This window comes from Brasilonema angustatum, assembly GCF_059505445.1.
The window spans coordinates 57,672-156,508 of the sequence record NZ_JCACKO010000138.1 but is presented as its reverse complement, the minus strand read 5'-3'; the positions used below and the strand labels follow the sequence as shown (position 1 = coordinate 156,508).

Genomic DNA, 98,837 nt, shown 5'->3' with positions numbered 1-98,837 from the left:
TAAGCGACCAGCACCACCTCACCTTTTTCGTTATATATCCAACCCTGTGCTGGTACTATCTGTTTAACAGGTGGCTTTTGAGATGCGTGCTTTTGTGTTGTACTTGTTGAACTTACTGAACTGGGGACAGGCTGAATTAAATCAACACGCACATTGTCACTACTGAGGATTTTATTAGGATCAGTTGGTAGTCCGCCGCGTCCGGTGATGGTGAAAGTGCTACCAAAACCCTTGACACAGGGATTTAAAGCAATCTGCTGTGCCGGGTCGGGGGTTGTTTGTGTCAATTCAAATAACCCTTGGGTGGGGTCAAGATCGAAATTGTTAATTATAATATTTCCAGTAGCAACAATATCACTATTTGGGGTAAGCTGTGGCTGATACTGAATACCAAAGATTCCTCCTGGTTTTGATATATTAACTACAACATTACTCCCCGCAGTACGCCCAAAGCCAGTAGCAGTGATATCACTATTTTCTTGAGAAAAGGCGACTAAAAATTGAGTGTTGATGTTAATATTGCCGTCCTGTCCTCCACTAATGGCGGATATCAGACTATTACGGCGTAATAGCAGTAAATCTCGTGCTTGCAGTATGATGTCTCCTCCGAAACCGTTTGCAGAGTTAGCAGTGAGTTTCCCTTGATTATCAAGATTGATAGAATTGGCTATGACTTTTAGCTGACCTGCATTACCGCTTCCCTGATTGCTTACAGTTCCTTCTGCCCGATTAAGAACATTGAAGCGTCCAGCAACAATTCTCAAATTTCCTCCATTACCGACTGCTCCAGTCTCCACAGCACTGGATGCACGACTAGGCAAACCATTGCTGCCAAATCCTTGAAATAAAGCAGTATCAGTAGTGATTGAGATACTACCTGCATCTCCTCGCCCACGACTGTTAGCAGCTAGTTGAGCACCTTGGGTGACTGAAACTGATTCTGCTTTTATGGTGATGTCGCCACCTTTTCCTTCTGCATTGGCATCTACTGTAGCAAACGCGCCACTGGGAGAGCCTTTACTATTAACTCCGTCAAAAACCGCATCGCGGGCATTTAGTGTAATATTGCCTGCGTTGCCTTTTTTCAGAGTACTTGTTACTAACTGAGCACCATTGGTGACTGAAAGCAACCCTGTTGTAATATCTAAATCGCCTCCTTTCCCGAAAAAGTTAGAATCCACTGCACTAAATGCACCACTAGGAGAACCATCACGGCTACTAACTCCATCAAACGAGATTTTATCGCTGGCTAGAATTCTTATATTACCTGCATTTCCCCCCCCCAAAAGTGCTAGTTGTTAGTCTTGCACCATTGGTAACTGAAAGCGATCTTGTTGTGATACTTATGTTCCCACTGTTACCAGTGGCATCAGGAAAAGAAGCATTACCAAACGGCTCAATGGTTATACTGAAGCGAAGAATTTGCGGCTCAGTGAAGCGTTCTTGCGGATTATTAGAGCGCTCTTGCTGTTCAATCTTGATACCACCACCTCCACCAACTACCCCAGAACCAACTGAGCTGGATATGCCGCTAGGAGAACCATCGCTACCAATTCCATTAAAAGAAATTGTATCGCTGGCTGTAATATTGACATTGCCTGCATTTCCTTGTCCCAAGGTACTAGCAATTATTGCAGCACCATTAGTAACTGAAAGCGTTCCTGTCTGTAGCGTTATACTACCGCCATTCCCCTTTGCTGTTGGCTGTACTGTACTAAATACACCACTGGGTGAACCATTGCTACCAACACCTTCAAATAAGACATTTCGGGAGGAGAAAATTGTGACATTGCCTGCATCCCCTACTCCACGAGTGCTGGTATCAAGTCGAGCACCATCTTTGAGGGATAGTGTTGCTGCTTTTATATCGATATTGCCACCTTTGCCCACACCTGTTGCTTCCACTGCGCTTATAAAGCCAGTGTTACTATCTGCAAGCTCAACAAAACCCAACGCTCGCACCGACACGCTCCCTGCATTTCCTTGCCCAAATGTGCTGGCAATCAGTTGAGCGCCATCGCTTAAAGAGAAAGAGCCAGAGGAAATCGTAATATTTCCCCCATTACCCGTCGCCCGCGTGCCCACATAGCTGAAAATCGCACCGGGATTTCCGCTTTTTATCCCTACCCCAGCAATAGTTACAGGTCCTGTAACATCAACTATAACATTGCCTGCATCCCCCCTTCCGGCTGGCTGAGTGTCAGATGCTTGACGAACTAGGGTTAGCAGTTGAGCGCCATCTTTAAGTGAGAAGGCTGCTGCCTTAATGTCGATATTGCCACCATTGCCTACACCTCCTGCTTCCACAGTGCTGAAGATGGTAGTGTTACTGCCTGCCAAATCAACTGCACCGGATGCTCGCACTGACACATTACCTGCATTTCCTTGTCCCAAGGTGCTGCCAATCAGTCGAGCACCATCAGTTAAAGACAAGGAGCCAGTTGTTATATTGATGTTGCCACTATTGCCCACTGCTTGGGATGCCACATAATTGAATACATAGCTGCCTGCAACTTTTATATCTCCTGTGGCATCCAGCGTAATATCTCCCGCTTGACTACCAACTGTCCCCAAGCCTTGCCCTATTCCCGCATATAACCCACTTCCTCCGGAAATATTTAAATTGCGGGCGTTGACTGCAATACTACCGCCCCCACCTGAGTTAACACCAACTTCTGCACCATTCGTCAGGGACACATCACCTCTTTGGACTCCCACAGGAAAACTCAAGCTACCATCAGCATTAAGTCCTACCGTTCCAGGAGCAGATAATCCTCCTAACTCAACTCGTCCTCCTGGTGCAAACAGTATTCCACCATCTAAGCTGACATCACCACCTACCAGTGTTAAAGAATTTCCTTGTTTAACAGCAAGACCAAAAATATTAGTACTAGTATCAAGAGCTCTAGACTGATTGGTGATATTTCCCGGATTATCCCGAAACCTCAAGCCAATCGGAACATTTATAGTTAACAATGGCGGTGCTTGCGGATTCGTCGCACTAAACTCAAAATTATTCTTAAATATCAAACTATTTGCCGTACTTCCCAAAAATGAACCACCCACATCCAACCGAGCATTTGGTCCAAAGATTATTCCATTCGGATTAATCAAAAACAAGTTCGCATTGCCCAACACACCCAAAACACCTTGAATATTCGAGACATTCCCCCCAGTCACTCTGGTGAGTATGTTTGCAATCCCAGCCGGATTAGAAAAATAAGCTCCTCTACCAGCGTTTATATTAAATTCCTGAAAACTATGAAACAAGTTCGTCCCGCGAGTTGCGCCCCCGTCAATCCTGTCGCTAGGGATGCCTTTAATCTCAACATTGGGAGCAACAACAGAACTTTCTGCACCGAGACTGTTATCAGGAGTGATTTGTGCTCTAGCTACGCTAAAGTAGGTCAAGCTGAATACGGTTGCAAGAGGTAAGGTGAAGAACAAGAATGGGTGACGCACCGGTTTTCTGCTCAGCATAAAACAAGTCTTTAATATGGGGTTGGGAAGAATACTTTAAAATAAGAAAAATTGTGGCTCAGTAGTACTAATATTAGGTTTGTAGGCAAAGAGGATTTGTTTGTAAGATTTTGTGACAAAGTGTTTTTGTCATACCCCCTGACTTAATACGGTTCGGTAATGTTCGGTTATCTCAAAGGAGATCCCCCCAACCCACGCCAGGTACTACAACGGGGGGAACCCCCGCAACGCACTGGCTCCCCTTAAAAAGGGGGGCTTTTAACCCTCTTTTACCCCCTTTTTAAGGGGGTCGCCGCAGGCGGGGGGATCCTAACCAAGCTTAAAAAACCCGGTTTTTGACCCTGATGCAAGATCTCAGTCAAAGGAGATCCCCCCAACCCACGCCAGGTACTACAACGGGGGGAACCCCCGCAACGCACTGGCTCCCCTTAAAAAGGGGGGCTTCTAACCCTCTTTTACCCCCTTTTTAAGGGGGTCGCCGCAGGCGGGGGGATTTTAACCGAACCATATTAAGTAGGTCAACATAAAAAAACATAAGATACGATTCTTGCGATTGCTTCGTTCCACTGCGTTCCACTCGCAATGACATTTCACGTTTAATTAGCTTGAGCTACTTACCACCTCATCCTCGCTTTTACCTACAAAAAAATGTCCCTCTCCTTAATTAAGAAGAGGGATGCCCGACAGGGCAGGGTGAGATTTCGTTACTTAGAAATTGTAGCCAACTCCTAGCATCAGACCGACATCAGTCTCATTTAGAAAAGCTGCATTCACAGAACCTGTTAATGTAAATCTACGAGTTAATGGCACATCAACACCGCCAGAAAGAAGGAAACCAACATCAGCATCATCACTAGTTTCAATCGCGACGCCAGCACCTACGTAAGGGGCGATGTTAAACCCTTTTCCTGTTCCTCGTTGAGACAAGTCGAAGGTAATGGGAACAAGAATGATCGGATCATCTCCAATCACAGCTGAAGGTCGCACCGAGAAGTTTCGTGTTAGCCCAATTTTACTGAAAACTGCAAAGTTCCCTTCAGCAAGAGCTGAATCACCGCCTAAGCCAATATTACCACCAACTCCGATATAGCTAGAGACACCACGAGTGGCTCTACCTGGCGTAATACCATCTCCACTACCTCCGCCATTCCCTGTATTGAGACTTACATCAGACGGTATGAGGACTTTGTTAATTCCATAAATAACACCATTGCTTGCTTGGATGTTCGGCTGAGTCACGCTGGCATTGTTGACTGCAATTTGATTACCACCTTCGACTTTAACCTTTAGGGGTAAGCCTTCAGCGGTTGTGATCTTACCAGCTCTAAGTTGATCAGCACTAAGGCTACCAGGCACCACGTGGTATCTTAAAATTTTAATCAGTGCTTCTCTGTTTTCTGGCTGCTGCAACTGCTCTAAGGTTTGTTTAGGCAAAGCAGAAAATGCCTCATCGGTAGGAGCGAAAACAGTGTAAGGGCCTGGTTGTTGTAGAGCATCAGTCAGACCTGCTGTCTTCAATAAAGAAGTCAAAATTGTAAAAGAATTACTAGAAGCAGCAACAGATACAATGTCTGTGCTAGTTGTTGGAGCGCTCGCAGTGGTTCTACCTACAATATAACTAGCAGCTGCGACATTGTTCGCAAGAGGTGGCACCTGTCCCAGTTTAACCAAAGCTTGATATAAATGTGCTGCAGCTTCTGCACGAGTTAGAGGTGCAAGTGGATTGAGGGTACTCACATTTGGATAGTTAACCACAAGATTATCTTGTGTTGCAGTTGCCACATTATTCACAGCATAGTTTGGGATAGAACTAGCATCTGTGTAATAAGTACCAAGACTATTGGTTGCATCACCACTAGCAGTCAAACCTAAACCACTTGTTAAAGCAACGATCGCCTGCACCTTAGGAATTTGCTGATTTGGTCTAAACAAGTTCCCTGGATACCCTGCTAGAAATCCGGTTTCGTAGGCTTGAGTAATAGCAGAAGCCCCCCAATAGGTAGAAGGAACATCTTGAAACCCACCAGCAGGTAGCTGCCGAACTGAGTTTTTGCTGAAAGCTTTTTGAATCATTGCTGCAAATTCAGCACGAGTTACAGGTTGATCCGGTCTATAAGTGCCATCAGGAAAACCACTAATTACGTTTTTTGCGGCTAAAGCTTGGATAAATGGTTGTGCCCAGTAATCTGCCGCAACATCTGGAAAGTTACTCGTTGATGGAGTTGTTGATGGAGTTGTCGATGGAGTCGTCGATGGAGTTGTCGATGGAGTCGTCGATGGAGTTATTTCTTGAGGTGTTTGAGCAGAAACTAATGTAGGACTAGCTGTAGCAGTAATTATTCCTAACGTTATCAATGCAGTGCTGACTGTTGACAAACGCTTTGAGATATACATAACTTTTTTCACTCCTCACAAAAAAGATGACACTTATCTCGCCTACCGAAAAATCCTGAGAAGTCATGAGATTCAGTTGATAGATTGCACTTGAATCAACTACTGAACAAGTTATCGTTGAAACTTAGACCTCAATAAAACAACTCATAGAAAATTCAAAATGTTTTGAAATACGTAGGCGTTGATGAGTTAAAAATGCGCTAAAGGATGCTGCAATAAACTTTTCATGTTAGAAAAGGAGAATCACTGCAAAACATTCTTTATATATTTTGATATACCTCTTTAAGAGGAAATAAAACATCTATCTTAGGCAAGGATTTAGTTAGTTTCTTCGAGTATAGCCCCACACCTGACCTGTTATTTGAAAGCATATTGTTAGACATATAGTGTCGGATGAATAACTAGACAATTAGAATGCGTGACAAGTTCCTTATTCTTAAATTATCGTAACGATTCAGGTCAGGGGGTATTGACAAGTGTGACAACCGAAAACCATTGTGTATCTATTGCTTTCCATAGAAACGATAGGTAAAAGTGCGGTTCTTGCTCATGTGGACTATATCCAAAGGATGATTTTCACCAGAACCCTAAACAAATAATCTATCTGTGGTGGCTGTTTTTTACTGAGTATGCCTACCAAATGTCAACGACTCACAAATTCTGCACCAGAGGTTAGGTATGGAAAGCTCTAATTCCTCAGGCAATCCTCAAGAATTAGATCCAAACCGAGATGGACATCAAATCTCAGTTTTGGAGCGAGAAACGCCAAGTGTCAAGCCACCAGAGACACAGCGTCCTTCAGGGAATCCGAAACGCAAGCGTCGCAATAGGCTTATCTTGATAAGTTTGCTGGTTGTAGGAGCGATCGCATCTGGCATCTTTGGCTATCGTTGGTGGCGCTTCGCACACACTCATCAGGAAACCGACGATGCCTATGTCACAGGTGATATCCACCCGGTTAATGCTCGTGTCTCTGGTACAGTCACTCAGGTTTTAGTTGATGATAATCAAATTGTTAAAAGGGGTACATTGCTTGTGAAGCTCGACCCCAAAGACTATGACGTCAGCTTACAGCAGACAATAGCATCTCTACAAGCGGCTCGTGATCAAGCAAGTGTCGCACAAGCAAATATTGGTATAACTAAAACCAATGCCCAAGGTTTAACTACCCAAGCTCAAGGAAATATTGATGCTGCCGCTGCCACTATTTCCACTTCGCAAGCAGCTTTAAAAGAAGCTCAAGCAGGTGTTCCGGCGGCTCAAGCACAACTACAACAGGTTGAAGCAAATGTAATCAAAGCTGAGCTGGATTACAAGCGCTATGCCAGTCTGTATCAATCTGGAGCGACACCCAAGCAACAGTTAGATACTGCCACCGCAAATTATAATGGTTTAGTGGCACAACGAAATACAGCTTCTGAACAAGTAAAGCAGGCGCAAGCAAGAGTTGCCCAAGCACAGCAAAATTTGACGAATTCTCAGGCAAAGTTAGCTTCGACTAAAGGTAATCTGCAACAAGCTAATGCCAGCAGTGAACAAACAGAGGTGAATAAGCGGCAATACAAGGCAGCACTCTCAGCGATCGCCCAAGCCCAAGCACAAGTAAAGAATGCGGAACTCCAATTATCCTACACAAACCTTACCGCTCCCACAGATGGACAAGTGGGAAATAAGAATGTGCAGGTAGGGCAGCGCGTACAACCTGGGCAAACATTAATGTATATTGTCGAACAGCGTCCTTGGATTGTAGCTAATTTCAAAGAGACTCAGTTAGGAAATATGCATCCAGGGCAACCAGTAGAAATCAAAGTTGATGCCTTCCCCGGTCGAGCTTTTCTGGGTAGGGTGAATAGTCTGGCTCCTGCTTCCGGAGCTAAATTTGCTTTGTTACCACCAGATAATGCAACTGGTAATTTTACCAAGATTGTACAACGAGTGCCGGTGAAAATAGTGTTTGATCCTCAAAATATTCGGGGTTATGAGTCACGCATTACTCCAGGAATGTCTGTGGTTGTAACAGTTAAAATTCGTTAAAGGGAAGTTCGTGAGCCGCACAAGCATCAATAATCAACAAGGACGAGCTGCTGTCCCTGCGTCTGGTTCCCAATCCGACCAAGTATCCCTCAAAGACTGGATCGGTGTCATGGCAACCCTGCTGGGTGCCTTTATGGCAGTACTGGATATTCAAATTACCAATGCCTCCCTTAATGATATTACAGGGGCATTGGGTGCCACTATTGATGAAGGCTCTTGGATCTCGACAGGTTATCTGGTGGCGGAAATTGTGGTGATTCCCTTAACAGGATGGTTATCTCAGGTATTCTCCGTCCGACGCTATTTGTTGGTTAACGCCACACTGTTTCTGTTTTTTTCCGTAGCTTGTGCCTTTGCCTCCAATTTAGGAATGATGATTTTGTTTCGCGCAGGGCAGGGATTTACAGGCGGAATTCTGATTCCAATCGCTTTTACGGTCATTCTTAGCACCTTACCACCAGCGAAACAGCCCATCGGCTTAGCACTGTTTGCAATCACAGCCACCTTTGCACCTTCGGTTGGTCCGACTGTTGGCGGTTGGCTAACTGACAATTTTAGTTGGCAATACATCTTTTATCTAAACATTCTTCCAGGAATTTTGTTGATAGCAGGAGTTGCTTATGCTATCGCCCCCAAACCGATGCAGTTGCAGCTATTCAAACAAGGGGATTGGTGGGGTATTGCAACAATGGCGATCGGTTTGGCATCGTTTGTGTTTTTTCTAGAAGAAGGAAACCGAAAAGACTGGTTTGGTTCTGTTGAGATTGTGCGTGCAGCGGTACTAGCAGGAATCTTCTTACCTATTTTCATTTGGATTCAGTTCACCCGCAAGCAACCGTTGCTCAATTTACGATTAATCGCACAGCGTAATTTCGGTTTGTCAATGGCTGTAAATACGGCAACGGGTTTGGGACTCTACGGTTCAGTTTTTATATTGCCTCTTTTCCTGGCACAGATTCAGGGCTATAACGCCATGAAAATTGGTGAAACCATTATGTGGTCAGGAATTCCCCAGTTGTTCATCATCCCTTTTGTACCCAAACTCATGCAGCGATTTGATTTGCGGCTACTGATTACTATAGGATTGAGTTTGTTTGGGGTCAGTTGCTTCATGAACTCGACGATGACGGCACAGACTGGTCTTGAACAGCTTATCTGGTCACAGGTCGTCCGTGCTTGCGGTCAGCCGTTAATTATGACTCCTTTGTCTAGCGTCGCCACAGCAGGTATTAACCCGAAACAAGTTGGTTCTGCTTCTGCCTTGTTTAATATGATGCGCAATTTAGGTGGATCGATTGGAATCGCAACCTTAGCTACCTTGCAATCAATGCGCGAAAAATTTCATTCCAATCGCCTGGTCGAATCGGTTTCGCTGGAAAATCCTCTCACACGCGATCGCATCGATCAGCTTACTCAGTTCTTCAGTTCATCCACTGGTGATCCCGTACTGGCACAAAATCAGGCGATCGCGATGATAGATCGCTTAGTTCGCCGCGAAGCTAATGTCATGGCATTCAATGACTGTTTTTTCTTTATGGGCTGTGCCCTATTCGCCAGTGCGTTGTTGGTGCTGTTCTTCAAGAAGGTCAAACCTACAAGCGGGGCAGTGAGTCACTAAGACTGAACAATCGTTCACACTCTGGACAGTCATGGAATGCTGGCGGACGTTCCAAGGGCGGAATTTGATACCCGCAAGTCGAACAGGTTTTGTTGAATCGAGGAAGCCTGTTTCCGGAGGTTGCGAGTACAACAACTTGAGTCAACGTGCCTAAAGTGATAAGGATGAATGCAGTTAGCATAAATTTAGGGGAATCGCTCACAAAAATATTAAATCTTATTTCTTGTGTTTTGATCTGTATTTCGACACAAAATTTAGCTTCTTCGCGCCCTCGCCCCACACTATAGGAGAGGTTGTACCCTTACACCCTTACACCCTTACACCCCTTTTTCAAGTCAGCTCCTATTGTAGTCAAGAGTTGTTTCCTACAGACCATCCTAAACTCGTTGGCTGTTCATAAACCCGCTTTAAAGTATTCACATCTCTAGCAGAAATCGGCGGCGAGTTGCGAACCTGAGAAAAGTATAAAGCATCGCTTGGCAGCGGACTATGTCCCCATATTCCTAATGCATGACCAAATTCGTGGCGAGTGGCTGCAAGGAGATACTGTCCTGTTTGGCTAGGACTCAACAAAATCGTGAAGCGGTGAGATAAAAGATTATTTTTGCTAACGTACATTTCATAAGTCGTTTGAGCAGAACGCGCACGCGGCATTTTACTATCAGGAGAAGTTTGCAATGGTGGAGTTTTTCGCACAATAGTAATGTCTGCGTCTTTGGGTTGTTCAACGATCGCCAAAGGCAAATAAATACTCCACTCCTGAACTGCTTGTGAAACGTTTTTCACCCAATCTTCTGCCTGTTTACTATTAACTGCTTGGGTTGGTTCTACATAAACCCGAATGGGAAACTGCGACCAAACCAGATAACCTACTTGGGTTGGACTAACTTGAGAAAAGTAGTCACCGCTGTTAGTGCTATCTTGCCACTGCGTCAGTGTTGGTGGTAGTGGATGAGGCTTGAGGGGAGGTGAGGCAGAGGTAACAGGGATGGCGCTGGATTGAAAGCTGGTCAAAATAATAAGCAGCGCTGTACCAATAGCTAATGCTAGTGAGACAATCAAGCGCTGCAAGACTACAGTTTTTGTAATGGTAGTTTTAATAGTACTTTTGGGAGTACTTAATATGAGTTTTTGGGTTTGTCTCCCCATATTTTCATCTTATTTAGGGAGCCAACCAGCACTTAAAACTACAGTTAAACCAAGAAAAATGGCTGTGAGTGCCCAAGTCACTCGGTTTAATGTATTTTCTGCGCTCTTAGTGCTGCTGAACAACTGGGCTTGTCCACCAATAGCTCCTATGCCATCACCTTTGGGACTATGCAGCAAAACCAAAACAATGAGACCAACAGCGGAAAGTGCCCAAATAAATTCTACGACGTTAGCAATGGTCATGGTATCTAAAATATAGTTGATTATCGAGTTTTAAGATAGACCAATTCTTTATTATAGATTAAAAATGATGAATTATGAATTTTCTTTGTTTACATAATTCATCATTTTTGACTATTTCACATCGCCAGTTGTACAGGAGTGCGAGAAAGTTGCACGTCATACTCGGCGTTTTGCAGTAGCGATCGCCCTGTCATTTCTATTGGTTGAGGTAGTTGTAGAATATCCAAAATTGTCGGTGCAATGTCGGATAGCTTACCATCACTCCGCAAGGCGACATCTGTACCATGTCCTGGGATTTTAGCTTTTTCACCTTCGACTAAAATCAGGGGAACTAAGTTAGTCGTGTGCGCGGTCCAGGGATTTCCGTTGCTATCTAGCATATACTCAGCGTTGCCGTGGTCAGCAGTTATAATTGCTGTCCCCCCGACTTTACCAATACCGGAGAGTAGGCGACCCAAACACTGGTCAACTGTCTCAACCGCTTTGACAGTCGCTTGGATGTTACCTGTGTGTCCTACCATGTCTGGGTTGGCATAGTTGATGACAACAAGCGAGTATACGCCCTTTTCAATTGCTGCGATCGCCACGTCTGTCACTGCTTGTGCTGACATTGCAGGAGCACTATCATAAGTTGGCACCATAGGAGAGCTTATCAATAGTCGGTCTTCTCCTTTAAAAGGTTCTTCCAGACCCCCATTGAAGAAGTAAGTGACGTGAGCGTATTTTTCGGTTTCTGCAGTCCGAAGCTGCTTTAAATCATGCTTGGAAATGACTTCCCCAAGAATATTACTCAAATTTTGCGGTTCAAAAGCAACCCCAACTCGTAATTCTGGGTCATACTGTGTAAAGGTAACAAAAGACAGTGGGGTGATTTGCTGTCTTTCAAAACCGTTAAATTCTGGATTGACAAGAGCTTGGCTCAGTTGTCTTGATCTGTCGGGGCGGAAGTTAAAAAAGATGACTCCGTCTCCTGGTTCGATAGCTCCAGGTGCTATTCTGACTGGGAGCACGAATTCGTCCGTCAAACGTTCTGCATACGATGCTTGTAGGACTTCGACAGCTTTTAGACCATTTCCTGGTCCATCCTGCGTCATCACGTCGTAAGCGCGTTTAACTCGATCCCAGCGGCGATCGCGATCCATCGCGTAATAGCGACCGCTAACTGTGACTATGCGCCCGACGCCTATACGGTCGATATAGTCTTGAAGAAGCCCCAATGCTTTCACTCCTTCAGTGGGAGTGGTGTCACGCCCATCAGTAATGGCGTGTATGCAAACTTGGGATATTCCCTGAATCTTTGCTAAGTCAAGTAGTCCGAATAGATGAGTGATGTGCGAATGCACTCCACCCTCAGAAGTTAGCCCAACCAGATGCAGCTTGCCATTTCGACTATAAACTTCCTGGCAAATCTTCACAAGTGCTGGATTTCTGAGAATAGAACCGTCCTCTACTGCGTCTGAGATCCGTACTAATTCTTGGGGGACAATTCTACCAGCGCCTATGTTCAAATGACCAACTTCCGAGTTGCCCATTTGACCTTCTGGTAACCCCACCGCTTTCCCTGATGTTCGGATGAGGGTGTGGGGATAAGCCGCCCATAAGCTATCCATCACCGGAGTGTTAGCTACAGCAATGGCGTTTCCATGACTCTCCTCGCAGTAGCCCCATCCGTCTAAAATGACTAGCACCACGGGAGCAATAGGTGCCTTGGTCATAGTAAAACTGCCCTTTACTTTTTGTAATACCCGAATGATACCATTGCTATTAGCAGCCGCAAGTGAATTTCTGCTTATGACCTACTTTTTTTGCATAACTGTGGGCTTTTAGACAATTCTTAAACTTTGTTTATCTTTGGTAATTTCTTGTGATATTCGGGATGAGGACTATCTACAGTAATCCGATTTGAATTGTGAGATTTTTGTTGAACATAGAGGCGCTTAAAGCAGGGTGTCGCTTTACGTTTCATGACAATCCTCGCAAAGCTAATGACGGCTTTCGGTGCGACGAGGGCGACTATGTAAGTGATCTGCCGCTATGCTGCGCACGAAGCTATCGCCGCACCATTGGGGCAAACGCGCAGCGAACGGCAGGCGATCACTAAGCACACAAATGTCAGACACAAACAAAGATTCTCATGAATGACTTAGGACAGTTACACCTACAGTTTTTCACTTCTTTTTTGTGCCACTTTTTGCTGCTTTAGCAGCTTTTTTGGCGGCTTTTTCGGCAGCAATTGCTGCTAATTTTGCTTCTTCTTTTTCCTCTGCTATTTTATCTAAGTAATAGTGGTAATCTCCTAAATAGACGCGGAAATCTCCTTCCCTGATTTCCACAATTTTGTTTGCTACCTTGGAAATGAAATAACGATCATGGGAAACAACAAGTACTGTGCCTTCATAGTTTTGAATGGCTTCTTCCAACATTTCTTTTGCTGGAATGTCTAAATGGTTAGTAGGCTCATCCAGTATTAATAAATTGGCTGGTTGTAACAGCATTTTTGCTAAGGCAAGACGTGCTTTTTCACCTCCACTTAATGCCGCCACTGCTTTGAACACAGTGTCACCGCTGAAGAGAAATCTTCCTAAAAGAGTGCGAACTTCTTCATTTTTCCAATCAGGAACTTCGTCATGGATAGTTTCCATAACAGTTTTTTTCAAATCCAAAGCTTCAGCTTGGTTTTGTTCAAAGTATCCAGGGAGAACATTGTGTTCACCCAATGTCACAGTTCCTTCTGTGGGTTGTTCAACACCCATAATCAGGCGTAACAAAGTGGATTTGCCTGCACCATTAGGAGCAAGAAAAGCAATGCGATCGCCCTTTTCGATGAAAAGATTTCCACCCAAAAACAAAATCTTATCATCATAGACGTGAGTTAAATCTTTGATATTCACCACCTCACGTCCACTACGGGGTGCAGCGGGAAAACGAAAGTGCAATGTTCTTAAATTATCCGTCGGTGCTTCGATACGTTCAATTTTGTCTAGTTGTTTTTCTCGGCTTTTCGCTTGAGTACTGCGGGTAGCACTAGCCCGGAACCTATCAACAAAAGCTTGTTGTTTATCTAATTCTTTTTGCTGGCGTTCGTAAGCAGCAACTTGGGCTGTTTGACTTTCAGCTTTTTGTTGCAAATATGCTGAATAATTGCCAAGGTAGGTGTTGGAAACACCGCGTTCTGTTTCGACAATTTGCGTGCACAAACGGTCAAGGAACTCGCGGTCATGAGAAACTATGACCATTGGGGTATTCAGCCCCTTGAGATAATTTTCTAACCACTCAATCGTTTCTAAATCTAAGTGGTTCGTTGGCTCGTCTAATAGTAATAAGTCAGGTTCTTGCAAAAGAATTTTGCCTAAACCCATTCGCATTTGCCAACCGCCACTAAAGGCACTCACAAGGCGATCGCCATCTTCTAGCCCAAACCCCATCTCTGGTAGAATCTTCCCAATTCGTGTGTCCAAGATGTAGCCATCTAATGCTTCAAACTGCCGTTGTAAGCGATCTAACTTATGAATCAGTTTATCCAGTTCCTCTGGAGTTGCGCTTTCCATCTCTCGCATCACCTGCGCTAGAGACACCTGCACAGAATTAGCTTCTTTAAAAACCGTCCAAAATTCTTCTCTAACAGTGCGAGTGGGTTCGACTTCAAACTCTTGATTGAGGTAAGCTATGTGTAAACTGGCAGGACGAATGATTTCGCCAGACGTGGGTTCAGTTTCCCCTGTAATAATTTTGAGTTGGGTGGATTTTCCGGCACCATTGACACCGACTAAACCAATGCGATCGCCAGCTTTGACTTCCCAGTTGACATCCTTGAGAACTTCGCCTGTGGGATAAATTTTACTGATATGTTCAAGTCGCAGCATGAGGTGTCTCCAAGGTAGGCAATTGATAGATAAGGCAGAAGTAATTATATTGAATCCAATCTTAACAAAATTTAACTCAAAATTCTTGCTCGTCAATTCCTCAACAGACAGAAGTTTTCCATACTTGTTTACTAAATTACAAGATTTGATTTTGCTATGAATTTCTGTGATGGCTTGCAGCGATAATAAGCGATAATAATGGAAATGGCGCACCTTGCTAAGTGGACAGACAGGTGGCAAAAACAATACTGATCCGATTCTGGCTGCTGTAGGAGCCATCACTCTCACCTATGTGAGGAATCGTACCTGTGCGCCCCGTGATATGAGCGCGGGTGGCGCTACTGCATTCCGGGCAGCAGCAGATAAAGTGTTGGCATCTATTTACGAATAGTTTGCTAACAGTCATTTGCTTGTTTAAATTCCAACTATCGGGTCAAAAATTTCAGTCCACCTCGCAAGAGATTGCGGAAACTCCGCTCTCAACCCAGGATAGGACAACAGGGTAGTTCATCATCAATTTCTGGTACCAGCGATGACAGCAAATCATTTCCGAAAGGGTGTCCAGTTGCAAGCAACTCTGATTTTCCTTGGACTGTTCTTCAGCAGTGCACTAGCTGCTGGGTACTTAAAATATCATTTGCTCTCTCAAAATCCACAACCACAGTTCAGTTTTGTAAATAATGTAGCTGCACACCAACAGGTACAAATTAATAAATTGCTTCAACTCATGCAGCAGAGGTTAATGATTGCTCATGATGTTGCTCGCTGGAAATGGAATCAGAAACGCCCTATTGAAGACCGTCAACGAGAACAAGAACTAATAACAAAAATACAGCAGCAGGCAATAAATTATAATCTCCAACCCGATACAGTTGCAGTTTTTTTTCGAGGACAGATAGAAGCCGGAAAGCAAATCCAGCAAGCTGATTTTCAAACTTGGCAAAAGCTTGGAGTGAAAAATTTTACTAACGTTCCAGACTTGAATCAAACTTTGAGACCATCTCTAGACAAATTGAATGTAGCATTTCTTCCTGTATTGGCAGAGCTGATGCCATCCCTTGGTTGTCCGGCAGTACGAGATTTTCTTCAGTCACGCGCTTCAATTATTCTCCGTGGAAATGGCATTAGCCAAGAAGTACAACGTACTGCTCTTGCACCAATGCTTGAAGTCAAAGAGGCTTCGTGTCAAAAAGTTTCTCTGTAGAGAAGATGGAGACAAAACCAAACCGCCTCGCCTCCCGTCTTATATCCCGACACTAAACGGAGTACCGTTATAGTGCGACAAAGTCTTGCGGGGGAAGCTTCCCCCGCAGAGCTTTGGGACTTACGACGAAAAAGTTAATAGGAGGGAGAGATTGAGGGGAAATATATTCATTGACGCTCGTGGCCAAATGCCTATGAAGGCTACTTACGATTCTGAACTCTTGGTTATTTTTTAAGTATCTTTTGTTGCGAAATTGATAGAGTATAGTTATACTGTCCTCTAGATAACTCTCCTACATATAAAGAGTAATTTCCTGCCTGCCAATAACCAGAAATTTCCGGCTTGCCCCCAGAGTACTTATCTGCCAACACACAAAAGTGTCCTCCTGGACCATGAATTAATAGAGTTGGTTGTCCCCCAGTTTCAACTGTTAACCGCAGATAGGGTAGTGATTCTTTCACCTGTATCACTTGATTAGGTTTAGTGGTAATGTTACCACAGTTGCTTGGAACTGCTCCGCCGGACGTACCTTTCACAATCAGCGGATCTGGCTGTAAAGGAGAAGTAATTTGCACAACTTGCGCCTCAGCCAAATGAGCATTGGTGAAAACTAAGCTGATCATTAATGCTGCGGGAACAATTTGAAATCGCCCAGGCATCTTCATATTTCTTGTTATGCTCCCGACTTTTTCTCTCGAAAAATTTGATACATAATCTTTTAAAATTAAGTGACGATAACCATCTGTCTTTGTTTCTAAGTGAACTGTATAAAGTTTTATTTTGGGAAAAATAATTATATGATTAAATATTAAGAAAAATGAGAATTTATAGGTAAAGCTGACGCTAAAAACTTGATTCTTGACTACCAAGAGCAGTTCTTAGAACAAAGACATTAACTAAAATCACTAAGACAACCGCCAACAAAGGGATTTGGCTGGTTCGTTGTTCATTCAGTGTTTAAGCTAAAGTAGAAACAAATGAATCCTCCAGAAGAAGACTTAAAAAGTCGCCTCCAAAAGGTAGAGGCAGAAATTAATACCGACCTAGTGATAGTTCCACAGTCACAAAAATTAGTAAAGTCCTCTCAGTCTGGTTTCCCAAGCTTGTACTATAATTTGGTGCGATTTGTGACCTTTTTCAACAATCTCTCTGGAGTGCAAAAGCTTGTAGTTTCTGGTGTCGGTTTGTTATTGGGCTTAGCCATACTACAAGCAGTACTTAAACTCGTCGCTGCTGTGATCAGTCTGGCACTATTGGCAATATTGGCGTACGTAGGATACAAATTCTTAGTATCCAATAACTCTGTTAACCAGCAGTAGTTTATTTTTAAACGTACAGGCCTAGTGGCGTATTAATAAAATTAAAGGGAATTATCCAATGGGAACCCCAAGTGTGAGGACAAGTGATCAATCTAGTCGAAGCAAAGAACCGAGAAAAACCAATTCATTGCCCTTAGCGACTAGGCGCATTGCTGCTTGGGCAGTTGAAATCACACTGGTTGTTGCCAGTGGATTGGTGCCCTTTGGGATAGGTGCGTATGCCAATTCTAGAAGTGATTTGGATCGAGTGCCACTCAACCCTTTGTTAGTACAAACAGAACGTGCGATCGCCTCTCCATTAGCTTTGCCTATCAGCTATGGTACTCGGAACGTAGCATCACCCACAAACTTGTTATGGACAATAGCCTTGCTCGCACCCCTGACAGTCTCAGGCGCTCAGTTGTATTTACTAGCGAAAACTGGTGCCACACCGGCGAAACATCGATTTGGAATTAAAGTTGTCAACGCTGAAGGTAAGCCACCCGGTTTCAAAGCCGTTTTGGTGCGAGAAGGACTTGGTCGTTGGGGTCTGCCTGTGTCCGTCGCTTATTTTCTTTGGCGTAACAGTTTTTTATTTCCCAGTTTAGGGGGTTTTGCCAGCTTGGCGGTTATCATGCTTGTGTTAGAAGCCAAAGGTTTGCCTTGGCAGCAAGACCGTCGCGCACTGCACAACACACTTGCAGGCACTTATACTGTAGATGATGACAGCAAACCTTTAACAGTGCAGTCCCAACGCGATGGTCAGGGAAGTCAGTCATTTGAGAGCGAAAAAGACGAGGAAGATGCGATCGCATCAATTGTGATCACACAAGAAAAGCCTCGCCAGCAATCCAAGCAACGGCAGGGAATACCGCAAAATCCAAATTATACAGTGGTAGGAGTCGCATTCCTTTGCATGAGTGCGGCTTTAGTGATTTTAGTTGGTACTCAAATTTACGTTCAAATACTGCGAAATCAGCGAGTTACCGAACAGAGCAATAGTCAGCAGTTTCTGGCACTGATCAAAGACTTAAATCCTAACTCTACTGCTACAAACAACGAACGCCAGAAAGCAATTCTAGCTATGGGTACTCTTAATGACCCACAAGCAACCCAATATCTTGTCGATTTGCTGTCTAAGGAAACTGACCCTATTTTACTTCAAACGATTCAACGAGCTTTGATAACCGTTGGACCCAATGCTATCCCCAATTTAAAACGCATGAATCAGTTGTTAACAGGGGAGTTACAGTCTGGAAAAGGTAGCAAAGCTTTACCACCAGAAGTGTTAGAAAAGCAGTTGCAAGCAAACCAGTATACGATTGGTAAAATTTTAGCTGTCTACAACGGTCAAACTAATGGCTTGGATCTCAGTAATGTTTACCTAGGTCAAAACGGCTCTGAGCAAAGCTCTTTCAACTTGGTATTAGATAAAAAAGATTTATGGGGAATTAAGTTCAAATCCGCGAACCTATCCTTTGGCAGTTTTAAGGGGAGTCGCTTCCGGGGAGTAGGCGAGGATGGTCGATGGGATACCTACGATGATTGGATTGCTGATTTAAGCCAAGCACGGATGAGGCAAGCAAATCTTACTGAAGCTAACCTCAGCCGTGTGCTGATGATTCGGACTGATTTGAGCCGCGCTATTCTCAACAAAGCTAACTTATCCAACGCACGCTTAACTGCTGCTAACCTCAGTAGCGCCCAGCTAGAGGGAGCCGATTTGCAGGGTGCCGTTTTGGAAAATGTGAGTCTGACTGGAGCCGACTTGAGCAATGCACAACTCAAAGACGCGGATCTATATGCTGCTCGTCTAGGTCGTGTGATTGCAGTAGGAACACAGTTGTCATTTGCCAACTTAATCAAAACTGATTGGCAAGGAGCTGACCTCACAGGAGCTTATTTTGATCATGCCAATCTCAAAGATGCTAACCTGAACGCGACTCGTCTTGCTAACGCAATTTTGCGCTCAGCGAATATGGAAAATGCCAACTTGCGAAATGCTGACTTGAGCCTTGCAGATTTACGAGGGGCGAATCTGGCAGGAGCTGATTTTCAAGGAGCAATTCTTACCCCGAGCAAACAAAACCAAACAGAGCAATTTGTGCAAACTCCAGCGTTAGGGGTGCAATCTGCAGTTGTGGAGGGAGTCGATTTCAGTCAAGTCAAAAATTTAGATCCCAAGCAAATAGCTTACATTTGTACTCAAGGAGGTATTCATCCTCGTTGTCCGTAAATTAATCATAAAAGCCATAAAATTTACAATAATTTAGCTCAGCAATTTTTTAAGGAGCGAGGAAATGAAGCGTCTTAAGTACTTTGTATCAGTTGTTTTAGCTGGTTCACTTTTAAGTTTTGCTCAATTCACCCAACCAGCACAAGCTCAAGTGGCATATGGTAGCTATGTCGGTGTAGGTCCTGCGGTTGGTTTTGCAGATGGTGCCCGAGTTGGAGGAGTGATTGCTGCTCGCTACAAGCTTCTTAAAGTTCCTGTTTCTTTTCGCGCTCAGGCTTTCATTGGTTCAAATGTCGCTCTTGTCCCAACAGTTTCCTACGACTACCCCCTTAACTGGCAAACCGATGCTTACATAGGAGCTGGAGTTGTTCTCGCTGGCGGTGATACACCTTCCCCTGTTGGGAATAAAATCGGGTTTGCCCTGCAACCAGGAATTGATTACGTTGTCCCAAATAGCAATACTGTGATTTTTGGTAACGCTGTCATTGCTTTTGATGCTGTCCGTGATGGTGGTACAGCTTTCTCGTTACAAGGTGGAGTGGGTTTGAGATTCTAATTTAGAAAATAGCCTTATATCCGCATCCCTCTTATGAAGTGGGGATATAAGGTGGATAAGAAATTGACGCTCCCCACCCTCAGCTGACGGCTAAGGGTGGGGAGCATCAACATGTAGCAATGAGTATGTTTGCCTTGCTTTTTTCTGGCAGGTATGAGATATTGCCTATAAAGTACACTAATTTTATAGGCTTACCGTACAATATCTCACAAAGTTGAGTAACTCGCTTTGGCTGTTCAAGGAGCAATGAAAATGGCAATGGTTAATAGAGCAACGTCCTTAGTTGTTACCATTCATGATTCAAACAAGTTAACTCCTCCCTTGTGGGAGCCTATACGACTCAGTACAGCTATGCTGACGCGACTATGGTGGCATACTAAGGCGTATGGAACAGTTTTAATGATCGCTTTGGTGACTTTACTAAGTCTGATATTCTTGCGTATTTATTGCACTTCCCGCAAGCTGCTATTAGTTTCAACTCATCAAAATGTTGCAAGAAATAAATGCCATACGTTAACCGACAACTTACTGGATTAACTCGGCTGCGGATTATGTCTTGCCAAACTGAATGCGATCCACTATAAAATCTTGTACCTTTGAAAGACAGAGTGGATATAGCATTCATTTATTGATGATTGCTGATTCGAGATTGCCAGAACTATATCTAACCTTAATGGGATGTACTTTTTGAAGATATGCTTTTAACAACTACGCTAGTTATTGTTTGGGATAAGCTATTTGAGGTTGTTTCTTCTTGTACACAGAATTTGTTGTTCCTGCTAAACCCTGTAAATTTTCTTGGCGATTGGGAACATGTGGCAATGTAGTGCCATTGCCTGAATTATTTCCATCTTGTGAATCAGTCTGACTACCAGAAGAAGTTGGTTGTTTCTTCTCTATAAAGTATGCTTCCTCACGTGGAACCGATATCACCTCAACTTTTTCCTTTGGAACTGAGTTTGCATTAGCCTGAGTATAAGTTCCAAGTGGAAGCAATAGCGCTACTGAAAGCAAACCAAGCTTTAGCAAGCTACGAGTGTTGAATTTAAATTGAATTGCCAGAAAGTCGTTCATAGTAGTTTTTCGGTATTTTATGAGAAATATAAATTTAGCTGAGGTTTGGTGTTCAATCAAATCCAACTGGTACACAACTACAAGTTGAGTTGGAATGATTCCGGAATCGGGCCAAGAAACTTTATGATTACCAAAAAAAGCTCCGTAGACATTATTCCCTGGTTATATCCTTTGACCTTTAGGTCTCTACAATTAGACTCGATTTTTACCAGGAGGTAAGCGATTCATATCACTACTTTCGTAAAATAATATTACTTAGGGGGGCCACTGCTGTGCGCGGGTTCCCCGCGTTGAGGCATGTGGCGTGAGCCAGTGCGAAGAACGCGCTCTACGGATAGTTCGGCATCTATCGCTGGGACTATAGTTCAGTTCAGTTAAGCTTAACTTCATAAACAAGTTCAATTAAGCTTAACTTCATAAAGAAATTGAATTAAGCTTACTTGATAAAGAAATGGTATTCAGTGATCGCACTCGTTTCATTAAAACTAAATTTTCGAGTTTTAACAGTTAACAGTCAACAGTTATCTATTATCAATTTGTTGCCTAGATAACAATCTCCTAGCAACAGGAACTTTCTGCCTTGGTGGTGAGTCACTGGGATGGGCTTTCTGCTTGATCGAAGGGCTTGCGTCGGGTATTTGTTCAAAGATTTTTCCAGATCGCTGCGCTGACAAGAAGAAATAAAAAAAGAAAAAAGGAGGAAGGGCTACCGAGTCCACGCGGCAGCACACGCAACACGAAAATCGCCGACATTGCCGCCGTCGTCGGGATAGTTCCTGATACGGCTAGCAGAACGGTAATTACCGGGAACGTCGCCCCACGAACCACCGCGCAGCAGAAAAAAATATTGTCATTATCATTATTGTCTAGCCACGCGCTTCCGTCTGTGGGGGCTCCTTTAAATTCAGATGAATTAGAGTCGAGTTTGTGCTTCACTTTTGGCACAGAGGGGACTCCTTTCCATTGTGCCTGAGTGAGGGGATACTTACCCATACAAAAGAGTTTAATTATTACTTCATGTTGAGGGCTTTCCGATTCATCGTGGTCCAGTTCATCTTCTGGCGAACCCATCAAAAAGCTTCCAGAAGGAATAGCTACCATCTCTAGATCAACTCCGTTTCCTAAATCTTTAATAAAGCATTGAGCTTGTTGCCGGTGACGCTTGATTGTCAGTTCTGTTTTTTTCTTATTGAGTCTGTTTGTTTGAGATCGATTGTTGCGACTTCAAATTCAAAGGTTAATATTTTAGGAGGATTATTAGATTCTTCCGAAAACTCAGGAATAACTTGAGATGTTTGTTCTAAAGCAGCATAGTCTTCACCTAGTTGACGCAACACCTGGATAGCAATCTTGGCAAAGAGGATAACCTCTTGTCTTGTGGTGATATTCCAGTTGCGGTTAGGAGCGAGTAATGCTGCAAAGCTCTATGGTTCCGGTGGGTAATTCTTGTGTGTTGCGGGGAATGCCCAAAGCTTCTGCAACTACATGAGCACAGGTGAGGAGATGGCGATAAGCCTCTGGCTTGACGCGCTCGCGTATCGCCAACCAGGAAACCAGCACCGACAACTCTTGTGATTCCATTAGCGTGGGTGTGGTAAATACGAGCGATCGCTGTTCTAAACGTCTGCAAGTAACTATCGCTTGACATGGAATCTGTTTTGCTTCAGCAACTATACGACCGGATGGAAGACCAACCCTCCCAACCGCTGTATCCTCTGGTTGTTCTACTTCTACTAAAAACTTCCTGCCATTTTCTAGAGAATACTCGACTAGTTACTTTTCTACCATATGGTATTAATTTTGACCACAGAAGTCCTGGGATAAGGCTGGGCTTTTGTATACTCGAACTTATACTTTGATAGTCATGACAATATTAACCTGTCAGCGACGACAAATAATTAATCACTTCATTGAAGATCTAATGGACGTAACTGGATTCGAACCAGTGACCTCTACGATGTCAACGTAGCGCTCTAACCAACTGAGCTATACGTCCGAAGCTTTCATAAGATAGCATAGATTTAGCAGAATGGTCAATATTAATTTGCTAAAGTTGCCTGCGAGTTGGTAAATTCTGTATTTATTTTGCTCATACAAGTGTATACAATCAACATGTGCTTATACTGAAAGCTTGAACACAACAGGGCTGTTGACTTTTTAGCGACGGGTTGATTCCAGAATTATTCTGAGGTTGCCTTCCCACCAGATGCAAGGACAAATTTGGAAAAAAACATCAGAATATAGTAGAAACTTCGACTATGCCCCAACGCAGATGAAATGAAACAGTTCGATATATTAATTTTAAGTTAGTTGAAATCAAAAAGAGTCTATCAAGAAAATTGTTACAATTTGTACAATAGTTAAAAACTTTTCATAGTACCGAGAATGTCAACTGCTTTAATTACTGGTGCCTCTGATGGTATTGGTAAAGTCTTTGCCGAGGAATTAGCTGCATATAATACAAATCTTGTTTTAGTTGCTCGTTCGGAAGGAAAATTAAACCAACTAGCCAAACAACTGCAAGAAAAATACAAAGTTCAAGTAGATATTGTTGTTAAAGATCTTACAGAAACAAGCGCTACTAATGATGTATTTGATGCTGTCAAATCAAAGGGATTAACGATTGACTTGTTAATCAACAATGCTGGTTTTGCCGAGTATGGCGACTTTGCTGAGAAGGACGAAGAACGACAAGTTAAGATTGTACAATTGAATATCTTGGCATTAGTAGATTTAACTCATAAATTCTTGCAACAAATGCGGCAACGTCGTTCTGGAAGCATTATTAATGTATCTTCCCTCACCGGGTTTCAACCAATGCCTTACCTTTCTGTTTATGCTGCCAGTAAAGCGTTCATTGTCAGTTTTAGTCAGGCACTTTGGGCAGAAAATCGTGACTATGGTGTCCGTGTATTAGTGACTTGCCCAGGACCAGTTGAGACAGACTTCTTGGCAAAAGCTAAGTTTCCTCCTGCACTTGCAGCTAAAACAAATAAAATATCCACTGCACAAGAAGTCGTACGCGAATCTTTGAAAGCTTTGGAAAGGGGAGATCCTAGCGTTGTTATTGGTGGCTTTAGTACTCACTTTATTAGTAAATTATCCAGCTTGGTTCCACGTAAAACTTTGTTGAGTCTTTTGGCAAAACAGTTTAAGGCAAAAACAGTTTAACAACAGAGGCGCTATAGCGCCTCTGCCTACATAAATCTTGTTAACTGTACGCGGTAGCGGTCTTTTTTAGTAACAGCAATTTCCCCAACTTCTAAACGTCCTTTACTACGAATGGCGATTAAATCGCCTGTTTTTAGTTGAGAACTTGCTTGAGTTATTTCCTTCCAGTTGACGCGAACATCTCCGCTGTCAATTAACTCAACCATTTTGCTACGGGACATTCCAAAACCAGCAGAGGCGATCGCATCCAACCTTAAAGAAGCTTCCACAGTGGTTAGTTCTTTTTTCTTGGGTTCCCGCACCTTCAACTCACTCAAATCTATAGGCTGAGTTTTCACGGGAACTGATCGCACCTGCTTAAGATTCATTTCCAAAAACTCTGCTAACTCCGGTACGACGATTACCTGTGCGCCCCGTTCGCCGAGTACAATAATGTCCCCCGTCTTTTCACGGACAATCCCAGTTCCCAACATTGCGCCCAAAAAGTCGCGGTGAGTGGCGGTATCAAACAAGAAATTTCCGGCTATGTCTAAAGCGGTGAGTGCGACTTGAGATTGATCCAAAGGAATTTCGGAACGGGCGATCGCCACTCTTTTGCGTTCAGCTTGGGGATATCCACCCCAAACCACCAACTGCACTTCTGTCAGACGGCTAAACACCACCATGATTTCTGCTAACTCTGGAGGAGACAGAAAATCAGTGAAAACCACTTCCCAAGTTTTGATGGCAAGTTCCGCCTGGTCAATCACACGAGCTATACTATCTCGATTTTCAACACCTTTTAAAAGTTCTTCCCGTGGCAACATTTTAAACAGTTATCAGTTATCAGTTATCAGTTATCAGTTATCTAGTTACAACTTAGCAGTTATCAATTACCAGTTACCAGTTTTCACTGTTCACTGTTCACTGTTCACTGTTCACTGTTCACTGATTACTATTCCCTAGGTGCAGCGTAACCTTGAATATTTTCTGGTTCAAACTGGCGTAAAACACGGGTTGCTTGACGGGTAAGAATTTCAGAACCTTGAACGACAATCAAGTATTTGCCAGCATTTAAGCGATTGCGGTAAGGTAAGGCGTCACCGCTTCCAACCAATAAACCGACTCCACCACCGACAAACACACTACCCATAGCGCCTGCACCAGCGCCTAACAGTCCACCAATAATGTGATTGCCAATTTCACCTGCCCAAGCAAAAGTGTCCAAGCCAGTGAGGAGGCTAAAAGTAATACCTGCGAAAAATCCAAAGGGTACCAGCCAAACAGCCATGAACTGAGTTTGCTTCTTTGCTTGCTCGTTGGGGTCAATCAAGCCAAATTCATCAGCAGTTTTATAACCTCTACCCAAAATTGTAGATTTTATCGCTTCTTTTTCTAAAGCTAGATAAGCAGCTTCTGCTTGGATGCGGTCAGCTAAAACGGCAATAAGATAATTCATTGATGTTAAAATTCAAGTCTAATAAGGATGAAAATATTACTGTACTAAGTCAAGAGGCTCGCAAAAATTCTTTACACTTTTCTTCAACACATATATTAAAACAGGCGTTGCTAACATCTTAGGAAACGTCGGCATTGTTTTGAGATGTTCCATCATCCCTTTAACTGAGCCGTTAACCAAATCATCCCGAAATTCTTGTTGACAAATAACGGCACGCCATTTTCGAGCTAAAGCATCTAACCATTCTGAATTTGCTATTTCTGGTTGTTGTCCGGCTCGAATCGCTAAAGTTATTGCAGCATCTTCCAAATCTCCATCACATTCTTCTATAATATCGAGTGCTTCCATAGCTATAAAGTCATCTGCAACTTGAGAGCGAAACAGTGCAATTTCTTTTGCCGTAACTTTCGTCATCAGATTGTGTTTTCAGTGTTTGAAGTTTTCCTTTATGCTAGGATATGACAATTTTGATTGATCGAATCAACAATTCACTAAAAAACGTAAAGGGGCAGAGGAAAAGCGAAAGACCTTTAACCTTTCCCCTTTCCCCTTCAAAGGTGCACTGCCACCTGATGAGTATTGAGTAACCTAGCGTGCTGCTCTAGAGGTGACTGCTCGTTGTAAACCAGCCAGAGCGCGATTGTAATTCAAAATTGCTGTGACTCTATTACCTTCAGCTTGTGTCAAGGCATTTTCTGCGTTAATAACGTCAGTTTGAGTGCCAACACCTGCTTGGAATCGCAAACGTGCTAGACGTAGAGACTCTCTAGCTTGTTCAAGAGCAGTACTAGCCGTTTGAACATTCTGCAAGTTAGATTGCAGTTGAGAATAATAACTTTCTACGTCATAGCGAATTTGGTTGCGCGCACTGGCAAACTGATTTTCAGCAATCCGAATGCCGGTCTTGTATTGAGATGCGGTTGCTCTTGCTGCTCCACCATCGTACAAACTCAAACTAGCTCTAACTCCTAGGGAATAATTATCGGTACCGTTTGTCTGATCATCAAAGCGATCAGTGAGTTGATAGGTACCAACCAAACTCACTTGAGGACCTAGCTGACCAAGCGCTGCCCGTCGTTGTTGTTCATTAATGTTCCGTTGCGCCAAATACTGTTGCAGTTCTGGACGATTTTTAAAAGCTAAGACAAGAGTTTCAGGCAGTGGAACATTCCACAGAGCTGCTATTCCGACTGGATCAGCCGAACTAATATCAACTGACTGCGGCAAACTTAATGTTTGGGCTAATTTACGGCGAGTAATTTGCTGCTGTGAGATACCACTTGTCAGCTGTTGTTGGTAATTCGCTAATTGAACCTGAGCCTGTAAAACATCAAATCGAGTACTCACACCAGCTGCTTCTAAAGCTTGTGCATCCCGCAAACTAGCTTGACCATTTCTCACAGCAGACTGGGCAATGCGCACCTGTTCATCAGCTGCTTGCAGATCGTAGTATTGAGAGGTGACAGTCAGGCGGATTTCCTCAGATTGACGCTCAACATCCAATTCATAGTAACGTAGCTGTTCCTCAGCTTGTCGAATGCTGGCTGTTGTTCGTCCAGAGGTGTAGAGATCGTACTGCACAGAAGCACTGCCTTGGAAATTTGTAGTAGAGGGTACATTTTCGAGTGCTGTGCCTGTGGAATTAGCTTGTTGTTGATTCAAGAAAGCAGGTCCACCACGGGTGAGACCTGCACTCAAACTGGCATTAGGCAACAACGCGGCTTGCGCCTGCCTTACGCTAGCTCGACTGCGCTCTACAGTCAGTAATGATATCTGTAGATCCTGATTGTTTCGTCGTGCGATCTCCAGAGCCTGTGCCAAAGTAATCGGTTGAGTTCCCTGAATTTTAACTTCTTCTGGTTTGGTAGGAAACTGTAGAGGATTCGGGTTGGCTTTGAGATAATTAGGGAGCCGCACCGAACCTGCTGGCGCAGGAGTGGTTTGCACAGGAGTTGTTTGCGCAGGAGTTGTTTGCGATCGCCTGGAAGAACCCGCCTGAGTTATTCGCGCAGGAGTTGTTCCTTGTGAGTTAGAAGAACTTGCCTGAGCTACCAGATTTTTTGTGGTATTTTGTTGGGAGCAGGTAGAGGACTTCTGGGGCACGGAAGCAGAACGACCGACCTGATTTTTACCATTGCTCGCTTGTTGTGGGCATGAGTTCATCTGCTCCAACAGCTTTGCGAGTTCTACTGATCCACGAACTGGGGTTTGTGACTTGTTTGGTAACTGAGCAGAACTTTTCTTTTCTGTAGTGACTTGCCCCGAAGAAGGCGTTTTTTGTTCAACAGTGGAAGTAGGTGTTGGGATCTCGTTATAAGCAGAAAATGTATTTTTTGATTCCTCGGCAACAATTTGTGGATTGTTTTGTTTTTGTATGCTTGTCCCAGACTGAGGAATTTTATTTATCAACTGGCTTTGATTTGGGGTAGGTTTAAAACTCATAAGCATACTTTGAAGCTTATGTGCTACCCTTGTTACTGGTACACCAGTTTTTCCTGTCAATACTACCTCGACACCGCTACGAGTTATAGAAGATATTAAACCACCTCCCATAACATCAACAGTTGGTACTGCTGCGGCTAGAAACCTGCTACTAGCAGTATGAGGCAGTTGCGCCTTTTTAATATCGAGAGCAGTTGGAGTTCTCTCGAAAGTAGAAGTCAAGCCATCGGAAGAGGCAAAAAGCTTTACTCCAGTGGCTGGTGCAGGATTTGCCCAAGCAGGCTGAGTTGCTAATACTGCTGCTGTTACACCAGGTAAGAAACTACTAAATATTTGCTGTTTGTTCACCGCATCCCCTCACACAAAAATTAAGCGGCTGAAACTGTTTTCTCACCACAGAATATATCACGATGCCAAGTTTAGGGATCGGAACTCTGTGTGTCTTGAAATCCTTTGACAATGCGAGACAGTTCCGCCTTCTCATCGATAGTAACGCGCGTAGGAGCACCGCTGACAATTCGTTCGTAATTGCGGAACGAATCTTTAATTTCGGGACCGTCAGCCGTAATATTATACTCGCGAATACCCTTGTCATGCCACGATCCACGCATTTTAAAGACGTTGATTGCCCGCGACATTTCTCCCCGAATTTCCACATACTGTAACATCAAAATTGTGTCTGTAATCGTAGAAATATGAGAGTCTGTAATAGAGTGCGAACCCATAAATTGCTCGGTTGTGTTGGTAAAAAAGCCTGTAATTTCTTCTTGCTTGGCATAACCCGTCACACCAATCACAAATTGCCGGAACGCATTATTACTTACCCCTCGTGCTAGTGCAGAAAGAGAATCAATGGCAATACGAGATGGTTTAAATTCAGCAATTTCTGATTTAATAATTTGCAAGTGGTCTTCTAAACCGGTTGATTCCGGATACGTACAAATTATTTTTAACAAACCTTGACGTTCTAAATCCTCAAAATCAATTCCCCATGAGGAAGCATTGCGAGAGAGTTGTGCGCGTGATTCTTCATAGGCAAATAATATCACTCGTTCACTGTGAACACAGCCATTTTGCAGAAACTTGCTCACCAAAAGAGTCTTACCAGTACCTGTTGCTCCTGTTGCTAGAATAATCGAATCTTTAAAGAAACCACCGCCGCACATTTGGTCTAAGGCTTTAACGCCAGAGGATACTCTGACGTTTGAAGACCTTTGAGTTAAGCGCATTGCTCCCAATGGGAAAATATTAATTCCTGCATTAGTAATTGTAAAAGGATATTCACCTTTCATATGTGTTGTACCACGCAGTTTGAGTATTTCCATTGTGCGACGGCGACGTTCTCCTTCTAAAACATTACGCACAATTGCCACATTATCGGAAACAAATTCTTCTACGCCAAAACAGGCAACAGGCCCGTATTCTTGCGTGCGTTCTGTGGTTATAATTGTAGTCACACTTAATTGTTTCAGACGAGCAACGAGACGAAATATTTCTCGCCGCACAACTCCCACTGCTTCATATTGCTGAAAAACTGCTGTAATTGAGTCAATAGAAACGCGTTTTGCCCTATACTTACGAATTGCGTATTGTAGACGCTCAATCAGGGCAGAAAGGTCGAAGTTGCCAACAACATCTTGTCCCTCAGGATCGGGAGAAGCATCCAGTATAAATAATTTTCCTTCATTGATATGATGTTGCAAATTCCAACCAAAAATTCCAGCATTTTTAATAATATCATCAGGAGATTCTTCAAATGTAACAAAGACTCCTGATTCATCAAAGTAGGTAATACCGTTATAAAGAAATTGGAGAGAAAATAAAGTTTTGCCAGTTCCAGAGGTTCCGCTAACTAAAGTCGTTCTTCCTACAGGTAAGCCACCATGACTAATATCGTCAAAGCCCTCTATCATTGTCCGAATTTTTTCTACACCTCGTGTCGGTGTCTTGGTTTGTTCTAAATTTTCTTTCTGACTCATGTTGAAGTTTACAAATAGGAAGGAAACCCAGTTTTTATATAAAAATTAGTAACTATTGCTGATTCATTTTGTAGTAGAACTTACTATTCAAACGGTTCTTGCTCGTCTTCGCTCAATTCTTCATAAAGCAAATCTAATCCAATCAACACTCTTTCTCTGTCTGAAAGGTCTCCAATAATTCTCCGAACTGGCGGAGGCAAAATCTTGGATAATGTTGGCGTGGCTAATATTTTATCTTCTTCCGCCAACTGCGGGCTTTTCAGCACATCAATAACTTTTAAAGCATAAACACCTTGAAACTCTTGTTCCAAAATATTTTTGAGTGTTTTTAATGCCCGTACTGAGTTCGCAGTATTCCCTGCCACATAAAGCTTGAGAACATAGGTTCTTCGTGGTTGATTCATATTAGCTACAGGCTACAAGTACAGATAGAACCACAATATCCTTTTATTGACTTTGATGGAATTTTAAGGAGCGATTTCTACTAACGAAAACTGTTGAACCTTTGATGAAGTTATACTATTGAGAAATTGAACAACGGTATAGTTCACACAAATGAGCCAGTATATCAATCAATGTTATACGGTAATCAAGTAATGCTTCATCACTCCTTCCTTCTAATTTTAGCTGTTTGGAAAATTCGTCTATCAGTTCCATGTGAATTTCTATGACTCGAGGCACAGGAATATTAGCATAAAAGACTGCATTTATAAATTTATCAATGTAGTCTTTCAGTGTTTGGTCTGTAGTGGTAAAGTAATTTATAAGGATATGGCGGTAGTCTGATTTGAGTTGTCGCAACAATGCCTGCTCTTCGGCTCTCGTCATTGGTTGAAAAAAACTGATGGAATTCGCTTCTTGTGCCATTTAACAGCATCGGAACAATTAAAACTTAATATTCTATTTATATTGGTGGGCAGCAATTTGAGTAGATACTGAATGTTCCTTTGCGTGGTAGGTCTCACTAAAAATTGGTAAAGTTGGGTAACAATCACGTCAGTGACGTCGCTCATCTGCCCAAAAAACCGTTGTTCATTAGTTGAATCAACTTGAGTCGTCCAAAATGGTTTGATTTCTACGTGGAAAATCATTATGAGGAATAACATCTGTGTTGATACATCATAGTTGCCCACCCTATGATTAAGAACTTTGGAGCTTCTTGTTAAAGTGAAGCCAGGACCAAGCGTGAAAATGATCACTCTTCTAACTTTTGACGCTTAAAAACTCCTTTAGCTCATAACCTAAATAAAATACTTTTTTAGTAAATATCAAGGTACAAAGCAAATTTGCCAGTTGACGAAAAGGACTGAGTATGTTATAAAAACGTGCTTTAGAATGATCTGTCTGTTACTGCTAGTAAGTTATAGAACTTGGCACATGGTAGAGGAAGCGTTGAGTCAAATGAGGATGTGCATATTTACTACCCTCACTAAGTCTTTGCCCTGGTCTTAATTTTGGGGGTGCCACCCTCCGGTGTTGTTTAGATGTAGTATTTCTGCACTGTTGATATCTACCTAATTATAGATTTCTTGACTTTGCTCATTAATAAGATACTTAAACAAAGATAAACGATTGTCGCATTCCAAATCATTATAATTCCTAAAGGTTCAATAGCGAATCTTTAGAGCCATAATTGGTGTAGCTGTAGCTATCGATGACAAGTTTCAACACGCTTGAAGACACCAGTGTGGACGCCCACAATACCCTAAGGGCAATGAGACAGCGAGCAGTTCGGATGAAGATTTACCTTTCAGAAGAACTGTGGTGCTACAGAACCAGAGCCACTGCTCGACAAGGATTTGCACTCATTGTTAACGCTGGCTCATGAGTAGTCTTTTTGGGACACGCTACGTGTCCCGACAGGTGCTTTGCAGTTACTACAAGAGCTATTGCCAAAGCCTTGCTCTGCCCAACGCATACGACTTCCCCCATTTCTTAGGGGAGCTTTTTCCAAAAATTGGCGGTTGAGTGCAGGGTAAACTCACCTCCAAACTGTCAAGCGGCAAATAAAAATGCCGATCACTGTGTAGAGCACTCTTGCTGGCAAAAAATTGTCACTCAGGAAGAGGCTCATCTCTAAGCCATTCAATTTTTGCTGACAATGCTAAACTCAGTTTTCTTTGAAGATATAGCTTGAAACTTAAACATCCACATAGCTTCTTTGGCAATTAGCTGGTGGTGCCGGAAGCCCAACCCCTAACAAGAGCGACCTCATTGCCATATGTCAATGCTACAATACCCGCTTTCTGACTTTATAGCAACCGTGCCTAGCTGCGTAGAAACAGCTACTCTGGCAACTGTGCTGGACATTTTTCAACAACAGCAGTGCCATGCTCCGGAAGGGAGCCGCGCTTTTCGTGATGGGCAAAGCCCCGCCTCCGGCGATCGCCTAGCAGTTTTAGATAAGCAAAAATGCTTGTTAGGCTTGGTTTACTCTGCCCGTTTGCTACCACAATTGTTGACAGCAGGTCAAGGCAAAGGTGATTCTAACTATTTAGATTTACAGCAACCCCTTTCCACAATCGGTCAAGGGTTAATTAAACCTATACAAACAATACCAGCATCTTTGCGTATAGAGCAATTGAGTTCGTTTCTTGGTTCCCAGCAGATTCAAGAAAACACGAATTTAGATTGGGCACTGGTTGACTCAAATGGCAAATTTTTGGGGCTTGTGGATAGCTTACGCTTGTTGAAACTGTTGACAACACAAAAACTCCAAATTGAGACTCATAAGGGGACTAAGCGGACAAGTTCAAAGAAAGCACCTCAAAAGTCATCTGTGGATACTCTTGGTGATGACAACACCAAAGTCGCTGGAGTTAGGGCAACCACTGAGAAAACTCATACAGGCGAGCAAAAACGAGAATGTAAGCCACTTGTGCAGTTATTAGAACGCCTGCCTTGGCCTTTAACGCTACAAACAAGCAACGGTGAAGTGGTGACGCAAAATCCGGCTTGGTGGCAGCAATTGGGAGCATTAAAAGATCCAGAAGGAGTCCGGCGACAAGTAGAAACGATTTTGGCAAAAGTCTCCTCCAAAAAATTACAGTACGCGACTCAAACAGCAGCCAAAATTTCCTCTTTTTTGAGTAATAATCAGCATTCTTCTCAAGAAAATTCTTCGTCACTTAGAAGCGAAGTTATGCCTCATAAAGATGTGTTACCTCGCTCAACACTGGGGGTGGCTCCTGACACTCACACTCATAACCTTCAAGAGCAGCCAATAGTTGAAAATCCGGCACCAAATCGCTGCTTTTTAGATAGCCAACAAGGGACTTGTACCTGCATAGTAGAAGTGCAAAATGGTCAGGAGCGGGTTTGGCAGTTTGCCAAAATCCCTTTAGATAGTCCTGAATTGAAAGTCTTGAGTACAGATTCAAAAACACCTCTGCCTACCAAAAACTCAGCACTCAATAGTGAGTTGTGGCTGATGCTAGCCACTGACGTCACAGAGCAGCAGCAGCTTTCCAAAGAACTGGCGGCGAAAAATGCCGATTTAATTCAACTCAATCGGTTAAAAGATGAGTTTTTAGCTTGTATTAGTCATGAACTCAAAACTCCTCTGACTGCGGTTTTAGGATTATCGCGGTTGCTGGTGGATCAGCAGTTGGGAGAATTAAACGAGCGTCAAGCCCGTTATGCAGGACTGATTCACCAAAGTGGACGCCACCTGATGAGTGTGGTTAATGATATTTTGGATTTAACCCGTATGGAAACGGGACAAATGGAGCTTACGCTCACCAACGCCAACATTCAAAAAGTGTCTGAGCGTGCTGTCTCTGAGGCAAAAGCTATTCATACCCAAACTAACAAAGCTTCCTCAAACTCACTTGCTCAAAGTACGCCTCCACAAGAACACCAATTCACCCTCTCAATTGAACCAGGCTTAGAGCAAATTGTGGCGGATGAGTTGCGCTTGCGCCAAATGCTAGTACACCTGCTTTCCAATGCCTTTAAGTTTACTGAAACAGCTGGTGAAATTGGACTTGGGGTTAGTCGTTGGGAGGGTTGGATTGCCTTTACAGTCTGGGATACAGGTATTGGTATTCCAGAACATCAACAGCATTTAATCTTTCAAAAATTCCAACAACTTGAAAATCCTCTCACCCGTCAGCATGAAGGAACAGGTTTGGGGCTTGTCTTAACCAGAGCCTTAGCTCGTCTTCACGGTGGTGATGTTAGCTTCTTGTCGCGTGAGGGTAAAGGTAGCCAGTTTACACTACTTCTTCCACCCAGTCCTCCCAAAGAGTCGGGGAGATTGGCAGATGAGGAGATGGGAACAATTTCTTTTGCGCCGCATCATCCTACTGCCCCATCAACCCAAAAAGATGCTCTACGGGCGTCTACGGCAAACCACCTTGGATCTGGGAAGACGCCTACAGAACGTCTACAACCCATCAACGCAACCCAACCCCACTTGACGACAAGCCTTATGCCTGCGGCACGAATCGGGCAAACGGGTATGACTTATGCCAAAGGCACGGCTTTTGCGCCAGGGCAAGTTCCGCCTAAATCCCACAGACAAGGTACGTCAACGCGATACGCAAAGCGTCAGCAAGCGGGCTTATCGCAAACGCAGTCGCCTACACAAGCAAAGCCGTCATTCGATTTGTCTAACCATTCCACGGGCGTCTACGGAAAGTCACCTTGGGCTTTACGGGAAGCCGCCGTTCAGGCGTCTACAACCCATCAGTTGACTTCTTCTAAATCCCTCGTCTTAGTTGTGGAAGCAGTTGCTCGGTATATAGAAGATTTGACCGAACAATTGACAGGTTTGGGTTACCGAGTTGTGATTGCCCGATCAGGATGTGAGGCTGTAGAAAAAGCTCGACGCTTGCAACCCAAAGCTATCTTCCTCAATCCGTTGCTCCCCTTGCTGTCAGGTTGGGATGTACTGACCTTACTCAAGTCGGATGTCGCAACATCTCATATTCCTACCATTGTGACAGCAACAGGAGCTGAAAAAGAGCAAGCATTTGCCAATCAAGCAGATGGTTTCTTGAGTTTGCCAGTACAGCATCAAGTCTTAACACCGTTGATAGAAAGTCTGTGTACTCCACCAGAACAAAAGCAGCAAAAATCAGATGATGAAGAAATTTTTGCTAACAAAACACCATTAAAAATTTTGAAGTTGGTTCATCCTGATAGTGAATCTTCGACTTCGCAATCGTTACTTCAACAGCATCGGGTTATAGAAGTGGATGACTTGGATCAGGCAGAATTGCTAACTCGGGTTTGGCAGTTTGATGTAGTTTTGCTGGATACAGAAATGCCAGCAGCCGAAGCTTTGCTGGAACAACTCTCATTACACCCCCGTTTAGCGAATCTACCGCTTGTCACCTGTAATGTGTCAACCACGCAGGCTGCTTCTGTGATGCCTGGGCTTTCTGTGTTTCCTTGCTTAACGCCATTGGGCACAGATAAAAATCATAACGGCGGCAAAACAGATGCTTTATTATCAGCTCTGCAAATTGCATCTGATACATGCTACTGCCGACCCAACATCTTAGTGGTAGATTTAGGGATACTGCCAGATTTACCAGATACAACTCACAAGCAGGTTAAGGGTTGTCGTACACCAAAAAATTTCTCATTGAATAGCCCGATTGCTGGGGAAAATACTCCGTGTCCTTGGATTATCTCTCGTGGTTCTGAGTGGTTTCAAGCTTTGATTCAGTACCTGCAAACAGGTGGGTTCAAAGCCTCCATGAGTCGATCTTGGGCAGAACTGCTACAACAAATTCGCCATCAAAGTGTTGATCTACTGCTCATTTGCCTGGGAGAGTCTAGCATCAACAAAGAGGTATACTCAGCCCTCAAAGCGTTGCAACAGTTGCCTTTCGACTTACCACCAGTTTTACTCCTTGATCAGCGGTTAAATTCTGATCAGGTTGAAGATGAGCAAACTCACATTCCCCAGTTGGAGTCAATAGAAACTGTCATAAGTACTCTTGCCTCCCAAATCTTACCTCGCTCCATATCAATGGAGAACTTACTAAATGAGATTAATAAAACTTTGGAAACCTCAGATTAAAGCCAGATTGAACTAAATTCTTCTTAACTTCTGAGTTATTTGTTGTTAAACGAAACTCGAATCAGTTGATAAGCCCCGCTTGTACCCAACTTTTTGTAATCAGTTGGCTTTAAGTTCATTTCAGGAAACTTTTTCGGCTCAGCAAGAACCAACACTGAGGGAGGCTGTGTTTTCTTGGCGGCTTTGTCTTTAATATATTGTGCAGCATTTGTAGATACTTTAACGTAAGTAACTTGTTTATGAGTATAGAAAACAACTGTTGGTTTTTTGAAACCCACCATGACAAGTTCTTCATTCGGTTGTTCTGCTTGGACTGCGATCGCAGACAATTCCCGTAAAGGTAGCTGACGTTCCTGATCTATCAAAAACAAACAAGGCGTGAGGACAAAAACCAAAAACGCCGCAAACCCCAACACATTCACCATTAACACCGGTTGATAATAACGACGCACCAGTAAAGCAGCCACTATGAGAGCACAAACTAGCCAAATGACACCTCCGAGTACTGATAAGCCTGATTGTTCAAACAACTCGGAGAACTTGGGTGCAGCGGGATCACGTATTAACTGAGGAACGTAAAACATTGCGACTGCTAGCACTGATAAAAATACGACATTCACCCAACCTGTCCAGAAAAGGGGACGATAAAGAGAATCAGAAGAATATTGCTGCGTGATCTTCTCATCCTTAAGCAAGTCGCTCCATAACAAAGCTACCAAAATAGCTGCTGCTGGCATTAAGGGCAACACATAGCTGGGGAGTTTGGTGACAGCAGTGGTGAAGAAGCCAAAAACACCAATAAACCAGAAAAAGGCAAATAAACCAAGTTGACTAGAGCGTTTTTGAGAACGCCAGTACTTTGGTTGCCAAAATTTCAGCCTTGCCATTGCCAAAGGTAAGTACACTGAGTATGGTGCAAAACCTACCAATACAACGAAAAAGTAAAAATACCAAGGGGCTGAGTGGTGATTGACCACACTTGTAAAACGTTCAAAATTGTGATATTCAAAAAACGAGTTAATATAATTTTCACCATTACGCCAAATAACTAGCAGATACCAGGGTACTGATAAGCATAAAGTAATGAGTAAACCTGTAAGGGGACGCATTTCCCGCAAAACGGCTTTTGCATTTCCCAAATAAAGCAAAAATATGCCGATAATCAGCACAGGTAAGACAATTCCCACTGGTCCTTTGGTTAAAATTGCACCCGCAGTCAGGACATAAAAAGCCAAATACCAGCGTGCTTTCATTTCTGATTGTGAGGGTTGGGCATAAGCTAGAAAAAAGCACAACAACGCCGAGTCCATGCAGCCAACCAGCAACATATCAGAAACACCCGTTCTGCCCCAGACAATCATTTCGCAACTGAATGCCATGACAGCAGCTCCCAAACCAGCTGTTAACCAGCGTCGAGTTGGGCGAGTTGTTCGCTCAAGGTAGTCTTGTCTTGCTAAATGCCACTGTATAGTGTAAAATCCCAAACTAATTAGTCCCATAGCAGCAAGCGCTGAAGGCAAACGGACTGCCCATTCATTGACTCCAAAAATCCAGTAGGCGATCGCCTGACACCAGTAAATTAAAGCTGGTTTATCAAAACGAGTTTCACCATTGAAAAATGGAGTAATCCAATCACCTGTAACAAACATCTGGCGGGAAGCTTCTGCAAACAGTGGCTCTGTCTCATCAATCAAGCCAATACTGCCCAAATGCCAAAAGAATGCTACCCCACCAATCAAAACTAACCATAAAATCGACAGAGTGACAGCGAGTCCTCGGTGTTTGCCCATATAGTCATTAATCATTAGTTATAAGTAACCAGTCAACAGTCTAAATCCTAAATTAATCAACATGACTTTGGCTCAGTTTTTCGGTTCCAGGTACTCAACACCACAAGGGCTAAGAACTAATGATTAATAACTCGTGGCTAAGGACTAAGAATAAGTTGCCATTCTTTCTTTTGAGAATTCCAGCTTGGTGAGGAAGTTTCTCCAACGACATATGGACCCCAGTAGCGACGGGAACCATCTTGTGCAAAGGCAACTAAAATATCTCCCTTCTCCAGTTCTAACTTACCGTTAGGTAAAGCTAGAATCATCCCCTTCTCACTTCCTTCTTGTGGAGCAAAATCCCAGTGTGCTGGGACAGCATCTTTAATCTGTCCAGAGGAAGAGCCTTTCTTTAGAGAACGTCGCGACAGTAGAGCAAGGCGCACAGGTTGATTAGTTTGGTTGCTCATTCGTAAAGTTCCTTGATTCGCTGCTTGGCCACTTGATCCCTGTTGATATGTCATAACGGTATGCTTGATCCCCCCACTGCCACTTTCGACTTGATAACTTTTTGTAGATACTGAGGAACCAGATGATGATGATGCTGCGCTCTGTTCCTGATGTGTTTGAGCAGACGGTAGAGAAGAAGCTTCTAATTTTGTGGACTCGAAGGATACACTCTTCTGACGGCATCCCATTGGTAGAAACAGCACTCCCAACGAAAAACCTACCAGAACAGCGTGACAATACACTGGCGGGCTCATGGTAATATATTTTACTGATAATGATTTTTGGTGTGGGCTTGACCAAGTAGCAGCCCAATAGCGGTAAGAGCAATTTAAAAAAGTTGCCCACCCAAGGCTGTCTGGGAACTAGTGCGTGAAATATATCATGTATGCTTCTTTAAGAGAAACAGCAAGGTTGTTGCTCACAATGAAGAAAAGTATATATTTTGTATGCTTATTCAAAACCTAACAAATACCCACAATACTATTTAAGCAAGCATATGCTAAGCCAGATATCCTCCATATGGCACTTGCCAGCAAGAAATCCACAATCAATTACCCAGCCTCTGGGCTAGGCATCAACACTAATAACCGTTTTCTACACATTAACGAATAACTTTAGGACATTTTATTTTTTGAATCCCCCTATAGAAATATGTCATGATTTCTTGACTTTACCTTAAAACTAGCCCTCATAAAGTGCTTACAGCAGAAGACATGAAAATATTTCTCCCTGCCTCCCTGCTGCTTGTGCTCGGGTGCTCGGGTGCCCCCTACTCTCCTAGTCATTGCGGAAGTTCCATTCATGCAAAACACACGCCTAAACAACTTATTCAATGCCATTGCATTGCGCTTGCGGCTATGGTTTTTCAATCCTTGGCGACGGTTTTCGGTTTTGATAATTAGTTGTTTGTTCGGTTTTTTTCTGGGAAGCGCAGTTGCCACCACATCTGGACAAACTGCTGAATGGGACATTGTTGTTGCTGGAGTGTTATTGGCATTAACAGAAGTCGGCAGCCGGATATACTACGGTCGTAGCATACGAGAGCGACAGGCGCTTTGGATAGAATCTCTCAATATCCTTAAAATCGGTTTTATGTACAGCTTGTTTCTGGAAGCTTTCAAGCTTGGTTCGTGAACGGAAAAGGGAGAAGGGAGCAGGGAGAAGGGAGAAGGGGGCAGGGAGAAGGGAGCACAGGGGGCAGCCGAACGGGGCAGGGGGAAGAGAGTAGAAAAAAATTATTTTTGACTAATGACTAATGACTAATGACTAATGACTAATGACTAATGACTAATGAAAATAATCTTTGGCTATCTTTAGCAAAACAACTAGTATCTAATCACCAACAATTGGGGCGTCCGTTCATACAAGGTATATTAGGAGGACAGGGAACAGGCAAAACGACGATGTGTAATACTGTGTGCGCGATTCTCAAACAGTTGGGATACCGTACGCTGAGTTTATCTTTAGATGACTTGTACAAAACATATGATCAGCGCTTGGCATTAAAACAGAAACAACCGCGCTTAGTTTGGCGTGGTCCTCCAGGAACACACGATGTAGAATTGGGTTTAACAATACTGCAGCAGATCCGCCAGCGCAAAAGTCCTGTTGCAGTTCCCCGTTTCGACAAATCTCTCCACGCGGGTGCTGGCGATAGAACGACTCCAGAAATTGTAGAGAATGTAGATATTGTCTTGTTTGAAGGTTGGTTTGTGGGTGTACGACCAATTGAGCCTACTGCGTTTGACACCGCACCACCCCCTATCATAACAGATGAGGATAAAGCGTTTGCCCGTCAGATGAATAACAAACTCAGCGATTACCTACCACTGTGGGAGCAGTTAGATAACCTAATTTTGCTATATCCCAAAGATTATCGTCTTTCCTTAGAGTGGCGCAAACAAGCGGAACGGCAAATGATTGCTGCTGGTAAGTCAGGAATGAGTGAAAAACAAGTGGAGCAATTTGTAAATTACTTTTGGTGTTCTTTGCACCCAGAATTATTCATCAATCCGTTAGTTAAATCTCCCACATTTGTTGATTTAGTGATTGAGGTTAATAGTGATCACTCATTTGGTGCAGTTTATCGACCAAATGATATTTAGATTCGATGGTAAAATCCTCAGAAAAAATTTCTAAATAGCATCTCCTGGTGTACGCTTTATAGCTCCTTTTGAGTACTTTTGCAGCGTCTCTATCTGCTGACGGAGAATTTGGATACACCGATAAAATTCTTCTTCGCTCACAACTAGCTCGCTTGTTTACACATATTCGTAACGCGAGTTTTCTATTAGTACCAATTCGCGTTCAAAAGCGTAATTTAGAGATTTTGATTTTATAATCTAATCAAAAACTAAGAAAGCTTGGGGCCTGGGCTTGCACCCCAAGGTAAGAACTTAAACACTTGCCGATAACGTAGGTCTAATTCTGAGGCTCAACACAACGATTAAGGTTGAATAACTTTAATCAGGTTTTAGCCATGTCTATTTTCCAGACTGAATGCACTCAATTAACTCATAAAAAGGTTGCCAGTTATCTTCCTGAACAATGGATTGCCAAATTGATTCAATCACTGGTTTATGTATTACAGTTTTGGGATTTTGACGAGTTAGAGTTTGGGCAATACTATCTATTTGATCCGGGTCAAAATTATTTAACATTTTATGGTATATAAGACACCAATTATCAAAAACTTCTGATACTCCTGATGCTGGTACAAGATCTGAATCTGCCATAATCAAACCTGGTTCATCTCGCCATTTTAATGAAAAGGTGCGAGCCATTTCGTAAAAGAACTGATGATAACCAACTTGGCTATCTTGCAAAAATTTCATTGTGAGATTTAAAAGCTCATCCGCTTCTGGGTGTGACAGTTGCTCAAAACCCAACTTCTTTAACATTAAAGTGCGGTATTCTCTTTGATAATGCTCATCAAATCCAGCCAATCCAGCCTGCATATCACCGTAATCAATAACACCTTTGAGGGCGTCTTGGAGTGTTTCTAAATTCCACTTACAAATTCCAGGTTGATGAGTGTAACAGTAGCGTCCATAATGATCGAAATAGGCAGCGGTGAAGTAGGGCTGGTAACTCGTTATAAAAGCATAAGGACCGTAATCAAAACTTTCCCCAGTTATTGACATATTATCTGTGTTGAGCACTGCATGACAAAAACCTGCTGCCATCCACTGCGCCACTAGTTCTGCTGTGCGTTTAACTAAATTGGCATAAAATAGAACATACTTATCTTCTTCGGTGATGAAATCTCGATAATACTGCTCAATGACATGGTCTAGTAGTTTTTTGGTCAAATCTGGACGTCGCAAATAATGCAGTCGTTCAAAAGTCCCAAACCGAATGTGCGATCGCCCCATCCTCACAATCACCGAAGAACGAGTAGGAGAAGGTTCATCACCTCGCCAAAGGGATAAGCCTGTTTCAATCATGCTCAAACAACGTGAAGTGCGTACACCCAAGTGATGTAACATTTCTGCAGCCAGAACTTCCCGTACTCCACCCTTGAGTGTTAACATACCATCACCACCACGGGAGTAAGGAGTTTTACCGGAACCTTTGGTGCCAAAGTCGTATAGTTCGCCATCAGTACCACGTACTTGTCCGTAGAGAAAGCCCCTACCATCTCCTAAAAAAGGATTGTATTCCCCAAATTGATAACCGTGGTAACACAGTGCTAAAAGTGGTTTTCGTTCCTCAAATTTGCCAAAGGCTGAGATAAAATCATCGTCTTTTACCAATTGCGGATTTAGTCCTAGGCGGTGTAAAAGTGCATCATTACGCCACCGTAGGATATGTTGAGGAAATTCTGCTGCGGCGACTTCATCGTAGTAGTCCTCACCCAGAGATTCAACAGCTCTTTCGTAGTGGAGATTGAGAAAAGGATTGGTAGAATGGGTGTTGTTTGCAGTTTCAGCCAAAGTCATTACTATTTATCCAAGTTATCCAAAATTGTTGTTGGGTGTAGCTCAGTTGGGATTAAAATGCTTGAATTTTATGTGTACAAGCTTATGGATTTGCCCGCCAGTTAGGATGAGTGATACTTGTAAGGATGTGGTCTTGCCATTTTCCATTAATTAATAAATAGTCCCTGGCATAGCCTTCTACAACAAATCCTAACTTTCTCAGTACGTTACCACTACGCTGATTATGAGGCATATAATTTGCCATAATTCGGTGCATATTTAAGTCTTGAAATACATAGTCAATCGCTGCTTGCAATGCCTCTGTCATATAACCTTTTCCTTGTTCAGCTTCTGCAAGACCGTATCCTACATTACAGTACTGTGCAGACCTTCTGACAAAATTGGAAAAGTTGATAAATCCAATAATGTTTTTTTGATTAGCTTTAAAAAAAATAAATAATCTTAATGATATATCGTTAAGAAATTCTAAATAGTTATTTTCTAACTGATTTAGCCAATACTCTTCTGTAAAGAAGTTATCAAACCAAAGAGCAGAAAATGGAGTAAGATATACTTTATTTTCAGTGTAAAATCTGAGGATTTTTGGTATATCATCATTTGTTGCTAGTCTTAATAACAAGCGTTGTGTCGTCAGATTCGGCAATTCCAATTCCATATACTACTGAAGATTTGCTTACCATTGCTATCGGTGCCCCTTCATAATTTAACAGCAGTGAGGCTTTCTGTATGAGGAACATCAGCTAGTTAATACTTGAGAAAGAGCTAAAATTATCTACAAATCTAACTAAAGTATAGAAATGTCAGTAGTAATACGGTACGATTGGCAAGAATCAGAAATACGTAAAATACATGATACACCACTGCTAGATCTGATTTATCAAGGGGCTAGTGTACATCGCCAATTTCATGATCCAAGCAAAATACAAGTCTGTAAACTGATATCTATCAAAACAGGGGGTTGTCCAGAAGATTGTAGCTACTGTGCCCAGTCCTCCCGCTACAAAACAGAGGTTAACGCACAAGCACTCTTAGAAAAAGAAACAGTCGTTAAAATTGCCCAACAAGCAAAAGAAAGTGGGGTGAGTCGTGTCTGCATGGGCGCAGCTTGGCGAGAGGTGCGCGATAACTCCCAATTTGAGCACGTGTTGGACATGGTTAAAGAGGTGACAGCATTGGGTTTAGAGGTTTGCTGCACTTTAGGCATGCTAACTCAAGCACAAGCCAAGCGCTTGGAAGAAGCAGGGCTTTATGCCTACAACCACAATTTGGATACCTCCGAAGACTACTACAGCACTATCATTACAACCAGAACTTATGGCGATCGCCTCAACACAATTAACAACGTCCGGCAAACAAATGTAACTGTATGCTCTGGCGGTATTCTCGGCTTAGGCGAAAGCGTAGATGACCGCATATCTATGTTGCACACTCTGGGAACTTTGCATCCACATCCAGAGTCAGTACCAATAAATATTCTCTCACAAGTTCAGGGCACGCCCTTGGAAAATCAACCTGATGTTCCTATTTGGGAAGTGGTGCGAATGATTGCCACGGCACGCATTGTCATGCCTGCTTCGGATATTCGTCTTAGTGCAGGTAGGGCCAGACTTTCGCAGGTAGAACAAGCTTTATGCTTTTTGGCAGGAGCCAATTCTATCTTTTCCAGTGACGATGGGCATATGTTAACAGTTACCACTCCTTGTCCAGGATACAACGCTGACCATGAAATGCTAAATTTGCTTGGTCTAGAGACGCGTTCTCCTTTTGTCGGTCAATCTAAAGCACCTATAGAAGCCGTTGTGGGATAAAAATCTCGGGCAAAGACGCTAAGAAGCTGAAGAAAAGCTTGCGAGGGACAGCTTACAAGAGCGGCGAGAGCGGAGGTTTCCTCCGCTCCAACAACTCTGAGTAGGCAACTGTCCTCGCCTTTAGGTGCAACTCAAAAGAGCAATTAAATCAGCTTGACAGCACGAAGACCGAAAAGTAACCCAACAGCGATCCCAAAGAACAGACCTAAGAACAGTAAGTAAGCAATGATAGCAAACATCGAACTTTCTCCAAAATCGTTTATAAATATTATTCAATCATTTACAGATGAACGACTCAATAAAAATATTTCTTGAACCTTTGCTAAGTTATCCTATAACAAGAGAGACTTCATAGTTATAATCAATCCAAATTTATTGTGGCTATAACAATAGAATAACGACTTATGATTACGAAATACGCTTTTCTAGCTACCGCTTTAGTGGTAATTGGTGGGTTGGGGTTTAAACCTAGTATTGTTGTCGCTCAAACAGTCAAAAGACCCTCCACTACACTCATTAAACCACAAACAACAGTCACTACCTTTCAAACACCAAACTACAGTATAAGAGTTTTCCGTCAAGGAACCCAAACGCGGATGAATGTCTTTGACAGGAAAGCAAACAAGCTGCAACTGAATGCTGCTCCTGTTCAAGTTCAAAATTCCGATCAACAGACAAGTTATACTTCGTCTGAGGGTGAACGCTTATTCCGTATCTCTGTTGATGGTTCTGGTAACAAATCCGTTGAAATTAACGCTCCAGGTCAAGTTGTTCAGGAGACTACGAATTAAAGCAGTGAACAGTGAACAGTTATCAGTTATCAGTGATTAATTGCTTGATGATTGATAAGTGTGCCTCATAACTCTACCTTTTTGGCGTTGCTGAATCAAGATATGAGTTTCTAAATTTCTATTGATGTAGAACTTTCGGATGCAACGTCTCTACAGGGATTGACTACAACCATAATTCATTCCCAAATTTAGCAAAGCGACCTTTTTAACCAGTTGTGAATAATATTGAAAAGGTGAAGCAGAAAGCGTCTCACATCCGGTATAAGGACTGTGAATGCTGTAGAATACAGCCGTGGGGCGCTTGTTTGGGATTTGGTTATGATATCATGTCCGGATGAACACTTATAAAAAACCAAGAACCTCACCCCGCTCTTCGGGCACCTCTCTCCGCGAATTCGGAGAGGGGATGGGGGTGAGGTGTTTTTATTGTAAATAATTAATCGAACTTGATATGACTTCAATTATTAACGTAAATCTACCACAACAGTCTTATGAGATTGCGATTGCACCAGGGGGCATAGATCAGCTGGGCGAGATGATGAGCAATCTGAAGCTGGGCAAAAAAGTCCTATTGGTTTCTAACCCGACTATTTTCAAACATTATGGGGAAAGGGTACTAGCATCTCTGGAAGCTGCGGGGTTTGAAGTTGTTAGCTGCAATTTAAGCCCCGGTGAACGCTACAAAACCCTCAGTTCCGTACAGAAAATTTACGACACCGCCCTAGAAAACCGCATAGAACGCTCCTCAACGATGGTAGCTTTAGGGGGAGGAGTCATTGGGGATATGACTGGCTTTGCTGCTGCCACTTGGCTGCGAGGAATTAACTTTGTACAAGTGCCAACCTCACTTTTGGCAATGGTAGATGCAGCGATAGGTGGCAAAACTGGTGTCAATCATCCCCAAGGCAAAAACTTGATAGGGGCGTTTCATCAACCGCGCTTGGTTTTGATTGATCCAGAAGTCCTGAAAAGTTTACCAGTTCGTGAATTTCGTGCTGGAATGGCAGAAGTTATTAAGTACGGCGTCATTTGGGATGCGGAGTTATTTGCCCAAATGGAAGAGAGTAAACGCTTAGATCAACTACGCTACATCAAAGCTGAATTGATTGAAGCCATTCTCAACCGTTCTTGTCAAGCCAAAGCAGATGTCGTCGGTAAGGATGAGAAAGAAGCAGGACTCCGGGCAATTCTCAACTACGGTCATACCATTGCGCATGCAGTAGAAAGTTTAACAGGTTATCGAGTCGTGAATCACGGTGAAGCAGTCGCCATTGGTATGGTTGCAGCAGGGCAGATTGCTGTCAAACTGGGGATGTGGAAAAAGGAAGAAGCTGAACGTCAAGACGCCCTAATTCAAAAAGCAAGTTTACCAACTCAGTTACCGTCCGGTGTGGATATTGAAGCAATTATTGAGTCTTTGCAACTAGATAAGAAAGTCAAAGCGGGTAAAGTCAGGTTTATTCTGCCAACGCAAATTGGTGTGGTGACGATTACTGATGAAGTGCCATCAGATACTATCCGAGAGGTGTTGCAGGCAATGCAATGACCGAATCAGTTATCAGTTACCAGTGAGTCCAGTGCTGCAGGAGGGTTTCCCTCCGTAGGCATCTGGCGTTAGCGAAGCGGAACCGAAGGTTCTCCCCGAAGGGTGAACAGTTATCAGTTATCACTGTTCACTGTAAAAGTTTAGTCTTCTTGATAGGATTTTCGCTACTCGCTGTGGAGTTTCTAACCTCTGGCGGTGGTTGGCGATCGCTGCAAGATATGACCCAATTACAATGAAATTAGCCGCCAGTTCATTCGCGTCATGATACTCCAAGCTAACAATCAACTGACCTTGCAACAGTTCCTGAATCTTCCCCCAGGCGACGGAGATATCACTTACGAACTGGTTGATGGTCAGGCAATTCCTAAGATGTCACCAAAAAAATTTCACTCTAAACTTACCCGCACCCTACTGTATTTGATTGAGCAATGGTGTCAGGGCAAAGGTGAGGTTTGTCCAGAATTGGCTATTGCATTAACCCGTCGGGGACGAGATTGGGTGCCCATACCTGATATTTTATACATCTCCAATGAACTTTTACCCGCCGACTGGGAAGAAGACGGAGTGTGTTCTGTTCCTCCCGATTTGGTCATTGAGATCATTTCGCCAGGACAAACTTTTGGACAAATGGCTGCTAAAGCAAAAGACTATTTAGACGCTAAGGTGCTGCGGGTTTGGGTGGTAGATAGTAAAGCTAGAAGCATTACGGTTTTTTATCCAGATGCAGCACCCCAGACTTATATGGGAGAGGAATTACTTACAGATTCTCTATTTGAGGGATTGGAATTTACTGCTGAGCAAGTGTTTCAAAAGGCGAAAATACCATTAGATACTTAGGGATTTGATATCAAATATCTCATAGAGTACCCGACTGCGCCGACAGATCAATAACACGAAGGCTGCCCAATTTTTTAGGGGACAATGCGTCAACAGCAAAACGTCGTAGGTATAATCGCCTTGAAAGAGTTACTAATGGCTTGAGAATTACGAGAAAGTATTTTTTACCAGTAATTTCAGTTACCTTGCGTTTCCTTTTATCGCTTTTAGTCTAAACTCCAGGCTATTATGCCGGGTAATACTATTGTAAACCAAAGTTTTGATAGCACTCAGTAACTCACTAGCTCTCTACGAGATATCCACTCTCGCAATGCCCAAAGGCTAATTAAAGCTGCTAATACAGCCCCAAGAGAATCCATAATTAAATCAATAATAGTGTCATCTAAACTTTCAATTACTTGAGTATTAAGAATTTTCCCAGCAGACCATTCGGTAACTTCCCATAAAGCACCGATCGCAATGCCAAAACTAATAATTGTCACCAGATATAAAATTGTATGATTCCGAAATATATTCAACATTGAACTATATACTAAAAAACTCAGTGCTAAGGTAATTGCAAAAGTTGTATAACCATGAACCATTTCGTCATAGGGGCCTGGCATACCAAATAAATTCCATACCCAACCAGTAGCATTTAGCAATGCAGCCAAGACGAATAAAAAATCAAATAAGGTAGGTAATTTATCATCTTTAACAACAAACACGAAGGATACAATAAGGAAGATTGCCAAACTCAAAGCGTTTAACCACTTACCTTGAACTGCTGCAGCGATCGCAAAAATTGCTAGTAGAGCTTGTCCTACCCACGCGATAACTCAATATCCTCGCCAATTTATAGTTTTCATACGTATAACCAATACGAAAATATTACTTAAAAAAGCTTCTTTTACGATTAATTCCAATGTTTAATACCACTGTTGCAGTTTAAAGCTTTGATAACGGCTTGATACCCTTCTTGTACGTCTTTGCGGTCTAGTTCTTCTGGTAAACCCTCTTGGCTACCGCGCAAAATCATGTCAGCATGACGCTGTAAAACTGCTTGGGATTCTGGATTGTTAGTGTAAGTCGCAATACTGGCGATCGCTTCCAATAAACGAATGGTTACTGATGTATCAGAGCGTGCATATTGGCGAATTCCGTTAAAGGCACTATCAACCAATCCCTCAAATGTCGCCCCAAAAGCAATCGCACGTAATTTATGATCTTCATCGTAACGGTAGGGTGAAGGAAAATCTTTTTGAGCTAAACGGGACAGTCCTGCTCCCAGTCTATCAACACATCGAATTGCGGTAAATGGGTCATTAATCCCTGGAGAAAGCGCACGTAGGGCAATTTCTACTAACTGAACTATGGGAAACTCGATATCTTGCTGTTCGCTACGTTCTTTACCCAAAATAAATGCATCATTAATTTGTTTGGTTAATTTTCGATTCACCAATTCACCTGGGAAAACCATAACCAAATTACTGTTCTTAATAACAAACTTTCCTGGTCGAGACTCGACACGCAGTAAAAGATTGTGTTTTCGGGCAATTTTAATTAATTCTTCGTCGTCAATTGCTTGTATGTAACCATTATCAGTAACTCTTACCGGAGAAGCAACTAAGTCAAAATTCTCAGGTATTTCTGCAACTTCTTGTCCGAATGGGCCACTACGTCCGATTTTTTTGGGAAACAAGCGATCAATGGCTCTATCTAAGTCATCACTAACATTTTCGATGATGTGCGAAGCCTGAATTATTGTAGAAGCATGATCGATAAAATAAATCAAAACTGCGATGCTAATAATTGCTAGTAAAATACCACACGTAATCGAAATTTGTGGTACAAACCGACTATATCCATCTCCTTCACTATGAATAGTCCGAAGTATGAGCAAGCAATAGATAAACGTACTGATAAATGTACCAAGGACAACTTGATTACCAGTATCTTGCATGAAATTACGTAGAAGCCGCGGCCCAAAATTGGAAGCAGCTAACTGAAGCGCCACGATTGTAATTGAAAATGCTGTGGCAGCAACGCTAATCATTGAACCTGCAACCGCTCCTAAAAGCGATCGCGCTCCGTCTGCTCCACCAGTGTAGCTCCACCAATAATTAATATTTGCTTTACCTGTGCGATCGAGCATTAACATTGTGAATGCCAACGCAGTAGTAATTATGGCCATAATTGAGGGAATGAACCAGTAACTTGAGTGGAGCGTATCCCACAGTTTGCTCAGTTTTACATTTTTCATATTTCGTTATTGACCATTGTAGAATCTACCTTACTGTTGCCATCGTCTTGCTTTTGAGCAAGTAACCTGAGAGAATCACTGATACGGCGAGGCTTCGGTACTTGACCTTTACCAGATGGCCAACCTTCACGCTGACGCGATCTGTTTCCATCTGTCTCTTCAGTCTGGTCGTGGAATAAAATTTGTTGAGTTGGGAAGGGCAAATCAATGCCATTTGCAACAAGTTTTTTCTTAATTGCAGTAATCACCTTGTCCCGTGAAGTCAGACTATCTGCCCGTCGTGGTGGATTAATCCACCAACGTACACGGATGTTAACACTACTTCCGGCTAGTTCCATAGCCAGTACATCAGGAGCCGGATCTTTTAAAATCTCGTCTATGCTATGCATTGCTTCTAGCATCAACTGCTTGGCTAAATCAATGTCGTCACCGTAGCCAATGCCAACATCGTACTCTAATCGACGGTTATCAAAGGCAGTGTTTACAGTTACCGAATTAGTAAACAATTCCGAGTTAGGAATCACAATCCGCCGACCATCGTAAGTTCTGATTGTCGTCGCCCGTGTCTCGATACTTTCTACAGTTCCCTCAAAGTTTTTAAAAACAATTTGGTCATTAATTTGGAAAGGTTCAGTCAGCAGAATTAAAATCCCAGCTAAGAAGTTTTGCAAAATATCGCGGAAAGCAAAACCAATGGCAACACTGCTAATTCCTAACAATTGCACCAAATCACTGATTTTAAATGTAGGAATTATAATGGAAAGGGCGATAAACAATCCAATCAAAACTGTCACCCCCTGCGCTAACCTTCCCAGCACTAGTCCCAAATTCCGAGCGTAGCGACGGTTGCTAGTTAACCGCTTAACTAGTGCCTTAATTCTGCTAGCAATAAACAGAAAGAAGATGAAGACAATTAACCCCAAGACAATGTTTGGTAACAAAGCTATGAAACCATTGATCATGCTATTAACCTTGTCCCACGCTGCGGTAATTTCTGCTTTCATGAACTTTCCTCACTAATTAATCTTTGCTAACGTCAACGCTGTAAATTCTGATGCAATAATTCTTGAATTTCCCCCCGCAACGCTATAATTTCACTCTGAAGCATTCCGGCTAACTCTGCTTGGTCATCATCGGCATCACGACCAATAAAAAACGTCGCCAGAGTTACAGTGACATAACCAAACACGGCAAACGCATATAACGCTAAGAAAAAGCAAAGCACTCGTCCTTAAGTTTTCCAACTTCTCGATTGGAAACGTGAACGATCACCACATCAATCGGTTCGTCTGCATTTCCTTCCAACCGTGAAAGGTTTGCACCATTGTGAGATTTGGCGATGTCAATAACTGCTTTACCGTTGCCCCGTGGCACTTGGATAATGAGTTGGCGCATTTTCACCTCGCGCTGCTAACTATCTTCCTTTTTTAGCTAACAATTCTACTATCCAAAGAAATATTTTTTGAAAGATGCATCTCATACTCAATTAACACTTGATTTTTGTCTGCAAAATTGGTGTATTCAGCAAGGAGACTCCACAATAGAGGTTCTAATCTGGATGATTAACCAATATATTCCAGTGCTTAAACAAGCAAGCCGTCTGAAGGATAACGACAAGGACGATAAATACAACAAGTGTGCTGGCGACATCAAGAATTAAACCAAGAAAAACTGGAAACAACAACGGAATACTTTTTTATTCTTCCTGATCCAAAGAAACTTATGGCGGATACAGATATGGTAGATGCACCCTAATTGACGCCCTCAGTTATAGACTGAGGGTTTTTTTATTTCACAATCTTATTTCTGACTGCTGTTTGAGATTCTGATTTTTCCACACCTTGACAAACCTACAACCAGTCTTCAAAAATTAATGGAAAAATGTTGGCAATAAGCTAGGAGCCATCCACAAAGCATAAAAGATGAATCCAAATAGTAAAGTCGTCAAAACCGTGAAAACGTAGCCAACGCACATCAAGAAACCGTCAGATTCTATAGTGGCTACTGCTAAGAGCAATATACCTACTGGAGGAATAGGATTAGTCAGAGGAATTGGCAAAATTAATAAAATTGCTAACCAAGAAATACAAAACCCATTGAATCGCCAAGTCAAAGGATGTTCTGCTACTTTTGCCAATCGAGGACGGGTAATTTTTTCTAAAATCCTGGTGACTTTTTGTAGGTTTTTTAAAATTATTTGAGTAAAAGAACGGGGAAATTTATATGTCGCAATTTTTTTAGGCAACCAAGGCGATCGCCTTCCCAAAGCCATCTGTGCTGATAATATCAAGCAAGCACCACCAAAAGGTCCAGTTAATCCAGGTGGAACAGGAAACAAAAATGGCAAAACCAATAATGCAATGACTACGCTAAAACCACGTTCTGAGGTTTCTGCCAAAACATCACCAAGACTGAGTGGCTGTTCGGCTAACCTTTGCAGCAGGAATTTAATATCTTGAGAAAATTTTAGCTGCATTGTGATGATGATTGATCAGATATAAAATGTCCTATCTTCTAACTTACTCATTCATCAATGATTATCAGTCATGATTCAGGTTCATCATTTATTTGATGGTACAAACACAGCTAAAGCACTATGAACAACACGAAATTGAGCAGGAGTGTAAGTCGTAATTTCACCATCTGTATTAATGGGGCGTGGTTTGTGTGTATGAATCTCAAATTCTTGAGCGCTGACAGTACGGACATGAGGCGACAAAATATGTCGTCCTGTTCGCATGGCAGGTAACAAGGGGATAATTTGCCACCAGTGTTTAATTTCCACACTGTACATATCTAATTTATGGTCATCAATTGCGGCATGATGAACCACTGCCATACCACCACCATAATATCGACCATTCCCTACAGCAATTTGCACAGTTTTTACTGGGGTAGATGTGCCGTTGATACTAATCTGTGCCCTAAAAGGTCGAGATTTCAAAACCACTTGCAATGCAGTGATCGCGTAAGCGAGTATTCCCCAACGACGCTTCACTTGTTTGGTTAGTCGCTGAGTAATTTTCACACTCAGCCCACAGCTTGCTACATTGAAAAAGTGTTTACCATTTACCCACCCCAAATCAATACGTCGTGCCTGATTATTGGCAATAATTTTGCAAGCCTCGGGGAGAGAATTTGGAATTTCTAAAGTCCTAGCTAAATCGTTGGCAGTTCCTAGAGGGATAATTCCCAGAGGTAACTGCGTTTCTACCAAAGCGTCTACCGCAGCATTGAGAGTGCCATCACCACCGCCAATGATCACTAAATCAACTTCATGTTGGTGGCGGATAATAACGTCGTATAACTGTTGTGGTTTTTCTGGGAACTCATCAATTAAATCGAAGCCCAGTTCTTTAAGACATTCAACTGCTTCAGCTAGACGGTTTTCCCCTTGGCGGGCGTGAGTATTTATGAGCAGTAGTGCACGATGTTTCATTTGCCGTGTTTTTTGTAGTGTGTACCTATAATTCTCTACTTCTGATATGCACTTTGCTGAAAATTTATTCTATGGTAATCCTCCAAAGATTTTTGAGAATCCGTGGAGACTTTCAAGAAACACAGGGGTGTAGGGGAGCCAGTACTGATAGCGTAGCGTGGCACTTTGTGCCATAGGAGGGAAAACGCCAGGTGCTACAACGGGGGGAACCCCAACGCCAGATACCAAGTGAGGGAAACCCTCATCAAGTACTGGCTCCCTCCGGGGAGAACCTTCGGTTCCGCTTCGCTAACACCAGTCGCCTACGGCGGGAAACCCGCCTGCAGCGCTGGATTCACCGCAACGCACTGGCTCCCCTCCCGCAGCGCTGCTTCACCCCCGCACTGGCACCTTATGGTTTTGACTTGTTTTGCCCCTACACCCTTACACCCTTACCCCCTTATACCCTTACACCCCTAATTGATGACTCACCTTTGCCACAAGATCCTCTGGATTCATCAACTCGTAAGGTTCAAAAGGTTGATGTATCCAAGGGTTGTCAGGCAAATAATCAAGGTAGTAATTAGGTGCTACCACTGAACAGGCTTTGTACCAAATAACAGCGGTACGAATATCCTCAATAGGAGAATCACTATGTTCTTTTAGCCAAGGAATTGTTTCCTTGAGTGTGATTCCAGAATCTACCAAATCATCTACCAAAAGAATCCGCGAACCTAAATTTTCAGTGGTCATTGTCAAGTGATGAGAAAATATTAAACTGCCCCTTTGTTGCTGACCAGAGCCACTGTAAGATGAGGTTGCCAAAATCGCCAAAGGCTGATTATAAATACGTGAGAGGATATCTCCTACGCGCAGTCCTCCTCTAGCAAGACAAACAATTTGGTTGAATTTCCAGCCGGATTGATAAACTTGAGCAGCCAGTTGTTCAATTTTTTGGTGATAATCTGACCAAGAAACGTAAAGGTCTGGCATGGGGAACTTAATTTATTGCTAAGAATGTATGACAAATTCCTTTGATTTTAATATGAGCGCAAGATATTATGAGCAATTCTGCTTCTGATGGCTCCTCTCAACAGACTCCTGAAAGTGAAAAACTGGATTTGAGTACCAAACTTGCTTTTGGTGCTGGGGATTTGGGTACGGCGATCACTGCGATGATTGGGATTTCTTATTTGTCTCCCTTTCTCACGGATGTTGCTGGTTTAAGTCCCACATTAGCAGGACAAACCCAGCTGATCGGCAAAGTGTGGGATGCGGTTAACGATCCAATGGTGGGGGTGTTGAGCGATCGCACCCAAAGTCAACAAGGAAGACGCTATCCCTGGATGATTTGGGGAGCAATTCCCTTTGGAGTGTTCTTTTTTTTGCAGTGGATTGTACCTGAGTTTAGTAATAACGATCAGGCGAATCAGTGGAGCTTGTTTTGGTATTACACTGCCATTTCGATTTTTTTTAATAGTTTTTATACAATCGTCAATTTACCATACACTGCTCTGACTGCAGAACTGACGCAAGATTACGACGAACGCACCAGTCTTAACAGTTTTCGCTTTACCTTTTCTATTGGCGGTAGCATTATTGCTCTTATTATCGGTTTAGTCATCTCCCTGGTGATTCCTGGTAACCGCACTCAACAGTTTTTATTACTAGGAGCGATCTGTGCGGTTATCTCTGTTTTACCTGTGTATTGGTGTGTTTGGGGAACCAAAAAACGTGCTCAAGCTGTCGCAAAGTTACACCCCGAAACAGAGCAAAGTGTCTCTATTCCCTTATTGCAGCAACTCAAAATTGCTTTTACAAATCGCGCTTTCTTATTTGTGGTGGGGATTTATCTATGTTCTTGGTTAGCTGTCCAGCTAACGGCTGGTATTATCCCTTACTTTGTCACCAGTTGGATGCGCCTTCCACAATGGCATATTAGCTTAGTGCTTTTGGCGGTGCAAGGCACTGCTATGTCTATGCTATTTGTTTGGAGTGCCATCAGTCGCCGTTATGGCAAACAAGCCGTGTACTATATGGGTATGAGTTTGTGGATTATCGCTCAGGTAGGACTCTTTTTCGTACAGCCTGGTCAAGTTGTGTTGATGTACTTTTTAGCAGTCATGGCAGGTTTTGGCGTATCCATTGCTTATCTTATTCCCTGGTCAATGTTACCTGATGTGATTGAACTGGATGAATTAAAAACAGGACAGCGGCGGGAAGGCATTTTTTATAGCTTCATAGTATTTGTGCAAAAAATCTGTTTGGGGATTGCAGTTAACGTTGTTTTACAACAATTGGGTACCGGTGGTTATATTAAACCCACAAACGAAATTCCGATACCAATTCAACCAGATTCGGTGTTAGAAGTCATTCGCTTCTCTATTGGTCCGATACCAGCGATCGCATTAGTTTGTGGCGTCGTTTTAACGTATTTTTACCCAATTACCCGCGAGATGCATGCGCAAATCTTACTGCAGCTTAAGGAACGTCAAAACAGAGTAGAGAATACAGATGTTTAGCTGATTATTCTCTGATAGTTGTTCCAATATCTTCCCAAGTCGCGTTAAATTCTTCTGATTCCACATCAGTTTCTGATGTAGATTTGGTTATAGGTCTTATAAACCGCGCAGCAATCGCGGGCATCCAAACAATGGAAAATACATTATTCGATAAAATCTTCCGCGACAGCGAAGGTCAGATTGTTGTGGCTCAGCCACCAAACCCACCCCTTATTGTGTGGGGTGTAGCTAGTTTACTGAAACTAATTTTTACAAGCGGCGAAATCAATACAGTGTTAGACGCTGTGGCTTTTGGCTCCTTGTTTACTTGGGCGTGGGAGGAATTATTTCAAGGCGTTAATTATTTTCGCAGAGCCTTAGGTCTGCTCGTGCTAATTGGGGTTGTTGCATCAAAGGTTTATACCATAAGGTTTTGAAAAACAACGAATTTTTGTTCGAGATTGGTGTATAGCGTTTACACCAATCTGTGGACAAAACTGGATCACTAGTGTGTAAGCTCAAGACATAGCCAGATCTGATCGCTTTAATTTCTGGCTTGGTGTCACCGTCTTTCTACACAGTTAGCCGCGAAATGCACACGTAAATTTTACTGCAACTCAAGGAACGTCAGAACAACTAAGCTGAATATGGCATTGGTTACAACGCACTTCGTACGCAATATAACCTGTATCTACGCCTCTAGCCCTTTTTTGAGAACACGGGGTAAAGGCTGAACTCCAAGCCGAGATGTATCGTTCTCTATGTCGTTAGAGGTTGTAGCGCAAACACTACAGCTTCACGCCTGGAGGAATAAGCACTGTATCAATCGCGTGAATCACGCCATTACTAGCTGTGACATCTGGTTTGGTGACTTTTGCTTTATCCACCGTTACACCTTTGCCAACTTTAACGTTAAGTGGGCTACCTTCAACGCTATTAACCGGACCGGACTTGAGGCTTTTGGAATCAAGTGCACCAGACACGACATGATAGGTCAAAATCTTGGTCAAAGTTGCCTTGTTTTCTGGCTTGAGTAGTTTTTGCAAAGTCGCCTTTGGTAGCTTATTAAATGCAGCATCCGTGGGTGCAAACACGGTAAATGGACCAGTTCCAGATAGGGTTTCTACAAGACCAGCTTCCTTCAAAGCCTTGGTCAGGGTTTTGAAAGAACTATTGGAGCTGGCAACATCGACAACTGTACCTGCACCAGTTGTTCCAGTAGTTGGAGCACCTGACGTGGCTGGTTTGGTTGGTGAAGCTGAGGGAGTCTGGGCGAAAGTTGGAGTGCTGATCAAAAGACTGGCTGTAGCGATCGCTATACCAAGTGTTTTACCAAAAAAGTGTTGATTTTGTTGGGTTTTCATGGGTTTTAACTTTGCGTGATCCAAAGATGTAAATATTTTGTTACGAACTTGTTTTGATTTTTAAAAGAGTAACATTTTGTCATACTACAGTTACTAATCCTGTAGTTAGATTTTCAAATCAACTTGGTACGGATTTACTTACTCCTGCGTTTAACGAATCTGTCTGAGAATTTGTAATGATACTTAATATGAAGAAAAATAGGAAAACTCATTTAAGTAAAGAAGATGGCAGTCCCAAGCTTACAGGAAATTTCCACCCAGTTAGAAAGTTCAAATTTGCGCGATCGCATGGTAGCCCTCGCCTCATTGAGGCATATTGCAGCAGAGGACGCACTCCCTTTGATTAAAAAAGTCCTGGATGACCAGTCTCTGCAACTGAGATCAATGGCAATCTTTGCCTTGGGAGTCAAGCAAACAGAAGAAAGTTACTCAATTTTGGTGCGAATCCTAGAAACTGACCCGGATTATGGTATACGTGCGGATGCTGCAGGTGCTTTAGGATATTTAGGTGATGTTAGAGCTGTTGAACCCCTAATGCGAATATTTTATGAAGATACTGATTGGTTAGTACGGTTTAGCGCAGCTGTTTCACTTGGTAATCTCAAAGACAGTCGTGCCCGTGAAATCCTCATAAAAGCATTGGACAGTGAAGAAGTCATTTTACAACAAGCGGCGATCGCTGCATTAGGAGAAATCAAAGATATCGAGTCTGTGGATCTCATTTTGCGCTTTGCCCAATCAGATGATTGGTTAGTGCGTCAGCGTCTTGCAGAAGCCTTAGGTCATCTTCCCAGTCCAAAAAGTATTTCAGCTTTAAAATACCTGGAAAAAGATAGCCATAACCACGTTGCTGAAGCGGCGAGAATTTCCCTGAAACGCTTGGAGGAAGCAGATTAAGCCATTCAAAAATTTTGAATTTTGTTAGCGCAGCGGGACGCAGTCCATGAGCGAATTTTGAATGAGCGAATTGCTTTGGGGGTGACTCCCTCCTGCTACCTTGGAAGAAGTGAAATAAAAAAGATTTTGAGGCAAGGTAATTTCATTAATGAATATTGAAGAGTTTTTTCAGTTAATCGCTGGTAAATGGTTTTCCCATCGTACCAGTCATGATTTGGCTTGTAAGCAATCAGAAAACGGCAAATCAGACACAATCATAGAAACACTGAGTAGTAATGATCCAGAAGTAGTAAAACTGTGCCAACAGTACAATGTTGACCATAGCCCCAGTTGTTACGGTGCCAAAGTGACTTGGAATGCCACTATGGCAGGGAATGAAAAAAAACAGACTGGTTCTACAGTATTCGTTGCTATTCCAGATCAAGATAATCCCAATGAAGGCAAATTCCTGCGGGCAATGGATTCTCCTGGGAAACCCCCAGTTGTTGGACGCTACAAAATAGGCAGTGATGACGCATTGACCTTAACAATAGAGTACGAAACCGTGTGCTATGAGGAACGCCTGTGGTTTGCCAGTCCCAATTTGCGGATGCGGGTGAGTGTGGTGAAACGTGTTGATGGTTTTAGCACAGCTTCATTCACTTCTGAAATTCGCATGGGTGGAGGTCAACCTACAGCGAAAGTTTCTCAGGCAACTAACTCAGCATCCAGTTAAGTTGTATAAGTTACAAGCACCTTACGGTGATTCCAGATCTGATTTCACTAGCCCCTGCTAATAGGGGCTATAGTTTTGGTTAAGTTTGTACAGAATTATTAATTTTATTTTTTAAGTAAAAAATATATGATTCTACAGTAAAAGTACTGAAAGATTGATGAAATCCTTGAGAAATCAATAGTATTTTGACGTTACAATCTGCCTGAAATCACCTTAAGATAGTGAAGATATTGTAAAAGGTTTTCATTCCTGACAAAGTAGAAATAAAGTCTACGCCACAAGTGCCTACCAAAAACTAGTCAGGGTCGTTTAAATCTGCCACACACCAATTAAAAGAGCGAGTAACACAGCAGGAAAGAGAACTACTGAGAACTTTCGCGCTTTCGGTATTGGTGCATATACCTTCAATTTTGTAAACCATGTCAACTTTGACGTTCGACTCACATGGGAGGTTGGTTTGTGCTTATACGACTAGAAAAATTCATCTTTGCACAATGGCTGGCAGAATAAGTGTTTCAAACGTGGCTCAAAAAGCAGAACAAACAATTAGTTTATCTTCTGACCTTTAACTTGTCTTATCACTTTATCAGGTCATATCTCTTCTTCATCTCAGTCACAAGATGGAGTTTCCACAAAGTAAGACCAAAGGTGAGACCAGCGGCGCTCTTGGTAGGGTAACCCTGGCGCAGGCGACTGGCGTATCTTCTCCACCAGACGCTGCGCGCTCACTCTTAGCGTCTCCTGTGTGCGCATACCCGGAGGTAGGAGGGTGCAAGTCAACACTCAAAAGTCCAAGACTTTTGATTTCTGACCAATGATTAAGGACTAGTAACTTATCCAAAATCGCATGACTTATACTGCTTCCATACAAGAGTTCATCTCTGAATTATTTCCCTTCAATCAACTGCCGACACAAGAACTGGCAAAATTAGTTCCAAAGTTTGAGATGTTACGCTACCACATGGGTCAGAGCGTTTTGGTGCGGGAACAAATGCCTTCTCAAATATTTATCATTTATCAAGGACAAGCCCGCTTGCTGGGTTATGACCCGAATGCTCAGATGCCTGAAACGCTGCAATTAGTTCAAAAAGGAGAAATCCTGGGTTGGACTAGTTTAATAAGAGGGATTCCATGCGAAACAGTCATAGCCTCTACAGAAACCATTTGTCTGACTCTAAGCGCCACAGAGTTTTTAGCGTTGCTGAGTCATTCTCCTGCTATTTCTATTTGTTTTGAAAATCGCTGTACTGCGGTTGAAGTTTTTGAACTACTGAGTACTGAGTTAGCAAAGCGAGCTGATAGTGAAACTGTCTTGGCTTCATATGGTGCGACAGATATCAAAGAACTGACTCTCAAAGTTTTAGACGAAGCAGTTGTCTGCACGTTCCTAGAAGAGACAATACCTTTGGATCAGCTAGATCCTCAATTGGTGTGGTTTGTCAGTGGTGGGATACTTAAAGATTTTCCTGTGGGAACCCGCTTACAACTAAACGATGCCATGACGTATCTAGAGGTACAAACTTTTGGTTATGTTCGCTTAGTCGGTTTGCCTCGGGCAACCCTTTCTGCCTCTGCATCTATATCTAGAACCAAAGATTCCTTAAGGATAGACCCTTTACTACAACAAGTACCATTAGCACCAGAGCATCCTCGTAGGTTAGAAAAACCATCAGATACTCAATCACAGCCAAAATATCCTCATGTTCATGGTAGAGGTCCTCTAAAGGCGACTTTAGCTTGCTTCCAAATGCTGAGCCAGCATTTAAATATACCCTTTCGCCGGGATGTGATTGATCAAATCCTCAACAACCAGATTTCGCGCACTCAAACTCTTTCACTACAGCTTTGCGGTGCTGTTTGTGAACTCATTGGGTTAAATACTCAAATGATAAACGTGTCAGCAAAAGCAATCACAAAACTGCAAGCTCCAGCTATGATTCGCTGGCAAGATACTTTCGCTATCGTTTATGAAATTAGCGAGAAAAAGCTAGTCCTGGGAGTACCAGAAGTTGGGATTGTCCAGCAAGATCCTGATCATTTTGTTGAAAATTGGGGTCAAGAAGGTCAGGTTTTACTGCTGAAAGTTGCCAAGTATACTCCTAGAAAGCGATTTAGTTTAAGTTGGTTTGTCCCTTCTTTGCTGAAATATCGCAAAGTTCTCTTGGAAGTTCTGATTGCTTCCTTTTTTGTCCAAGTGTTTGGTCTGGCTAATCCCTTAATCATCCAGATCATTATCGACAAAGTGATTATTCAGAACGGCTTTGAAACCCTGAACGTATTGGGGATTTTGCTCTTAATCATGGCTGTTTTTGAAGGACTTTTAACGAGTGTCCGCACCTATCTTTTTGTTGATACGACTAACCGGATTGACTTGACTTTAGGCTCTGAAATTATTGACCGTTTGTTTCGTTTACCCTTGCGCTATTTTGAACGACGTCCTGTTGGGGAGTTAGCCACTCGCGCCAGTGAACTGGAAAACATTCGCTCTTTTATGACAGGAACTGCTTTAACAGTTGTGTTGGACGCAGTTTTTTCGACAATCTACATCGCGGTGATGCTGGTTTACAGTTGGATTTTGACTCTTGTAGCTTTGGCGATTGTACCCTTGTTTGCTTTTCTGACGATAGTTTTTTCCTCAATCATGCGCCGTCAACTGCGTTTTAAGGCTGAACGTTACTCTGAAACACAATCTTATTTAGTCGAGGCGCTGTCAGGTATTCAAACAGTCAAAGCCCAAAATATTGAATTGCGATCGCGCTGGCGGTGGCAAGAATACTACAGTAATTATGTCACCGCTGGATTCCAAACTGTTGTCACTTCCACGGCTGCTAGTGTCACCAGCAATTTTCTTAACCAAGTCTCTTCCTTACTTGTGTTATGGGTAGGAGCCTACTTAGTCCTCAAAGGACAATTCACTTTAGGACAACTCATTGCCTTTCGGATTATTTCTGGTTACGTCACCGCTCCTTTATTACGATTAACCCAATTGTGGCAGAACTTCCAACAAACGGCTCTCTCTCTAGAACGCCTTGCAGATATCTTGGATACTCCCTCAGAAGTTGATGAAGACAGTCAAAACATTCCTATACCTGCTATTGATGGTACTGTCAAGTATGAAAACGTCTGCTTTCGCTTCACACCAACTGCTCCACTTCAGTTGAATAATATTAACCTGGATTTCCCAACCGGAAAATTTGTTGGTATTGTCGGACAAAGTGGTTCTGGTAAAAGCACTTTGATGAAACTTTTACCACGACTGTATGACTTAGAGTCTGGCAGAATTTTCATCGATGGCTACGACATCTCCAAAATAGAACTTTACTCCCTGCGTCGTCAGATTGGCATGGTGCTTCAAGACTCACTTTTGTTTGACGGAACCATACAGGAAAATATTGCACTGACAAATCCTGACGCCACAACTGATGAAATTATGACAGCAAGCAAAGTTGCTGCAGCTCATGACTTTATTATGTCTTTGCCCAATGGCTATAACACCAGAGTTGGAGAGAGAGGCTCATCCTTATCTGGAGGACAGCGACAGCGTATTGCTATTGCTCGTACAGTCTTACAAAACCCTCGCTTGTTGATTCTCGACGAAGCAACCAGTGCTCTAGATTATCAATCTGAACGGCAAGTTTGTGACAACTTGGCAGAAGCATTTAGACGAAGAACAGTGTTTTTTATTACCCATCGTTTAAGTACAATCAAGAACGCTGACATCATTTTGCTACTAGAAAAAGGGTTAGTTGCAGAACAAGGAACCCACAATGAACTGATGGAGCAAAAGGGACGTTACTACTGCCTTTATCAACAACAAGAAGCACAACTTTAAATCAGTGAACAGGGAACAGGGAACAGTGAACAGGGAACAGGGAACAGGGAACAGTGATGACTGATAACTGATAACTGATGACTGATGACTGATAACTGATAACTGATAACTGATAAAAACTACGGCTATGAGTGAATTGAAAACAATGAAACTTGATCACAAACGTGTTGTCTCTGGAAAAATACTAGACACTGAGATTAAAGTACCTGTACAAATTGTCCAACAGAACGAATCTACACCATCTGTTGTGCTGAAACAGTCGCCTTTGTTCTCACGGGTGATTCTTTGGGGACTGTTGGGAATGACAACTTTGGTAGTGATTTGGGCAAATTTTGCCAAAATTGACGAAGCAGTTCCAGCTCAAGGGAAGCTTGAACCGCAAGATACAGTAAAAGAAATACAAACACCTGTGAACGGGGTTGTGAAAGCTGTTTATGTTAAGGATGGGCAAAAGGTACACCGTGGTGATGTACTGTTAAGGCTAGATCCAACGACAGCGCGATCGCAACTGCTTTCTCTACAGAAAGTTCGCAACACATTAATGCAGGAAGTTCAATTTTACCGTACCCAACTTGTTGCGAAAAATGCTTTATCAAATCCGCAATTCATTGAGCGAACTAATCTCCCTCCAGAGATCGCTTCTTTGACAAAAAATCGAATAGCGCTGATAGCCGAAAATCGATTGTATCGTGCTCAGTTGAGTGAAAACTCTCAAAATCATCAGTTAGCGCCAGAGGAAGAAGCTCGTTTAGAATTTAGCAAAGCAGAATTAAATTCTCGGCTCGCAGATGCTAAATTGGAAACAGAAAAATTAGAAAGACAGCTTAGTCAAGCGCAAATTCAGTTCTCCTCTGCTAAACAAGTTAAAGATGTTAGTCAGACCATTCTTAATGGTATTGAACCACTTGCTAAACAAGGAGGAATTTCTCGCGTACAATACCTCAAGCAAAAACAGGAAGTCAGTCAGCAGCAAGCTGAAATGGAACAGTTAAGGCAGGAGCAAGCGCGTTTACAATATGCGATCGCCCAATCAAAAGAAAAGCTCCTAAATACAATGTCTGGAGCAAAAAAGGATTTACTCACAAAAATTGCTGACAACGAAAAACAAATTGCAACTGTTGATAGAGACTTGAACAAAGCAATCATAGAAAATGAGAAGCAGATTACTGAAATTGACAGTCAGATTAGCCAAGCTCAAGTCACTTTACAATATCAAGAACTGCGTGCTCCATCTGATGGAATTGTTTTCGACCTCAAAGCCAAGTCTCCCGGATTTGTTGCTAGTTCTAGTCAACCAGTGCTCAAAATTGTCCCTGATGAAGCTCTCACGGCTAAAGTTTTTCTCACCAATAAAGACATTGGTTTTGTGAGAAAAGGAATGAAAGTCAACATTAGAATTGACTCTTTCCCCTTTAGTGAGTTTGGCGATATTAAAGGTGAGTTAGTTTGGATTGGTTCTGATGCCTTGCCACCTGAACAAGTTCGTCCATATGAGAGTTTTCCTGCTAAAATACGCTTAGATAAACAATTTTTGCGTATTAACAATCAGGAATTACCTCTGCAATCAGGGATGTCAATAAGTGCAAATATTAAGGTACGTAATCGTACTGTCATGAGCATTTTCAGCAATTTGTTTACCAAGCAAGTTGATAGCCTCAAGTCGGTGAGGTAAGAGAGGATCACAATGCATACAAAAGTACTGCTGCGAGTACGAGAATTCCCCTATTTGGCAAGCTAGTAAGTAAGTCAACCAAATTAAACATAAGATTTCCGTAGGGTGCGTTACACTTCGTTAACGCACCCTACATTTTAGATTTTTATAGGTTGAACTATTTAGCAATATTTGTGACTCTTGCGATCAATCCACAAGCATTTTGTTTGATACTATTCCAATTAAAGATAAAACCTCCGTCAGCACAAAAGCGCAATCGCTTCTCGGAATGGATGACATCATGCACTTTTGAACCGTGGATAATAGATAAAGACCCGAGAGAAAACGCTCTGATAATATAGTCTTAACTAGGGAGACAGCACATATGGTGATGATTTCCACACAAGTGAGTGAGCTTGAACTGGAAGACTTTCAAGGCAAAGTCACCCAAAATGTTGTCCTCCCCAATGTGAGTTGGCAAACTTACAAAGCCCTATTGACTGACATGGGTGACCACCGTGCTGCCCGTCTGACCTATGATCAGGGAATCCTCCAAATTAAGATGCCATCCAAACTCCACGAAATTATTAATCGGCTGTTGGCAAGAATTGTCACAACTCTGACAGAAGAACTGGAATTAAATGTTATTGATTTGGGATCAACAACTCTAGACAGGGAGGATCTTGATAAAGGCGCAGAACCGGATACTTGTTTTTATATTCAGAACGCCAATCAACTCCAAGGACTCGATCCTGAAATTCCTAAAGATTTGCCGCCCGATCTGGTTATTGAAGTGGATATTACGAGTCCTTCTACCCACAGAATTGGAGTATACCTTGCCCTAGGCATTCCTGAAGTTTGGTGCTACACCAAAAAACAGGGATTAAAAATTTATCACCTGCAAATAGATGCGTCTCATCGAGACTATGTTGAATCAGAATTTAGCCTTGCTTTTCCCAAGGTATCTGCACAAGCGCTCAATCAATTTTTGCAACAGCGCCAAACTCAAAACGAAAATACTGTGATTCGTGCGCTTCGAGATTGGATTAAAAGTAACTAGTACAGAGCGGCGTAAATAGGGCAACCCTTCGGGAACGCCCGTCGCCTACGGAGGGAAACCCTCCTGCAGCGCTGGTTCACCATTTAAAATTCCTAAAAAGCCCGTTCCATAATACTTTTGACTTTTGACTTCCGCTTTGCGGTACTAGTGGTGAGGACTGCTGTTTCTGGATTTGTTTGAGTAGCTTTTGGGACTCGGCAGTCCTCTAGGTTTGCTTCAGTTGTTAAATATGTAACAAGCTAGCAAGTACTTGCGGTAACGGTAGTACAATGATGACTAACAAAGCCATTGCTAGCAATCCCGCTATATCACGCTTATTATCAAGTTCTGTGACATCATTCAAAGCAGGTTCATCAATCAATGGTAAGAACAATAAGATAAGTGCCCACGGAAAAAATTCTGGCTGTATCAAAGAAAGTAGCAGCAGTAACAAGCGAGAAATTTGACCAATAATCACTGCTGTTCTTTGTCCAAACATCGCATGGACTATGTGACCTCCATCCAGTTGTCCTACTGGCATTAAATTCAGTGCTGTTACAATTAATCCTAAAAAACCAGCGACTGCCACTGGATGCATATGAATAGCTGAGTTTGATGTTAGCTGACTTCCCAAAGCTAGCTTTGAAAGTAACGCCAGTAAAATTGAATATTGGGGATTGAGGGCATTTGTGTTGAGCAATCCTGTTTTTTCTGGCTGGGGAACTATGTCGGAATGAGCCAAACCCCATACCAGAAGTGGTAAGGTCATGATAAAGCCAGCAAGGGGTCCTGCGATACTGACGTCGAATAAAGCTTTGCGGTTGGGAATTGGACTACGCATTTGAATAAATGCACCGAAGGTTCCCAAGAAGAAAGGCATTGGGATAAAGTAAGGCAGGGTTGAACGAATTTTGTAGAATCGTGCCGTTAAGTAGTGACAAAGTTCGTGCGTACCCAGAATCGTTATCAAGGCTAAGGCATAAGGCAATCCCTTGAGAAGTTCGGCTGGGTTGGATGCAAGCATTGTAGAATTGACACCAGCAAATCGCACACCCACCAAGGTAGTCGTTACCAATGTCAGTGCTAGGAGTATGAGCGCTAATCCTGGTCGTGTTATCTTTTGTTGACCGCGACTGTTAGCTTTTGCCAATTGAGGATTAGGAACAAGCACAAAGAAAGGTTTATTAGTAAAACCTTCTTGAAAGATAATTAAAAAGCGATCGCCAAATTCTTTTTCAACATTTGCCTTAATCCGCTCGTAGGCGTTGTTTGGTGTCGTCCTCAATTGACCTCGACAGATGACTGCCTGGGGTCGATACTCAATGTTTTGAATGTAGTATACAGACCAGGGAAAACAATTTCTTAGCTGGGTTTCTTCCGTTGGCTCAATGGGACGCACTGGTGCTGGTTCTGCGATATTATGTATATCCGGTTGTAATTGTGGTACTTTTTGTGGTTCAGTATGAGTTCCCTTTAGCGAGCGACGCCCCCACTGAAACAATACCCAGTATAACAGAGGACAGATAATTAATGGCCAAATCATCAACGCTCTTGGCGGAGGTTGTTTTGCCCCGTATACTATTGTCCAAGTTGTCCATAGCAGTGCTGGTATCATGAGTACTAACCACAAGAGCCACACAGGCGTTCTGGTGATTTGAGCAACACTGCGCTGCACCATCAAATAAGTGATTAGTCCCAGTAGAAGAAGAAACCAAAAATTCATGTGACTTTCAGTTGTATTAATATGTTAAATCTTGCTTGTCGTCAAGCGCTTTGCAGCCCCAACCACAAGCATATGCCCCCAAAATTCAATTTTTATGACAACAGTCAACAGTCCTGGGAAATTTTGCGTTTCTACTTCAATTGTCCAACACTGTCACCTGATTTTCGACAACTCCTCATCTAACAGTTTTTCCCATGTGTTCCTTGCCTCAAGAGTCAAATAATTATACGGCAAAGCTACCACGAGCGGTCTTCTCTAACGAAGGTCTGATTTGTGAAAACCCCCGCTCGGATTTGGCGCTAAGTACAATTTTTGCATTTCCACCAAACAGAGACACATTAGGGGGGACTGCTTATTTTATTGTAAGAAACGAAGGCAATATTCTGATAGATTGTCCAGCTTGGGATCAAATTCATCAAGATTTTTTGCGATCGCATGGAGGAGTGCGCCACCTATTTCTGACTCATCGAGGCGCTATTGGCAAAACAGCAGAAATTCAGAAAACTTTCAATTGTGAAGTTTTGATTCAGGAGCAAGAAGCTTACCTATTACCAGGAGTAGATGTAACTACCTTTAATATAGATTTTACCTTAAATTCAACAGCGCAATTAATTTGGACACCTGGTCATTCTCCTGGCTCATCAAGTCTATACTACCAAGAGCGAGGCGGCGTACTATTTACCGGACGTCATATCCTTCCCAACCAGCAAGGTGAACCTGTACCCCTACGAAGGGCTAAAACTTTTCACTGGTTCCGACAAATCAAAAGTGTCAAGTTACTATTAGAGCGGTTCACGCCAGAAACACTACAATACATTTGCCCTGGCGCTAACACAGGCTTTCTCCGGGGAAAGCGTGTTATCGATAATGCTTATACGCGTTTGGCTTCTTTGGATTTAACGGCTTTAGGACAAGTACAACCCCTACTTTGAGAAAGATGGGGAGGGAAGGAAAGAGGAACAGTAGGAGGTATTGATATTTTCTCACACTCCCGCACTCCCTCATCTCCCCTAACCCACACTATGCTGCGCCTGCTACTACAGAGTTTTTCGCCAAAAATTTTATAGCTGCTTGATATTGAACATCTGCTTCTGTGCCAATTTGTTCGCGAGTGATTGGTTCAGAGGAAATCAATTTGTCTGGCTTTATACCTTGTTTATTGATATCACGGTGGTTGGGGGTTTCATACTTAGCAATAGTGACAGCTAAGCCAGAACCATCGGATAATTCAAATAAGGACTGGATTAAACCCTTGCCAAAGGTGGTTTCTCCTACTAAAGTCGCACGACCATTATCTTGCAACGCACCAGCAAGAATCTCGCTAGCACTGGCGCTTCCTTGATTGACCAAAACCACTAGTGGATCACGAGTCATGGCTGGGCCAAATGCTTCAAAGCTCCCCTGAGTGCCTTGACGATTCACTGTGTAAACAATGGTACCAGATTCTAACCACAAGCGGGCAATCTCAACTCCAGCTTGTAATAGTCCGCCTGGGTTATTTCGCAAATCGAGAATGTAGGCATCAGCCCCTTTTTTTTCTAAACTGGAAATGGCATGTGCTAACTCCATAGGAGCGTTAGCATTAAATTGTGTGAGGCGAAGATAGCCGATAGACTTTCCTTGAGGGAAAGAGCGTAATTCTGCTACGACTGGGTTGAGTGCAATGCGATCGCGCACCAGTTGAACTTGCCATTCTTCCTTGTCTCGTTGCATGAACAAAGTGACAGAACTACCAATCGCTCCCCGCATTTTGGCTGCAGCTTCGTCAAGGGTAAGTTTTTCTGTGGAGATACCCTCAATTTTTAAGATGCGATCGCGCGGTCTAATTCCGGCTTTTTCTGCTGGTGAACCTGCTATGGGGGCTACAACCTCTAATAAACCCGTCTCGGCATTGAGAGCGATTTGCAATCCAACTCCTGTGAGTTCCCCAGAAGTATTGACCTGTAGACTGCGGTACTGTTCTGGATTTAAAAAACGGGTAAAAGGGTCGTCAAGACTCTGGAGCATGTTTTGAATTGCTGAATAAGCAGATTGGTCATCTTTGAGCGGCTTTGCCAGAGCCTTTTGCCGTACCGACGCCCAGTTTTGATGATTAAATGTTTCATCCAAATATGTCCGATTAACAATTCTCCACACTTGTGCTACTAGCTTTTGTTCGTCGCTCAAAGCTGAGGCAGGTTGACAAAAACCGCAAAAACCTACCCAAAACGCTAATAACAGGGATAATCCCGCCCGAAAAACTTTCTTCTGCATGAATCCCATTTTTACTTCCACTTTCAACCCAAATTGCCAGAGTTTGCCTAAGCGTCTTTACTTTTTGATGAAATCTGTCTCTCGACTATGTTACTTTTTTTATAGAAGTGGTGCATTGCTCTCATCTAATTGTTCAGTCAAGATCAAAATTAAAGAGCGCACATTCTACTTCCAAAAAGATAAAATCGACATTGTGTCCACCACCACTGTGTGTTTGACGCCAAAGAGAACGCAATACATACCCTCTTTTCAGAGTGTAAAGTTTTTTTTAAACTTTTAACATTCTGACTGCTCAAAAAGAAACGAGCAAATGCCTGTTTAACTAAAATCCCAAAGCTGAAACAATTTGGGAAGTTTATCAACCGCGAATCGATTTTTAGGAACCTGAGCTTGTATGGCTAATGTTTACGACTGGTTTGAGGAGCGCTTGGAGATTCAAGCGCTTGCTGAGGACGTCACCAGCAAGTATGTCCCTCCTCACGTCAATATCTTCTACTGCTTGGGTGGAATCACTCTGACGTGCTTTCTTATCCAGTTCGCGACTGGATTTGCCATGACATTCTACTACAGACCAACTGTTGCTGAAGCTTATTCTTCGGTGCAGCACATCATGAATGATGTGAACTTTGGCTGGCTCATTCGTTCCATCCACCGCTGGTCTGCCAGTATGATGGTGCTGATGATGATTTTGCACGTTTTCCGGATTTACCTGACGGGTGGGTTTAAAAAGCCCCGCGAATTGACTTGGGTGAGTGGTGTGATTCTAGCTGTGATCACAGTTTCTTTTGGTGTGACTGGCTATTCATTGCCTTGGGACCAAGTTGGCTACTGGGCGGTGAAAATTGTAAGTGGTGTACCAGAAGCAATTCCCGTGGTCGGTACCCTGATGGCTGACTTACTACGTGGCGGCTCCAGCGTTGGTCAAGCGACACTGACTCGTTACTACAGCGCACACACCTTTGTGCTGCCTTGGCTAATTGCCGTCTTCATGCTATTCCACTTCTTGATGATTCGTAAACAAGGGATTTCCGGCCCATTGTAATCGCAAGTTGTGAACGGTTGGGCATAAACTGTTAGTTTCAAGATCGAGTCATTTGTTCTAAACTTATGGAAAGTTAAAGGCTAAACATAACAGGTAGAAGAGCACTTCACTCGCATCTTAAGCTAAAAGTTAATGCCCACACTTATTATGGTTTTGACAAAAGCTTGAAATTAATTTCAGCAGGAGAGCACATTAAAAAATGGCGACACAGAAAAAACCTGACCTGAGCGATCCAAAGTTAAGAGCCAAACTAGCAAAAGGCATGGGTCACAATTACTACGGCGAACCAGCTTGGCCTAATGACCTGCTGTACGTCTTCCCAATTGTGATTATGGGGTCTTTTGCTTGTATCGTGGCTTTATCTGTATTAGATCCTGCCATGAATGGGGAACCAGCGAATCCCTTCGCTACACCGCTGGAAATTCTACCAGAGTGGTATCTTTATCCCGTATTTCAGATTTTGCGTTCAGTTCCTAACAAGCTCTTAGGGGTGGTACTGATGGGTTCGGTACCTCTAGGACTGATGCTCGTTCCCTTTATTGAGAACGTGAATAAGTTTCAAAACCCCTTCCGCCGTCCAGTAGCAACTACGGTATTCTTATTTGGTACCTTGGTGACTTTATGGTTGGGAATTGGTGCAACTTTCCCAATAGATAAGTCCTTTACCTTTGGACTGTTCTAAATTAGTTACCTAAAAAAATACGGGCATTGCATTAGCTACCAAGTTTGAGGTTCGATATCCAACCTCAAACTTTCTTCAAATAGGTGAACCTGCACTGGCGAGAGAAACCAGGGGCTCGGCTTCAGTTTTGTCAAAAAATACGCTAAAATAGATTGCGTCACTAAAAAGGTGGAAACCTACGCGTTGATTGCAGCATAGGAACCCAACACTCTAATTAATAAAGAAATAATACTCAGCCGACTTGGGCACCATGTGGTGTGCTGGGAACCAAAGCAGTTGGGATATAAGAGGCGAAATCTTCTTAAAATCCCCGGTCATGATAGCGATAAAGCGTCCACACAAAGTTCTTTGAAAATCTTTGTTTCTGGAAAAGTACAAGGTGTGCTTTTCTTGATAAATAAACAGGCGTTAACTTTCATTAACCAGGTTGCATTTCGGATTTAAATTTTGTATGGACACTATATTGCAGAATATAAAATCTGTAGTATACAAAAGGTACAAACATTTTTCACTCACTTATCATAAGTCAAGGTCAATGCTAAGCATCGTGCAGCAAGACCATCTGACGGTGAAGAGCGAACTGAAGCTTCTAAATCAGGTGCAACAATGGTTTGAACGATTTTGTCTACAACACTTGTTTCAACTTGGTTGGTCAGAAAGTCAACTCTATCGCCTCAACCTAGCATTAGCAGAAGGCTTTACCAACGCCGTACGTCACGCTCATCATGCTTTACCTCCGGAAACAGCCATAGAAATTGATGTTTCTTTATGGATGGATCGGTTGGAGATGAGAATCTGGGATTATGGAAAACCTTTCAATCCTGATGCGCTTGAAGAACCAGAGCCAGGTACACTTCAAGTAGGAGGATATGGATGGTTTCTTCTGCGGCGTTTGGCTGACCACGTTGTCTATGAACGTGGTGCAGATGGGAGAAATTGCTTGCTCATCGTCAAGTATGGTTTACAGGGGCAGTCGTAAGAGTTTTCAATGAAATTGACTACAAAATAGTAGTTTGAGAAAGTTAATCTCGAAGCAAAGTAGTCAATTATGGATAAATTTCTCACAGAAAAACGTATAGATTTCAGTCAAAATTCCAACACTAAAGTAAATCAAGTCTTCGTGTTCCTAGAAGTTTTTGAGGGAGAAGGCGGAATTCAATCATATGTAAAGGATATTTTTCGAGCCTACCTAGCACTTGACGAACCTTTCTATGCAGAAGTATTTTTACTCAGAGATAGTCATAGCTGCTCAAATCCTTTTGAGTCAGAACGTTTAAAATTTCATTACTTCAAATCCCAGTCTCCTCAACTGGGACGAATCAGAATCACTCTAGCATTACTTTCCCATCTGTTGCGCCACCGACCAAGTCACGTTTTCTGCGGTCATGTAAACCTTGCCCCCTTAGTTGGTTTGTTGTGTCAACCTTTGGGAATACCTTACACAGTTATGACTCATGGTAAAGAAGTTTGGGAGGCGTTACCAACCCTTACGAAGTTTAGTTTGCAAAAAGCAGCGCACATTTGGACAGTAAGTCGTTACACTCGTCAAGTAGCGTGTGCTGTCAATAACCTTGACCCTAACAAAGTCAAACTATTACCTTGTGCTGTGAATGGTAATAACTTTACTCCAGGAACAAAATCGACAGCGTTGTTAGAACGCTATGATTTGACAGGAGCAAAAGTACTGATGACCGTGGCGCGACTGTGGTCTGGTGATATTTATAAAGGTGTAGATGTCACAATTAAAGCGCTACCACAAATAGCTGAGGTTTTCCCTGAGGTAAAATATTTGGTTATTGGTCGTGGCGATGATCAACCTCGATTAGCCAAACTTGCTCAAGATTTAGGGGTTGGCAATCGCATTATCTTTGCTGGGTTCGTTCCCACACAAGAATTAGTAGAACACTACCGTCTTGCTGATGCTTACGTAATGCCCTCTGCTGAAGGTTTTGGCATTGTCTACCTAGAAGCGATGGCTTGTGGTGTCCCCGTGTTGTCCGGTGATGCAGATGGGTCAGCCGAGCCGTTGCAGGATGGTACACTGGGATGGCGAGTGCCACACCGGGAACCAAATGCAGTGGCACAAGCTTGTATAGAAATACTCAAAGGAGATGACCAACGTTGTGATGGACGATGGTTGCGAGAACAGGCGATCGCTCTATTTGGTATCCATACTTTTGCGCTGCGCTTAAAAGAACAGCTTTTGTCTTCCCTCAAGAATTCATAGTCACCAGAAGGCGACTTCGGTTGCCCCGTTCGTTCTAGAGCGGGGAGGAATTGTCGCCTTGTCGCCTTAGTCATTAGTTATTGGTCATTAGTCATTAGTATGATTAAATACGAAAAATCATGTAGCGCAGCGGTTCCTCTTAGGAACTAAAACTACTAAGACTCGCGACTAAGGACTAATGAGTTCGATTTCCCCCCGGCTTTTTATGAAATTAAACGGAGTGAAAATTTCATAGCCGGGGGATGAGTTAACCATTGCATCTTTGTTGAGTTTTGTGACTGATTTATATTAAGAATGAATAAGTGACTATTGACTTTTTAGCTTGAATGGAATTTTGTGCCGACGTTGTGCTTGTGACTGTATGCAAAGCATGACTAGGACTGTGTCAATAAAATCGCTATCCTAGAGGGAGAGCAAGAGACATTTAAAAAATGAGCCTTAAAACGTTTCAGCTTAATCTATCTAATTTACGCCCTTGGCTCACCTTGCTAGCAATTACATGGTTGCTGGCGTCATTAGGCTTGGGCTGGTTGGTTAACTCCTTGCTGATTATTATTGGGCTATTGTTGTTGGCACCCATTCTCATTTTTTTTGGGTTTCGCTTCTGGCTGCAATACAATTTGGTCACTGATCAATGTCCCGTTTGTAGATACCAATTTACGGGTTTAAAGCACTCTCAGTTGCAGTGTCCTAATTGTGGGGAACAGTTGATGGTGCAACAGGGACATTTTCAGCGCTTGACTCCAGAAGGCACAATTGATGTGACAGCAGTTGAAGTACCGAGTAAATCACTTGGTGATTAGCAGTTTTCAATTGGGTAAAACACAAAGCCTTGCTGTGAGGGCACAGAGTATTACTTTGTGCCCTTAGCACCTAAAATTCCTGGGAATACGCCTGCGGGACGTTACGCGAACAGCCCAATCAGAAGTCAATGCTATTGAGTTGCATATAACTTAACAACCAATTTGCCGCTGTTGCCCTCCGTGTTTGCCGAGGTCCAAATTCACCAATTTTATAACCTTTGAAACCCAGTTTTTCTTTCAATGACTGTTTGTTCTCTTGAGGAATAGAACGAGTCAGCTTGACAGTTGCGGGGCGACTATCGATAAAATCTGGTGGTTGTGGGTACTCATCCCGCCATTCTGGTGCGACTTGGTGAGTATCCCACTCTTCTGTTGAGGAGTCATAGCGATACCCCAAGCAATGCCATACCAATTGGTTGACTGTAGCATCATCAATGTGCTCATTCAGAATTGCCCAAATAGTTTCTGTTGTCAGTGGTGGCAAGTTAGACATACACAAGTTAGTTGGAATTCAAAATTTTCTGGTGGATCATAAACAAGGTAAACTGAAAATAGTAAAGACTTGACCAGTTAATGCAGAATACCACACCGCACCCAAAGCAAGTCCGCGCTCATGTATTCATATCTGGAAGAGTTCAAGGAGTAGGGTATCGCTACTCCACCGTGGATACAGCTATCCAACTTGGATTGACAGGTTGGGTACGAAATCTCCCAGATGGTCGCGTGGAAGCAGTGTTTGAAGGTAGTCAAACGGTTGTAGGACAAATGATTCGTTGGTGTTACCAAGGACCACCCGCTGCTATGGTTCAAAAAGTTTTAATAGAATACGAAGAACCAGAAAATTTACGGGGATTTGAAGTTAGGCGTTTTGAAAAGTCTGAGCTGGGTCAATGACCAGCATGGCTGTTGTTTGAGTGTAGGCAATAAGGAGACAACTGAGTGAGATAGGAAAATATCCAGTATGGAAAGATATCTGGATATGATTCAAAAATACTGCTACTTTTGTTTGTAGCCTAGTTTATTACAGGTAACTTATTGTTAAGGCAGGGGGCAGGGAGTACCCGAGCAGGGAGAGTAAGAGTTTGAGCCTTATTTACTTTTCTTCACACAGTTTAGTTTTATTGCACCGACTTACTTAGATTTGCACAAAAGTGTTCCCTATTACCAATATTGTATACGCATCAAATCAATTAAGAAGATCTAATCAACCCAAAAAAGTTTGTGATAGTAACTCTACATTTAAACCGACGATGACAATTGCAACTCCCCAGGCTAAAAATTTGAGCCATAGTGGATTCACAAACTCACCCATTAAGCGGCGGTTACTCGTAAACATTACCAATGGAATCACAGCAAACGGTAACTGTAAGCTGAGGATGACTTGACTAAGAACTATGAGGCTGCTTGTACTATTTTCCCCAAAGATAAGAATTGTAATCAACGCTGGAACAATAGCAAGCAGACGGGTTACTAAACGGCGTAGCCAAGAAGGAAACTTAAATTGTAAAAATCCTTCCATGACAATCTGCCCAGCCAAAGTAGCAGTCAGCGTTGAACTTTGTCCAGAAGCAAGTAAGGCGATGCCAAATATGGCACTAGCAGCACTCACTCCTAATAATGGGGAAAGCAGTTTATAAGCCTCCTGAATTTCTCCTACATTTTGATTTCCAGAAAAATGAAACGTTGCGGCAGACACAATTAAAATTGCTGAGTTAATAAACAGTGCCAACGATAAAGCTACTGTTGAATCAATTGTGCCAAATCTAATTGCTTCCCATTGCTTTTGAACCGTTGGTTGCCAATCGCGTGTTTGCACAATAGAAGAGTGTAAATATAAGTTATGAGGCATCACCGTTGCCCCTAAAATACCAATAGCGATGTAAAGCATTTCTGAGTTCTGTAAAATTTCTCGGTTGGGCAGATATCCCAACAAAACTCCTCTCAAATCAGGTCGAGAAAAAAAAGTTTCTGCTATGAAACAGATGCCTACAGTTGCTACCAGCATAATCACCAAAGCTTCTACATAACGAAAGCCTTTTCCTTGCAGGAATAACAACACAAGCACATCAAGGGCAGTGATACAAACTCCCCAAACTAAAGGAATACCAAACAAAAGTTGCAGTGCGATCGCACTTCCAAGTAGTTCCGCCAAGTCACACGCCGCAATACCAATCTCACACAGAACCCATAAACAAAAGCTGATCCGTGGACTGAAATAGTCTCGACAAGCCTGCGCCAAATCTCGCCCCGTAGCAACACCCAAACGTACACATAGCGATTGCAACAATATTGCCATGAGGTTTGACAGCAAAATCACTGTCAACAAAGTGTAACCAAACTTTGACCCCCCAGCAATGTCAGTCGCCCAATTACCTGGATCGATGTAGCCGACTGACACCAAATACCCTGGTCCTCCATAGGCAAGCATTTTGCGCCAAAAGCTACTGCTGTTTGGAATTTTGATACTGCGGTGAACCTCGCTAAGGCTGGGCCTGTGTTTTTCGCTCATCAGGAGTTTCTCGATTTGAAATTTTCATATTCTTCTCATAATGTCAGAAAATCTCACCAGGATGTCATTTCCAAAAGATAGAATAAGTCACAATTGTTGTGTTTTCGTATACTCTTGCCAATACACAAACTTGAGACAAGTTATAATTTGTAAACAATCTTAACAATTAGCTAGGGTGTTCTCAATTGAAAGAAATACTCAAGTCCTTACTTTACTTCATCTGGGCTGGCTTCTTTGAGATTGGTGGCGGCTATCTCGTCTGGCAATGGTTAAAAGAAGGAAAACCTGTCTGGTGGGGCATTGCAGGAGTTATTGGGTTAGCTTTATACGGTATGCTCGCGACTCTCCAGCCTGCGAACTTTGGTAGAGTGTATGCTGCCTACGGCGGCGTGTTTATTGCAATGGCAATGCTTTGGGGTTGGAAGGTTGATGGAGTGACTCCAGACCGTTACGATATGGTGGGAGTTTGTTTAGCATTACTGAGTGTACTGATTATCATGTATACACCCAGAGGATAGAAAAAAGGAGGATAGAAAAAAAGAATTATGGCAACAAATCCTATCCTAAATCGTCTTCTGATAGGTGTTTCGCCTTCTCTTAAAGAAATATTAGCACTAAACTTGCTGTTACGCTTGCAAATGTTCTTCTACAGATTGATACAGGTTAACAATATGACTGTCAGCCAATCTGTAATAGACGTTGCGACCTTCTCGCCGATACCTAACTAAACGCATAGCTTTCAATAATTTTAGTTGATGGCAAACGGCGGATTCCGTCATTTTCATCAATGCGGCTAAATCGCAAACACACAACTCTTGGGAAGCCAAAGCAGATAGGAGGCGTAGACGGTTCGTATCTGCTAACACCGCAAAGAGTTCTGCTATCTGCTGTGCTTTTTCTGTTGGCAAGATTTGCCCTGCCGAGGAGCGTACATTATCTAGATGTACTACGTGAGCATCACACTTTGGTGCCTCAGAATTAGTGAGATTATCCAAGTCTTGCTTTGTCTTGCGCTTGTTCATGATGATTTTTCGGGAGTGTGGAAACCGTGTGTCTTGAGACCACGGAGGAAACACGACACGGCGAATTTATTCGCCTTCATACCGCCTTGGGGTTACCTGGAACCGTGTTGTTTTGCATTCAACTTTCGTTCGGGCAGTTACGAACTGATACCTATAACCCCTTCGGGTTCGCCAGATACCTACGGAGGGAGACCCTCCTTCAGTACTGGACTCACCTGTACGCATATGATTTTGCTCCGTAGAGCCTTCCCTTTCGGGAGTAAAGTTAGCCTTGGCAATGTTATTCATCGGCACATCCAAAAGACACTGGCTTTAAACCCTTACGCATGTTTAATCTTTTGGTACTAGAGCAAAGAACTGGCTTCGCATTCCTTGGTAGGTGTTTTAGCTCTTGTGAATAACGTAGTACCGAAGTACTCAGCCGGGTAAGCTGGGCTTCAGTTAAACCGAAGTTTTGGGCTGAAGCCTCGTGTCTTTAGACCGAGGTTGCTTACAGTCTCCTTAGTAGAAAATGGTTCTCAATTTCAATAGTACCTAAAAGAATAACCTTTGTACAATTTAATAATTATTCAATTGTTGTATTAGAATATTGGCAGTTAACTTTCTAGTCCTTTCTCTTTAGCTGCCATGACTCAAACCCCTTCCCTCAAGACTGAGCTTTTACAAGTTAATGGCATGGACTGTGGAAGCTGTGCTAAGACCATTGAAGCCAGCTTGCTTTCATTACGCGGTGTAACCGAAGCAACTGTTAGCTTTGCAACTGCAAAAGTCAAAGTTTCCTATGACACTAAGCTTTTAAGCGAAACTGAAATTAGAAATCGCATAACTGCTTTGGGTTATACGGTTAAACTGAGTGGTGAAGCAAAGCCGCATAATCACACCCACTGCTGTGACAGCGACCACACCCATGTTGAGGTAGCACCTGCTAAAAAGCTACAGGCACAAATCGGGGGGATGGATTGTGGCAGCTGTGCCAAAACAGTTGAAGTTGGCTTGCAGCAAATAACAGGCGTTTTGGAGGCATCGGTCAGCTTTGCTACGGGAAGAATGCAAGTATCTTATAATCCGCAACTCCTTAGCGAGACGACAATTTATGACCAGGTTAGAGCTTTAGGTTATACAGTTGAGCACAGTCGTGAGGTAAAGCCGCACCATGACTCTCATTCCTGTTCTGATGACCACGAACACGTTGAAGTGGCTTCAGTTAAAAAGCTACAAGTGAAAGTAAACGGAATGGATTGCGGCAGTTGTGCTAAGACGATTGAGGTCGGCTTGCAGCAAATGGCAGGGGTAACAGATGTATCGGTTAACTTTGCCACTGAACGATTGCAACTATCCTACGACCCGCAACTAATAAGTGAAGCAGCAATCTATGACCGAATTAAAGGTCTGGGATATACGACTGAGCAGAGTCTTGAGGCAAGTGAGCGCCATAACACCCACGACGATTGCGATGACCATAATTATGACCATAACCACGCTCATCCAGTCGCCAAACCGACTCAAAAACGCGATCCAGGAGGCTGGAAATTCTGGATTGCTAACCGTCGAGGACAGAGCGTAATTTTAGCGGGAGTAGGGTTAATCCTGGGCTTACTGGCGCAACATTTAGCGCTTCCCGTCTGGATAGCACGAGGTTTTTATGGCATTGGCATCGTCATTGCAGGCTATCCTATTGCACGGGCTGGTTTGTTTGAGTTGCGCTTGCGCCGCGCCGATATGAATCTGCTGATGACGATTTCAGTTATTGGGGCAGTGATTTTAGGGGACTGGTTTGAAGGAACACTCGTCCTGTTTTTGTTCTCTTTAGGTACAACGCTGCAAGTTTTTACCTTTGGTCGTACGCGCAATGCTATCAGCGCCTTGATGGATTTGACTCCACCGACTGCTACAGTTAAGCGGGAAAATCAGGAGGTGACAGTACCTGTTGAAAATGTTCAAGTTGGTGAAATTTTGACGATTCGACCAGGACAGCGCGTGGCGTTGGATGGCATAGTCGTTTCTGGTACAAGCGCTATTGACCAATCCCCGATTACAGGGGAGTCAATCCCAGAAGATAAAGAAAGAGGCGATACGGTTTATGCAGGGACGTTGAATCAATCAGGTTTTTTAGAAGTTCAAGTCACTCATACATCTAATGATACGACCGTTGCCAAAATTATTCATTTGGTAGAAGAAGCCCAAGGAAGCCGTGCTCCCACGCAGCAGTGGGTGGATCGGTTTGCAGAGGTTTACACCCCGATTGTGATTTTGATCGCGATCGCCATTGCTGTCATTCCACCTTTGGCATTTGCTCAATCTTTTAACGTTTGGCTCTATCGAGCGCTGGTGATGCTCGTAATTGCCTGTCCCTGTGCTTTAGTAATTTCCACTCCTGTTTCGATTGTCAGCGCTATTGGTGCTGCAAGCCGACAGGGGGTATTATTCAAAGGAGGTAATGCACTGGAAACAGCCGGACGTCTGACTAGCCTTGCCTTTGATAAAACTGGCACCCTTACGCAAGGTTTACCCGTTGTACAAAAGGTTTATGACCTTGGGAAGGTAAGTACAAATGTGGTGTTACAGATTGCAGCTTCACTTGAGCAACTCTCAGAACATCCATTAGCAAAGGCAATTGTAGCAAACCCTCGCTTAGAAGGAATAGAGTTAGAAACACCTGTTAACTTCACAGCCTTACCTGGTAAAGGGATTCAGGCAAGCTTTGGTGAAGTTTTATACTTTGTTGGCAATCGACGGTTATTCACAGACTCTGGTATTCGCTTGTCTGGTGAAGCTGAATCTCTATTGACTGAAATTGAACAACTCGGTCAAACCCCGGTGCTGATAGGGACGACTCAAGGATTATTAGGAGCGATCGCGCTCTCGGATGGACTGCGGTTAGAAGCAACGGAGGCGGTGCGACAGCTCAAGCGCTTTGGGCTAAAGCACTTAGTGATGCTGACGGGCGATCGCTCAACAGTTGCTCAACAAATTGCCCAAGAGGTTGGTATTTCAGATTATCGGGCAGAATTATTACCAGAAGATAAACTCCAAGCAATTCAACAACTGCGCCGTTCTGGGGTGGTTGGTATGGTTGGGGATGGTATTAACGATGCCCCAGCCTTGGCTGCTGCGGATATTAGCTTTGCTGTGGGTGGAATTGATATTGCCCTAGAGACAGCAGATGTTGTACTAGTTGGTAGTGACTTGAGACGGCTTGCCTATGCAGTAGAACTCAGTCGCCGCACCGTGTCTGTGATTCAACAGAATGTGGTTTTTTCTTTGGTAACAAAAGGTTTGTTTCTGCTGTTGGGAACATTTGGGTTTGTTGGGTTAGCGATCGCCGTCTTAGCAGATACAGGAACTTCGTTGCTGGTGACGGCAAATGGAATGCGCTTATTTAGAACAAAGACTTTATCTTGACGCTCCCACAGGCTTTGCCCGTGGGATTATTGGCTTATGGACGTGCCCTGAATTTGCCTATCGTTGCGGCAGTTCATAAACCAAATATGCGTTCAATTGAACCAAACACCGAGTTTAGGTTACACAAATTCAGAGGGCTTCATCTCCACACGCTTGTGCACTGAACGCGTGGGAACCTTTAAGGGCGTACTGGTTCCCAAGCGTTGAACGACTTGTTGACACTCATGTATCTGAACTCACAACTCAGGACTGATAAACTTAAAACGATGAGCCTTTGTGCTTCAAAAACTCCTTTTCTTCTGGAGTTGAGATTCTTCCCAAAATCTTATTGCGATGAGGAAAGCGCCCAAAACGCTGTATCACTTGCATATGGCGCACTGCATAATCAATCGAACTCACACTATCACCATCGTCACCCAATTGGTGAAACAGTCGTACTGCTTGACTCTGATGCTCCAGATTTTCGCTATGTTCAAAAGGCAAGTAAATAAACCAGCGTTGTACGGGTAGCAACTTGTGATCATATCCTTTTGCAACAGCGTGCTGAGCGACTGAGAGTGCTTCCCAGTCAGTAGCAAAGGCTTCGGGAGTATCACGAAAAACATTTCTGGGAAACTGATCCAACAGCAAAATTAATGCTAAACAACTGTCAGGAAAATCTATCCAGTCGTCTAGGTATCCTGCTGCCGCTTTTTGGTAATCTATGAGAAACCGGATTCGCAATTGTTCATCAAACTCTGGTTTTTTACTGAACCAGAAAGACTTTGGTTTAGCGTAGTCTGGTGAACCAGGACTACCAAACCAAAAGTCTAAAATTTCTTTTGCCTGTGACATCTTTTACTGACCCTTACAAAGAACTTGTCGCATTTTACGCATATTCGCAGGCAATTCAAAGTTCATGGCTTGCTGAATGAAAATTGATGGTATGGGAATGGTAGGCGTTGCTTGCACAGTATAGCTTAGTAAAGTCCCGTCACCACAATCTTTTAGGTCTAAATTGGCTGTAAAATCGTGAAAATTCCCTTTTTGCAGCCTAAATTGTATGTGCTGCCCAAATTCTTCCACGACATCAAGGTAAATTTCTACTTGAGCAGTGAAAAAGAAAAATGTCTTTTGTGCCGATTGATACAAACGTTTCATCTCACCAGACTGCAAAACTTCGCTTTTGATTACATCCGGAAAATATTGTACCCAACGCGGGTAATCTGTTAACTGTTGCCAGACATTTGATCGCACTAAAGGCAAATACATCCAAGCGGTGACAGCACCACCCCAAGCTGTGTGCGATCGCGTTTGCACCAGAATTTCACCTTGCATCAGTAATCTTTGTTTATCTTGAGTCCAAGGCATACTTGAATCTGTAGGAACCGAATCTGAGGTAAAGGACGCAGACATACTTTTTTCAGTCACTCCTTAACACATCAACGTCATAAGTTTAAGCTGGTGAACATCTAACTTGGTATACAGTCCAAGTCATTAATTCTAGCTCCAGTAAAATATGAGAGTTTTCCGGAAACAGTCATGCTCTAGTCATTATTACCAAAACTTCACGCTTATCATATGTCAGGTTTATCACTAATATCAAAATATTGTGTTTTCTGACAGCATACAATGACAATTTTATTCACAAAATAGCGAATTTGGGGGTTTTTCAGTAAAAATACTTACGATTGCGAGTAAAGATCAGGAACTTCTTGTAGAGTAGGGAACGCTTAACAGGGAGCAGGGAGCAGGCGTGTGAAAGTCTGGTGCTGTCCGTATTTTCTAATTAGTTGACGTCCTAATCTACCTGGCAACTGCTATACAGTAGATTTTTATAGAATTGCTTCAGAATATAATGATCGCTTTAACTGCATCCACCTCTGGTCTGATTTTTCTTTGCAGCTTTCAGATTTAGTGACTACGATTGTTACTACATATAAAATGCAGTGATTGTTGAGTTTAAGGGAAATAAGATGAGTTCGTCTAAATTAAATCGTAAATTAAACCAGGGTTTTGGGGCTTTTCTCGGTATTGCGATCGCTGTTTGGGTTCTGCGGGGTTTTGGTATTCTCACTTTTCTTCCAGGAGGATTGATTTGGCTGTTGCTGCTTGCGGCGATCGCTATGGCTATTCTCAGTCACGTGCAAAAAACTTGGTGGCGTTACTAAAACAACAATCCATCGTATTTGCCTCAAGAGTACTGCGCCCATAACGCGCGTTTGGGCGTAGGGGACTCGCTAGCTCTGCTTTTAACTTTGAACTCCCCGCAGGGGCAGAGGTTCCCCCTACACCCTTACACCCTTACACCCTTACACCCCTGTTGACACTCCTACACTCTCCTCACGGGTGAGTGTAACTTACGGTAACCAAAATTCCGGCAAAATAGATTTACCAATTTGACGCGCAGTTTTGTTAACAGTTCTTGCCAATTGAATGTGTGGCTCATCCGCTTGCACAGGTAGAATATTGGCTGGTGCACCTTTTCCAAAATAGGAAATCACTAAATTTGCTGCTTCTAAACCTGTGACGTAAGCCTTTTCTTGCGACCAAGAACCGTGGCGGTTTACAATCCAATCACCACTCATAAAAACATTTTTAAAACTTGTTTTCCCTGGTAACATATAACGATAACTACCAGGAGCAAAGTGAGATACTGCCTGCGGTAGACGAATCACGCTGCTATCAATAACTTTGGCTTGACGAAATTCGGGCACACAATTTGCTAAGTAACGGTGAACTATCGGAATAATTTCGTCATCTTCTAAAGAAAGAAATTGATTAGCATGATAAAAATCAGCTTCAACAACTGTACCAGGTTCGTGACGGTACTCATCATGCAACGCATTCAAATCAAAAAATGTCCAACCCGTTGTTCTATCAAAACCAAAGCAAGCATTAGAAGGACGTTTAATAGAAATCTTACGGTCAAACCATAGCCGAGTTGCTAAAACATCAATCGCTCCTAGATTGCTGAGATTGCGAAATTCATCACGTTTTTGTAAACTGGGGCTATTTGATAAAATCTTTTTCATCCCAGTGATACCAACAGCAAAAACGACTGCATCAGCATCAAAGACTTCATCATTGCAAACAACTCCTGTGACTTGATTATTGCCATCAACAATTAAGTCACTGACTCGACGATTTGCTAATACTTTTGCCCCAGATTTTTCAATCCGTTCTACCCAAGGGCGGAAGATTTGTTCTCCTACGGTTCCCCGGCACCAAACCACATCAAAATCTGGTTGATGTGCCAAGATAAAATAGTAAAGCATTCCTATAGCTGCTGCAGCCGAACACTGTTCTCCAGGAGCAAACAAGCCCACCAATAACATTGGTTCAAAAGATTCGTGGTAGAGTCGTGCAGAAACACCAAAATCTTTAAACAATTCACGGGCAGTGATAAAATCATAACGCCGCCAAGCTTCATCAGAATTATCAAAATCAATAATCGCGTAAAGCAAAGGCAGAGCACTGATGCGATCAACGAGTGGCAAACGTTTAAACTGTGTATAAAGGAAAGTTCCTAGAGGAGTGGGGAGTTGCGGTAAGTCCTGAAAAATGGGTGATTCAACTTCTAACCCTGCTGGAGAATATTGCGATGAACGAGTCCAACTTGTAAAGGGACTAATTCCCAGTTCATTCATCAAAGAAAAGATATTTCTGTAAGGATACCAGAAGCCATGAATACCCGCTTCTACAGAACGTCCTGCAGATGTTTTCCAACCCGCAACCAATCCACCAGGATAAGAACCAGCCTCTAATAGTGTCACCTGGTACCCTTGTTTTGCTAGGTAATCAGTTGCGCCTAAACCCGCCCAACCAGCACCAACAACGACTACTCGCTTGTCTTGTGATACTTTTGACATATTAGCCTCCGATTTTTCTCCCACCATCAAATCTAAAACATCTGGTGGACATACTATTTAACCATAAAGGCAACGAGAGATAAATAAAATTGTGTTCTGGTGTCGGAACTTTCGAGTTACGAACCCTAATAAGTTCGTAGTGAGACCTTTAGTCTTCTTTACCGACAAAGCAAGGACTGATGTTGTTTCTCAAACACTCATCGGCGAGATGTAGATACTCGTCGGCGAGTCTTAAACACTCATCACCCAAGTGGTTGAATCGCTACGAAATCATCCCGTTGATACTAAATTAATCGCCATTCACGAGCATCAATAAATTGGGATAAATGGCTTACATTTGTTGTAGCAACTATAACCTCATTTCTTTCTGATGCAACCAATATAGCCTGAGCCGCTAAAATCACTTCCCCATCAAGTGCTTTGGGATCTGCTGTTGGTTTGCCAACACGTCTTGCTTGTGCCGACAACTGAGCTGCCAAAAGAATCGCTTCTGTGGTAATGGGAAGATAGGTAATCGCAGCTTTAATTTGGTCAAGACGCCTGATACCAGCTACTTTACCAGCCCTTAGCAACTCACGCCGCACCTCATAATCTGCAATTTCAGGTAATACCACTTCGTACCCTTTGAGAGGCAAAGTATCTAGCCAAACTTTGCACTCTTGACACTCAGCAGAAATCGTTTTAGGATTTGTCACCATTCCCAATGGACTACTATCTAACATGATCATCCTACTCATGGGAACAGTGGACGATTAGAAAGACGGTCTTCATCAAGTGCTTGACGTAGATATTCCCAAGTTTCTGTTTGTTCTTGTTCATCCCCCTCCTCTATCCATTCTTTAGTCAGTTTGCTCAGGGCTTTATGCTGTTGGATTAATCGGTCGTTTTCGGGAATTTCTTGTTCAGAAGTCTCTGATAATCCTGGTTTTAAAATTACACTTTCACGAAATAAACGGATTATCTGAAGTAAATTAGACCAGTATTCTCTGGGAGTTTGTTGAATTTCTTGCAGTAATTCTGTTATCGATACTTCGGAAAAACTATTCTCTCTATTATTTTGAGACTCATTAGTCACTATACTTTGTTCAGACATGATGACTTTTTTGGTAATTTATCTTAAAATTTTAGCAATAAAATATTTTTGCTGGGCAATACCTGTTTACGGAAAATAGCGATAAATATCTTTATATATAATGCCAATACGATAATCACCTATCCGAATCAGGATAATAGCATTTTTTGGTGAAGCTCTTTTTCAAGTTCTGCTAATGCTTCATTGAGGTTAAGCGGTGTTTCATCTTGCACTTCTTTCATGGCAAGAATTAATCCTTCGTCTTCAATGGCTTCTAGCAAACGTTGATAATCATCAAAATCTATGACCACTTTTTGGATGTTACCCTCAGTATCAGTGATCAGTTCTTGAGCAAATGGATATTTATTAGCTTTCATCTGGATTTTGGCTTTTGTCGTCATAATATGACTTTAGCGTTCCGAGAGGGTGTGCGATACGCGAAGCGTCAAGCCTCCGGCTTATCGCAAGTCTAGTAAGGTGTTAACCTAACATCAGTGTTCTCTGAATTCAAATTCCTCTTATCGAGGCCAAACTTTAATCGCTATTTCGGCTAAATATTCAGCACGAGTTTTAATTGCCTCTTCATTCCAAATATCTATTTTGCGGAAATATTGGTTTAAAGTAACATTACTATCTCTTAAAAGAATTACCTTCTTTTCAAAAGATCCGTTAGATAACTCAGAATTATATCCTGTTAATGTAAGATTACCCAAAGTGTGCAGCCATTTTTTTTGTACATTGCTGTAATTAGCACCTAACATTTGCTGCCACTCTTTAGGTAAAGGTGACTTCTGGGGCATAATATGCTCAATAGACATATCTTTAAAATCAACGCACTCCTTGGTCAACGACTCTTCGATACTCTCTAGCAGAAACTTCACTCTATCATTTACACTTGAACTCTTACTGTATAAAGCTTCATTGCACAGTCCTTGACAGAATTCATTATCATCAGGCCAGCGTTGACTTTTCTCGAAACTTATTAGAACTGCACGTAAACAACTTACCAAATTATTAGGATTATTATTTTTAACTTTATTGTACAAGCTATTAAATACTGCCCCTAAAGTCCTAGTAGAAACTCCAGCAAGCCAACGGCGTACAAAGTAAGACTCTAAATATCTGAGAGTCTGTTCAAATTCTGTCAGTGATAAGCATTTATCTTGATATTCATTATAAACATTCATCAGGAATATATGACACGTCTTAAAATCCAATCTCTCAAAGCGCTGAAACCAATGTTTAAGTTTAGGTTCTGACTCTTCATTTTCAAAATTAAGACGCTTATAATAGTGAGTGAATTTGATCATATTTTGCAATTGCGTTTTTATTCCTGATTCCGGTTTATCATGCGATTTTGCAGAATCATCAAAGCGCTTTTTAATAGTTTTATAGACCTCTTTTTCGTTAACAGCCTGTCCATCTTTACGCAGATAGAACAAAAAAGCATTACTCAGTTTCTCTGCATAATCCTTTTCCATATTAGCTTTAAAGCTTTCTTGAAGAGGAAGCCATTCTGTTTTGTACACTTCTTCTCGTTCTTCATTAGGCAGCTTCATAAATATATAATTGCGAACTAAATCTGCCTGACTGAGTTCTTCTCCCTTGTTGTTTAAGCTTTCAAACATAAGATAGGGGTTATCGTTGGTATCAGAAGTAATATTTACTAATACTAAACGCTCTAAAATGATTGTTCTCAACTTGCTCAAATCAAGAGGAAGATCCTGCTCTGGATCATGTTTCCTCATTTGCTTCTCAAAAAAATTATAAGCATTATATATTTGTCCTAACTGTAATTCTTTATTTTTACCTTTAGTTACCTTACTATCGATTATGCTCTTATATGCTTCGCGATCATCCTGGGTAGGCAGTACTTTATAATGATCATCATTTTTTTGGTACTTGTTTATCAAGTAAAATTCCTGTATCTGTTCTGACATTTGTTTATCAGGTTTCTTGAGATGATTCCGTAGTACTGCTAAGAGAATACTAAGGGTAGTGAGACGTTGTTGCCCATCTATAACTACATATGGAGTGATACCGTCGGCTGTTCCTAATTCTGCTTGTGTTACTATGGGTCCAAGAAAATAAGAACCTTTTACCTCATCACTATATATACTCATCAAATCATTCCACAAAGCTTCCCAGTTCTCGTCTTTCCAAGAATATGGTCGTTGAAAAAGAGGTATTTGAAACTGTTTGCCACCTTCTAATAAGTTGCGGAGAGTAGTTTCTGATGCTTTCATCCTTACTTCTAACTTAATGTACTGTTCTATACAATGATAAACTGCTTTTCATATCATGAAAGACTAATTTCAGATCAATTTGCACGAAAAAGTCCGCACTAGCGGACTTTTTTAGTGTAACCTTATACTTTAGCCTAAGGGCATTTTATAGATATTCTCTTACTTCCTACCAGCCCCCGTCGGCATACCCAAAATATCCTCAATCCTGGGCATTTCTTCCAACGGAATCACTCTACCTTCATCCTCAAAATCAGCAATTTGATCAAAGTTCAAATAGCGATACAAATTATCAGCAAAAGGATGAATCTTATTCGCCACAATATCAAGATATTCCTGCACTGTGGGAATGCGTCCTAACAGCGCACAAACAGCTGCTAACTCCGCTGAACCAAGATAAACTCGCGCATCTTTGCCCATACGGTTGTTGAAGTTGCGGGTAGAAGTAGAAAACACCGTCACACCATCAGCAACTCGCGCTTGATTACCCATACACAAGCTACATCCCGGTATTTCTGTCCGCGCACCCGCAGCATCGAAAACGTCATACACACCTTCTTCTTTAAGTTGGTGTTCATCCATGCGAGTCGGCGGACAAATCCACAAGCGAGTCTTGACAGAACCTGCATTTTCTAACACTTTACCAGTCGCGCGATAATGACCGATATTTGTCATGCAAGAACCAACAAAAACTTCTTGCACTGGATCATTGGCAACTTCCGATAATAATTTGACATTATCAGGATCATTAGGAGCAGCGACAATAGGTTCTTGAATTTCGTTTAAATCAATTTCAAGAATTTCCGCGTATTCTGCGTCTGCATCTGGTTCCAATAGCACTGGATTTGCTAACCACTCTTCCATTTTGGCAACACGACGCATGATAGTACGCTCATCGTGATAGCCGCGTGCTACCATATTTCTCAACAACGTTATGTTAGAACGCAGATATTCGGAAACTGTCTCAATACTGAGCTTGATAGTACAACCTGCACAAGAACGTTCGGCGCTAGCGTCGGTGAGTTCAAAAGCTTGCTCAACTTTCAAATCTGGCAAACCTTCTATTTCCAAAATCCGCCCAGCAAAGACATTTTTCTTGTTCTTCTTCTCTACCGTTAGTAAACCTTTTTGAATTGCAACGTAGGGAATAGCATTCACAACATCCCGTAAAGTGACGCCAGGTTGCAATTCACCTTTGAAACGTACCAAAACAGATTCTGGCATATCCAAGGGCATGACACCCAACGCGCCAGCAAACGCCACTAACCCGGAACCGGCGGGGAAGGAAATACCCAAGGGAAAACGAGTGTGGGAGTCGCCACCAGTTCCCACGGTGTCGGGAAGTAACATCCGGTTTAACCAGGAGTGGATGATTCCATCGCCGGGGCGCAATGCGACTCCGCCACGAGAAAAGAAAAACTCAGGTAGTTCTTGATGAGTTTTGATGTCAACAGGTTTGGGATATGCTGCTGTATGGCAAAAACTCTGCATCACCAAGTCAGCAGAGAAACCCAGACAAGCGAGTTCTTTTAACTCATCGCGGGTCATTGGTCCTGTGGTATCCTGGGAACCAACAGTCGTCATCATGGGTTCGCAGTAGGTACCGGGACGAACACCTGGTAAGCCGCAGGCTTTACCCACCATTTTCTGTGCCAAGCTGTAGCCTTTACCTGTGTCAGCAGGTTGCTGTGGACGGGTAAATGCTGTGCTGGGTTCTAAACCAAGTGCGAGTCTTGTTTTATCAGTGAGAGTGCGTCCAATCAGTAAGGGAATCCGTCCACCAGCGCGAACTTCATCAAGAATGCTGTCAGGTTTGAGGGTGAAGGTGGAAATTACTTCGCCTGCTTCATTAGTGATGTTTCCTTTGTAGGGATAGATGGTTATTACCATCCCGGTTTCCATGTTGCTAACATCGCACTGGATGGGGAAAGCACCAGCATCTTCAGCAGTGTTGAAGAAAATTGGGGCGATACTTGAGCCTAAAATATATCCACCTGCTCGTTTATTGGGTACAAAAGGAATATCATCCCCAATGTGCCATAGTACAGAGTTAATTGCTGACTTGCGGGAGGAACCAGTACCAACCACATCTCCCACGTAGGCGACAGGATACCCTTTTTTCTTTAACTCAGCAATGGTTTCCAACGCCCCAGGCATTTTACTTTCCAGCATTGATAATGCGTGTAAGGGAATATCTGGGCGAGTCATGGCTTGGGGCGCAGGTGATAAGTCGTCGGTGTTTGTCTCACCCGGAACTTTGAAAACGACAACGCTGATGAATTCTGGTACAACTGGACGAACGGTAAACCACTCGGCTTCTGCCCAAGAGTCTATCACTCGTTTGGCGAAAGGATTGGTTTTGGATAATTCCAAAATATCGTGGAAGGCGTCATACACCAGCAGGGTTTTGCTTAAGGCGGTGGCGGCGTATGCTGCTATAGGTTCTTTTCCTTGTCCACCCATCACCAAAGGAGTTTCCGAAGATAGTGATACGGATACGGTGGGAGTTTGTAAGAGTTCAATTAATGATTGAACGTTGTAGCCACCCACCATCGTCCCCAGCAATTGCACAGCTTCGATTGGTGAAATCAGGGGGACAGTGATTTCTTCTTTGGCTATGGCGGTGAGGAAACCAGCTTTGACATATGCAGCTGGATCGACTCCAGGAGGAACGCGATCGCGCAACAAGTGCAGTAATGTCTCTTCTTCACCCGCAGGCGGATTTTTTAATAATTCACATAGTTCTGATGTTTGATTTGCATCTAAAGGTAAGGGGGAAATTCCTAGTGCTGCTCTTTCGGCAACGTGACTGCGGTATGATTCCAGCATTCTGCTCTCCAAATATTCGATCCAGAATTAGATTTAATGTTTACAATCATTGCCCATTCATTATGGGTAGTTTTCCCTGATTGTCGGTAACAAGCCAGATGAACAAGTGATAAATCTTCCTAGGTGAATTTTTTCGTCTAGCAAGGACTTATAATTATCACTGGATCATGCCCTATCGAGTCAAGCTTTTTCCAGTTAAGCTTCTTGCTGGCGATTCTTTCTTGAGTTGTCCATCTTTTTCTAAGATAAGATATTTAACTTGTCCGTTGCACAGCATTGCTATTGTATATGCCCAAAACATACACCGTTGAAATTACCCACCAAGGCAAAACTCAGACTTTGCAAGTTCCCGAAAATGAAACCATCTTATCAGTTGCTGATGCGGCTCAATTAGATTTGCCAAGTTCCTGTCATGCTGGTGTTTGTACGACTTGTGCTGCCCAAATTCTATCCGGAAGCGTAGATCAAAGTGATGGCATGGGTGTAAGCCCAGAACTGCAAAAAAAAGGTTATGTATTGCTTTGCGTTGCTTATCCTCGTTCTGATTTAAAAATTGAAGCCGAAAAGGAAGAAGTTGTTTATCAGTTGCAATTTGGTAAGTAAAGATGCTTTAAACAGCGTGTTTGTATATCCGTCTTAGTGTGTATATAATTAAGTAAGGAATGAAACAATGACAACCCATTTTATTACTGCAGAAATAGATCTACAGGAAACTCCCACAGAACTCCAAAAAGCAATTGAAGTAGAGTTGAAAAAACAGGGAGAACCTTTGCGTTGGGCAGTGACATCTGTAGATGTAAAACAACAATCATGTACCGTTGAAGCTGTTGTGACTACAGAAGGCTAATGGATAATAGCGAATAGCAACGGTTCATGATGACTCGTTAGTCAGTAGCTAGTAAACCTCACCCTGCCTCCGGCTTCCCTCTCCTTATGAAGGAGAGGGATTGAGGGTGAGGTCTAGTATTAAGATGAAATGATACCGACCTACTTAGAAATAACTAATAACAATTCACAAGTAAATAGCAATTTCTTTGTGACTTGTGACTTCTGATTTCTGAATCCTGAATTCTTCTTTTTAACTTGATTAAGTGCGTCAATACACCGCTATCTTGATTATCCCAACAGGCATTGGGGCAGCAATAGGAGGTTATGCGGGAGATGCATTGCCAGTTGCCAAAGCTGCTTCACAGGTTTGTGATCGCCTGATCACCCACCCCAATGTCCTCAATGGTGCCAGTTTGTACTGGAACCTGCCCAACACTTTCTACGTTGAAGGTTACGGACTTGACAAATTTGCTGCTGAATGCTGGGGTTTACGCCCAGTTCATCAAAATCGAATAGGTTTGCTTCTTGACCAAGCAATAGAACCAGAGTTACGGCTACGACACTTACAGGCAGCGGATGCAGCCAGAGCAACTCTGGGATTATCCATGACAGATTACGTCATAACTGATGCACCATTAAACGTAGAATTACGAGAATCGGCATCAGGAATAAGTTGGGGAACGATAGGCAACCCAGATAGTTTATTACGGGCGGCGGAAGTTTTAATTAAAAAAGCAGGGGCGGAGGCGATCGCAGTTGTTGCTCGTTTTCCTGATACTCTGGATGAACAAGCAGACCAAAACTACCGCCTAGGTAAAGGAGTCGATCCGATTGCTGGTGCAGAAGCTGTGATTAGTCATTTGATTGTACGAACTTTTCAAGTTCCTTGCGCCCATTCACCCGCCTTCTTACCTTCACCTGTAGATCCCAATTTATCTCCCCGTTCTGCTGCTGAAGAATTAGGTTATACTTTTTTACCATGCGTGCTTGTTGGCTTGAGCCGCGCACCCCAGTTTCTAACTGGGACGTCATACGAATTGTCCGAATTTGGAGATATTTGGGCAAACCAAGTTGATGCAGCAATTGTACCAGCAACTGCTTGTGGCAACAGCGCTTTACTGAGTTTAAGTCAGAACAGGCGATGCCAAATCATTACTGTGGAGGAAAATCAGACTCAGGTACAGGTTCGACCTCAACCTTTAGGGATAAAATCAATACAGGTAAACACATATTTAGAGGCAGTCGGTGTATTAGCCGCCCTCAAGGCAGGCATTAACCCATCTGCTCTGGGTCCAAATATATCCCCTTTACAATCTCTAATAAATAGTTAAGAAGTTATTTTTTCTCCTTGTCCCCTTGTCCCCTCATAGATTATCGTGGCACAACAGCAGAAGCAAGAGCCAGAAATCCCTTATTTGACACGCACTCAAGTGCTGGTGGCGATGGGAGTGACTGCAATACTTTTATGGATAGTCGCCAAGCTATGGCTACAATTTGGTAACTTTGCCCTCATGCCTTGGCGCTGGGATCAAACAGAGTTGCTTTGGGGCGTGTTATTAGGTTTAGGCATCACCGCTTTAAGTAGCTTAGCTTATCGCCTATGGGTTCCCTATCGTAAAAGCGCTGATTTTTACTTAGAAATGGTGCTAAAGCCTTTGGCTTTGCCAGACTTGATATGGCTGGGGTTGCTACCTGGATTAAGTGAAGAATTGTTATTTCGGGGTGTGATGTTACCAGCCTTTGGATATAGCTATGCGGCTGTGATTATCTCAAGTATTTGCTTTGGTGTCTTACACCTGAGTGGTTCCCAACAATGGCCTTATGTTATTTGGGCAAGCATTGTGGGAATATTGCTAGGTTGTAGTGCTGTGTTTAGTCATAACTTGTTAGTACCAATTGTTGCTCATATTCTGACTAATTTGATTTCTAGCTATTCATGGAAGATTGGGCAGTCTCAAATTATTAAAAATTGAAGAAGAATTTGGAAGTCGGAATCTTACTCTTAGCCGCTTCAGTGATGAAAACTGCTGTAGCGCGAAGTGACGCTCACTCCAGAAGTCTAAAACGATAGCCAGTACTAGAATTGCAAGACTGACTAGGATTGCAAGGCTCCACTTTGACTAAAAAAACTCCGCCCTTGCGATCGCCTGTTTGCGAAAACTGAATCTTTCCTGTTGCTCCTAAAGCTGAGAAATTTGGATTAGACAAAGCTTTTTGTAACTCTTGGCGGGTGTTGCCTTGTTTCAACCCAGTGATAATTGTTTGAAGTGCATCATATGCTGTCGCAGTTCGTGGACTCACTTCTCCACCCCACAGCCCAACGGCTTTCTGAGCAAAAGATTTGTTTCCAACAGTATCATTATGCCAAGAGACACCAAGCACCATTCCTTTGACATCTGCTTGCCCATACTTTAAAGTTTTTTCAGTGTACATCCCTTGGTAACTGAAAAGCGGGAGTCTACCTTTATTTTCTCGTGCCACATCAATAGCTAAGTTCAGTTTATCTGGTCTAGGAATGAGTATCAAACCTTCCGCTCCATCACTAATGGCTTGAGTGAGAAAAGCACTTGGCTGAAAATTCGGAGCGCTCAAATCACAAGCTGTACTGGTAACTTTACCTCCATATTTTTTAATCGAATCAGTATATTGTTCTACAATTTCCTGACTGACTTTTTCCTGGTTAACTATAAATGTAGAGTCACTACAAATAGCGATGTTGGTGAGGCGATTTTTTTTAATGATATAGTTGGCGATCGCATCACTAAAAACATCAAACTTTGGAGTCGCATAAAAAACGTATTTTGTTGGTTGAGATGGTTTTTTGGGATTGACTGTTGAAACCATTACCAAGCCATCTTTATTATAAATTGATGGATCGCGGCTAAACCCAACAACAGCTACGATACTGGTATCCTTAACCAATTCCGTGCTGAGTTCTTTCATCATATCAAAGTTATCAATACTAATAATCTCAAGTTGCAACGGTAGCCCATTAATTCCTCCACTGCTATTCACTTCATCTTGAGCTTGAGCCACTCCGCGTAAAGTCTCTTCTCCTTCATTTAAAGAAATACCAATTGGTACAACGACAGCAACCTTTAGGGATTTTGATTTTCCAATTTTGGCATTATTCAAATAAATTAATGTTTCCGGATCATTACGTTTAGCTTGCAAGGATACTTGGAATTTACTGACAGCAGTGCTAAAGTCACCAGCTTCAAATGCCTTGCTTCCAGCATCTTTATCAGGGGGTCTTCCTTCCCTGACAAAAACTTTTTCACCCAAGCTCATTCGGTTTTTTAAAGGTGAATTGATATAAGATGGAGAAATTGAAGCGCTATTTGGTTGAAATTGCCCAGAATACTCTTTTTCTGGACGAACGACTCTACCCAATAACCATAAAATGGCTGCTATTAATAATCCAGCCAGCCCCAAAGAAATAAAGAGGCGAATATTTTCTTGATTTTTCATATACACAACCTCAGCCAACCAAAATTTATCTCTAAAATTAGAAGTATTTCGAGATAAAGCTGTTCAATATTTGAGAAACAGTCAAGAGAGTAAAAGTTAGTAATCCAGCAAGAATGGCTAGCAAGATTAAAACTAAGAATCCATCTATGCCTGCTTTAAGAAGATTAACAATGTAAAAATTCTTGTAGATAAATACAATAAATAATGTTGTGATTCCGGTAACGATAAATAAATAAGTTTTTTCAAAAACTGAAGAAGGCTGGACAAAGATGAATCCTAGGAAAATGAATAACCATAAACTAGAGCTGATCCAAATAGTTCCAACAGAACTCAGGAGGGCGATCAAAAGAAACGAACTCCCTGAACCTGTTAGAATTGCCCAAGGCAATAATTTCTCTATGGAGAACTGCCCTTGATATTGTGGTGGCTGCTGTTGAATTTGTTGCGTCAGTGTTTCTGGTTGAACAGGCGAGAGTATTGTATGCTGTAGGCTAGGCTGTGGGGACAACACAAAAAACGAATCTTGTAAAACAGCTTCTGCTGTCTGATAACGTTGTTTATAATCCTCTTGTAATAAATTATCAATAATTAGCCCTAACTTTTCAGTGATTGGGTATCTTAAATACTGCCGCCAGCTAGAAGTCCAGCTATAGCCCTGTTTCATCCATATCTCCCACGGTGAAACACCAGTCAACAAATGAAAAGTCGTTGCTCCCAAGCTATAGAGGTCACTCGCAGGATAAGCTTCACCCGAGTACATTTGCTCATAAGGTGCATAACCAAATGAACCAATACTCGTTCCTGGTTTCGCATGGACTGTTCCAGTCTTTCGCTTCGATACCCCAAAATCAAGCAGCACCAACTTACCATCACTTTCACGGCGAAGGATGTTTTCTGGCTTAATATCTCGGTGAATCACCTGCTGCTCATGTACCGCTACCAGAACAGGTAATAAATCTTGCAAGAATTCTTGAATCTTTGCTTCATCAAACACACCCTTGTGTTTTAACTCCTGCAACAGATCGTCCCCTTCGATAAACTGCTGCACCAAATAAAGGTAGTTACGTTCTTTAAAATAGCCATAGAGGGTAGGAATTTGGCGATGTTCCCCCAAATGTTGTAAACGTTTTGCTTCTTGCTGAAACAACTCCATCGCCTTTTGGCGTGACCAGCTTCCTTGAACTTGTGGTGCTAGTTGCTTGACAACACATTTCTCATCAAGCTTATCTGCATCCTCAGCAAGGTAGGTGCGAGCAAATCCGCCGCCTCCTAATGGTTTGATAATGCGGTAACGACCCCTGAGTAACTCAATCAAATCTGCCCCGCAATTTTCACAGAAATTTCTTCCTTGTGAATTTAGGGGATAAGAGCATTCGGGATTTAGGCAGCAAATCATAATATTGTTGCTGTCTTAGTTCGTGTTTTTACTGTCTTTTATTAATCGTAATCAATATACATCAAGTTTTCTGAACTTTCCGGATTTCTGATCAGGGAATTTAATAAATCTCAAATCTTGCACCTCATGACTCTTATAATTAAGAGTCTGATTTCAGACAATCTAGGTTCCCTTACCGAAAAAGGGAATAGGGAACTCTTAATGCTTAACGCTTAACAGGAAACTCTTAACGCTTAATATAAACTCAGATAGGAATCTTATATGTAGTAGTTCTTGTTTGAATCACATAGTAGAGACTGTACTGTACAGTCTCTACAGTATTGTTCACTCATCACTCATGACTCTTAAAGAGCTTCGGGTGGGGCAATATCAGGTCCAACGGTGACACTCACACGATTAGACAGCCCGGGCTTAGAAATTGGTTTTGTTTCCTGCGATGACTTAGTGAATGATGAAGAGGGTGAAGTTGCTGCATCTTTATCCATCCTTTTGTCTGCACTTGCTTGTTGGGACGCCATGATTGATAATCCTCCGACTGAGCCAGCGACAAGGGCTGCATAGCCTAGGTAAAAATGTACAGGATGCAGTGCTATTCCTAATCCAAAATTACTTTTATGCTCATACTTAGCAGGTAAAATTGCTTTTACTGGCTCTGGTGCAGGCAAGGAAGCAGCTAAATCTGTGCCATTCAATCCAAGAGCATTAGCCATAACCCGGATAAAACCACGAAGATACACATCCTCTGGTAATAACTCCAAATCACCCTTTTCCAGTGCCTCCATATGATGCAGAGGTACGTGAGTATAAACGTGAAGTTGGCTCAGAGAAAGACCTTGGGATTGGCGAGCTTGCCGTAGTTGTTGACCGATTTGACGCAGAGTTTCCACTCGTTGCTCGGCTGCCATTTGCTTGGCTAGTTCAGCTTGTTTGCGTTTTTTACCAGGAGTTCGCCACCCAATTTTCGTTTTCGGGCGGTTTGGTTTGGCTTTTGCGGAATTATTTGCCTTGTGACTTTCTACTGGAGATTCTGATGGTAATTGAGCTTTGTCATCAGTCTTGATGGTCGTTTTTTGCTCAACAACACTTGTTAAACCTTGTGATGAATCATCTAATGATTCATGGGTAGAATTTGTCTTTTCTATAGTTGACATTTCACTCGTGCTGTCTGAGCGCGGGTTCTCTTTAACTTTTTGGTATTGCTGCACAAATTGCCGAAATGCTAAACCAATCGCTTCTCTACCTACTGCTTTAAACAAAACATTGGCTTGCTCAGTTGAAGAACCTAGCAATTTTTGCAAGATGACTACAGCACGGCGATAGACTTTGCTCTGATGCAGTTCAGCTTCTATTTCACCTAAAAGCGTCCGCAATTCATCTTGAGATATTTCAATAGTTGGATTGTCAAGAATTTTTAACAAATATGATGTAGTAGCCATTGTAGGGAGCCTCTTGCGGCAATTAAACAAAGGGAAGTTCTATCTGTATAATCTCTTCTACGGTGTCCTGATGTTTCCGGATGTTACTGAGTTATTTTTTTTAAATATAAGAAAAATCAAAAAATTCTGCTAACTCAATAATGTCGTGTTCATCTATAGAGTTTCATACCAAGAATCCAATAAATTTTGACAATTGAATTCTGGCATGAGATAAATACCTCTTTTTGAAAATTCTAGAGGCCACGCTAGAACTTATACGAATTATATTTTAACAATCAAGAACGTATAACGTAGAATCGGTTAACTCAAGAATACCAAAATTGAAAATAGGTGTAGTCTTCTATTAGTATGAATCTTAATCCCCCACTAAGAAATTCTGAGTAGGTGAGTTTTTCTTATTTTTGGTAAAGTTTGTACTCAAGGGCTAAGAATTCAGGACTCAACGAGAGTAACAAAAGACTGAACAGCTTCTAAATATACAGAAGGAGCGACTTGTACCACATTATTATGTGCGGCACCAGGAACGAGAATCAATTTTTTTGGTTCAGGAGCAGCAGCATGTAAGTCTTGGCTCATGAAAGCAGGTACAATGACATCATCAGTACCATGAATAAACAAAACTGGAATTTTTAAGTTTGGCACCTTCCTGATCGAATCAAAATGCTGCCTCAGGATGATATCGACTGGAAACATCCAAAAATTGTTCCTGTAAGCGAGAACTTTCCGGATCGAGGTAAAAGAACTTTCTACAACCAAGCCAGCAGCGTTTGGATGTTTAAGAGCCAAATCAATAGCTACCGCACCTCCCAGCGAATGTCCGTAAATAAAAATTTTGCTGGGTGGAATCTTTTGCTGGTAGACTAGGTAATTCCAAGCTGTAGCTGCATCTTCATACACCCGCGATTCATTGGGAAAGCCGCCCTCACTACGACCAAAACCACGGTAATCAATTAATAACACGCTAAACCCGAGTT

At 42.6% G+C, this 98,837-nt stretch carries 87 protein-coding genes, 1 tRNA gene and 2 pseudogenes (1 of these 90 only partly in view); 39 read left to right on the top strand and 51 right to left on the bottom strand.

The window, feature by feature from the left end; genetic code table 11:
• The 3 genes and pseudogenes from AC5JM2_RS26880 to AC5JM2_RS26870 all read right to left on the bottom strand — a co-directional run.
• Window positions 1–1,286, bottom strand: a pseudogene (locus AC5JM2_RS26880) (S-layer family protein); the annotation flags it as partial.
• Window positions 1,264–3,480, bottom strand: coding sequence for a two-partner secretion domain-containing protein (locus AC5JM2_RS26875; RefSeq protein WP_495837874.1), 2,217 nt, complete (start codon window positions 3,478–3,480; stop codon window positions 1,264–1,266). The gene AC5JM2_RS26875 and the pseudogene AC5JM2_RS26880, both read right to left, overlap by 23 nt.
• Before the next feature lie 708 nt (window positions 3,481–4,188).
• Window positions 4,189–5,874 carry a fasciclin domain-containing protein gene (locus AC5JM2_RS26870; RefSeq protein WP_495837873.1) on the bottom strand — a complete coding sequence of 562 codons (1,686 nt, stop codon included), beginning with the start codon at window positions 5,872–5,874 and terminating at the stop codon, window positions 4,189–4,191.
• A 678-nt stretch (window positions 5,875–6,552) separates the two neighbouring features.
• Here AC5JM2_RS26870 and AC5JM2_RS26865 point away from each other — a divergent pair.
• Entirely contained in the window at window positions 6,553–7,908 is a 1,356-nt protein-coding gene (locus tag AC5JM2_RS26865) for an HlyD family secretion protein (RefSeq protein WP_495837872.1), read from the top strand.
• Between the two features lie 10 nt (window positions 7,909–7,918).
• Window positions 7,919–9,526 carry an MDR family MFS transporter gene (locus AC5JM2_RS26860; protein ID WP_495837871.1) on the top strand — a complete coding sequence of 536 codons (1,608 nt, stop codon included), beginning with the start codon at window positions 7,919–7,921 and terminating at the stop codon, window positions 9,524–9,526.
• Between the two features lie 351 nt (window positions 9,527–9,877).
• On the opposite strand, the gene AC5JM2_RS26855 is transcribed toward AC5JM2_RS26860, so the two are convergent.
• The 4 genes from AC5JM2_RS26855 to AC5JM2_RS26840 all read right to left on the bottom strand — a co-directional run bounded on the left by AC5JM2_RS26855 (window position 9,878) and on the right by AC5JM2_RS26840 (window position 14,781).
• On the bottom strand, window positions 9,878–10,675 hold the full coding sequence (locus AC5JM2_RS26855; RefSeq protein WP_495837870.1) for a peptidase: 798 nt from the start codon (window positions 10,673–10,675) through the stop codon (window positions 9,878–9,880).
• Window positions 10,676–10,684: 9 nt separating this feature from the next.
• Complete coding sequence (secG, locus tag AC5JM2_RS26850; protein WP_495837869.1) at window positions 10,685–10,918, bottom strand: preprotein translocase subunit SecG; 234 nt, start codon at window positions 10,916–10,918, stop codon at window positions 10,685–10,687.
• A 116-nt stretch (window positions 10,919–11,034) separates the two neighbouring features.
• Entirely contained in the window at window positions 11,035–12,633 is a 1,599-nt protein-coding gene (gpmI, locus tag AC5JM2_RS26845) for a 2,3-bisphosphoglycerate-independent phosphoglycerate mutase (RefSeq protein ID WP_495837868.1), read from the bottom strand.
• A gap of 453 nt (window positions 12,634–13,086) precedes the next feature.
• Window positions 13,087–14,781 carry an ABC-F family ATP-binding cassette domain-containing protein gene (locus tag AC5JM2_RS26840; RefSeq protein ID WP_495837867.1) on the bottom strand — a complete coding sequence of 565 codons (1,695 nt, stop codon included), beginning with the start codon at window positions 14,779–14,781 and terminating at the stop codon, window positions 13,087–13,089.
• 214 nt (window positions 14,782–14,995) lie between these two features.
• Here AC5JM2_RS26840 and AC5JM2_RS26835 point away from each other — a divergent pair, with 214 nt between their 5' ends.
• Window positions 14,996–15,172 (top strand): hypothetical protein, encoded by a 177-nt coding sequence (locus AC5JM2_RS26835; RefSeq protein WP_495837866.1) that lies wholly within the window; start codon window positions 14,996–14,998, stop codon window positions 15,170–15,172.
• Between the two features lie 141 nt (window positions 15,173–15,313).
• Window positions 15,314–15,985, top strand: a complete 672-nt coding sequence (gene aroQ, locus AC5JM2_RS26830; RefSeq protein WP_495837865.1) for a gamma subclass chorismate mutase AroQ — start codon at window positions 15,314–15,316, stop codon at window positions 15,983–15,985.
• Between the two features lie 224 nt (window positions 15,986–16,209).
• Here aroQ and AC5JM2_RS26825 read toward each other — a convergent pair whose 3' ends face one another.
• A complete protein-coding gene (locus tag AC5JM2_RS26825) occupies window positions 16,210–16,650 on the bottom strand; it encodes a hypothetical protein (RefSeq protein ID WP_495837864.1) in 441 nt (146 codons plus the stop codon).
• Window positions 16,651–16,962: 312 nt separating this feature from the next.
• Here AC5JM2_RS26825 and AC5JM2_RS26820 point away from each other — a divergent pair, with 312 nt between their 5' ends.
• The 4 genes from AC5JM2_RS26820 to AC5JM2_RS26805 all read left to right on the top strand — a co-directional run bounded on the left by AC5JM2_RS26820 (window position 16,963) and on the right by AC5JM2_RS26805 (window position 20,612).
• Window positions 16,963–17,304, top strand: a complete 342-nt coding sequence (locus AC5JM2_RS26820) for a hypothetical protein (RefSeq protein ID WP_495837863.1) — start codon at window positions 16,963–16,965, stop codon at window positions 17,302–17,304.
• A gap of 58 nt (window positions 17,305–17,362) precedes the next feature.
• Window positions 17,363–19,519: a pentapeptide repeat-containing protein gene (locus tag AC5JM2_RS26815; protein WP_495837862.1), complete on the top strand. Its 2,157-nt coding sequence runs from the start codon at window positions 17,363–17,365 to the stop codon at window positions 19,517–19,519.
• A gap of 64 nt (window positions 19,520–19,583) precedes the next feature.
• A complete protein-coding gene (locus AC5JM2_RS26810) occupies window positions 19,584–20,075 on the top strand; it encodes a hypothetical protein (RefSeq protein ID WP_495837861.1) in 492 nt (163 codons plus the stop codon).
• A 252-nt stretch (window positions 20,076–20,327) separates the two neighbouring features.
• On the top strand, window positions 20,328–20,612 hold the full coding sequence (locus AC5JM2_RS26805; RefSeq protein WP_495837860.1) for a hypothetical protein: 285 nt from the start codon (window positions 20,328–20,330) through the stop codon (window positions 20,610–20,612).
• A 180-nt stretch (window positions 20,613–20,792) separates the two neighbouring features.
• On the opposite strand, the gene AC5JM2_RS26800 is transcribed toward AC5JM2_RS26805, so the two are convergent.
• From AC5JM2_RS26800 to AC5JM2_RS26780, 5 genes are all read right to left on the bottom strand, one after another.
• Window positions 20,793–21,149 carry a hypothetical protein gene (locus AC5JM2_RS26800; RefSeq protein WP_495837859.1) on the bottom strand — a complete coding sequence of 119 codons (357 nt, stop codon included), beginning with the start codon at window positions 21,147–21,149 and terminating at the stop codon, window positions 20,793–20,795.
• A 642-nt stretch (window positions 21,150–21,791) separates the two neighbouring features.
• The gene (locus AC5JM2_RS26795) at window positions 21,792–22,250 is read right to left on the bottom strand and encodes a formylglycine-generating enzyme family protein (RefSeq protein WP_495837858.1); all 459 of its coding nucleotides are present in this window, start codon (window positions 22,248–22,250) and stop codon (window positions 21,792–21,794) included.
• Between the two features lie 68 nt (window positions 22,251–22,318).
• The gene (locus AC5JM2_RS26790) at window positions 22,319–22,486 is read right to left on the bottom strand and encodes a hypothetical protein (RefSeq protein ID WP_495837857.1); all 168 of its coding nucleotides are present in this window, start codon (window positions 22,484–22,486) and stop codon (window positions 22,319–22,321) included.
• 61 nt (window positions 22,487–22,547) lie between these two features.
• The gene (locus tag AC5JM2_RS26785; protein WP_495837856.1) at window positions 22,548–22,730 is read right to left on the bottom strand and encodes a hypothetical protein; all 183 of its coding nucleotides are present in this window, start codon (window positions 22,728–22,730) and stop codon (window positions 22,548–22,550) included.
• A 341-nt stretch (window positions 22,731–23,071) separates the two neighbouring features.
• Window positions 23,072–23,145: transfer RNA gene (locus tag AC5JM2_RS26780), tRNA-Val, on the bottom strand.
• Between the two features lie 389 nt (window positions 23,146–23,534).
• Between AC5JM2_RS26780 and AC5JM2_RS26775 the strand changes: the two genes are divergently transcribed.
• Entirely contained in the window at window positions 23,535–24,320 is a 786-nt protein-coding gene (locus AC5JM2_RS26775; RefSeq protein ID WP_495837855.1) for an SDR family NAD(P)-dependent oxidoreductase, read from the top strand.
• Window positions 24,321–24,346: 26 nt separating this feature from the next.
• On the opposite strand, the gene AC5JM2_RS26770 is transcribed toward AC5JM2_RS26775, so the two are convergent.
• The 7 genes from AC5JM2_RS26770 to AC5JM2_RS26740 form a co-directional block, all read right to left on the bottom strand.
• Window positions 24,347–25,126 (bottom strand): photosystem II electron transport protein, Sll1252 family, encoded by a 780-nt coding sequence (locus tag AC5JM2_RS26770; RefSeq protein ID WP_495837854.1) that lies wholly within the window; start codon window positions 25,124–25,126, stop codon window positions 24,347–24,349.
• Window positions 25,127–25,254: 128 nt separating this feature from the next.
• A complete protein-coding gene (locus tag AC5JM2_RS26765) occupies window positions 25,255–25,758 on the bottom strand; it encodes a hypothetical protein (protein WP_495837853.1) in 504 nt (167 codons plus the stop codon).
• A 36-nt stretch (window positions 25,759–25,794) separates the two neighbouring features.
• A complete protein-coding gene (locus AC5JM2_RS26760) occupies window positions 25,795–26,172 on the bottom strand; it encodes a hypothetical protein (protein ID WP_495837852.1) in 378 nt (125 codons plus the stop codon).
• 174 nt (window positions 26,173–26,346) lie between these two features.
• Window positions 26,347–28,548 (bottom strand): TolC family protein, encoded by a 2,202-nt coding sequence (locus tag AC5JM2_RS26755; RefSeq protein WP_495837851.1) that lies wholly within the window; start codon window positions 28,546–28,548, stop codon window positions 26,347–26,349.
• A 71-nt stretch (window positions 28,549–28,619) separates the two neighbouring features.
• Window positions 28,620–30,179, bottom strand: a complete 1,560-nt coding sequence (kaiC, locus tag AC5JM2_RS26750; protein WP_495837850.1) for a circadian clock protein KaiC — start codon at window positions 30,177–30,179, stop codon at window positions 28,620–28,622.
• Window positions 30,180–30,262: 83 nt separating this feature from the next.
• On the bottom strand, window positions 30,263–30,583 hold the full coding sequence (gene kaiB, locus AC5JM2_RS26745) for a circadian clock protein KaiB (protein ID WP_495837849.1): 321 nt from the start codon (window positions 30,581–30,583) through the stop codon (window positions 30,263–30,265).
• 115 nt (window positions 30,584–30,698) lie between these two features.
• Window positions 30,699–31,007, bottom strand: coding sequence for a circadian clock protein KaiA (locus AC5JM2_RS26740; protein WP_495837848.1), 309 nt, complete (start codon window positions 31,005–31,007; stop codon window positions 30,699–30,701).
• Window positions 31,008–31,833: 826 nt separating this feature from the next.
• Between AC5JM2_RS26740 and AC5JM2_RS26735 the strand changes: the two genes are divergently transcribed.
• Both AC5JM2_RS26735 and AC5JM2_RS26730 read left to right on the top strand, forming a co-directional pair.
• Complete coding sequence (locus AC5JM2_RS26735) at window positions 31,834–32,007, top strand: hypothetical protein (RefSeq protein ID WP_495837847.1); 174 nt, start codon at window positions 31,834–31,836, stop codon at window positions 32,005–32,007.
• A 399-nt stretch (window positions 32,008–32,406) separates the two neighbouring features.
• Entirely contained in the window at window positions 32,407–36,213 is a 3,807-nt protein-coding gene (locus tag AC5JM2_RS26730; RefSeq protein WP_495837846.1) for an ATP-binding response regulator, read from the top strand.
• Between the two features lie 35 nt (window positions 36,214–36,248).
• Here AC5JM2_RS26730 and AC5JM2_RS26725 read toward each other — a convergent pair whose 3' ends face one another.
• Both AC5JM2_RS26725 and AC5JM2_RS26720 read right to left on the bottom strand, forming a co-directional pair.
• Window positions 36,249–38,018, bottom strand: a complete 1,770-nt coding sequence (locus AC5JM2_RS26725; protein WP_495837845.1) for an ArnT family glycosyltransferase — start codon at window positions 38,016–38,018, stop codon at window positions 36,249–36,251.
• Between the two features lie 122 nt (window positions 38,019–38,140).
• On the bottom strand, window positions 38,141–38,746 hold the full coding sequence (locus tag AC5JM2_RS26720; protein ID WP_495837844.1) for a hypothetical protein: 606 nt from the start codon (window positions 38,744–38,746) through the stop codon (window positions 38,141–38,143).
• A gap of 547 nt (window positions 38,747–39,293) precedes the next feature.
• Here AC5JM2_RS26720 and AC5JM2_RS26715 point away from each other — a divergent pair.
• Both AC5JM2_RS26715 and AC5JM2_RS26710 read left to right on the top strand, forming a co-directional pair.
• On the top strand, window positions 39,294–39,626 hold the full coding sequence (locus AC5JM2_RS26715; RefSeq protein ID WP_495837843.1) for a DUF565 domain-containing protein: 333 nt from the start codon (window positions 39,294–39,296) through the stop codon (window positions 39,624–39,626).
• A gap of 149 nt (window positions 39,627–39,775) precedes the next feature.
• A complete protein-coding gene (locus tag AC5JM2_RS26710; protein ID WP_495837842.1) occupies window positions 39,776–40,597 on the top strand; it encodes a glycerate kinase in 822 nt (273 codons plus the stop codon).
• 378 nt (window positions 40,598–40,975) lie between these two features.
• Here AC5JM2_RS26710 and AC5JM2_RS26705 read toward each other — a convergent pair whose 3' ends face one another.
• Window positions 40,976–42,433 (bottom strand): protein adenylyltransferase SelO, encoded by a 1,458-nt coding sequence (locus tag AC5JM2_RS26705; RefSeq protein ID WP_495837841.1) that lies wholly within the window; start codon window positions 42,431–42,433, stop codon window positions 40,976–40,978.
• 82 nt (window positions 42,434–42,515) lie between these two features.
• Window positions 42,516–43,088 (bottom strand): GNAT family N-acetyltransferase, encoded by a 573-nt coding sequence (locus AC5JM2_RS26700; protein ID WP_495837840.1) that lies wholly within the window; start codon window positions 43,086–43,088, stop codon window positions 42,516–42,518.
• A gap of 142 nt (window positions 43,089–43,230) precedes the next feature.
• Between AC5JM2_RS26700 and bioB the strand changes: the two genes are divergently transcribed.
• Entirely contained in the window at window positions 43,231–44,241 is a 1,011-nt protein-coding gene (gene bioB, locus AC5JM2_RS26695; protein WP_495837839.1) for a biotin synthase BioB, read from the top strand.
• 143 nt (window positions 44,242–44,384) lie between these two features.
• On the opposite strand, the gene petL is transcribed toward bioB, so the two are convergent.
• On the bottom strand, window positions 44,385–44,480 hold the full coding sequence (gene petL, locus AC5JM2_RS26690; protein WP_495837838.1) for a cytochrome b6-f complex subunit PetL: 96 nt from the start codon (window positions 44,478–44,480) through the stop codon (window positions 44,385–44,387).
• Window positions 44,481–44,645: 165 nt separating this feature from the next.
• Between petL and AC5JM2_RS26685 the strand changes: the two genes are divergently transcribed.
• The 3 genes from AC5JM2_RS26685 (at window position 44,646) to AC5JM2_RS26675 (ending at window position 47,415) form a co-directional block, all read left to right on the top strand.
• Window positions 44,646–45,032, top strand: coding sequence for a hypothetical protein (locus AC5JM2_RS26685; protein ID WP_495837837.1), 387 nt, complete (start codon window positions 44,646–44,648; stop codon window positions 45,030–45,032).
• Window positions 45,033–45,483: 451 nt separating this feature from the next.
• Window positions 45,484–46,578 (top strand): 3-dehydroquinate synthase, encoded by a 1,095-nt coding sequence (gene aroB, locus AC5JM2_RS26680; protein WP_495837836.1) that lies wholly within the window; start codon window positions 45,484–45,486, stop codon window positions 46,576–46,578.
• Between the two features lie 261 nt (window positions 46,579–46,839).
• Window positions 46,840–47,415, top strand: a complete 576-nt coding sequence (locus AC5JM2_RS26675; protein WP_495837835.1) for a Uma2 family endonuclease — start codon at window positions 46,840–46,842, stop codon at window positions 47,413–47,415.
• A gap of 269 nt (window positions 47,416–47,684) precedes the next feature.
• Here the strand turns inward: AC5JM2_RS26675 and AC5JM2_RS26670 are convergent, their stop codons facing one another.
• From AC5JM2_RS26670 to AC5JM2_RS26650, 5 genes and pseudogenes are all read right to left on the bottom strand, one after another.
• Window positions 47,685–48,230, bottom strand: coding sequence for a DUF2238 domain-containing protein (locus tag AC5JM2_RS26670; protein WP_495837877.1), 546 nt, complete (start codon window positions 48,228–48,230; stop codon window positions 47,685–47,687).
• Window positions 48,231–48,310: 80 nt separating this feature from the next.
• A complete protein-coding gene (locus tag AC5JM2_RS26665; RefSeq protein ID WP_495837834.1) occupies window positions 48,311–49,657 on the bottom strand; it encodes a DUF2254 domain-containing protein in 1,347 nt (448 codons plus the stop codon).
• Window positions 49,654–50,661, bottom strand: coding sequence for a mechanosensitive ion channel family protein (locus AC5JM2_RS26660; RefSeq protein ID WP_495837833.1), 1,008 nt, complete (start codon window positions 50,659–50,661; stop codon window positions 49,654–49,656). The genes AC5JM2_RS26665 and AC5JM2_RS26660 overlap by 4 nt, the downstream gene beginning before the upstream one ends.
• Before the next feature lie 32 nt (window positions 50,662–50,693).
• Window positions 50,694–50,888: pseudogene (locus tag AC5JM2_RS26655) on the bottom strand (potassium channel protein); the annotation flags it as partial.
• Complete coding sequence (locus tag AC5JM2_RS26650) at window positions 50,864–51,052, bottom strand: hypothetical protein (protein ID WP_495837832.1); 189 nt, start codon at window positions 51,050–51,052, stop codon at window positions 50,864–50,866. The pseudogene AC5JM2_RS26655 and the gene AC5JM2_RS26650, both read right to left, overlap by 25 nt.
• 67 nt (window positions 51,053–51,119) lie before the next feature.
• Between AC5JM2_RS26650 and AC5JM2_RS26645 the strand changes: the two genes are divergently transcribed.
• Window positions 51,120–51,317, top strand: a complete 198-nt coding sequence (locus AC5JM2_RS26645) for a hypothetical protein (RefSeq protein ID WP_495837831.1) — start codon at window positions 51,120–51,122, stop codon at window positions 51,315–51,317.
• A 210-nt stretch (window positions 51,318–51,527) separates the two neighbouring features.
• On the opposite strand, the gene AC5JM2_RS26640 is transcribed toward AC5JM2_RS26645, so the two are convergent.
• The 3 genes from AC5JM2_RS26640 to AC5JM2_RS26630 all read right to left on the bottom strand — a co-directional run bounded on the left by AC5JM2_RS26640 (window position 51,528) and on the right by AC5JM2_RS26630 (window position 54,068).
• Window positions 51,528–52,133: an exopolysaccharide biosynthesis protein gene (locus AC5JM2_RS26640; protein WP_495837830.1), complete on the bottom strand. Its 606-nt coding sequence runs from the start codon at window positions 52,131–52,133 to the stop codon at window positions 51,528–51,530.
• Between the two features lie 84 nt (window positions 52,134–52,217).
• Window positions 52,218–53,096: a lipid kinase gene (locus tag AC5JM2_RS26635; RefSeq protein ID WP_495837829.1), complete on the bottom strand. Its 879-nt coding sequence runs from the start codon at window positions 53,094–53,096 to the stop codon at window positions 52,218–52,220.
• Between the two features lie 447 nt (window positions 53,097–53,543).
• Window positions 53,544–54,068, bottom strand: coding sequence for a phosphoribosyltransferase (locus tag AC5JM2_RS26630; RefSeq protein ID WP_495837828.1), 525 nt, complete (start codon window positions 54,066–54,068; stop codon window positions 53,544–53,546).
• A gap of 68 nt (window positions 54,069–54,136) precedes the next feature.
• On the opposite strand from AC5JM2_RS26630, the gene AC5JM2_RS26625 reads away from it, so the two are divergent.
• Together AC5JM2_RS26625 and AC5JM2_RS26620 are read left to right on the top strand one after the other, a co-directional pair.
• Window positions 54,137–55,597 (top strand): MFS transporter, encoded by a 1,461-nt coding sequence (locus AC5JM2_RS26625; RefSeq protein WP_495837827.1) that lies wholly within the window; start codon window positions 54,137–54,139, stop codon window positions 55,595–55,597.
• A gap of 131 nt (window positions 55,598–55,728) precedes the next feature.
• Window positions 55,729–56,013 (top strand): hypothetical protein, encoded by a 285-nt coding sequence (locus AC5JM2_RS26620; RefSeq protein WP_495837826.1) that lies wholly within the window; start codon window positions 55,729–55,731, stop codon window positions 56,011–56,013.
• A gap of 351 nt (window positions 56,014–56,364) precedes the next feature.
• On the opposite strand, the gene AC5JM2_RS26615 is transcribed toward AC5JM2_RS26620, so the two are convergent.
• Window positions 56,365–56,940: a fasciclin domain-containing protein gene (locus AC5JM2_RS26615; protein ID WP_495837825.1), complete on the bottom strand. Its 576-nt coding sequence runs from the start codon at window positions 56,938–56,940 to the stop codon at window positions 56,365–56,367.
• Window positions 56,941–57,165: 225 nt separating this feature from the next.
• On the opposite strand from AC5JM2_RS26615, the gene AC5JM2_RS26610 reads away from it, so the two are divergent.
• The 5 genes from AC5JM2_RS26610 (at window position 57,166) to AC5JM2_RS26590 (ending at window position 65,095) form a co-directional block, all read left to right on the top strand.
• Entirely contained in the window at window positions 57,166–57,837 is a 672-nt protein-coding gene (locus AC5JM2_RS26610; protein WP_495837824.1) for a HEAT repeat domain-containing protein, read from the top strand.
• A gap of 148 nt (window positions 57,838–57,985) precedes the next feature.
• Window positions 57,986–58,552 carry a phycobiliprotein lyase gene (locus AC5JM2_RS26605; RefSeq protein WP_495837823.1) on the top strand — a complete coding sequence of 189 codons (567 nt, stop codon included), beginning with the start codon at window positions 57,986–57,988 and terminating at the stop codon, window positions 58,550–58,552.
• Between the two features lie 847 nt (window positions 58,553–59,399).
• Window positions 59,400–62,384: a peptidase domain-containing ABC transporter gene (locus tag AC5JM2_RS26600; RefSeq protein WP_495837822.1), complete on the top strand. Its 2,985-nt coding sequence runs from the start codon at window positions 59,400–59,402 to the stop codon at window positions 62,382–62,384.
• A 145-nt stretch (window positions 62,385–62,529) separates the two neighbouring features.
• Window positions 62,530–64,056, top strand: a complete 1,527-nt coding sequence (locus tag AC5JM2_RS26595) for a beta-barrel domain-containing protein (protein WP_495837821.1) — start codon at window positions 62,530–62,532, stop codon at window positions 64,054–64,056.
• A 364-nt stretch (window positions 64,057–64,420) separates the two neighbouring features.
• Window positions 64,421–65,095, top strand: a complete 675-nt coding sequence (locus tag AC5JM2_RS26590; RefSeq protein ID WP_495837820.1) for a Uma2 family endonuclease — start codon at window positions 64,421–64,423, stop codon at window positions 65,093–65,095.
• Window positions 65,096–65,318: 223 nt separating this feature from the next.
• Here the strand turns inward: AC5JM2_RS26590 and AC5JM2_RS26585 are convergent, their stop codons facing one another.
• A complete protein-coding gene (locus tag AC5JM2_RS26585; protein WP_495837819.1) occupies window positions 65,319–66,797 on the bottom strand; it encodes a site-2 protease family protein in 1,479 nt (492 codons plus the stop codon).
• A gap of 194 nt (window positions 66,798–66,991) precedes the next feature.
• Here AC5JM2_RS26585 and AC5JM2_RS26580 point away from each other — a divergent pair, with 194 nt between their 5' ends.
• Entirely contained in the window at window positions 66,992–67,729 is a 738-nt protein-coding gene (locus AC5JM2_RS26580; protein WP_495837818.1) for an MBL fold metallo-hydrolase, read from the top strand.
• An 88-nt stretch (window positions 67,730–67,817) separates the two neighbouring features.
• On the opposite strand, the gene ctpA is transcribed toward AC5JM2_RS26580, so the two are convergent.
• Entirely contained in the window at window positions 67,818–69,059 is a 1,242-nt protein-coding gene (gene ctpA, locus AC5JM2_RS26575) for a carboxyl-terminal processing protease CtpA (protein ID WP_495837817.1), read from the bottom strand.
• 385 nt (window positions 69,060–69,444) lie between these two features.
• On the opposite strand from ctpA, the gene petB reads away from it, so the two are divergent.
• The 5 genes from petB to AC5JM2_RS26550 all read left to right on the top strand — a co-directional run bounded on the left by petB (window position 69,445) and on the right by AC5JM2_RS26550 (window position 73,804).
• Entirely contained in the window at window positions 69,445–70,092 is a 648-nt protein-coding gene (petB, locus tag AC5JM2_RS26570) for a cytochrome b6 (protein ID WP_495837816.1), read from the top strand.
• A 199-nt stretch (window positions 70,093–70,291) separates the two neighbouring features.
• A complete protein-coding gene (gene petD / locus AC5JM2_RS26565) occupies window positions 70,292–70,774 on the top strand; it encodes a cytochrome b6-f complex subunit IV (RefSeq protein WP_495837815.1) in 483 nt (160 codons plus the stop codon).
• 535 nt (window positions 70,775–71,309) lie between these two features.
• A complete protein-coding gene (locus AC5JM2_RS26560) occupies window positions 71,310–71,753 on the top strand; it encodes an ATP-binding protein (RefSeq protein WP_495837814.1) in 444 nt (147 codons plus the stop codon).
• 69 nt (window positions 71,754–71,822) lie between these two features.
• A complete protein-coding gene (locus tag AC5JM2_RS26555) occupies window positions 71,823–73,001 on the top strand; it encodes a glycosyltransferase (RefSeq protein WP_495837813.1) in 1,179 nt (392 codons plus the stop codon).
• Between the two features lie 431 nt (window positions 73,002–73,432).
• On the top strand, window positions 73,433–73,804 hold the full coding sequence (locus AC5JM2_RS26550) for a hypothetical protein (protein WP_495837812.1): 372 nt from the start codon (window positions 73,433–73,435) through the stop codon (window positions 73,802–73,804).
• A gap of 118 nt (window positions 73,805–73,922) precedes the next feature.
• Here the strand turns inward: AC5JM2_RS26550 and AC5JM2_RS26545 are convergent, their stop codons facing one another.
• Window positions 73,923–74,297, bottom strand: a complete 375-nt coding sequence (locus tag AC5JM2_RS26545) for a DUF1823 family protein (protein WP_495837811.1) — start codon at window positions 74,295–74,297, stop codon at window positions 73,923–73,925.
• A gap of 80 nt (window positions 74,298–74,377) precedes the next feature.
• Between AC5JM2_RS26545 and AC5JM2_RS26540 the strand changes: the two genes are divergently transcribed.
• Window positions 74,378–74,698: an acylphosphatase gene (locus AC5JM2_RS26540; protein ID WP_495837810.1), complete on the top strand. Its 321-nt coding sequence runs from the start codon at window positions 74,378–74,380 to the stop codon at window positions 74,696–74,698.
• 310 nt (window positions 74,699–75,008) lie between these two features.
• Here the strand turns inward: AC5JM2_RS26540 and AC5JM2_RS26535 are convergent, their stop codons facing one another.
• A complete protein-coding gene (locus AC5JM2_RS26535) occupies window positions 75,009–76,313 on the bottom strand; it encodes an Nramp family divalent metal transporter (protein ID WP_495837809.1) in 1,305 nt (434 codons plus the stop codon).
• 185 nt (window positions 76,314–76,498) lie between these two features.
• Here AC5JM2_RS26535 and AC5JM2_RS26530 point away from each other — a divergent pair, with 185 nt between their 5' ends.
• Entirely contained in the window at window positions 76,499–76,831 is a 333-nt protein-coding gene (locus tag AC5JM2_RS26530) for a YnfA family protein (protein WP_495837808.1), read from the top strand.
• Between the two features lie 108 nt (window positions 76,832–76,939).
• On the opposite strand, the gene AC5JM2_RS26525 is transcribed toward AC5JM2_RS26530, so the two are convergent.
• Window positions 76,940–77,335: an ArsR/SmtB family transcription factor gene (locus AC5JM2_RS26525; RefSeq protein ID WP_495837807.1), complete on the bottom strand. Its 396-nt coding sequence runs from the start codon at window positions 77,333–77,335 to the stop codon at window positions 76,940–76,942.
• A 627-nt stretch (window positions 77,336–77,962) separates the two neighbouring features.
• On the opposite strand from AC5JM2_RS26525, the gene AC5JM2_RS26520 reads away from it, so the two are divergent.
• Window positions 77,963–80,737, top strand: coding sequence for a heavy metal translocating P-type ATPase (locus AC5JM2_RS26520; RefSeq protein ID WP_495837806.1), 2,775 nt, complete (start codon window positions 77,963–77,965; stop codon window positions 80,735–80,737).
• A 258-nt stretch (window positions 80,738–80,995) separates the two neighbouring features.
• On the opposite strand, the gene AC5JM2_RS26515 is transcribed toward AC5JM2_RS26520, so the two are convergent.
• Window positions 80,996–81,571 carry a DUF924 family protein gene (locus tag AC5JM2_RS26515; protein WP_495837805.1) on the bottom strand — a complete coding sequence of 192 codons (576 nt, stop codon included), beginning with the start codon at window positions 81,569–81,571 and terminating at the stop codon, window positions 80,996–80,998.
• A 3-nt stretch (window positions 81,572–81,574) separates the two neighbouring features.
• Window positions 81,575–82,132, bottom strand: a complete 558-nt coding sequence (locus tag AC5JM2_RS26510; RefSeq protein ID WP_495837804.1) for an SRPBCC family protein — start codon at window positions 82,130–82,132, stop codon at window positions 81,575–81,577.
• 560 nt (window positions 82,133–82,692) lie between these two features.
• On the opposite strand from AC5JM2_RS26510, the gene AC5JM2_RS26505 reads away from it, so the two are divergent.
• On the top strand, window positions 82,693–82,887 hold the full coding sequence (locus AC5JM2_RS26505; protein ID WP_495837803.1) for a hypothetical protein: 195 nt from the start codon (window positions 82,693–82,695) through the stop codon (window positions 82,885–82,887).
• A 189-nt stretch (window positions 82,888–83,076) separates the two neighbouring features.
• Here the strand turns inward: AC5JM2_RS26505 and AC5JM2_RS26500 are convergent, their stop codons facing one another.
• From AC5JM2_RS26500 to acnB, 6 genes are all read right to left on the bottom strand, one after another.
• Window positions 83,077–84,588 carry a hydroxysqualene dehydroxylase gene (locus AC5JM2_RS26500; RefSeq protein ID WP_495837802.1) on the bottom strand — a complete coding sequence of 504 codons (1,512 nt, stop codon included), beginning with the start codon at window positions 84,586–84,588 and terminating at the stop codon, window positions 83,077–83,079.
• A gap of 284 nt (window positions 84,589–84,872) precedes the next feature.
• Window positions 84,873–85,310 (bottom strand): type II toxin-antitoxin system VapC family toxin, encoded by a 438-nt coding sequence (locus tag AC5JM2_RS26495; RefSeq protein ID WP_495837801.1) that lies wholly within the window; start codon window positions 85,308–85,310, stop codon window positions 84,873–84,875.
• Window positions 85,311–85,321: 11 nt separating this feature from the next.
• Window positions 85,322–85,681, bottom strand: coding sequence for a hypothetical protein (locus tag AC5JM2_RS26490; protein ID WP_495837800.1), 360 nt, complete (start codon window positions 85,679–85,681; stop codon window positions 85,322–85,324).
• A gap of 128 nt (window positions 85,682–85,809) precedes the next feature.
• Window positions 85,810–86,061 carry a RelB antitoxin-like protein gene (locus tag AC5JM2_RS26485; RefSeq protein WP_495837799.1) on the bottom strand — a complete coding sequence of 84 codons (252 nt, stop codon included), beginning with the start codon at window positions 86,059–86,061 and terminating at the stop codon, window positions 85,810–85,812.
• 117 nt (window positions 86,062–86,178) lie between these two features.
• Complete coding sequence (locus tag AC5JM2_RS26480) at window positions 86,179–87,906, bottom strand: DUF262 domain-containing protein (protein ID WP_495837798.1); 1,728 nt, start codon at window positions 87,904–87,906, stop codon at window positions 86,179–86,181.
• Window positions 87,907–88,065: 159 nt separating this feature from the next.
• A complete protein-coding gene (acnB, locus tag AC5JM2_RS26475) occupies window positions 88,066–90,732 on the bottom strand; it encodes a bifunctional aconitate hydratase 2/2-methylisocitrate dehydratase (protein WP_495837797.1) in 2,667 nt (888 codons plus the stop codon).
• A 288-nt stretch (window positions 90,733–91,020) separates the two neighbouring features.
• On the opposite strand from acnB, the gene AC5JM2_RS26470 reads away from it, so the two are divergent.
• The 4 genes from AC5JM2_RS26470 (at window position 91,021) to AC5JM2_RS26455 (ending at window position 93,533) form a co-directional block, all read left to right on the top strand.
• A complete protein-coding gene (locus AC5JM2_RS26470) occupies window positions 91,021–91,335 on the top strand; it encodes a 2Fe-2S iron-sulfur cluster-binding protein (RefSeq protein WP_210615118.1) in 315 nt (104 codons plus the stop codon).
• Window positions 91,336–91,402: 67 nt separating this feature from the next.
• A complete protein-coding gene (locus AC5JM2_RS26465) occupies window positions 91,403–91,579 on the top strand; it encodes a DUF8621 family protein (protein WP_169153755.1) in 177 nt (58 codons plus the stop codon).
• Between the two features lie 244 nt (window positions 91,580–91,823).
• On the top strand, window positions 91,824–92,891 hold the full coding sequence (locus AC5JM2_RS26460; RefSeq protein ID WP_495837796.1) for a DUF3326 domain-containing protein: 1,068 nt from the start codon (window positions 91,824–91,826) through the stop codon (window positions 92,889–92,891).
• A gap of 45 nt (window positions 92,892–92,936) precedes the next feature.
• The gene (locus AC5JM2_RS26455) at window positions 92,937–93,533 is read left to right on the top strand and encodes a CPBP family intramembrane glutamic endopeptidase (protein WP_495837795.1); all 597 of its coding nucleotides are present in this window, start codon (window positions 92,937–92,939) and stop codon (window positions 93,531–93,533) included.
• A gap of 73 nt (window positions 93,534–93,606) precedes the next feature.
• On the opposite strand, the gene AC5JM2_RS26450 is transcribed toward AC5JM2_RS26455, so the two are convergent.
• The 4 genes from AC5JM2_RS26450 to AC5JM2_RS26435 all read right to left on the bottom strand — a co-directional run.
• Window positions 93,607–95,031, bottom strand: coding sequence for an ABC transporter substrate-binding protein (locus AC5JM2_RS26450; protein WP_495837794.1), 1,425 nt, complete (start codon window positions 95,029–95,031; stop codon window positions 93,607–93,609).
• 37 nt (window positions 95,032–95,068) lie between these two features.
• Window positions 95,069–96,427, bottom strand: coding sequence for a protein kinase domain-containing protein (locus tag AC5JM2_RS26445; protein WP_495837793.1), 1,359 nt, complete (start codon window positions 96,425–96,427; stop codon window positions 95,069–95,071).
• A gap of 344 nt (window positions 96,428–96,771) precedes the next feature.
• On the bottom strand, window positions 96,772–97,863 hold the full coding sequence (locus AC5JM2_RS26440; RefSeq protein WP_495837792.1) for a helix-turn-helix domain-containing protein: 1,092 nt from the start codon (window positions 97,861–97,863) through the stop codon (window positions 96,772–96,774).
• Between the two features lie 432 nt (window positions 97,864–98,295).
• Window positions 98,296–98,837 carry the 3' portion of an alpha/beta hydrolase gene (locus AC5JM2_RS26435; RefSeq protein WP_495837791.1) on the bottom strand. It continues 343 nt past the right edge of the window, so 542 of the gene's 885 nt are visible here — the last part of the coding sequence; its start codon lies off the right edge, out of view — the gene reads right to left on this strand; it ends in the stop codon at window positions 98,296–98,298.

Excerpts from the sequence above, each read along its gene's own strand:
- AC5JM2_RS26875 (WP_495837874.1), bottom strand. The coding sequence starts at position 3,480 with ATGCTGAGCAGAAAACCGGTGCGTCACCCATTCTTGTTCTTCACCTTA.
- AC5JM2_RS26870 (WP_495837873.1), bottom strand. The coding sequence starts at position 5,874 with ATGTATATCTCAAAGCGTTTGTCAACAGTCAGCACTGCATTGATAACG.
- AC5JM2_RS26865 (WP_495837872.1), top strand. The coding sequence starts at position 6,553 with ATGGAAAGCTCTAATTCCTCAGGCAATCCTCAAGAATTAGATCCAAAC.
- AC5JM2_RS26855 (WP_495837870.1), bottom strand. The coding sequence starts at position 10,675 with ATGGGGAGACAAACCCAAAAACTCATATTAAGTACTCCCAAAAGTACT.
- secG (WP_495837869.1), bottom strand. The coding sequence starts at position 10,918 with ATGACCATTGCTAACGTCGTAGAATTTATTTGGGCACTTTCCGCTGTT.
- gpmI (WP_495837868.1), bottom strand. The coding sequence starts at position 12,633 with ATGACCAAGGCACCTATTGCTCCCGTGGTGCTAGTCATTTTAGACGGA.
- AC5JM2_RS26840 (WP_495837867.1), bottom strand. The coding sequence starts at position 14,781 with ATGCTGCGACTTGAACATATCAGTAAAATTTATCCCACAGGCGAAGTT.
- aroQ (WP_495837865.1), top strand. The coding sequence starts at position 15,314 with ATGACAGCAAATCATTTCCGAAAGGGTGTCCAGTTGCAAGCAACTCTG.
- AC5JM2_RS26825 (WP_495837864.1), bottom strand. The coding sequence starts at position 16,650 with ATGAAGATGCCTGGGCGATTTCAAATTGTTCCCGCAGCATTAATGATC.
- AC5JM2_RS26820 (WP_495837863.1), top strand. The coding sequence starts at position 16,963 with ATGAATCCTCCAGAAGAAGACTTAAAAAGTCGCCTCCAAAAGGTAGAG.
- AC5JM2_RS26815 (WP_495837862.1), top strand. The coding sequence starts at position 17,363 with ATGGGAACCCCAAGTGTGAGGACAAGTGATCAATCTAGTCGAAGCAAA.
- AC5JM2_RS26810 (WP_495837861.1), top strand. The coding sequence starts at position 19,584 with ATGAAGCGTCTTAAGTACTTTGTATCAGTTGTTTTAGCTGGTTCACTT.
- AC5JM2_RS26805 (WP_495837860.1), top strand. The coding sequence starts at position 20,328 with ATGGCAATGGTTAATAGAGCAACGTCCTTAGTTGTTACCATTCATGAT.
- AC5JM2_RS26800 (WP_495837859.1), bottom strand. The coding sequence starts at position 21,149 with ATGAACGACTTTCTGGCAATTCAATTTAAATTCAACACTCGTAGCTTG.
- AC5JM2_RS26795 (WP_495837858.1), bottom strand. The coding sequence starts at position 22,250 with ATGGTAGCTATTCCTTCTGGAAGCTTTTTGATGGGTTCGCCAGAAGAT.
- AC5JM2_RS26785 (WP_495837856.1), bottom strand. The coding sequence starts at position 22,730 with ATGGAATCACAAGAGTTGTCGGTGCTGGTTTCCTGGTTGGCGATACGC.
- AC5JM2_RS26775 (WP_495837855.1), top strand. The coding sequence starts at position 23,535 with ATGTCAACTGCTTTAATTACTGGTGCCTCTGATGGTATTGGTAAAGTC.
- AC5JM2_RS26770 (WP_495837854.1), bottom strand. The coding sequence starts at position 25,126 with ATGTTGCCACGGGAAGAACTTTTAAAAGGTGTTGAAAATCGAGATAGT.
- AC5JM2_RS26765 (WP_495837853.1), bottom strand. The coding sequence starts at position 25,758 with ATGAATTATCTTATTGCCGTTTTAGCTGACCGCATCCAAGCAGAAGCT.
- AC5JM2_RS26760 (WP_495837852.1), bottom strand. The coding sequence starts at position 26,172 with ATGACGAAAGTTACGGCAAAAGAAATTGCACTGTTTCGCTCTCAAGTT.
- kaiC (WP_495837850.1), bottom strand. The coding sequence starts at position 30,179 with ATGAGTCAGAAAGAAAATTTAGAACAAACCAAGACACCGACACGAGGT.
- kaiB (WP_495837849.1), bottom strand. The coding sequence starts at position 30,583 with ATGAATCAACCACGAAGAACCTATGTTCTCAAGCTTTATGTGGCAGGG.
- AC5JM2_RS26740 (WP_495837848.1), bottom strand. The coding sequence starts at position 31,007 with ATGACGAGAGCCGAAGAGCAGGCATTGTTGCGACAACTCAAATCAGAC.
- AC5JM2_RS26735 (WP_495837847.1), top strand. The coding sequence starts at position 31,834 with ATGACAAGTTTCAACACGCTTGAAGACACCAGTGTGGACGCCCACAAT.
- AC5JM2_RS26730 (WP_495837846.1), top strand. The coding sequence starts at position 32,407 with ATGCTACAATACCCGCTTTCTGACTTTATAGCAACCGTGCCTAGCTGC.
- AC5JM2_RS26725 (WP_495837845.1), bottom strand. The coding sequence starts at position 38,018 with ATGATTAATGACTATATGGGCAAACACCGAGGACTCGCTGTCACTCTG.
- AC5JM2_RS26720 (WP_495837844.1), bottom strand. The coding sequence starts at position 38,746 with ATGAGCCCGCCAGTGTATTGTCACGCTGTTCTGGTAGGTTTTTCGTTG.
- AC5JM2_RS26715 (WP_495837843.1), top strand. The coding sequence starts at position 39,294 with ATGCAAAACACACGCCTAAACAACTTATTCAATGCCATTGCATTGCGC.
- AC5JM2_RS26710 (WP_495837842.1), top strand. The coding sequence starts at position 39,776 with ATGACTAATGAAAATAATCTTTGGCTATCTTTAGCAAAACAACTAGTA.
- AC5JM2_RS26705 (WP_495837841.1), bottom strand. The coding sequence starts at position 42,433 with ATGACTTTGGCTGAAACTGCAAACAACACCCATTCTACCAATCCTTTT.
- AC5JM2_RS26700 (WP_495837840.1), bottom strand. The coding sequence starts at position 43,088 with ATGGAATTGGAATTGCCGAATCTGACGACACAACGCTTGTTATTAAGA.
- bioB (WP_495837839.1), top strand. The coding sequence starts at position 43,231 with ATGTCAGTAGTAATACGGTACGATTGGCAAGAATCAGAAATACGTAAA.
- petL (WP_495837838.1), bottom strand. The coding sequence starts at position 44,480 with ATGTTTGCTATCATTGCTTACTTACTGTTCTTAGGTCTGTTCTTTGGG.
- AC5JM2_RS26685 (WP_495837837.1), top strand. The coding sequence starts at position 44,646 with ATGATTACGAAATACGCTTTTCTAGCTACCGCTTTAGTGGTAATTGGT.
- aroB (WP_495837836.1), top strand. The coding sequence starts at position 45,484 with ATGACTTCAATTATTAACGTAAATCTACCACAACAGTCTTATGAGATT.
- AC5JM2_RS26675 (WP_495837835.1), top strand. The coding sequence starts at position 46,840 with ATGATACTCCAAGCTAACAATCAACTGACCTTGCAACAGTTCCTGAAT.
- AC5JM2_RS26665 (WP_495837834.1), bottom strand. The coding sequence starts at position 49,657 with ATGAAAAATGTAAAACTGAGCAAACTGTGGGATACGCTCCACTCAAGT.
- AC5JM2_RS26660 (WP_495837833.1), bottom strand. The coding sequence starts at position 50,661 with ATGAAAGCAGAAATTACCGCAGCGTGGGACAAGGTTAATAGCATGATC.
- AC5JM2_RS26650 (WP_495837832.1), bottom strand. The coding sequence starts at position 51,052 with ATGCGCCAACTCATTATCCAAGTGCCACGGGGCAACGGTAAAGCAGTT.
- AC5JM2_RS26640 (WP_495837830.1), bottom strand. The coding sequence starts at position 52,133 with ATGCAGCTAAAATTTTCTCAAGATATTAAATTCCTGCTGCAAAGGTTA.
- AC5JM2_RS26635 (WP_495837829.1), bottom strand. The coding sequence starts at position 53,096 with ATGAAACATCGTGCACTACTGCTCATAAATACTCACGCCCGCCAAGGG.
- AC5JM2_RS26630 (WP_495837828.1), bottom strand. The coding sequence starts at position 54,068 with ATGCCAGACCTTTACGTTTCTTGGTCAGATTATCACCAAAAAATTGAA.
- AC5JM2_RS26625 (WP_495837827.1), top strand. The coding sequence starts at position 54,137 with ATGAGCAATTCTGCTTCTGATGGCTCCTCTCAACAGACTCCTGAAAGT.
- AC5JM2_RS26620 (WP_495837826.1), top strand. The coding sequence starts at position 55,729 with ATGGAAAATACATTATTCGATAAAATCTTCCGCGACAGCGAAGGTCAG.
- AC5JM2_RS26615 (WP_495837825.1), bottom strand. The coding sequence starts at position 56,940 with ATGAAAACCCAACAAAATCAACACTTTTTTGGTAAAACACTTGGTATA.
- AC5JM2_RS26610 (WP_495837824.1), top strand. The coding sequence starts at position 57,166 with ATGGCAGTCCCAAGCTTACAGGAAATTTCCACCCAGTTAGAAAGTTCA.
- AC5JM2_RS26605 (WP_495837823.1), top strand. The coding sequence starts at position 57,986 with ATGAATATTGAAGAGTTTTTTCAGTTAATCGCTGGTAAATGGTTTTCC.
- AC5JM2_RS26600 (WP_495837822.1), top strand. The coding sequence starts at position 59,400 with ATGACTTATACTGCTTCCATACAAGAGTTCATCTCTGAATTATTTCCC.
- AC5JM2_RS26595 (WP_495837821.1), top strand. The coding sequence starts at position 62,530 with ATGAAACTTGATCACAAACGTGTTGTCTCTGGAAAAATACTAGACACT.
- AC5JM2_RS26590 (WP_495837820.1), top strand. The coding sequence starts at position 64,421 with ATGGTGATGATTTCCACACAAGTGAGTGAGCTTGAACTGGAAGACTTT.
- AC5JM2_RS26585 (WP_495837819.1), bottom strand. The coding sequence starts at position 66,797 with ATGAATTTTTGGTTTCTTCTTCTACTGGGACTAATCACTTATTTGATG.
- AC5JM2_RS26580 (WP_495837818.1), top strand. The coding sequence starts at position 66,992 with ATGTGTTCCTTGCCTCAAGAGTCAAATAATTATACGGCAAAGCTACCA.
- ctpA (WP_495837817.1), bottom strand. The coding sequence starts at position 69,059 with ATGGGATTCATGCAGAAGAAAGTTTTTCGGGCGGGATTATCCCTGTTA.
- petB (WP_495837816.1), top strand. The coding sequence starts at position 69,445 with ATGGCTAATGTTTACGACTGGTTTGAGGAGCGCTTGGAGATTCAAGCG.
- petD (WP_495837815.1), top strand. The coding sequence starts at position 70,292 with ATGGCGACACAGAAAAAACCTGACCTGAGCGATCCAAAGTTAAGAGCC.
- AC5JM2_RS26560 (WP_495837814.1), top strand. The coding sequence starts at position 71,310 with ATGCTAAGCATCGTGCAGCAAGACCATCTGACGGTGAAGAGCGAACTG.
- AC5JM2_RS26555 (WP_495837813.1), top strand. The coding sequence starts at position 71,823 with ATGGATAAATTTCTCACAGAAAAACGTATAGATTTCAGTCAAAATTCC.
- AC5JM2_RS26550 (WP_495837812.1), top strand. The coding sequence starts at position 73,433 with ATGAGCCTTAAAACGTTTCAGCTTAATCTATCTAATTTACGCCCTTGG.
- AC5JM2_RS26545 (WP_495837811.1), bottom strand. The coding sequence starts at position 74,297 with ATGTCTAACTTGCCACCACTGACAACAGAAACTATTTGGGCAATTCTG.
- AC5JM2_RS26540 (WP_495837810.1), top strand. The coding sequence starts at position 74,378 with ATGCAGAATACCACACCGCACCCAAAGCAAGTCCGCGCTCATGTATTC.
- AC5JM2_RS26535 (WP_495837809.1), bottom strand. The coding sequence starts at position 76,313 with ATGAGCGAAAAACACAGGCCCAGCCTTAGCGAGGTTCACCGCAGTATC.
- AC5JM2_RS26525 (WP_495837807.1), bottom strand. The coding sequence starts at position 77,335 with ATGAACAAGCGCAAGACAAAGCAAGACTTGGATAATCTCACTAATTCT.
- AC5JM2_RS26520 (WP_495837806.1), top strand. The coding sequence starts at position 77,963 with ATGACTCAAACCCCTTCCCTCAAGACTGAGCTTTTACAAGTTAATGGC.
- AC5JM2_RS26515 (WP_495837805.1), bottom strand. The coding sequence starts at position 81,571 with ATGTCACAGGCAAAAGAAATTTTAGACTTTTGGTTTGGTAGTCCTGGT.
- AC5JM2_RS26510 (WP_495837804.1), bottom strand. The coding sequence starts at position 82,132 with ATGTCTGCGTCCTTTACCTCAGATTCGGTTCCTACAGATTCAAGTATG.
- AC5JM2_RS26505 (WP_495837803.1), top strand. The coding sequence starts at position 82,693 with ATGAGTTCGTCTAAATTAAATCGTAAATTAAACCAGGGTTTTGGGGCT.
- AC5JM2_RS26500 (WP_495837802.1), bottom strand. The coding sequence starts at position 84,588 with ATGTCAAAAGTATCACAAGACAAGCGAGTAGTCGTTGTTGGTGCTGGT.
- AC5JM2_RS26495 (WP_495837801.1), bottom strand. The coding sequence starts at position 85,310 with ATGTTAGATAGTAGTCCATTGGGAATGGTGACAAATCCTAAAACGATT.
- AC5JM2_RS26490 (WP_495837800.1), bottom strand. The coding sequence starts at position 85,681 with ATGTCTGAACAAAGTATAGTGACTAATGAGTCTCAAAATAATAGAGAG.
- AC5JM2_RS26485 (WP_495837799.1), bottom strand. The coding sequence starts at position 86,061 with ATGACGACAAAAGCCAAAATCCAGATGAAAGCTAATAAATATCCATTT.
- AC5JM2_RS26480 (WP_495837798.1), bottom strand. The coding sequence starts at position 87,906 with ATGAAAGCATCAGAAACTACTCTCCGCAACTTATTAGAAGGTGGCAAA.
- acnB (WP_495837797.1), bottom strand. The coding sequence starts at position 90,732 with ATGCTGGAATCATACCGCAGTCACGTTGCCGAAAGAGCAGCACTAGGA.
- AC5JM2_RS26470 (WP_210615118.1), top strand. The coding sequence starts at position 91,021 with ATGCCCAAAACATACACCGTTGAAATTACCCACCAAGGCAAAACTCAG.
- AC5JM2_RS26465 (WP_169153755.1), top strand. The coding sequence starts at position 91,403 with ATGACAACCCATTTTATTACTGCAGAAATAGATCTACAGGAAACTCCC.
- AC5JM2_RS26450 (WP_495837794.1), bottom strand. The coding sequence starts at position 95,031 with ATGAAAAATCAAGAAAATATTCGCCTCTTTATTTCTTTGGGGCTGGCT.
- AC5JM2_RS26445 (WP_495837793.1), bottom strand. The coding sequence starts at position 96,427 with ATGATTTGCTGCCTAAATCCCGAATGCTCTTATCCCCTAAATTCACAA.
- AC5JM2_RS26440 (WP_495837792.1), bottom strand. The coding sequence starts at position 97,863 with ATGGCTACTACATCATATTTGTTAAAAATTCTTGACAATCCAACTATT.